The following is a 97,389-nucleotide window of genomic DNA, read 5'->3' as shown; positions in this document are numbered from 1 at the left end:
TATTCCGCTGTTCATTGTCATTCGCCTCATCCTGAAAGATATGCATCGGGTCTTTTTATTCTGCCCGTGGTTTTTGCGTGCTGGCTTTCACCGCACAATAAATTCGGACGTTCAACCCGTGAACCGTCCGATTGTCTTTAGCTAGTTTTTGGAGTTTGAAACGCTGACACGCATTTGAAATGAAGACCCGTATTGCGAATGCTCGATCAATGTCACCGTTCTATCCTTCTCAAGTTTTGAGCGCGACAAGACTCACGCCCGGCTCTCGCCAGCGTCGTCAACGCCCTCGATTAATGAAATGCCCCAAATCCGATGGACCTGAGTGCTGACAAAAACTACCCGTTACGCAAACTAGAAATCTGCGCTCACAACCAAAATTTTATAAGCCTGTTAATTGGGTTTTACCCACCCCGTCGATGTCTGAACCTTACAAAAACCTTTGCGGTAAGAGCAAGTGCGAGTCGCGGGATTTTTGATGAAGTAAGGGTTAACAGATTTGCGATTTTTTTAACTGTTGTCGGGGCAAGCGGGAAAAAGCCTTCGGATTCAACGCCTTTTTTAGAGCTCACATTTTGTTGCAGTGCGGAGTCGGGCAACCAAAAAAAATAATAAATATTCGCTTGACAGTAGCTCTGGCCGGAGAATCCGAACCCTTGATTTGATCCGTAGAGGCTACCTTCGCTAAGCTATTGAAAATAAAGAATAAAGAGTGGCTGTCGCTTTCTGTCTAGCATTGCTTGTGACAGGCATATGACATTATCTGTGCAAGCCGTATTGTTTTCCTCTGGAAACGAATTTATTCCCAAAAAATGCCAATAAAAAAACCCGGCTAAGAAATAGCCGGGTTTTTCAAACATAGATGAGAATGACTTTAAGCAGTCATGCCCTTCAGACGCGATGACAGGCGCGATACCTTGCGCGAAGCGGTGTTCTTGTGAAACACACCCTTCGATGCAGCGCGCATCACTTCTGGCTCCACTGCCTTGAAGGCAAGGGTAGCAGCTGCCTGATCGCCACTTGCTACCGCATCTTCGAACTTGCGAAGGAAGGTACGCACGCGCGAACGGCGGGACTTGTTTACTTCGGTGCGGGCTTCGATCTTACGCGCCGCTTTCTTGGCCGAAGGAGTGTTGGCCATGATGCCTCTCTTTTCTGTCAGCTAATCGACAGCTTCAGGCTGTCGTCACAAAATAATAGGGCGGCCAAGGGCCACCGAACGTTGACGGGCTTATAGATGAGGTTTGCTTATGCGTCAACTTGGAATCTGTGAAGAGTTTCTGCAAAATCTCACCTTCCTGCTCGACAGGTTGATCGGTACGCCGAGGCGAGCCCGATCTGCCTGTCCACAATGGTTTCATCTGTCCTTGAAGTTGGCGCTACGTTTTTCGGCAAAAGCGGCCATGCCTTCTTTCTGGTCTTCCAATGCAAACATGGAATGGAACACGCGCCGCTCGAAACGCAAGCCCTCCGCCAGCGTTGTTTCATAGGAACGGTTCACGGTTTCCTTGGTCATCATGACGACCGGCAGCGAGTAGGACGCGATCTTTTGAGCGGCTTTCAAGGCTTCCTCGACAAGTTCATTGGCCGGAACAACGCGGGAAACAAGGCCGCTGCGTTCTGCTTCATTTGCATCCATCATCCGGCCTGTCAGACACATATCCATGGCTTTGGACTTGCCAATGAAGCGCGTCAGCCGCTGTGAGCCACCCATGCCGGGCATTACCCCGAGCGTGATCTCCGGTTGACCGAATTTGGCCGTATCGGCGGCAATAATGAAATCGCACATCATGGCGAGTTCGCAACCGCCACCGAGCGCATAGCCGGCCACTGCTGCAATCATTGGCTTGCGGATACTGGTCACGCGTTCCCAGCCGCTGAAGTAGTCGCCGGTATAGGCATCGGCAAACTGCAATGTCTGCATTTCCTTGATATCGGCACCAGCAGCAAAGGCTTTTTCAGAACCTGTGATGACAATAGCGCCGATTCGGGCGTTGGACTCAAAGAGTTCGAGCGCTGTTGTCAGTTCGGCCAGCAAGTCGGAGTTCAGCGCATTGAGCGCTTTGGGGCGGTTAAGCTGAATAAATCCAACCTTCTCCCGCGTCTCGACGATGATGTTCTCATAGGCCATGAATAAATCTCCTAGTGCTGGCAGACAGGACAATAAAATGTTGAACGGCCGCTTTGGACAATACGCGATATCGTGCCACCGCAACCATTGCGGGGGCAAGGGGAACCTTCGCGATCATAGACAGAAAACGAATGCTGGAAGTATCCAAGCTCACCATTGGTCTGTGCATAGTCCTTAAGGCTGGAACCGCCTGCCTTGATCGCATCGGCTATGACATTGCGAACCGATGTTGCGAGACGATCAGACATGGATGTGGCCTCCCCATCTTTGTCTGCAACACTCCCAGCCATGCGCACGGGAGACAGCTCGGCGCGCCACAGTGCTTCGCACACATATATATTGCCAAGTCCGGCAATGAGCTTCTGGTCCAGCAGAGCTGCTTTCAAGGGGGCTGACTTACCGGCAAAAAGTCTGGCGATCAGTGAGCCGTCGAGACGGTTTCCCGTCGGCTCTGTTCCGAGGTCTTTAATGAGCGGGTGGGCATTGAGCTGATTCGGCTCAGCAAAGAGCATGAATCCGAACCGTCGCGGGTCGTTATAGACGACACGGCGGTTGATACCATCACTTCCGGCAAGATGCAGCACGACATGATCATGGGCTGAAAGTTTTGAGCGCTCATGATGGAAGCTGCCAGGAATATTGCTGCCATCCTCCTGTTCGATACGGTAGGAGCCGGACATCCCAAGATGGCTTATAAGACCAAGGCCGTTATCAAGATGAAAAATGAGATATTTTGCCCTGCGCTCCAAGGATGAGATGCGGTGTCCGGCCAGACGTCCGGCAAAGTTTTCCGGAAAAGGAAAGCGCAGGTCAGGACGCCGCTGCTCCACTTGGCGAATGGTTGCGCCCTCCATTGAGGGTTGCAAGCCCCGCTTTACTGTCTCTACTTCCGGTAATTCAGGCATCGGTGCCCTTCAAAAAGCTCTTTCCGTGGTTGCCGGGAGCAATACCCAAATGCGCCGCAATCGTTTCGCCAATATCTGCAAAGCTGAAGCGAATTCCAAATGAGGCATGGGGCAGGCCAGTTCCGGCACACAGAATCGGAACCCGCTCACGCGTATGATCGGTTCCCTTATAGGTCGGATCACAGCCATGATCGGCCGTCAGGATCATCAGATCACCGGGTTGCAGCTTGCCCAGCGCTTCAGGCAGACGCCGGTCAAAAGCCTCCAGCGCCGCCGCATAGCCCGGAACATCGCGGCGATGGCCGTAAAGCATGTCGAAATCGACAAAGTTTGTGAAAACAAGGTCGCCATCCTTTGCTTCGTCCATTGCTTCCAACGTTTCGTCGAAGAGGGCCATATTCCCATTCGCCTTGCGTACATCGCTCACACCGCGGTGCGCATAGATGTCGCCGATCTTGCCGATTGCAAAGACGGTGCGCCCGGCATCTGTGAGCCTGTCCAGGAGCGTCGGTTCGGGCGGCGGAACGGAGTAGTCACGGCGATTGCCTGTTCGCTCGAAGGTTCGTTTATCTTCTCCAAGAAAGGGCCGAGCTATCACCCGTCCGATATTAAGCGGATCAACCAGCGTGCGCACAATCTGGCAAAGATCGTAAAGTCGCTGAAGTCCGAAATGCGTTTCGTGCGCGGCGATCTGGATCACGCTATCGGTGGATGTATAAAAGATCGGCTTTCCGGTTCGAATGTGCTCTTCACCGAACTCTTCAATAATATCGGTTCCGGAAGCGTGCTTGTCTCCAAGAATCCCGGGTAATCCGGCCTGCTGCGCGGCCGCATTGATAAGGCTTGCCGGAAAAGCGGGAATCGTCTGTGGAAAATAGCCCCAGTTGAATGTCACTGGCACGCCCGCGATTTCCCAATGGCCGGACGGCGTATCTTTGCCGTTGGAGACCTCCTGGGCTGCCCCCCACAGACCGTTAAGTTCTGGAAGTTGCGGTGGCAACTGAAAGCCTGAAGCCAGATTGGCGGCATGAGCCAGCCCAAGAGCAGTGAGATTAGGCAGTAAAAGTGGGCCCGAGCGCAGGCCGGCCTTGTCGCCCCGACCTGCCTCGCAAGCTTCAGCGATATGGCCGTAGGTGTTGGAACCCTCATCGCCAAATGCAGCTGCATCCGGCGCGCCGCCAATGCCAAAACTATCCAGTACGAAAAGAAAAGCGCGAGACATGCCTCACTCCATGAAAATCAGGAACCACAGATAGGTGAAACAGCGCTCAAAGACAAACTGTGGACGCATCGCGCTTTGCAAACGATTCCATTGAAGCAAAAAAGTTATTCTCGGAATTTACTATTCCCTAAGTCTGTTTCTTAAACTGATTGCAATGCCACAACGATATTTTTGGACGATACGATCCAAGAAGATGTGAGACTGAAGATGAAGCGCGGCGCAAATTATTTTCCTGCCATATTGGCCAAGCTTTTCAAGGAAGATTCAGGCGCAACTGTCGTTGAGTACACACTTATAGCGTCCATCATAAGTATCGGTATCCTCGCCGGTGCAAGTTCAATGGGCAAGGCCGTGGATACAGTTTTCAAGAGTGTTACCACTGAAATGACCGCGACCGCCGAGAAATGAAAAGATGATTGAAGCCACAATCCTTATCATTTTCCCGTTTGCCATGGGTTTCGCGGCCGTCTCCGATCTGATTTCCATGACAATCCAAAACCGTGTGTCGATTATACTGCTTGTGTCATTCGTGGTCCTTGCGCCTTTAACTGGCATGGCTTGGGATGCTTACGCCATGCATTTTGTTGCTGGTGCAGTGGTCTTGGCTGCAACGTTCGGGCTTTTCGCTATCGGGACGATGGGTGGTGGTGATGCAAAGCTGATGTCAGCTACCGCTATATGGCTAGGGTGGAATCTCGAACTTGTCAGTTATCTCCTGACGCTCTCGCTATTGGGGGGAATCCTCTCACTCGCAATCCTGACCTATCGCAACTCCCAAACGATTATTGTCTACGCTGCGCGCTTTGCTTTCATGCGGCGCCTCTCCCAGAAGGATGAAGGTATTCCATACGGTGTTGCACTAGGAATGGCTGGACTTATAAGCTATCCGGCATCACCCCTCGGGGCCTGGGTCATTCAACAACTCGTGCATAGCTGATGCCTGGGTCGGAGCCTATTAATCTGGTTGAAACGGTATGAGGCTTCTTCATTCGGATAACCGGAGCAAAGGCGGAGCATGTGGTTCGCGCATAACAATGTCGTTTCAAAACGCAGAAGCCTGATCAGGAGAAGCCTATGACCGCCGAAATTACTGCGAAAAAGTCGCGTGACAGTAAACCGATATGGTTTGTTCGCAAAGGCGAGCTGGAAGCTACCTCTCTTGAGAGTGCAACGCTTGCCTGGGCAAAGGCAAACGGTTTTGAAGGGCAGGCCGGACGTGTGCTGACTGTTCCTGGCCCCAACGGCGAAGTTGCAGGCGCACTCTTCGGTTTGGGTAAGGATGAAAATCGTCTCGCCGCGGGGAAACTTGCAACGGCTCTACCAGATGGAGCCTGGCATATTGCAAATGCCGTCAATGAACCGGATTTGACAGCGCTCAGCTTCCTCCTTGGAGGGTACAAATTCGCCCGCTATAGCAAGAAAGACAAGACAAGCATCAGCCTGACGCTGCCCGAAGGAGCGGACAAGGCAGATGTAAAGCGCTTGGCCAAAGCCGTTGCCCTCGCGCGTGATCTCATCAATACGCCGACCAATGATATGGGCCCGGCAGCGCTTGAGGCCGCAGTCCGCGCCGTGGCCGATGAGCACAAAGCTTCGGTCAATGTCGTAAAGGGCGATGCCCTGTTGAAGAAAAACTTCCCCATGATCCATGCGGTAGGGCGCGCTGGCAGTGAAGAGCCGCGGCTGATTGATCTGCAATGGGGCAAGAAAAGCGCGCCGAAGATTACGCTGGTGGGCAAAGGTGTCTGTTTTGATACGGGCGGTTTGGACATCAAACCGGCCAGCAGCATGCTCCTGATGAAAAAGGATATGGGTGGTGCAGCCAATGTACTGGCGCTTGCGCAACTCATTATGGATGCAAAGTTGCCGGTGCGTCTGCGTCTGTTAATCCCGGCTGTTGAAAACTCGATAGCTGCCAATGCTTTCAGGCCGAGCGATGTGCTGACCAGTCGCAAGGGGCTGACGGTGGAGATCGGCAATACCGATGCCGAGGGCAGGCTGGTTCTGGCCGACGCGCTGGCGCTTGCCGATGAGGAGGAGCCGGAGCTTCTCATCGACATGGCGACCTTGACGGGCGCGGCACGTGTGGCACTCGGGCCGGACCTGCCGCCATTTTACTCCAATGACGATGCTTTTGCCTGGGATGTCACCACCAGTGCAACTGCTGTCGCCGATCCGGTCTGGCGCATGCCGCTTTGGGCACCTTATGACGCGAAGCTTTCTTCCCGTGTGGCAGACATGAACAATGTCACGACGGACGGCTTCGCCGGTTCAATCACGGCCGCCTTGTTCTTGCAGCGCTTTGTCAGCAAGGCAAAGAGTTGGGCGCATTTCGATATATTCGGCTGGAACCCGGTAGAGAAAGCACATGCGCCTATTGGCGGCGAGGCTCAGGCAATCAGAGCGCTTTACCATCTTTTGAAAGAACGCTACCCGGCAAGTTGAGCGGCTTGCATCCCACCTGTGACAGGATAGAATGAAACGGAACCGAAATGATTGCGGAAGCCGTTCATGCTGGAACTCAAGCCTTTGCAGGCGCTGACATTGTGGAAGGAAATCGCACTTTCCGAAGTGCGTGACGATGCCCATGATCTGACCATGCGCCAGCTTGCCGTGCTGCTCACGATCTATCTGGAACCGCCGCCGCACACGATAAGGGCGATGGCCGCAAAACTGGCTGTGACAAAGCCGGTCATCACCCGTGCTCTCGACACAATGGGCGCCTATGGTCTGGTTGATCGTCACCGCGACGAAAAAGACAAGCGCAACGTTCTTGTCAGGAGAACGGTAAAAGGTGCGCTCTATGTTGAAAGACTCGGTGATCTTGTGATCGCCAAAGCAAGAGGATTGCCACTTTGAAATCACCTGAGAAACTCGACAGGCGGCTGAATGCATATCGGCCTGATCTTGCCGACGAAAGTCTGCGGGGACTTGTCGAGGCTGAGCGTTTCGTCAAAGGCAAGTCGATGCGCATTGCCGACCCTGTGGTGGATGTGCGATCCGAGCCGCGCGGCGATGCTGGCATGACCACGCAATTTCTCTACGGTGACGATGTTCTCGTTTTCGAAGATGATAATGGCTGGTGCTGGGTGCAGAACGAGCGCGATGGCTATGTCGGCTATGTGGTGGATACATCGCTGGATCGCCGCGCTGAGGAACCAACGCATATTGTCATTGCGCCTCGTACATTCGTCTATGTCGGCTCCGATCTGCGCTATCCACGGTCACGTGCCTTGTCGATGGGTTCGCTTGTGACGATCACCGGCGGACAGGAACGGCGCGGTACACTTTACGCCATGCTGCCAAGCGGCGAGGCGATCATTGCCAAGCATCTTGTGCCTATTGACGAGGTGACGCAGGATCATGTGGCAGTGGCCGAAAGTCTGATGCACACGCCCTATCTTTGGGGTGGTGTTTCCGGATTTGGCATTGATTGTTCAGGGCTGGTGCAGTTGTCCCTGTTGATGACCGGCCAAGGTGCCTTGCGCGATACGGATATGCAGGAAGGATCAGTCGGCGAATTGATCGAGCCGGATGAACATTACAAAAATCTCAAGCGTGGCGATTTCGTTTTCTGGAAGGGGCATGTGGGCATGATGGCCAGCCACTCGACCTTGCTGCACGCAAGCGGCCACACAATGAGTGTTACCTTGGAGCCATTGCCTGAAGCTATCGAGCGCATTGCCTATTTGTATGGGAAACCTACAGCGGTGCGGCGGTTGTAAGATGCTCGCCCCATCCCCCCGCTTTGCGGGGGAGAGATAAGCGGAGCCTGGCCCCACTAATACTGCGCGGCCTTATCGACAATATTCTTCAACGGCTCACCGCGCTCGTAAGACTCAATCTGAGCGACGATTTCCGGAACCAATGCCTGCGGGCTTGAGCTTGCGGCGGCATGCGGCGTGATGATGACCTGCGGATGCGTCCAGAACGGACTGTCCTTCGGCAATGGCTCCTTGTTGAACACGTCGAGCGTTGCGGCGGCAAGCATGCCGCGGTCAAGTGCCGCCAGAATATCCGGTTCATTTTGCAAGCCGCCACGACCGGCATTGATCAGTATCGGTGCTCCAAGAGGACCTTCGGACTTTAGCTGCGCAAAGATGTTCATCGACAGGATATTTTTGGTATCGGGCGTCAAAGGGAGCAGGCAGACAAGGACATCAACATCCTTGAGGAAGTCTTTCAGACCATCCTTGCCATAATGGGTGGTAACGCCTTCGATGGTTTGCAGGCGGCGGCTCCAGCCGCTGACTCGGAAGCCAAGCGTGCGCAGCTTTTGCGCCGCATCGCGTCCAAGTACGCCAAGACCAAGAATACCGACAGTCACTTCATGAGCGGCAGGCTGGCGGCGGTCTTCATGCCATACACGCTGCTTCTGCTGCTCGCGGTAACGCAGGCCCAGCCGATGATGGTCCAGCACTTGCCAGACCACATATTCGCTCATGCGCATGGTGAGGTCAGGCGACACAATACGAACAATAGGAACATCAGGGATTTGCGTGTCATGAAACACATGATCCACGCCCGCACCCAATGAGAAAATCACTTCCAGCTTGGGAAGATTCATCAGGGAACCGGGGCGCTGTTTCCAGACAAGCGCATAGCGAACATCGTCCTTGTCAGTCTCGCTATCGAGCACGAGTTTGCGCTTGGGTGCTGATTTGGCGAACTCCGATTGCCAGACCTCCGGGTCCCAGCCGGTTACCGCCAACAGAATCTTGTCGCTCGCCACGCTCGTCATTCGCTAACCGCTCCCTGTTCGGTCGTTTCTATCCTGAAAGCCGCAGCCATCAGGGCTTTTGTATAATCTGTTTTTGGACGCAAGAAGATTTCCTCTGACGGTCCATATTCGACTGCCTTGCCATTGCGCATCACCAACACGTCATTGGCAAGAGCCCTGACCACCTTCAGATCATGGCTGATGAAAAGATAGGCCAGATTGTGCTTCTGCTGCAATGAGCGCAAAAGATCGACAACCTGTGCCTGAACACTCATGTCGAGCGCTGATGTAGGCTCATCCAGCATAACGAAACGCGGATTGAGCACCATGGCACGCGCTATGGCGATGCGCTGGCGCTGACCGCCGGAAAATTCATGCGGATAGCGGAAACGATTCTCCGGCTCAAGATTGACCTCATTGAGCGCTGCCACCACGCGCGCATCGCGCTGATCGGCCGATAATCCGGGTTCATGTACCTTCAGACCTTCGGCAATAATTTCTGCAATTGACATGCGTGGCGATAGGGAGCCGAAGGGGTCCTGGAACACGATCTGCATTTCGCGGCGCAAGGGGCGCATCTGCTTGAACGAAAACTGGTTGATATCCTTTTCGCCGAAACGGATCACGCCTTCTGACGAAATCATCCGAGACAGGGCAAGTCCCAGCGTCGTCTTCCCCGAGCCGGACTCACCAACGACGCCCAAAGTCTGACCGGCACGAATCGTTACGTCGATGCCGTCAACGGCTTTCACATGATCAACAGTGCGGCGGAAAAAGCCCTGCTTGATTGGAAACCAGACCTTCATGTTTTCGCCGCGCATGACGGGTTCAGCGGTAAGGTCAGCCGATGGCGGATTGCCCTTCGGCTCTGCGCTGAGCAGATGCTTGGTATAGGCATGCTGAGGATTGTCGAATATTTCCTTCGTTGGTCCCGTCTCGACGATCTTGCCGCCTGTCATCACGCAGACGCGATCGGCAATCTTGCGGACAATGCCAAGATCATGGGTGATGAAGAGCATGGACATGCCCTGTGCAGATTTCAGCTCCGCAAGCAGTTTCAGAATTTGCGCCTGCACCGTCACGTCAAGCGCCGTCGTTGGCTCATCGGCGATCAAAAGCTTTGGCTTGTTGGCAAGAGCCATGGCAATCATGACGCGCTGCCGCTGCCCGCCGGAAAGCTGGTGCGGATAAGCATCCAGACGTTTTTCAGGTTCGCGGATGCCAACCTCTTCAAGCAATTCCAAGGTGCGTTTGCGGGCAGCCTGATCACGCATGCCCTGATGCAGTTTAAGAACTTCGACGATCTGTTTCTCAATCGTGTGAAGTGGATTGAGAGAGGTCATCGGCTCTTGAAAGATCATCGTGATGTCATTGCCGCGCACACGGCGCAGGTCAGTTTCATCCTTGTCGAGCAAATCTTCGCCATTGAACAGAATCTGGCCGGACGGATGCGAAGCAGGCGGGTAGGGCAAAAGCTTCAGCACTGAAAGCGCCGAGACGGATTTTCCCGAACCGGATTCGCCAACGAGTGCGACTGTTTCACCCTCGGCAATATCGAAGGAGATATGATCAACCGCGAGCGTTTCCCGCCCGTTTTGCGTGAAGGCAACGGAGAGATCGCGTACGGAAAGGAGGGGAGCTTTGGTCATTTGAAAGCCTTGCGTGGATCAAAGGCATCGCGGGTTGCTTCACCGACAAAGATCAGCAGCGACAACATCATTGAAATGACGACGAAGCCAGTAATGCCAAGCCAGGGAGCCTGAAGATTGTTCTTGCCTTGTGCAAGCAGTTCGCCAAGCGATGCCGAGCCCGGGGGCAGGCCAAAACCAAGAAAATCCAGCGACGTCAATGTGGTGATTGATCCATTGAGGATGAAGGGCAGGAAGGTCAGGGTCGTGACCATCGCATTGGGCAAGAGGTGGCGGAGCATGATTGTACGGTCGGGAACGCCAAGTGCCCGCGCTGCATTCACATATTCAAAATTGCGGGCGCGCAGAAATTCGGCGCGGACAATGCCAACAAAACTGACCCAGGAGAACAGCAACAATATACCAAGCAGAATCCAGAAGCCCGGGGGCAGTATCGACGACATGATCAGTAACAGATACAGCGTTGGAACGGACGACCATATTTCGATGAAACGTTGCGCGATAAGATCGATCCAGCCACCGAAATAGCCTTGAAGCGCACCAGCGGTGACACCGATCACGGCTGAACAGGCGGTGAGGATCAGGCCGAACAGCACAGAGATACGGAAGCCATATAAGGCACGGGCGAAAACATCGCGAGCCTGATCGTCTGTACCAAGGATGTTCATATTGCCGAATGTGCAGTTTGGATCATTGACGCCCAGTGCATAACGATTGCAGCGTTCTTCGGCAGTGTAGAGCCAGAAGGGCTTTGAAGGTGCAGTCTCCGGCAGTTCGTTGTTGACTGTCCGGTAAGAGTAGCGCACCGGCGGCCAGATGGCCCAGCCATTGGCATTGATCTCGTCCTGAATAATAGGATCGCGGTAGTCCGTGACCGCATAGAAGCCGTTGAACTTTTCTTCCGGATAATCGACCAGAACGGGAAAGAGAATTTCGCCTTTGTAAGAGACGATGATCGGCTTGTCATTGGCAACAAGTTCCGCACAAAGCGAGACGGCAAACAGGAAAAGGAAGATCCAGAGCGCCCACCAGCCGCGCCGGTTTGCCTTGAAATTTTGCCAGCGTCGCGCATTAAGCGGAGAAAGACGTGGCCGCTTTACAGGAGCAGGGGAGGTTCCGACAATAGCGCTCATCAGACGTCCCTCCGCTCAAAGTCGATGCGCGGATCAATCCATGTGTAAAGCAGGTCAGACAGCAGGGTCATGAGAATGCCGATAAGGGCAAAAATATACACGGTGGCTATAACCACCGGATAATCGCGGTTGAGGATCGACTCATAGCCAAGAAGGCCCAGACCATCGAGGGAGAAGATCGCCTCTATAAGCAGCTGGCCGGTGAAGAAGATCGATATGAAGGCGCTTGGAAAACCGGAGATCACAATCAGCATGGCATTACGGAAAACGTGGCCGTAAAGGATTTTCCGTTCGGATAGCCCCTTTGCGCGGGCCGTCGTCACATATTGTTTGCGGATCTCGTCGAGAAAGGAATTCTTGGTGAGCAAGGTGGTTGTGGCAAAGGCCGCTAGAAGTATCGCTGTCAAAGGCAAGGCAAGGTGCCAGGCATAGTCCACGATCTTCTCAAAAGTGGATAACTGATCGAAATTATTCGAGGTCAGGCCACGCAGAGGGAACCAGTCGAAGAACGAACCACCCGCAAAGAATACGATCAGCATGATACCGAACAGAAACCCGGGAATGGCATAGCCAATAATGATAATCCCGCTGGTCCAGATATCGAATGATGATCCGTCCTTGATGGCTTTGCGAATACCAAGCGGAATCGAAATCATGTAGGAAAGCAGGGTCGTCCAGAGGCCGAGGGATATGGAAACCGGTAGTTTTTCCTTTATAAGCTCGATCACACTTATGTCGCGGAAATAGCTGCGGCCAAAATCAAAGCGTACATAGTTCCAGACAAGGAGACCGAAGCGCTCTAATGGCGGCTTGTCGAGGCCAAACTGTTTTTCCAGGCTGGCGATAAAGGCAGGATCGAGACCCTGCGCGCCGCGATATTTGGAATTGCCCAACCCCGTGCCAAGCTGATCCTGAGCCTGGCCAATATCGGCACCACCACCGCTGATGCGATCCATGGCATTGCCGCCCTGTCCGGTCAGCTGGCTGATGATGCGCTCGACCGGGCCGCCCGGAACGAACTGAACGATGACGAAGCAGACAAGCAATATGCCGAACAATGTCGGTATCATCAGCAGAAGACGTCGTAGAATATAGGCTCCCATCAGGGGCGCCCCCTCATTGCTTTCAGTACATCAAACTTTGCCAATTGCCTTCGCCTTCGCTTCGTCGAACCACCACAGCGTTTCAACCGGAAAACCATAATCGGGCTTTGGCTCCTTGAAGCCGAACATGTCCCAATAGGCGATTGGATGATTCGCTGCGTACCAGTTTGGAATCCAATCCCGCCTTATACGCAAGAGCCGATCTAAAACCCGCAACAATGAAACCAGCTCGTCACGCGTTTTGGCATCGCTTACTTTGGCGATAAGCGCATCGACAACAGGATCGGCTGTACCGGGGAAATTATACGAACCTGGCGTATCCCTGCCCTTCGAACCGAATATCTCCTCCAATGATTCTCTTGTTGGCGTGGGAGTAAGCTGCACTGCCATACCGATCATGTCGAAATCAAAATTTTGAATTCTGGCCTGATACTGCGCCGGATCAACCATGCGCAGATAAGCGTTGACGCCAATTGCTTTGAGGTTGTTGACGAAAGGTGAGTAGCTGCGGGTGAAGACTTCGGTATAAATCAGCAGTTCAAGGTTGAGCGGTCTGCCTTGCGCATCCACCAACTTATCGCCATCCCGCTTGAATCCGGCCTGATTTAAAAGGTCGGATGCCCGTTTCAGGTTCTTGCGGTCACGCCCGGAGCCATCGGAGGGCGTTTGCAACAGTGCTTCGCCGAGTATGGCTTCTGGCAGCCTGTCACGGAAGGGTTCCATAATGGCGAGTTCTTCCGCAGAGGGCTTTCCGCTTGCCCGGAAATCCGATTGCTCGAACACCGATTGGGAACGCTCATAGGCACCATAGAAAAGATTTTTCTGTGTCCACTCAAAATCAAAGCACAGTGCAATAGCTTCCCGCACACGGGAATCGCGGAAATGTTCTCGGCGCTGATTCATGGCCCATGCTTGGAGCAGAGGACGTTTTTCTGCTGAAAATTTACGTTTGATCACACGATTCTGTTGCACCGCAGGAAAATTATACTCCGTCGCCCAGGTTTTCGCAGTTGCTTCATAGCGCCAGAAAATATCGCCTTTTTTGAAGGCCTCGAACTCCGGTTGCCGCTCCCGGTAGAAATCAATCTTGATCCGATCAAAGTGGTTCTGACCGCGTTGTACATTCAGGTCCTTGGCCCAATAATCCGCGACACGTTCATATTCTATCGTTTGACCCGGTGCGACACGACCGACACGATAGGCCCCGGAGCCAAGCGGAGGTTCCATGGTTGAGGCTTCAAAGTCGCGGGTGGCGTACCATGACCTGGAAAAAATGGGTATCGAAGCAACATTCAAAATAGCACGGTCAGAATGCTTGCCGGAGAAAGTCAAGTGCACGGTCTGCTGGTCGAGCGCAGAAATCTTTGTCATCTCCGTGAGGGTCAGACGGAGTTGCGGATGGCCCTTATCCTTCAGCGTTTCATAGCTGAAAACAACATCTTCGGCAGTGATCGGCGAGCCATCATGGAAGCGGGCCTCGGTACGCAGTTTGAAGGTAAAACTGTTGCGGTCGGCGGAAACGGTCACTGTTTCTGCCACGAGACCATAGATCGAGTCCGGCTCGTCCAGAGCTGACGCCATCAGCGTATCGAAACAGAGTTCCATACGTGGCGGGGCATCTCCCTTGTTCGAGAACGTATTGAGCGTGTTGAAGGTTTGGGGTGACTGATTGAAAAGCCATGTATTGGGCGAAAAGGCGAAGGTTCCGCCTTTCGGCGCATCGGGACTGGCATAATCGAAATGCGTAAAATCCTTCGGGTATTTCAATTCGCCAAATGCTGAAAGACCATGGAGAGGAACGTCCGTCTGCACATCTGCCAAGGCCAGTTTCGGAGCTATGGCAGTGAGCATTGCAGCGCCCGAAAACTTCATGAGTTCGCGGCGATTAAACCCCGTCATTGAGCACGCTCTTTCAGAGCCTGCTCCTTGGCCGTGTCGATCCACCATGAAAAGGGGTCGATACCAACGTATTCCGGTTGTTTTTCGGGCATGCCGAATTTGTTCCAATAGGCAATCTTCGTGCGGTCATCATACCATTGCGGAACAACGTAATAGTTCCATAGAAGCACGCGGTCGAGCGCGTGAGTGGCGGCGACAAGCTCTTCACGATCCTTGGCAAGGATTACCTTGTCGACCAGTTTGTCAATGGCGGGGTTTTTGATGCCCATATAATTGCGGCTGCCAGGGGTATCAGCGGTGCTTGAACTCCAGAAATCCCTTTGCTCATTGCCGGGAGAAAGGCTTTGGGCCATCCCCATTATTCCAAGAATATCATAGTCGAAGTCATTGACCCGCGCCACATACTGGGCCGAATCCACAGCTCTGAGCCGTGTATCAATACCTAGTTTGCGCAAGCTGGCCATGAACGGTCCAACCGTCCTCTCGTCACGTGGATCAGAGCCAAGGAATTCAATGGTCAAGGGCTGCCCGGTTTTCGTATTAACCAACTTTCCGTCCTTTTGATCATACCCCGCCTCGCGCAGCAGATTGACTGCTTTCCGCAGATTATCACGCATCGCCTGAGGGGTATCGGAAACCGGATTTTTGAACTCTTGTGTAAAGACTTGCTCAGGCACTTCGTCCTTTACGGACTGCAGAATTTCCAGTTCTTTGCCTTGAGGAAGTCCGCTCGAAGCAAGTTCTGATCCGGCAAAATAGCTGTTTATGCGTTTATATTCGCCAAAGAACATATTCTTGCTCATAGTCTCGAAATCGAAAGCAAAATTGAGAGCCTGTCTTACCCGAATATCCTTGAATTTTTCGCGACGTGTATTGATCAGAAACCCTTGCATTCGTCCGAGCGATCGCTCGGGGAATACCTTTTTAACAACGTCACCACGATTGAACGCTGGAAAATCGTACTCCCGCATCCAACGGCTGATGCTGGGTTCGCTGCGATAATCCTGCAGACCGCCCTTTTTGAAGCCTTCCCAGGCAGCATTCCCGTCCCGGAAATATTCGTAGCGGATTCGATCAAAATTGTTGCGGCCTACCTCGACAGGAAGGTCTTTTGCCCAATAGTCGGGGACACGGCTCCATATTATCGATTTTCCGAAGTCGATACTTTCGATTTTATAGGCGCCTGAACCGAGCGGAATTTCTCTTGTCGGTTTGCTGAAATCCCGCTTGTTGCCGTTCTTGTCCGTGCCTTCCCACCAATGTTTCGGCAGTATAGGAAAGTCACCCATAATGTTTGGAAGCTCGCGATTGCCGCTGATGGCAAAGGTGAATGTAACTTCTCGGTCACCTGTTTTCTCTGCTTTTGCCACATCATGATAGTACTTATTGTACAGTGGAGTTTGAGCTTTCAGCGTTTCAAAAGACCAGATTACATCTTCTACTGTTATCGGCTGCCCATCATGCCATTTTGCCGAGGGGTTCAGTCGGAATTTGACCCACGAAAAGTCTTCCGGGTAGGCAACGGCCTCAGCGACTAGGCCGTAATTTGTGCCAGCCTGATCAAGTGACTGACTTAACAGCGTATCATACAGGAGGCCGCCGCCGATGGGATTGCCTGTGGGGGGTAGGCCTGCAGCTGACTCTCCCTGAATTACAAATGGATTGAGACTATCGAATGACCCTTGAGCAATATTGTTCAGTGTCCCGCCCTTCGGGGCATTGGGATTTACATAATCGTAATGCTTGAAATCTGGCCCATATTTGGGTTCACCGGTTAAACTCGTGGCATGCCGCCATTCCGGTTCAGTCGCATGTGCAATCTGGAGGGTGCCAAAGGTTGTGGCGGCGAGCAGCGCTAGGCTGATGGCAAAGCGGCGAAATCTCAAATCAGGTCTCCACGGTTCTCTTTAGACTTTAGTCTAAGAGAAAATGCGGCGGAGAACAGGCCTCGGTTCAAAAAACACGCGGAGTTGATACAAAAAAGCCGGGCAATGAGCCCGGCTTTTGGATCGATAGAGTTTGTTTTTAGTGAGCTGGCGCTGGTTCAGCAGGCGCTGCCGGTGTCTCGGTCGCTGGAGCCGCTCCTTCTGCAGGCTTTTCACCCGCAGCCGGGGCTGCACCTTCCGCTGGCTGATCGGCAGCCGGAGCAGCATCGGCTGCGGGGAATGGCTTGGGGTTATCTGAAAGTGTCTGCAAATAGGCAATCAGATCGGCACGTTCAGGATCTTTCTTGTCGCCGGCAAAGCCCATGGCGGTGCCTTTGATGTAGCCTTTTGGTGAGGTCAGGAAGTGATTAAGATGCTCAAAGGTCCATTTTTCTTCGCCACCCTTGGAGAATTCCTTCATGGCACCGGAATAGCTGAAACCTTCATGCGTTGCGATTGGACGCTCAACAATGTCCCAAAGATTCGGACCGACCTTATTGGCACCGCCCTTTTCAACAGTGTGGCAAGCAGCGCAACGCTTGAACACGGCTTCGCCGCGCTTTGCATCGGCTGACGCCAGCAATGTTGCGACTGGCACGGCTTCGGCAGGAGCCGCTGCGCCTGCCGTTTCCTCACCACCCTCAGGCGCTTCAATAATAAAGCCTGGCTTTTCGGGAGCGTGCGTATCGAACAGGGAGTCGGACATGATTGCCGCGGACATGACAACGAATACTGTTGCCAGAAACGCCATGGCGTACTTATTAAATGCGGATCCCATCGTCGCTCACTACTCCTCTTGCGGAGGGCTTCAATATCTGATCAATGCAAACCGCTGCATTTATGGCAGAAACCCCTCGTGATTGCGCGGAAACTAGGGGTTTTATCTCCCACTTGCAACACATATAAGGGCGGTTCTGCCTGAGACTTTTTGACACCGTAGGGGTGTGAGGAATGATGAGAATATTGAACCTGATACCGGCAAGAATGGCTTCGACACGGCTTCCCAACAAACCTTTGGCCGATATTGCAGGAAAGCCGATGATCGTTCACGTTGCTGAGCGCGCCATAGCTGCGGGCCTTGGCCGAACGGTTGTTGCCACTGATACGCTTGAGGTAAAGTCAGCGGTAGAAGCTTATGGGCTTGAAGCCGTCATGACACGGAGCGATCATGAATCGGGCTCTGATCGCATCTATGAAGCGCTGCAAAAGCTTGATCCTGATGGCACTATTGATGCCATTGTCAATGTGCAGGGCGATCTGCCGACCATTGAGCCGGATGTCATAAAGCGCGCGCTTCTACCATTGCTCAATGGTCCCGCTGACATCGGTACGCTGGCCGTGGAGATTCGCCACGAAGCAGAAAAGACCAATCCCAATGTGGTCAAGGTCATCGGCTCGCCTTTGAGTGAAACCCAGTTACGCGCACTCTATTTTACGCGCGCGACAGCACCATCGGGCGAAGGCCCACTTTACCATCATATCGGGCTTTATGCCTATCGGCGCGCTGCACTTGAACGCTTTGTCGGGCTCGGCCCTTCGCCGTTGGAACGGCGTGAACGGTTGGAACAACTTCGCGCGCTTGAGGCGGGGATGCGCATTGATGTCGAGATCGTTGATTCTGTGCCGCTGGGCGTTGACACCCAGGAAGATCTGGATCGTGCTCGCGAACTACTTAGTATGAAACAAGGCAACTGATAATGACCAAGACAAATCGCATTTCTTTTCAGGGTGAACCCGGAGCAAATTCCGATACGGCTTGCCGCAACATGTTTCCCCATATGGAACCTATGCCTTGCCCGACCTTTGAAGATGCATTTAATGCGGTTGAAAGCGGTGCAGCCGATCTGGCGATGATCCCGATTGAAAATACCATTGCCGGACGTGTTGCCGATATCCACCACCTCTTGCCGGAATCCCGATTGCATATCGTCGGCGAATATTTTCTGCCGATCCATTTTCAACTGATGGTTTTGCCGGGCACGCCGCGCAGCGAGATCGAGACTGTTCACAGCCATATTCACGCGCTCGGTCAATGCCGCAAATATATCCGCAAGAATGGCTGGAAGCCGGTCATCGCTGGCGATACGGCTGGTGCGGCGCGGCTGGTTGCCGATGTCAAGGACAAGACGATGGCCGCGTTGGCGCCGCGTCTGGCATCCAGTCTCTACGGCCTCGATATTCTCGAAGAGGATGTTGAGGATACGGAAAACAATGTCACACGTTTCGTGGTGCTGAATAAAACCAAGAAATGGGCCCCGCGTACATCAGACGCACTGATGATGACCACTTTTGTATTTCGGGTCCGCAACGTTCCGGCAGCACTTTACAAAGCGATGGGCGGTTTTGCCACGAACATGGTCAATATGACCAAACTGGAAAGCTACCAGATCGATGGCAAGTTCACGGCGACGCAGTTCTATGCGGATATTGAAGGCCATCCGGATGACAAGAATGTAGCACAGGCCTTGGAAGAGCTGGAGTTTTTCTCGAAGGAGGTGCGCGTATTGGGTGTCTATCCGGCGGATACGACCTTCCGAAGCTCGCAAACGAACGAAGAATAGCTACTGACCAAAAATCCGGTCGAGAAATTGCTCGACCGTTCGATTGAAGAGTTCAGGCCGTTGCAGCGGGGCGAAATGGCTGACGCCGGGCAGCAGGATAAACTCTGCGCCCGGGATGGTGTGCGCTAGATATTCGGCATGTTCCTGTTTGATAAACTCATCATGCTCGCTTTGCACAATAGCGACGGGCACGGCAACTTGCGCCAAATCGGCAGCATCGTAGTTGGGCTCCGTTTCCATCATTTTGCCGACTGCTGCGAGGAACTCCTTGAACCGATCAGGTGTTGGCGACAGCTCAGCGTAGTCTTTGGTATGGCGGCTGAAGCAATGATCAAGCGCCAGACTCGGCCGAACTTCCTTGGTGCCGCTCGGGTCCATGTTGCAGCCGAAAAAGAACACGCCGGCGACGCGATGCGGTGCTTTTATGCCGAGCACCATTGACGTGCATGCACCGTCACTCCAGCCAATCAGAGCAGCTTGGCCGACGTTCAAATGGTCCATCACCGCCAGAACGTCCGATGCCATCAACTCATAGGTGTAGGGTTTCGCATCGCGCGTGCTCCGGCCATGTCCGCGGCTGTCTATAAGAATGACGCGATGTCCGGCTCCAACAAGAGCGGGAACTTGATAACCCCAATTGCCACTATGGCCCAATCCGCCATGAAGGAGGATTACCGGCGAACCGGAGCCGTATGTTGAATAGCGAATACTGGCGCCTTCGTTCTCGACGGAACCTTTGTCAGTTGCACTTGGCAATGGAAGCGCCCCATTGGCTTCAAAGTTTTTCAACTGATCATCTTGAAATTCCACGGCGTTTGTCTCCAGATATCCCACGATCAAGCGCTGCTCTCAACCCAGCTACGAATGAGATGAGCCGCGATGGCTCCGGCGGGCGGGGTCATAAGCCCATCCGGGTGTGTGCGGTCCATCATGGCCCTGACTTCTTCACGGGTAAACCAGCGTCCAGCCTCTAGCTCTGCCATGTCCAATGTAAAATCGTCGGAGAGGGCTTCGGCATGGCAACCGATCATCAAAGAATAGGGAAAGGGCCAAGGTTGGCTGGCGTGATAGAGCACACGGCCTATCGGCAGGTTGGTTTCTTCCATTGTCTCGCGGCGCACCGCATTTTCAATGGTTTCACCCGGTTCGATGAACCCGGCGAGGCAGGAATACATGCCAACGCCGAAATGCGGCCCACGTGCCAGAAGGCACTTGTCGCCGCGCACGACCATCATGATGGCCACTGGATCAGTGCGCGGAAAATGTTGAGCGTCACAATTTGAGCATGTACGGCGATAGCCACCGTCGCGCATGACTGTTTCATGGCCGCAGCGCCCGCAAAACTTATGACTGTCATGCCATGAAAGTAGGGACACGGCTTGGGCCATAGCCCCCACCTGATCTGGTGGAATAAGCCCTTGCGTATAGGCGGAACGATAATCTACCGCTTCAATGCCCAAGGGCAGCGCATCCGTAGAAACGCCACTCGGGCCTGCCAGTATGGGCATATCATCCTGCAAACCAAGGTAGATGGTCTGGTTTAAACCGGGAAGAAGCGCCGATGCTGCTTCCATACTGAAAAACGCATTTCCTTCCTCAGTGCTGCGATTAACCAATATCTTGCCATCGCCGACAAGCAACATGCGCGCATTGGCGTTTGCCAGTGCAAGCGTCACAACGTCATCGCTGCGCTTTTCCGAATGCCGGTTGATCCTGTTCCCGGCGAAACCAACGAAATGACTGGGCTCGGCTAGAGGAGCATCAAAAAGATGAAACGGCATGGATGGAAGCTCCAGAGCGGGGAAACTGGACGAGGATTTTTAAATAGCGTCAAGAATCGCTTTCGCAAAGGCCTTCGCGTCGTTTTTGCTGTAAGGTTCCCGGGTTCCATGGCCCCAGACTGGACCCGGCCATGCAGGATCGCCGGTGTTGCGGGCGATGACATGCAGGTGCAATTGTCGGACAATATTGCCGAGCGCAGCTGTATTGATCTTTTCACAATTGGTAATTGACTTGAGCGCCTGCGCTGCGATGCCAGCCTCGAATGTCAGCATGGTCTGATCAAGCGGGGTCAATTCGTGAATCTCGGTGATTCCCGGCCTTTGCGGCACAAGGATAAGCCAAGGCCAGCGCTGATCATTCATCAGGCGAAGGTCACAAAGGCCCAGCTTGACGACGGGAAATGTATCGGCGTTTAGTTTGGTATCGAGCACGAATGTCATGGTATATCAGTAAATAGCAGTTTTTTTCTGTACGTGCTTGCTTTTTGCATTCGGATTGCCGATATGAAAACCGGGAGGTTGGTGGTGGACGAGCCACTCGCCAACCGGGTCAGGTCCGGAAGGAAGCAGCCCCAACGAGCCAGGCACGGGTCGCCGTGCCAGCCTCCCACCCTTTTCTTGTGTACCTCCTTGTGTCAAAGCCGCAAAGCGGCATTGACGCTGTGGTGCATGGCGGTCCAAACTTGCGCCATAGACAAGAAGCGAATGCAGGAGCGGAATCAAACGCGATGGACACGAAAAAGCCAGACAGCGCCTATCGCGTGCTCGCCCGCAAATATCGACCCCAAAATTTCGACGATCTGATTGGCCAGGAGCCAATGGTCAGAACGCTGACCAACGCCTTTGAAACGGGGCGGATCGCGCAGGCGTGGATGCTGACGGGCGTGCGTGGTGTCGGCAAGACCACGACTGCGCGTATTCTCGGTCGCGCCCTCAATTACAAGAATGGCGATATAGACAAGCCAACCATCGATCTCTCAGTCATGGGCGAGCATTGTCAGGCGATCATGGAAGGCAGACATGTCGATGTGATCGAAATGGATGCTGCCTCGCATACGGGCATTGATGACATTCGCGAGATTATCGAGCAGGTGCGTTATCGCCCGGTTTCGGCGCGCTACAAGGTCTATATCATCGATGAGGTGCATATGCTCTCCAATCAGGCCTTCAACGGTCTGTTGAAGACATTGGAAGAGCCGCCACCCCATGTGAAGTTCATCTTTGCGACGACTGAAATCCGCAAGGTCCCCATTACTGTCCTGTCGCGCTGCCAGCGTTTCGATCTGCGCCGCATAGATACAAGCGTTTTGACTTCGCACTTGCGCAAGATTGCAGGTCTGGAAGACATAACGGTAGACGACGCCTCGCTCTCCATGATTGCGCGGTCGGGCGAGGGGTCCGTGCGTGATTCTTTGTCCATTTTCGATCAGGCCATAGCGCATGGTGCAGGCACAGTTGATGCTGAGGCAGTTCGCTCGATGCTTGGCCTTGCTGATCGCGCCCGGATCATCGATCTGTTTGAAATGCTGATGCGCGGCGACGTGGCTTCGGCATTGCGGGAGTTCCGCTCGCAATATGATGTCGGGGCTGACCCCAGTGTCGTGCTGACCGATCTTGCCGATTTCAACCACTTGGTCACGCGCATCCGTTTTACCCCGGATGTCGCGGACGATATATCATTGTCGGAAGACGAACGGCTACGCGGACGTGATTTTGCGGAGAAATTATCTATTCGCGTTCTTTCGCGCACTTGGCAAATGTTGCTAAAGGGCATGGCTGAGGTCGAGAATTCCAATCGTCCCGTTCAGGCGGCAGAAATGCTGCTTATCCGGATCGCCCATGCCGCAGATTTGCCAACGCTTGATGAGGCGTTGAAGTCGCTGGACGAGGGCGCCGCCCTTCCTGCTGCTACGGGCAGCAATAATGGCCCGCGCCCCAATCCGGGCAATGGCGGAGCGTCGATGACACGCGCCAGCGACGCGGTGGCAACGGCTCGCGGTCCAGTGAATGCGAGCGGCGGCGCAACGATGCGGCTGGTTGAACCGGCTACCCAGCCGGAACCGGCCATGCCGCCAGCGCCAACGATTATCGAAGAGGCTGTTCTTTCGGTGTCGCTGGGCAGTATTGAAGACATTATTGCGCTGGCAGACAAGCAGCGCGATATGCAACTCAAGATCATGGTCAAGAATTGTGTGAGGCTGGTCAGCATCAAGCCTGGTCGACTGGAAATCAATCTGACGGAAAATGCGCCGAAAACATTGCTGACAGAGTTGTCGCAAAAACTTGGTGACTGGACAGGCATTCGCTGGATGGTTTCGCTTTCACGTGAAGAAGGCAGCAAGACCCTCCACGAGGTCGAAACGGCAAAGCGCGAGGGCTTGCTGAGTGATGCGCGTGCAGATCCGGATGTGGCCGCCATACTTTCGAAGTTTCCTGGCGCCAAGATTATCAATGTGCGCATAGCCACGCCCGCCGGGCAAGCTGATGATGACCTATCTGCAGGTGCAGATGGTGACACATTGGCGCCCGTTGAAGAAGATGATTGAACGATAGGAGATACCCCATGCGTGACATAATGGGCATGATGAAACAGGCTAAAGAGATGCAGGCGAAGATGGCTTCGATGCAGGAGGAAATTTCTGCGCTCGAAGCTGAAGGACAGGCAGGCGGTGGGCTTGTCACGGTCAAGCTTTCAGGCAAAGGCGCACTGACGGCCCTCTCCATCGATCCCTCGCTGTTCAAGGAAGATGACATCGAAGTCATTGAAGACCTGATTATCGCTGCGCATAATGAAGCCAAGGCGAAAGTTGAGGCGATCATGGCCGAAAAAACGCAGGCACTGACCGCCGGTCTTCCTATTCCTCCAGGATTTAAACTGCCATTTTAGGGACTTATCCGGCTGTTGCTTCGTGACAGCCGGATACAGCGTTCCCAACTTATGAAGTGGGTTTGCCTGAATGCTTGGGACGCTTAACAGTCGGCTTTTTTGTTTTTATAGGGACGAGTGTAATGGTTGCCGGGTTTGGCGTGTGATCAAGCGTAGCACCGCTGACAGCATCAACACCTACACCAATGACACCGCCGAAAAGCACATTGCCCGCTATGCCAGCGGTACCTTTCCCGGACATTTTTGTATCAATGAACAAACTGCTCGTGTGATAGCCGGGCTTTTTTGCTGTTGCAGTAAAAGGTGTCTTTCTGCTCACCTTTAACGTGCATGGTGACGACGTACAGCTACTTCCAATGGATGTGGTAATTTTGGCATCCGAGGGCGAAGTAATAATGACAACATCTTCTGTGGTGCCGCGTGCGATAGATGCACAGCCTGGTAAAATCGAGATAATGGCGATAGCTGCTAAAGTTCGCTTCATGAAATTCTCCAAAAATGTGAATTAAGTATCAATAGGCGTGGGCTGAAAATATGCTGCCCAGACACGGGTTAATCCAAATCGGACCATTGTCAATACGATTAGCGCTTGGCACCACTTGCACTGGGGAGCGCCCTCCTTGGCAGCAAGAATTCCCTCCAACACTGGCTGGCACAGTGCTGCTGCTTTTGCCCTCAAAACCTGTTGCGATGATCCTTATCGGGTCTTGGAGGCGGAACAACCAATCCGGGATTGTATTAAATCAACCAAAATGCTGGATAGGTTGAGTGCGCTGCTGGTCTCTGATTCCCTAAAGCCGCAAATTGCTCTAAACCGGCGATATGTCGAAACGAATCGCCGGCCCCGAAATTGAACGCCTGATCCAGCTCTTGGCCAAAGTGCCGGGGTTAGGTCCACGTTCTGCGCGCCGGGCGGCCCTGCATCTCATCAAGAAGAAAGAAGCCCTGCTGATCCCTCTTGGCTCCGCGATGCAGGATGCTGCCGAAAAGGTGCGTGTCTGCACAACCTGCGGTAATGTGGATACATCCGATCCTTGCATGATTTGCACCGACCCGCGCCGCGAACGCGCTACGCTGATTGTGGTCGAGGATGTTTCCGACCTTTGGGCATTGGAGCGGGCCGGATCGATGAATGTGCGCTATCATGTCCTTGGCGGACGCCTGTCGCCGCTTGATGGTATCGGTCCGGATGATCTCAATATTGCGACGCTTGTCGGGCGGGTGGCCGAGGGGGAAATCAAGGAGATCATTCTTGCCGTCAATGCCACTGTCGAAGGCCAGACGACCGCACATTATATCACCGATCAGCTAGCGGATTTCGATGTCCGAATTACCAGGCTTGCTCATGGTGTGCCTGTGGGCGGTGAGCTCGATTATCTTGATGAGGGAACATTAACGGCCGCCTTGCTTGCACGAACCACGTTATGAGGTTTGCCAGCTTGCCTTTTCGCGATTTGTGATCGTTATACTGGAATTGGGTGAAGCCGAAGAATGTTCGGCACCGGGCAATAGGGACTAAGTTTCATGATTATCCAGGATATGACGCAACAGGAAATCAAGGAGTTTCTGGCGCGGGCAACTATCGGGCGATTGGCATGCGCGAAGGATAATCAACCCTATCTTATTCCATTAAGTTTTGCCTACGATACCGTTTCTCTCTATTCGCTCACGACGGGAGGCACGAAGGTCGATTGGATGCGGGAAAATCCCAAAGTCTGCGTCGAGTTCGATGAGGTCGTTGCCACCAATAATTGGCAAAGTGTGATCGTCACAGGGATTTTCGAAGAATTGACAAACGATCCCGCCCACATAGATGCCCGCAATAATGCGCATCGTCTTCTAAGCAGAACGGCCGAGTGGTGGGAACCAGCCTATGTAAAAACAGTTTCCAGAGAGCGTATCCGTCCGCTGGAGCCAGTTTATTTCCGGATTGCAATCGTTCAAATCACGGGTCACAAAACTGTTGCCAATTGACACGCCAGCACTGCGGGGCCGATAGACTTGATGAGAAACTACTCTATTATAGTATTGGGGATGTTGTTTGCGTTGAGCACAAGCACATCGTCCGCTTTGGCGGCATCAAAGCGTGAGATCGAGGCGCAATTCCAGAACTGGCTTGCCAGTGATCTTTGGCCGGAAGCCAAGGCAAAAGGCATTTCGAAAGTGGTGTTCGATCAGGCTTTTGCCGGGGTGTCGCCTAATCTGGACCTGCCTGATCTGGTTATGCCGGGCGAGAAGCCGAAAACGCCAAAGAAACAGGTGCAATCCGAGTTCGGTTCTCCGGGCAAATACTTCAATGGCAAGACCATAAATGCCACTACCTCCGGTGGTCTTGCGCGTGCAGGGCAATATGCCCGAACCCTGAAGGCGGTCGAAAGCAAGTATGGCGTTCCCGGCGAGATTGTGCTTGCTATCTGGGGGCGCGAGAGTGGGTATGGCAGTGTTAAAATTCCTCATAATGCCTTCACAGTGCTCGGGACCAAGGCTTTTTTGGCCTCTCGCAAGGAGATGTTCCGCAAGGAATTGATGGCGGCGCTGGAGATCGTCCAGAAAGGGTATATCGGCGCTGGAGCCATGAAAAGCTCTTGGGCCGGAGCACTTGGTCAGCCGCAATTCATGCCGACTTCTTACCTGGAACATGCGGTCGATTTCGATGGCGATGGCAAGAGGGATATCTGGAATTCCATACCCGACACGCTTGGCTCAATTGGCCATTACCTTCAACAATATGGCTGGCAGGCAGGGCGGGACTGGGGCTACGAGGTTATTGTGCCGGAAACCGTAAGCTGTTCACTTGAAGGACCGGATCAGGGCAAGCTGTTTTCCGCGTGGGAAAAGCTAGGCATCAATCGGGTAAACGGCAAGGCCTTTCCGTCCAACGAGATGAAGCGTGAGGGCTTCCTTTTGATGCCCGCAGGAAGGCATGGGCCAGCATTCATAGTTACCAAGAATTTTTATGTGCTCAAGGAATACAATATGAGCGATCTTTATGCCTTGTTCATCGGGCATGTCGGCGATCGCATTGCCTATGGTGCAAAGGGATTCAGCGCTGGCTGGGGTGATGTTGGCGGACTTTACCGCTCTGAAATTGCCGGCTTGCAAAAAACACTGGAAAAGCAGGGATATGATGCAGGCGGCGCGGACGGGTTTCCCGGGTTCAAGACGCGGCGGTCAATTGGAGCATGGCAGACGAAACAGGGAATGGCGCCGACTTGTTTTCCGGACAAGTCGCTTGTCAAAGCGATCAGATAAAAGCTTATCCTGAACGCTTGCGTTGCTCAAATTCACCTTGGATTATGGTTGGGTGTGAGTTGATCGCGGTGATAACGGCCAAAGCAGCCAGAGAATTGATATCTTTATTGCCACGGTTGAAGGCTGTCATGACTGTTTCTGCAATGATCTTGGCGTCATCATCAGTGCTTGACTTTACAACGAGTGTTTTGGCAGCCTTGTCATAGGCAGCCTGCATGATATCCCAGTCTTCTTGCGAATAAACCGACTTCGATGTGTTATCGAAAGGCATCTTGTGGGGTTCCTCCTCAAGATTGACCCGAAGCATTAAATTAGACCGCCAAATGGGGCATTGCAAACCTCAAACAGGTTTTTTCAGCGAAAATTTTCCCGATATCTCGACAGATTAAGCCGTTGGTTCTGTCTCTGATACTTCCCGGATATGTCGTGAAAGCCGAGTCCACCGCTGGCTAAACCACGGGGTTACCAGCGATATTTTTTCAAAACGCTTGCTGGCAAATGTTGGAGCATTCTCCTCGAATGTCCAGACCTTGAAGTTGATCAACTCATGTGGGCCAAATGTGTAAATCAGAGGGGTGTCAGCCGCATCGCGGCCACGGGCAACAACAATCCGGCCAATACGTCGCTGATTATGGCGGGCGTCAAACGTATGCCATTTACCACCCAGATAGACTTCGAACCATGCGTTGAAATCCATGGGGGCCGGATCGGCCGGCACGCCGATATCACCCATATAACCGTTCACGTAACGAGCCGGAATGTTCATGCAACGGCAAAAGGCGACAGCGAGGTGAGCAAAGTCACGGCATACGCCGACACGTTCTTCATGAGCCTGTGCAGCCGTACGCGTTGCGCGAGCAAAACCATAGCTGAATGTAAGGCGCTGGTTGACATAATCGCAGATCGTCTGAACGCGGGTCCAACCCGGTTTTACATGCCCGAACAGGCTCCAGGCAAGATTGCTCAACTCGTCTGTTTCACAATAGCGACTGGCAGACAGGTAAGCGAGGCACTCTGTAGGAAGTTTGTCGACAGACAGTTCCTGAGCGCCTTCATTAACGGAATCTGGCAGGCCGTCATCTTTTACAACGGCGTCATACTTCAGCGAAAGATTGCCAGCAGGGGCCACTAATCGCAGGCAGTTATTGCCAAACAGATCGGTAAATGTTTCCAGATTAACCTCTGGCGTTGCCGTTGGTCCACGCTCGCATTGGACATCGTTCAGCCGGGCAGATTCCAGATTCAGATAGGTCGTCATAGGCGTTGGCTCGCTGCAACGAATTCCTATCTCGTACCCGACACGGATCAACATGGCCATATCCTTTAATCTTTTCAGGACAACGCTGGGCCGAAGGGCTGGTTCCGTAGCTTTGAACTTTTTACGGCAGAAGGGTTTGCATGTCGGAACATTCATAAATTGTTGACTATAAATCACCACAGTTCGAACCAAATGGGTTCAATTGAGTTATTCTAAGGAGGTGCAGTATGCGCCGCTTGGAGTGGATTGGATTGATCATGGCAGCACGACATCCAGTGAATGACCGGACAGCAAATGTGCTTCGCGAACAGGTGGTGCGCGCTGATTACCGCCGAATGACTGAAACTGCCCGCCCATCACAGGTCGAGAAGAATATTCCGGACGTTTTGCGCGAACTGCTGCAAAGACTTGATGTCGCCGAAAAGAAGCAGACTCGCTAAAGATCAGTATTTGTTGCGTCGATCCCGCGTGGCAGTTGAATTTTTTCCAATTATGTGTCGCAATGTGAATGCTGCCGGAACCCGGCATTCGTCCGGTGTTTCGGTTTAGGAATCGCAAATTCACCCGGGTAGGTCTTTATGATCATTACGCTTGCACTTTTGATTGAGGACGTCGTTGCTATTATCGGCGCCTCCCTGATAGTTGCGGCGCTGCCATGAGTAGTTCTTTCGACGCAATCATTATTGGGGCGGGGCAGGCAGGCCCTTCACTGGCAGGAAGGCTTACGAGCGCTGGCAAAAAGGTTCTGCTGGTTGAACGCAAGCTTTTTGGCGGCACCTGCGTGAACACTGGCTGCATGCCGACCAAAGCGCTGGTTGCAAGCGCCTATGCAGCGCATTTAGCGCGACGCGGCGCTGATTTTGGCGTCACAATCGACACGCCCATCCGCATTGATATGAAACGTATATGGCAACGAGCGGACACCGTTTCCTCAACCGCCAGAAACAATATCGAAAGCTGGCTGAAAGGCATGGATAATTGCACGGTTGTGCAAAGTCATGCGAAATTCACAGGACCGCACGAGATAGCTGTTGGCGGCGAGACCTATACGGCCCCCCAAATATTCATCAATACCGGGGGACGCGCCAATATTCCCGATATGCCCGGTATTGCTGATATCGATTTTCTGACGAATACAAGCATCTTGCAGCTTGATACGCTTCCCGAGCATTTGGTGGTCATCGGTGGCAGCTATATTGGCCTCGAATTTGCACAGATGTATCGCCGTTTTGGTGCGAAAGTGACAATTGTCGAGAAGGGGCCGCGTCTGATTTCCCGGGAGGACGAAGATGTTTCTGAAGCGATCAGGGAGATTATTGAGGCCGAAGGCATTGATTGCCGTTTGAATGCCGAATGTATTTCATTCAAGCGCCATGCGCTGGGTGCGGAAATCACCCTGGACTGTAATTCCGGTGCACCGACAATCATTGGTTCTCATGTGTTGCTGGCGATCGGGAGGCGGCCGAACACCGATGATCTGGATATAGAAAAAGCCGGTATCGAGATTGACGAGCGCGGTTATATCAAGGTCGAAGACGATCTTTCAACAAGCGCGGACGGAATTTGGGCGCTGGGTGATTGCAATGGGCGCGGGGCTTTCACCCATACCGCCTATAATGATTTCGAGATCGTGGCCGCCAATCTGCTTGATGGAGAAGATCGCAAGGTCAGTGCCCGTATTCCGGGCTATGCGCTTTATATTGATCCGCCACTTGGCCGGGTTGGTTTGAGCGAAACACAGGCGCGCAAGACAGGTCGGCCACTCCTGGTTTCGAAAAGACCAATGTCCCGTGTCGGACGCGCGGTGGAGAAGGATGAGACCAAAGGTTTCATGAAAGTCATTGTCGATGCCCAAACAAAGAGGATTCTGGGTGCAGCAATTTTGGGAACCGGCGGCGATGAAGCAATTCATGGCCTACTCGACATGATGAATGCCGATACCGATTACAGGACGCTGCAATGGGCAGTGCCCATCCATCCGACCGTTTCGGAGCTGATTCCAACGCTGCTTGGTGATCTGAAGCCTGCCTAAGGGCAAGCTGAGATTGATAATTGGGTACATTTGATCGACGAGGCATACAAATGCATTGACAACGGACCAACGATGCCGGAAAGTCCGATGAAACGTTTCATATTGAAGAAACGTCGATAATCGGATACATTCAACAATGAATTCGATTGCTTAGGGAGAATTGGAGTTGGCTCAATACGCTCGCTTCAAAAAAGCAAACCAAGGGAGGAAGCCTCGTGAAGAAACTTTTAGCATTACTTGCAATGACGCTGGCATTGGCAGCGCCAGCGCTGGCGGACGGTCCAGTTGATACGTCAAAGGTCAATAAGGAATATGTGACTGCGGCTGATGGCAAAACCTATACGATCGCCACTGTTGTCAAGGTGGACGGTATTGCCTGGTTCGACCGCATGCGTGAAGGCGTTGAGCAGTTCAAATCCGAAACTGGCGCGGACGTCTGGATGGTCGGTCCTAGTTCTGCGGATGCCGCTGCGCAGGTGCAGATCGTTGAAAATCTGATCGCCCAAGGCGTTGACGCAATCTGCATCGTGCCATTCTCCGTAGAAGCCGTTGAACCGGTTCTGAAGAAAGCGCGCGAGCGCGGCATCGTCGTGATTGCACATGAAGCTTCGAACATCGTCAATGCCGATTATGTCCTTGAGGCTTTCGACAACAAAGCCTACGGCGCCAAGTTGATGGAAGTTCTAGCCAAATCAATGGACGGCAAGGGTAAGTATCTTGCTACGGTTGGCAGTCTGACGTCGAAATCGCAGATGGACTGGATTGATGGTGCCATTGAATATCAGAAGAAGAACTTTCCTGACATGTCGCTCGCGACAGAACGTCTGGAAACTTATGATGATGCCAATCAGGACTATACCAAGCTGAAGGAAGCTATGACGACCTATCCGGACGTCAAGGGTATTCTTGGTGCGCCAATGCCAACTTCTGCCGGCGCTGGTCGACTGATTGCTGAAGGTGGGCTGAAGGGCAAGGTATTCTTTGCCGGTACAGGTCTTGTTTCAGTTGCTGGTGAATATCTCAAGAATGGCGACATCCAGTATATCCAGTTCTGGGATCCGGCAGTCGCCGGTTATGCCATGAATGAACTGGCAGTGATGGCTCTCAATAAAAAGACAGACCTGATCAAGGCCGGTCTGAACCTTGGGTTGCCAGGCTATGATAATTTGCTCGCACCGGACGCATCGAAGCCAAACCTGCTTTATGGCGCAGGCTGGGTCGGGGTGACCGCTGAGAATATGGGCTCATATAACTTCTGATATTGAACCTGACTTTGAGATGGAGGCGTTGCAAGACGCCTCCATTTCGTTGATGTTTGCGGGTGTCCACCGCAGCGGGGAAAGCATGAGCGAAAACCTTCTGGAACTGAAAAATGTGGGCAAGCGGTTCGGTGGCCTTGTGGCGCTCGATAATGTTTCGCTTGTTCTGAAGCCCGGTGAAATTCACTGTCTCGCGGGAGAGAATGGCTCAGGTAAATCCACGATCATCAAGATCATGTCGGGCGTTTATACGCCGACGGATGGGCAAATCCTGATTGACGGGAAACCTGTGCCGGGCTTTACACCCGCGCAATCCGTACAACAGGGTATACAGGTCATCTATCAGGATTTTTCCCTGTTCGGGAACCTGACGGTCGCTGAAAATCTGGCATTGAACACATTGCTTCTTGAAGGCAAGACGTCAGTGAGCTGGAAACGTATTCGCGAGCTGGCGACCAAAGCGCTGGCGCGGCTGGGCGTTACCATGGATCTTGATGCGGACGTCGAGTCATTGCCGACATCTGGGAAGCAGATCGTGGCAATTGCCCGTGCCATGATGGGCGATGCCAGACTCATCATCATGGACGAGCCGACAACTGCGCTAACGCGTCCCGAAGTGGACGCCTTATTCCGTATTGTTCGCGATATTCAGGCTCAGGGAATTGCGGTGCTTTTCGTCAGCCACAAGATGCGTGAAATGCTGGAAATCAGCGAGCGGCTGACTGTCTTGCGCAACGGCAAGAAAGTTGCAGAAGGCCCGATTGGCGATTTCAACGAGGCTGCAATCACCCGTGCCATGACAGGGCATGACCTTACTGATCAAACCTATGAATGGACAGCTGTAAAAGGCGATGAGCAGCCGCGGCTGGATGTCAAACAGTTGAGCATTCCCGGCTCTTTCGAGAATATCGACCTGACGTTACGCGCGGGTGAAATCGTTGGCCTGTCGGGTCTTATTGGTTCCGGCCGTACCGAGCTTGCGCTGGCACTTTTTGGAATGAACCCGAAATATACCGGCTCGGTGTCAATCGATGGCAAAGCGGTCCACCCGAAGAACGTACAGGATGCTGTGGCAAGTGGTCTTGCCTATGTTCCTGAGGACCGGCTGACCGAAGGACTTTTTCTGACGCAATCCATCGAGCGCAACATGCTCGCCACATCATTCGAGAATTTTGTCAGCGGCATATTCATTGATCGCAAAAAAGCGGATGCGGCCACAAAGGCCATGTTCGCAGCTATGCAAATCGCAGCACCAGGCCCGCAGACCCCGGTCAATCATCTTTCCGGCGGCAATCAGCAGCGCGTGGTGCTCGCCCGGTGGTTGTTGACCGGTGCACGGGTCCTTATCCTCAATGGTCCAACTGTGGGTGTTGATGTGGGCTCCAAAGCGCAAATTCATCGCAAAATTCGCGAACTGGCTACCGAGAACGGTTTGGCCGTCCTGATGATATCGGACGATGTTCCCGAACTCGTGCAGAACTGTAACCGTGTCATTGTTATGCATCGTGGACGTTTTGTTGATGAAATCGCCGCAAATGCATTGAACGAAGACCTATTAAACGACCGGTTGAAGGCTTTGAAATGACGATTTTCCGCCGATCAGAATTCATCATCGCGGCCATTCTGGTGGTCGCCATGATCCTTATTGGATTGATCAACCCGGCCTTCTGGTCACTGGACAATATGTTCGGGTTGCTCCGCAGCAATGTCATCATTGGTATCATGGCGCTCGGCGTCCTCATGGTGATGATCTCGGGCGGTATCGACGTGTCGTTTACCGCATTTGCGGTGGCAGCGATGTATCTGACCGTCAAGGGAATGCTCTATTTCGGCTATGAAGGTGTGCTTTTGCCCTTTGTTGCGGCAACGCTTATCGGGATCATTCTTGGCGCGTTCAATGCATTCTTCATCCATACATTCCGGATGATCCCGCTGATCGTTACGCTTGGGACTGCCAGTGTCGTGCGCGGTCTGTTGCTCGGGCTCGTCGGCACCAGCATCATTAACATCGATAAGATGCCGCCAGAGCTGATCAATTTTGCCAAGTCCAATCTCGTAAACTCAACATCAGCAACCGGCACGAATTTCGGCCTGACAGCTATGATACTCATCTATCTCGGCTTTGCGCTCGTGACGCATCTTTTCCTGCGTTACACGATGATCGGGCGCAGCATCTTTGCTTATGGCGGTGCGCCGGAAGCTGCCAAACGTGTCGGGTTCGATACGCGCAAGACGCTGTTCTTCGTCTATTGCTTTGCAGGTGCCCTGGCGGGGTTCGCCGGCCTCTTGCAAGGCTCAATGATCTGGCAGGCGAACCCGCGCGATTTCGTAGGTTTCGAGCTGGACGTCATTGCGGCAGTCGTATTGGGCGGCGCATCGATCTTTGGCGGTCGCGGCAGCGTTATAGGAACACTGCTTGGTGTGTTCATGCTCGTCATGGTCAAGAACAGCCTTATCATCATGAAGGTCGATACGACATGGCAACGTGTTGTTGTCGGCTTGATTATCGTTGGAGCGACTGCGCTGACGGCGTGGCGCGACCGCAAGAAACTGGTGTGAGAAGTACAATGTCAGACAGCTCAATCGCCAAACGTATTCTCGGACAGGATCGCAATATCCTGCAGCTTATCGCCATCACCATTCTGGTGTTTGCACTGATGTCATGGCTGAATCCCGACAAATTCCTGCGTTACTATAATTTCGAATCCATTACATATATCATGCCTGAGCTTGGCATTCTGGCTATCGCCATGATGATTGCCATGCTGACAGGAGGTATCGACCTGTCGGTGGTAGGGATTGCCAATCTTGCCGGCATTCTTGCTGGGGTATTCTTCCACTCAGTTATTGTCGGAACAGATCAATCCACTGGCATGATCCTGCTCTATACTGGTCTTGGCATATTGATAGCCCTTGGCATCGGATTGCTGGCGGGACTACTGAACGGTTTGCTCATTTCGAAGCTGCGGATTACGCCCATTTTGGCGACACTTGGAACGGGACAGATTTTCACCGGACTTGCTGTGGTCCTCACGGGCGGTCCGGCAATTACCGGCTTTCCAGATGGCTGGAATTTCATAGGCAATGGCAAGGTGCTTGGATTGGCAACGCCATTTGTGCTGTTCGTTATCGTAGCAGGTGCGGTTGCTCTGCTGCTGACGCGCACAACTTTCGGCGTCAATCTGATGCTCATCGGTACGAACCCCCGTGCAGCTGTTTTTGCCGGTCTGCGTAAGGATCGCATGATCCTTTATTCCTACATGTTGACGGGCCTGCTGTCCGCTATTGCCGGAATTATTCTTTCGGGCCGTACAAATGCTGCCAAGTCAGACTATGGTGCATCCTATCTTTTGCAGGCGGTGCTAATTGCAGTTCTAGGCGGCACCAATCCAGCAGGCGGCAAGGGCAGGGTGCTTGGTGTTTCCATTGCCCTGATTGCATTGATGCTGCTTTCTTCCGGCTTCCAGATATTGCGGTTCTCCAACCATCTTATCGATTTCATCTGGGGCGGATTTCTGCTCATCGTTATTGCCCTGAATGCTTTCCGCAATACAGATAGATAACAATAGCAATTTGAGGGACATACATATGGCACGACGCATTGCAGTGGTCGGCAGCAACATGACCGATCTGGTCACATCGATCATCCGCATGCCTGCACCCGGCGAAACGATCGAAGCTCCTGAGTTTTCAATGGGCTTTGGTGGCAAGGGTGCAAATCAGGCTGTGGCCGCAGCACGGCTGGGCGCTGACGTTTTGATGCTCACCAAAGTGGGTGATGATGTTTTCGGTCAAAGCACGATAAATAATCTCAAGGATAACGGGATCGATATTTCCCATGTCGGGACGGTTGCCGGAAAGTCGAGTGGCGTTGCGCCAATATTCGTTGATGAAACAGGTGAGAACTCCATCTTCATTATCAAGGGTGCAAATAATGAATTGAAGCCTGCGGATATCGATGCAGCTTCGGAGGATCTCAAGAAGTGCAGCCTGATACTAATGCAGTTGGAAGTGCCGCTGGAAACCGTGTACTACACGCTCGCATTTGCCGAGAAACATGGAATTGAAACAATTCTCAATCCGGCGCCCGCTGCACCGGATCTGGACCCTGCAAAAGTCACCACAGCCACTTTCGTTGTTCCCAACGAGACAGAGCTTGCATTGTTGACCGGCTTGCCGACCGGAACAGATGACGAGATCGAGCAAGCCGCACGGTCGCTGATCGCAAAGGGCATTCGCACTGTCATTGTTACGCTGGGCTCCCGGGGCGCTCGCCTTATAACAAAAGATCAGTCAACGATGATTGAGCCGGTCAAGGTCAAACCAAAAGACACGACAGGTGCGGGTGATGCCTTTATCGGCAGCTTCGCGCGGTTCTACGTTGAAAGCGGTGAACTTGAAGCATCGCTGAAGAAGGCTGCAATTTACGCAGCCGATTCCATCACGCGCCCAGGTACACAGAAGTCCTATGCCACTGCCAAGGAGTTCGAGCAATTTCTGGCCACCCAATCCGCATAATGAAGAGGTAAGTACCGTGCTGAAGAATCTCGATCCGCTGCTGAATGCCGATATACTCTATGCACTGAAATCCATGGGGCATGGCGACAGGCTTGTCATTTGCGATACCAACTTTCCGGGCGATTCCATTGCGCGGCAGACAAGATTGGGTCGCCTTTTGCGTATCGACGCAGTGACGGCGCCGCGGGCTGCACGGGCAATCCTCTCGGTGATGCCGCTCGATACATTTATCGATGATGCGGCTGCGCGGATGGAGATTGTCGGGAGTCCTGACGAAATTCCGGATGTGCAGATCGAAATGCAGGCAGAGATCGATCAGGCAGAAGGCAAGCATTGGCCAATGGTGTCTATCGACCGGATGGCGTTTTATGAACATGCCAAAAATGCCTACTGCGTCATTGCAACCGGCGAACGCCGCTTTTATGGATGCTTTATCCTGACAAAGGGCGTCATACCGCCGGAGAACGCTTGAACCTAGGGCAAATTTTACTAGCGGAGCGCAGCTGTCGAGTTGCGTATAACCAACGTCGCATCGAGTAATCCGGTGTCGGTCCCGGTGGCGTTTTCACCGATAACAAACGCCACTGCTCGCGCCGCGATCTTTTCTACCGGTTGGCTGATCGTGGTCAGCCTTGGAGTAATCAGATTGGCGAGCGGAATGTCGTCGAATCCGATGATTGACAGATTGTCCGGAACTTTGAGGTCAAGGTCGCTTGCAGCACGCAGCAAGCCGATTGCTTGCTGGTCGCTGGCTGTGGCAATTGCGGTGGGACGGACGTTTTCAGAACGGCTGAGCAAGCGTTTCCCCAGGACTTCACCAGACTGATAGTCGAAATGCCCCTCTGCGATCTCAGGCTGAATGCCGGCGGCAACAAGCGTATCCAGAAATCCTTTGCGTCGCTCCCGGGAAACAGGAGATTCGTTGGGGCCAGCAATATAGGCAATGCGCCTGTGGCCGAGTTGCAAAAGATGCTGTGCGGCAAGGCCAGCGCCCGCATAATGATCGACCGAAATCAACGGATAATTTTTCAAGCGGCGATCAACTGCAACGGTGGCAATATCACTTTGCCATTTTGCTGGAGCGCCGAATTGCGTTGGGACGACAATCAATCCCGTGGGATAACTGCGAAGCAGGGTTTCGATCTGCGAAAGCTCAATCTTCGGATCATCATTGGTAATGGACAGCAACACGGAAAAGCCTGCTTGCGATGCACTGGCTTCGACGTGTTTGGCAAGCTCGGCAAAAAATGGGTTGGTGATATCGGGAATAACCAGGCCGATCATATCGGTTCGGCTGCGTCTCAAACCTCTTGCGACACCGCTCGGCCGGAAATTCAGCTCCTGGATGGTTGCCTCCACCAGTTCGCGTAGTTCTTTGCCGACAGTTTCGTTTTTGGCTAGCACGCGCGAGACCGTACCGACGGAAACATTGGCCCGCGCCGCTACGTCCTTAATGTTGACCATCGAGAACCTTTTTCCGAATCACTAGCTGACAACTGATGTCAGCCTTACTCCAATCATGCAGTGTGTTCTACGGAGGCCGGTTCAACCATACTTGCGTAAATGCTCGCCGGCTCGTTGCAGCCCCCACTCAAGCAGTTGTCCAGCACGCTCATCGCTGCCAGCTTCCGCATAGCAGCGCAATTCCGGCGCATTGCCCGAGGCGCGATAATGGACCACTTCGCTGGTTGCGAGCATAACGCGTATGCCGTCGATGGCGTCATTAGCCTGAATGGTGCCAAGCTGCGCGAAAAAACCTGCCCGGTGTTCATCGTCGAGTAAGGCCTGTAGGAACGGGCCGCTTTTACTGGACTCGACATGCTCAATACGGCCGCTGCGCGTGAAACGCGCTGGCAGGTCGTTCAGCAATCTCGATGCCGGTACTTTATTGCTCGCCGCCATGCCAAGCACCGCGATAATGGGCAACATTGCATCACGTGTCGGCAATGCCGCCACTGTGCCGCCATCCAGACTCACATTCGAGCCGAGCAGCACGCCGCCATTGGCTTCGAAGCCGACAATCCGCTGATATCCATCCTTGGCCGCCTGTTCCATTGCCTCAATGACATAGGGAGAGCCGACCCTGGTGCGGTAAACCTTGGCAAAAAGGCCGCTAAGCTCGATAGCCGTATTGGATGTGACAGGTGTCACGACTGCATCGGCATTCAAGAAACGTGCTGTGAGCAATCCAAGACTATCACCACGAATAAAAGCCCCGGTTTCATCGGCAACGAGAGGCCGATCCGCATCACCATCGGTCGAGACCAATGCATCGAGCCGGTATTTTTCGGCAGCGCCAGCGGCGAGCGTTATATCCTCCGGCCGCAGTGCTTCCGTATCCACCGGCACAAACACATCCGAACGGGCGATGGCGACTGTTTCTGCGCCCAGTGCACCAAGCACGCTCACAATCAGGTCGCGCCCGACAGAGCTGTGCTGATAGACGCCGATGCGCTTGCCTATGAGTGCTCCGGCATTGAGCATGGATATGCAACGCTTCTCATATTCTACCAGTGCCATTGGCGAAACCTCTCCGGCTTCATCTGGAACGGACATGTCGTTGCCGGCAAGGTCGAGCACGGCGAGAATGCCTGCCTCATCGGTCTTGTCGATTTCACCGTCCGGCCGATAGAATTTCAAGCCATTGCGGTCGGCAGGAATATGACTGCCGGTGACCATGATGGCCGGGAGCCTTTGGGCAAGCGCCCGCAAAGCCAGTGCAGGCGTCGGCAAAGGGCCGCAATTTTCAACCTCCATGCCAAAGACACGGGCAGCATCGATGCAGGCGGCAGCGATTCGCGGGCTGCTCTCGCGCAGATCATAGCCAACCAGCAGCCTGCCACCGGGCGCAATACCATAGGCTTGTTGCATATGGCGCAGAAACGCCAGCGTATAGGCCCGGCAAATCGCATCGGGCAGTTCAGTCACCAGGCCGCGAAGGCCGCTCGTTCCGAATTTCAAGCTTGTCATCGTTTATTCTTCATGCCTCAGGCCTGCGCACGTGCAAATATGCGGCTTCCAGCAACCATATCGACAGGCAAGCCTGTTCGACAAGACAAAACAATTGTCCAAAAGATGTGAACAAGGGGTTTGCAAGCCGATTGATTTCAACTATATGACGACCCGCATCACTTGATGCCACGGTTGTCCATCGGGCAATTGTTGGGGAATAGGTTAACGGTAGACCCACGGACTCTGACTCCGTTAGTCCTGGTTCGAATCCAGGTTCCCCAGCCAATCTTGTTTTTCCCATAAAATTCAAATAGTTAGAGATTTGCCGAAAGGCGAAACCGGAACAGTTTTCAGTCTCAGTCTTCCGGAGCAAGAGGGCGTATTTCTGCTCTTACGCTCGCTTGGCGCTTACTCATATACGCGAGTCTACTGAAATGGGCAGATGTTGGAAACATATCTGCCAGGCTAACATCCATTTGGCACATCGCTCCGAAGAGTCCCGATCGGGTTGATAGTGCCATAAACTGCTTATTTCAATGTAAAATCATCCCGATCAGTTCTTTTTCGTGCAATTGCACCGGAAACATGCTTAAATAATCCCGAAGGGGACGAAAATGAGCAATGTAAGTGATAGCGTCGTCTTGGGGCAATTGATCCGGACAGAGCGCAAACGTCAGAAGCTGACCCAGGAACAGCTCGCAGCACTAGCGGGCGTCGGCGTGCGGTTCGTGCGCGAGCTCGAGAGCGGTAAAGAGAGTTGCCGGATTGGCTTGGCCTTCATAGTGCTGCAAACCCTGGGTCTGTCGGTGTCAGTGACCGGACGAGGCGTTAGCTGATGCCCCGCACTCTCGACGTCTATTTTTACGCCACAAAGGCGGGCGTGCTTGAACAGGCCGATGATGCTCAACTCGGCTTCATCTACAACCGCGACTATCTCGACGCGAAGGCCATGCCGATTTCGATTTCGATGCCACTGCGTGAAGAAGCCTATGCCGATGCAGTAGTCCGTCCCTACTTTTCTGGCCTGTTACCTGACGAAAGAGCACGTCGACGATTGGCATCGGCCTTGGGCGTATCCCATGAAAACACGTTTGGCCTCCTGGAAATAATCGGCGGTGAGTGCGCTGGCGCGTTATCACTTTTGCAGAGCGGCAAACCATTGCCAGGCTTCTCCTCAGGAAATATCCAACCGCTCGGCGAGAAGCGTCTCATTGATGTTCTCGCCCTTCTTCGTGAACGTCCCTTGCTAGGCGGCGAAGAGGGCGTGCGTCTCTCTCTCGCCGGAGCACAAGACAAGCTGGCTGTCTGCCTGATCGACGGTGAAATCGCTTTGCCCGAGGACGGTCGCCCCACGACGCACATCCTGAAACCCTTTATCGAGGGCCTCGATGGAACCGTTGAGAACGAAGTCTTCTGCATGATGCTCGCGGCTAGGCTTGGGCTGGACGCGCCCGCTGTGTCCAGGGCGTCAGCCGGCAAGACCGATTTCATACTGGTTGAACGCTACGACCGCATTCAAGAATCAGGCGGCACAATCCGCAAACTCCATCAGGAGGATTTCTGCCAGGCGCTCAGCGTGCCGCCGGAGCTCAAATATGAGGATGAGGGCGGTCCTGGTGTTGTTCAATCGCAGCAGCTGATCCAGCGCGTCACAGAGCGACCTGCGGCGGATCGGCTTGAGTTCCAGCGGATGTTGATTTTCCATTATCTGGTCGGCAATGCGGATGCTCATGCGAAGAACTACGCACTTCTCTATCGTCAAAATGCACCTGAGCTGGCTCCCATCTACGATGTCGTCTGCACCGCTGCATATCCACGGCTTTCGAAAAATATGGCGATGAAGATCGGCGGGCGATCAGTCCCTGATACGATCCACCTGGAGCAATGGCACTCACTCGTTCCATCGATCCAGGCGGCGCGACGACTGCTTGCCACGGACCTTGCACAGATGGCGAATAGCATTGAGGCTGAGGCGGACAAGCTTTTGGATGAGCTCGGTGAAAAAGTAATGCCGCACCCCATACTCAAGATCGTCCGGAAAATAATCGGAACCCGTGCCGCGCTTATCTTGCGAACGCTCGACAAGGCCGGATGATCGCTGAGGGAGGCGAGCATATACGTCTCCTGCCGGGTGCGCCAAGCGCCCTGATGCGATCGTGCCTGTCGATATTCCGATGGCAGCTTATTCAAATCTGGACTGCTCCGGACTAGCGCAAGAGCAGCTCAAGGAGCAGGCCACGCTGGCCAGCCTGTCCAAACAGCAGAACCAAGCAGCAACAGGCGATGCCGTTGGCGTATTCCTGATCGGTGTGCCAGCATCCAGTACTTTCGGGGATGACAAGGAGGGGCAGGTTGCCGTGTCTAAGGGCAAGGTTAACGCCATTGAATCGGCATTAAAAAGTAAAGGATGCAATTAGGTGGTGGGTTACGGTTCATTCCTTAATTTCTCACATCACTGTCACTGCTTACGGGCCACGATATAGGGCCGATGATCATCGCCCTTGCTTGCGTGGTTCTCGACGGCAATAATCTCAAAACCCGCTATGCTGATGATTTGGCTGAGATCCGCCGCCCGGAAGACACTGGCGTAAGGCGCAAGGCCGACCGCCCGCATAAGCGGCAAGACAAGCCGGACAAGCGGGCTCATCTCACCGACACAGGGTGTCTTGGAGATAAAAAGGCCCTCCGCAGCGAGCAAAGCGTGGATATGGCGCAGTGTGCCGGGCAGATCGCGAACCAGATGGAGATAATTAAAGCCAAGAACAGCATTGTAAGGCCCTTCACTAAGCGCCAGTCCCTCGGCTGTCGTGGTGCGGAAGGCAAGCCCTGCGATGGGTTCGGCGGCACGCTTATCTTCAGCAATCGTGGTCATTTCGCTGGAAATATCTGTCGCGAGATAGGTTTGCACACTACCGCCAAGCCGGAGCGCCGTCGTGCCCGTGCCGCAGCCCAACTCCAAAACCCTGTCGCTTGGTCGCAACAGAGCACGGGTTCGGTCCAGCGTTCGCTCATATCCAGCCTGATCGGCAATTTTTCCTGCCGCATATTTCCGTGAAGACCGGTCCCAGAAACGGGCGTCACTCGCAGTGTTCATAATGGCACTCTTTGTATGTGGAAATGGATCAGCCCGGACAAGGGAGACTGGCACCAACGCAACCCTTGTCAATAGTGTTTGCAAATGGCACGTTGCGGTTGTGTGATTCATGCTTGCAAAAGGAAGCTATATTTTGGCCCACAAGTTCGAAATTTATAAAGACAAAGCTGGCGAGTTTCGGGTTCGCTTTAAATATAACAGTGAGATAATGTTCTCGACGGAAGGCTATTCATCCAAGGCCAGCGCGCAAAACGCCATTGATTCGATCAAGAAGAACGGTCCCGCCGCTCCTGTTGAAGACATCAGCTGATCCTGCCAAACTGGAGCAGGGCAGGCGTGTATAACGCGCCCGCCCTGCTCGGCCCCACGCATCGCATCAATCAGCTTCGGCCAGCTGTGCCCGGGCGTGAAATTCATCTGGCCTTACATGGGCGGCGAAAGGCGGCTTTGGCTTTGCAGGCCGGGTTCGTCACCACTCACTGAAGCAGCGTCATGCAGAGGTCAAGGTTACAGTTACAGGTTACAGGCCAAAGGGCTTGCCCGCTTGTGTTGGCCGTGAAGACTATCACGAGGAAATGTCGGAATCCCGTTCGCCCAATCGTCTTCAGGACAGACGAGCCGTGGAGAACCGCAATGACGATTACCATTACAGCTTTTGAACGTTCACCCGACAAGGGCCAAGGTCTGGCGCGTGATATGCGCGTGCGCTGGGCGCTTGAAGAGGTGGGGCATCCTTATGAGGTGCGGCTTGTTTCATTCAAAGCGATGAAGGAACCTGCGCATCTGGCGTTGCATCCGTTCGGGCAAATTCCAACCTATGAGGACGGAGATCTCACCCTGTTTGAGTCTGGGGCAATCGTGTTCCATATCGCTCAGCGTCATGCGGGCCTTTTACCCGGTGATACCAATGCTCGGGCACGGGCGATCACATGGATGTTTGCCGCTGTTGGCACGGTGGAACCGCCAATCCTTGAGCGTCAAGTTGCCATGTTTGCGGAAGGAGACCGGAGCTGGCGTGCGAAGCGCATGCCCCTCATCGACGATCGCATCCGGGACCGGCTGGGCGAACTTTCCATCCGGCTTGGCGAGGCCGAGTGGCTCGACGGCGCGTTCAGCGCCGGGGACCTCATGATGGTGCATGTACTGCTCAGGCTGAGGGCATCTGGGATACTGGACGAATATCCCAATCTTGTCGCCTACATCGCGCGCGGCGAAGCACGCCCCGCATACAAACGGGCTTTCGCCGCGCAGCTGGCGGCTTTCACCGCAGCATAGAACCGGAATTGGCGAGCGCCGCCGCAACGAAGAGTTCCGACGCTAATAAAAGAAGTGCGAACTGTCTGAGCAGCGGATTAATGGCAGTAATGATAGTCTTGAAGCTTCTGGAAGCTGGTGCCGCTTGCAGGACTCGAACCTGCGACCCCATCATTACGAATGATGTGCTCTACCACCTGAGCTAAAGCGGCGGGAACGCTGGTTTCCCTGTTCCAAAATCGGCCAGACTGGATTGGCCGTGGATGACGCGCCTGATAGCGTCATTGCATTAGAATTGCAAGTCTTGAGCGATGCCCTTTGAAGGTAACATTGTGAAATTGCACAATGGTCATGCGTGGTTCGCCCTTCGACAAGCTCAGGATGCTCACCATGAGGAGGGTCGGCGGTTCGCAAAGACCGATGCAACTGGCAGAACTTGGCACCCTGCAATCAACCGAACCTTCCTCATGGTGAGCTTGTCGAACCACGCATAATTCCTGCAGGCAGCTCCTCCCTCGAACCACGCACAATAAAACATGCCACGCAAAATCACGCGGCGCAGAGTGCTGCCTTGGCCTCTGTATATTCCCGCTCAAGCCGGGCGACGAGTTCGCCTGCCGGAACAATCTGTTTGATTGCGCCGATGCCTTGGCCGCAACCCCAAATGTCTTTCCAGGCTTTCGCGCCGGTGGTTGCCGCTTCAAAATCCATCTTGGAAGGGTCGGCTTCCGGCAAATGGTCCGGATCCATGCCTGATTTGGCGATGGATGGTTTTAGATAATTGCCGTGAATGCCGGTGAAATAGTTGGAATAGACAATATCGGAAGAGGCGCTGTCGACGATCATCTGCTTGTAGTCGTCAACAGCGCGGGCTTCTTGCGTGGCGATAAAGGAGGAGCCTATATAGGCCAGATCTGCGCCCATTGCCTGCGCGGCGAGCACGGCTTTGCCTGTGGATATGGCGCCGGAGAGCAGCAGCGGGCCGTCAAACCATTCGCGGATTTCCTGCACCAGCGCAAAGGGGGAGAGTGGACCTGCATGGCCGCCTGCACCGGCAGCGACGGCGATCAGACCATCGGCCCCCTTGCGGATGGCGGAGTTTGCATGGCGGTTATTGATAATGTCATGCAGGACAATGCCGCCATAGGAGTGGATCGCGTCATTCACCTCGGGAACCGCGCCCAGCGAGGAGATGACAATCGGCACCTTGTATTTGACGCACATGGTCAGGTCATGTTCAAGCCGCTTGTTGGAGCGGTGCACGATCTGGTTGACCGCAAAGGGGACGGCGGGCCTGCCCGGGTTCTTCTCGTTGTGATCGCGCAATGCTTCGGTGATTTCAGCCAGCCATTCATCAAGCTGGGCTTCCGGCCTTGCATTGAGCGCGGGGAAAGAGCCGACAATGCCAGCCTTACACTGCGCAATGACCAAAGCGGGATGGGAAATGATGAATAATGGCGCTCCGACGACCGGGATCCGCAGGTTTTTCTTCAGAATTTCCGGCAATGCCATGGTTACCTCCCAGATATGGTAAATTTTGACGTTTGCGTAAACGTAAGTCTTTTTATCATGCCTTTGATTTTGAGCAAGCAAAAGCTATGGCCCCACTCGCTATCTCATCAAAAACTGTGCTCTGGCCATCATTGCGCCGCCTCTGTCTTGAATAAGCAGTCAGATAGGTTATGGCTACCCTCTGATTCTTTTAAGGGATAATCGTCGGTTTGGAAGCGATCGAACAAGCAATCCGCAATGCATTGGCCAAAGCTGATGCCAGGAACCCTGCCATACGGCTGAAGATTTACGAGTCTGCCTGGGGTGTGCATGAGCGTTCACTGGCGGCCAATGGCGCGCTTGATGATACCCAGCGCGATGCGCGGCGCGAGCGCTTGAAGCTTGTAATCACCAAGATTGAAAATGAAGCGCAGGCGACAGGTCCGGTGGTTCCTGCAGCGCCAACGCCAGTTATAGAGCCGCGTGATCCCGGCTTTTCCGCCCCACCTTCGGCGCCGCGTGGCCGTGATGCGCGTGTTGAGCCGACCATAGGCACCGCACCTGAGCTCGGCGTGCCAGAGCTTGCCGCCGACAGGCCTTTCACTGCCGGAAACGAACGGCCGGACTATGTGAAGAAGGACCGTTACCGGCGCGAGAAAAAGGAGCGTCCGGAGCGCAAAAAGGCTACCGGACTGACGAAGCTTCTCGTCATTCTTGCCCTGCTGGTACTTGCGATCGTTCTATTGTGGATGGTGGCGACGGGCATCATCAATTCGAAGCCTTCCAGCATACCGGCCAGTACGGGAAATCCGGCAACCAGCGGCAGCCATGAACCTCTGAAAGAGGGGCAATTGCCCAGCGAAGGCACGTGGATCGGCATTTTCGAACCATCCGATACAACACAGGTTTCCGTTTCAGGGCGTGCCACGGCGGCCATTGAGGGCACTCAGGCGCAGAAACATCTGCGCATAAAATCGCCTGGCGAAGCCGATGAGATCAGCTTTAAGGTTGGTGAGGGTGTGCTGCAACAGCTTGCGGGCAAGACCGCTCTGTTTGATATCGTGGCAAAGACGCCGGATGGCACTGCGACGCAAATGGCGGTCAGTTGCGATTTCGGTGATCTGGGTGATTGCGGCCGCAAGCGCTACGATGTTTCTGACGCCAGCAAGGAATATCTCGTGCAGGTTGATTTTCCCGCCGACAAGAGACCGACAGGCACTGGCGTCATCAGGATCAATTCTGACATTTCCCAAACCGGCAAGGTTGTCGATATTCTCGCCATCCGCGTTCAGATCACGAACTGACAATAGTGGCGCGTGCGTTTCACTCATCGGGTGATCTGATAGCGGACCGCCGCGCTTCCTATGCCGATATGCTGTTCGACAGCGGGGATCATGCCGCTGCCGCCGACCTTATGGCGCAGGCGCTGGAACTCGTTCCGGATTGGTCAGCAGGACGTTTTCGACTTGGTGAAATGTTGGAAGCAGCAGGCCAGCATGAGGAAGCTGCTGCGGCCTGGCGCGACGTATTGGAACACGATCCGGAAGATCGCTTCGGGGCTGGCCTGAAGCTCGCGGCAACCGGATATGCGGCGGCGCCTGCAACGCCGCCTTTGGCCTATGTGGAAACACTTTTTGACGCCTATGCGCCGACATTTGAAACCGCATTGCTGGACAAGCTGGACTATCGCGTTCCGGAGCTGTTGGCACATGCCATTGAAATGCATGGCGGTGCGCGCCGATATCGTTCGGTGCTTGATCTTGGCTGCGGCACCGGATTGATGGGCCCCTATGTGCGGCCCGTCGCCGACCGCCTGGATGGAATGGACCTGTCGGAGGCTATGTTGCTGAAGGCGGCCGAAAAGCAGGTCTATGACTGCCTCGTCAAGAGCGATGTCAACGAGTTCGAGGTGGAACCCGGAAGCGCTGATCTTGTGATTGCCGCTGATGTTTTTGTTTACGTGGGTGATCTTGATCGGGCCTTTGCAGTGGTCGCAAAATCACTGGCTGTCGACGGTCTTTTTGCGTTCTCGGTTGAAAATCAGGAGAGCAGCGATGAGCCTGTTCTGCAACCTTCGCTGCGTTATACCCACTCGCAAGCCTATATAGAGCGGCTCTTGTCAGCCCATGGCATGGCTTTGATCTCGCTTGCAAGGGAAACAATCCGGCTTGATCGCGGCGAACCCTTGCAGGGGCTGATTGTTGTTGCCAAATTGGCTGGTTGAATATCAATCCTTGCGGAAAATCAGACGGCCAGCCCACCCCGTGACGACGGCCAGAAACACTGCGAACAATCCGTAAAGCAGGCTGTGCTGGTTTGCAGCGCGATAAATGCGGAATTCAAGCCCAGCTTTCACGATGTTGAGACTGGTGGCATTTTCACGCAAAAACTCGCCATTGCGGAAGAGAAAGGCACGCGCCACATGCTTGCCAACAGGAACATTGGCCGGCAGGGAAAGTGTCGCGCGGAACAGCGTCGCCGACAGAAATTGAACGTCGCCGGGGCGCTGGCTATAAAGCTTTTGCTTCAACTTGAGGCGCGGTAGCTCGGCTGTGAACTCTTTAAGCGAATCACTGGAGTCGAAGCTGTCCAGTATGGGTTCATAATACATATTGTTCACGCCAAGCCCAAGCTGCGTGAAGATTTTCGGCGTAGCTATGTCCTGTAGATTGCGCGTGGATGCAAGTGAGTAGGACGCCGGAATGTGCTGGAATGAGGCGGACTCGGCATTGATCCAGATACCCAGGTAGCGGTCTTTGCGGCGAACGACGAAACTGCGTTCCGGCCCTTCAAGAACCACGACGATATCATAGCGGCCCTGCCGTTGAATAAGCGGATCGGCATTGTCCAAGGCTCCGAATACGGTCAGCTCGGTACCACGAAAACCAGAGGTGATCGCAATCGTATCGGTCGAAAGGCCGATCTCCACCGTTTCTGTATTTGCCGGGCGCTGCTGGGCAATGGCGGGTTGTCCGGCAAAAAAAGCAGCAAGCAGTATAGCCAGGCATCGAGCGAACCTCATAAGTCGCCCCCCGTCACGACTGCGAGGCTGATCGAATAGAGGTCATCAGGTGTTACAAACAGTTCGATGGCAAGACGTACGCCAACGGCAAGAACCAGCATTGCCAGCAGCGCGCGCAATTGCTCACCGCGCAGTTTCTGGCCAATGCGCGCTCCATATTGCGCACCGATAACCCCGCCGGACATCAATAGAAATGCGAGCACAATATCGACGGACTGATTGGTGGTTGCCTGCATGACTGTCGTGAAGGCAGTGACGAAAACGATCTGATAGAGCGACGTGCCTATGACAACATTTGTCGGCATCTTAAGCAGATAGATCATGGCCGGAACCATGATGAAACCGCCGCCCACGCCCATGATCGACGACAGGAAGCCTATCGCTGCACCCAATACCAGAATGGGGATAATGCTGACATAGATCTTGGAGGCACGGAACCGCATCTTGAATGGCAGCCGGTGCACCCAATTGTGCTGGCCGGGTTTTTTCAGCGTTGCCAGCTGTCCTGCCCTGGTGCGTCGCATGGCCTGGACGCTTTCGTAAAGCATCAAGCCGCCAATTGTTGAAAGAAAGACCACGTAAAGCAGGGAAACAATCAGGTCGAGCTGACCAAGTTCGCGCAAGAGGACGAAAACATAAATACCTATCGCAGCGCCAACGATGCCCCCTATAACCAGCAACGATCCAAGTTTGATATCAAGCGTACCGCGCTTGAAATGCGTCAGGGCGCCGCTGAAAGAGGAGGCGATGACCTGATTTGCGCCTGTCGCAACGGCGACTGCGGGGGGGATATTGTAGAAGATCAAGAGCGGCGTGATAAGAAACCCCCCACCCACACCAAACATGCCCGACAGGAATCCCACCGCAGCTCCCATGCCGAACAGCACGAAGATGTTGACCGAAATCTCGGCTATTGGCAGGTAAATACCCAAGTTTCTCAAAACCCCATTATGGCGCCCAAGCACCACGATGACAGCAATTCTTTAAGGTTTCTTGCTCGCTTGCGGGCTTTTGTTGAGTTTAGACTCACAGATTGAAATTATATAGATTTAAACGCGAAACCCTTTGTCGCAATGGATTTTTTCGGGTGCTGAGGCATTTTTATCACGGCAAAGCGCCTTGAGCGCTCAGCCGTTTTTCTTAAGCAAGTTCTGCACCAGATCCTTGTCGATATTGCCGGTTGGTTTCAAGCCATTATCCTTTTGGAATGCCATAATAGCTTCGCGGGTCCTGGTGCCGATTTTCCCGTCGGACCCACCAGCATCATAGCCATTCTTGTTCAAAATCAGCTGGATGTTGCGCACGGCCTTCTCCATGTCGAGCGAACCGGTCTTCATGGGTGTTGCGCGCCATTGTTCCGGAATATTCAACGCATTGGCGTCGGCGTCCATTGTCTTTGGCTTCCATAAGGAAAAGGCCGCCTTGGCGCGTGAAAGCTGATCGGGCGTCATTGCGCGTGCAACATCTTCACGCTTGGAAGCTGCATCGCTGTCTCCGGCTTCGGCTGCAATTGCGAACCATTTGTAGCTTTCCTCCAGATTCTGCTTCAAGCCCACTCCCTTCGCCGAAAGTATGGCCAAGTTGAACTGGCTGTCCTTGACGCCAAGTTCAGCGGCACGGGTAAACCAGCGAGCCGCAGCTTCGTTGTCAGGTGTGCTGAGAGCTCCTGCGGCCAACAGAACTGCAAGATTGTGCATCGCGCTGGCATTGCCTTGATTGGCTGCAAGCTCGTACCAATGTTTGGCTTTCACTACATCCCGCTCTACGCCAAGGCCTTTCTCATAGAAATTGCCGATCTTGTATTGAGCCGGTGCAAAACCACGCTCCGCTGCAAGCTTGTACCACTCAGCCGCTTTGCCGTAGTCGCTTGTAAGACCTCGGCCATCCATATAGCGATCACCAATTTCAAACAGAGCCTTGTTGTCCCCGGAGACGACAGCGGCATGAAGGTCATCCGGCAATCCCTCGGTTGGAATCGCAGGGATTGCCACGGGTTCTGATGATTTTGCCGGTAAGGATTGCGTCGTCATGCTGGTGTCGACAGCTTCATTGACAGTCGATGGCATGTGTTGCTGTGTAGCAATGACGCTTTCTACACTGACTGGTGCAGGTTGCACCGCTGCAAATTCCCGCGCAGGCGCTGCCGGAACAGGCTTTTCCGCGACCTTGGCGGGCGTTGTCGTGGATGCGGTTGCTTGAGGCTTGACGGGATGATCGACAAAAGCAGCCTTCAACTGCAATCCGGCAATGGCGATCATAATGGCGCCGATCGCCAACAGGATAGGCTTGCGCCCACGTGCAAGGAAACGCCGCTTTGGTTGGTCTTCGCTGATCGGTTGATCCTCCTTTGATGACCAACTCTGCTGATTTCCCATCTCGAGTGCCGCCGCCTGGGCCGCGCGGCGTGCAGCAGCAATAAAATCAGCCTTGCCGTCACCGGAGCTTCCCGCAAGTTGCATCTCGCGCCGATCTTCGCGCACGCGTTTGAGAATGGAATTCAGATCAGGCATGCCTGAACCCGGCTCAAGCGGATGATTGAGCAGGCTCGGATCGAGATCCATATCGGGCTCGTCGGATCCCATTCCCATATCCGGATCTTGAATCGCAACTTGTTTGCTGGGTCCTTTAAGACCGCGTGTCAAACTCCCGAATATTGATGGTTTTGCGTGTGGTTCGGCATCAGCCGTCTCGGTATCGGAAACAGTGGTCGCTTCGAGAGCTGTTCCTTCAGACTCGGAGAACGCCGGAGCCGCAAAAGCAGGCTCGGTTATCGTCGGTTCATTGGCTCCGCTCGCCTGAATGTGACGATAGACCGGTACGGGGCCGCTTTCCAAAGATGCCAGACGATCGACAATCTTCAGCAACGTGTCATGGATCGCTTCAAACGTCTTTGTATTCCGGTCTTCTGACTTGCGTGCCAGACCTTCAAGGATTTTCAGATCGCCAGCAAGCGCGCGTGCAACTGCACTATCTTGAGCATTGGCTACATCGGCTATATTGCGGACGGCTTCAACGGCGGCATCGCGAGCGGTTTCGACGATGAAGTCCCGGTTAGATGCGATTGATTCCTCGATCGCCTCCAGACGTGGAGGAATGGTGGCCATCTCGGCGTAATGATCATTTGACTTGGCGAGATGTTCTGCAAGGCCCGCAATCTGCAATTCGAGACTATGGATAGCATCTGAAGTCTTATCGTTTTGCGGAGCACTTTCGCAGATGAACCGAGCCATATCGTCGAAGCGCGATTCAATATTGTCCGACAGCCGGATGCCGCTGTGCTCATTCATCTGATGATGATCGTCGAGCCGCTGCGTAAGCTCCGCAAATCGCTGATCAATCGTAGCACTGAAGAGAGGATCAATCGCGGGCTGCCGGGGCATGGCTTCCAGCTTGTCGATGACCTGTAATACCCGATCTTCGAGATCGCGAAAATCCGAAATGCTGATCGCAGCCGGGGCATTCTGCAAATGACGAGCTACCGCTGCAAGGTGCTCCGAAAGTGCATCAATGTTGATGGCGGGCCGCTTCGACTGCTCAGCGAGTTGATCAACACGCTGTGCCAGTTCGCCCATGCGTTGTAGTATTACATCGGAGGTACGATCATCGGGCGTCGATGCCTGAAAGCTGCTTGCCAGCGATGCGATACGCGCTTCAAGGCGCTCAAATGCATCGGCTTCGGCAAAGCGTGCTGGCATCTGGTGGGATGTCGCAACGAGTGCCCGACTTATCTCATCAAGGCGATCATCTATTTGCTGCATATAGCGGACGGGCATTGATCCATCATGTGAAGCTGCATCATTGCGGCCAAGTTTGGCTACGGCCTGCTTCAGTTCGTTCAGATCGCCCCGCAACATGGAGAACGCTGCCGCATCGTTGTCTATTTGCTTAGTGTTGAAATGGTCGGCAGGCGCTGCCGACTGCTGCAACCGATTCAACGTCGTATTGTGCAGGATCGAATTATTGGATGTTTCGGCATCATCACGCATCTCCGTACGCAGCTGCTTTAATTGCGCAGCGATTGCGGAAAGATCATGTTTGCCATTTTGCGTTTGGCTTGATGGTGTTGGCTCACGGCGGGGTGGAGATGCCAAACCGGCTCGTGAAGCCAATGCGGCGAAACGATCGACAATATCGCTGCCGTCCGTCTCTATTTCCGGTGTTTTGGGCCGCATGGCGTTGCGCAACTGGCTTTCGAGGGTCTCTAGTGTGCGATTGAGATTATCCAGCGACGCAGCATCGCGACGGGCGCGATTGACATTGACCTGTTCCATCAGTGACCTCTGGTTCGTCATGAACGTCTGCTGCTCAAGTTGACACGCCAGCTACCTGGCAGTTGATATTGCGGGTGCTCAAGGAAAGCCGAGTGCGCGTTGCGCGTCGGGGCCAATCCGGAGAGCCGGGGCCCATGCCCCATGCGGTCCGACAAGCCGTGAAAAACAAATCACATATAGACACGGTTCACCGTCACGCTGACATTGGCGAAACGTGGTAAACAAGTGGTTAAGACGTCGGTCAAAGCGCTAAAATAACGACCGATTTAGTTGTGGTGATCTGTTACAACACGCGAAAGCTCTGACAACCGATTACGGTCTGCATCCTGCGGAGAATATCGAATGAGACATCGCTGTCTGTTGATGCTGCTGCTTGCGGTAATTGCCCATACTGTGTCGGCCGTCGCCAGTGCAGGCGAATTATTCGTTCGCGTCAACCAACTCGGCTATTTGCCGGATGGGCCAAAACTGGCAACAATTGTATTGTCTTCAGACCTGCCATTGGAATTCCAGCTTGTGGATTCTGAAGATGTATCCGTTTTCAAAGGTACGACGAAACCTTTGGGTTTCGATGCGATGGCGGGAGTGAAAACCCACATGGCGGATTTCACGAACTATCATAAGGCAGGCGAAGGTTATCGTCTGGTTGTAGATGACAGCACGAGCATGGCGTTTTCCATCGGAATCAATATCTATGATCGCTTGAGTGTGGATGCACAGTCCTGGTTTTATCTGGCCCGAAGCGGCACCGAAATCAGAGAAAATATTGTCGGGTTATCCTATGCCCGGCCAGCAGGGCATGTCGGTATTGCACCCAACCTTGGCGACACATCGGTGCCTTGTCTTGATAATGAGACCGCAGCAAAAATCTACACCGGGTTCAAATGGGGTTGCAGCTACAAACTTGATGTGAGTGGCGGCTGGTATGATGCTGGCGATCAGGGCAAATATGTCGTTAATGGCGGTATTGCTGTTTCCCAGCTTATGGACACAGTGGAGCGGGGAGCGCTCTTCGCCCAGAATGCTGAAAGCGTTCTGAGCGACAAGCGATCTCGCTTGCCAGAGCAAAGCAATGGCGTGCCCGACATTCTCGATGAAGCCCGCTGGGAACTGGAATTCATGCTGAAAATGGTGGTTCCGCATGGCGAGCCATTTGCCGGGATGGTCCACCATAAGGTTCACGATGCGAGTTGGACTGGTGTGCCCATGCTGCCTCATGACGACCCGCAGCCGCGAGCCCTGTATGCTCCTTCTACAGCGGCCACTCTGAATCTGGTGGCAGCCGCGGCGCAGGGTTCTCGCCTGTTCAAGAATTACGACGAGCCGTTCTCAATAGAGCTTTTGGCATCGGCTAAGAAGGCATGGTCGGCTGCACAAGCCCATCCTGACATTATCGCACCCGAGGCAAATTTTGACGGCGGCGGCGCCTATAGCGATGGCGATGTCAGCGACGAATTCTATTGGGCAGCCGTTGAACTTTACCTTGCGACGGGCGATGCGAACTATCTTTCTGTCATCAAAAGTTCGCCGCACTGGAGTGGTGATGTATTCAGCCGGGGCGGGCATGGTGCTTTCGACTGGGCGAATGTCGCCGGCCTTGCCCGTGTGCATCTCGCTCTGTACGGCAGCAAGCTGCTGAGACGGGAAGACTGGGAGGAGGTAAGAACCTCCGTGACCAGCGCTGCCGAGCATTTCATTAAGCTCCAGAAGAAGGAACCATTTGGACAAATATATCGCCCTGATAATGGTCGATATGATTGGGGGAGTAATCATTCGATCCTGCAGAATATGATCGTCGTATCTGCCGCCTATGATCTGACCGGAAAGCCGCACTATTTGGCTAGTGTCCGGGAAAGCATGGATTATCTTCTGGGTCGCAATGCATTGAACATGTCTTACATTACCGGATACGGCAAAACTTTTTCACAAAATCAGCATAGCCGCTGGTTTGCTCATCAAATCGATCCAGAGCTTCCGAATCCGCCGCCGGGTTCTCTTGCCGGAGGACCGAACTCATCGCTCGTCGATGATGCTTCCAAGGCAAAGCTTGCCGGCTGTGCACCGCAGCAATGCTATCTCGATGACATTGAAGCCTATGGCTCCAATGAGATTGCGATCAACTGGAATGCACCGCTGGTTTATATTGCAAATTTTCTCGACAATACCCGTAAGAAATAGCTGGCACATTACGATTGGGCATTGTCGATTTGAACATGCGACTTACATGCTCTTTAGTCTCAAAAAAGGTAATGTTTGCAAATTTTGACGTTTACGGAAACGTCAAAATTTGTTATTGAAGACTGAATGTTGGCAGCACGGACGCTCTGCGTGCTGTTTTTACTCGTTTTTGTTTTGGAGGAAGCTTATGCCGAGTTACCGCGCACCCGTTGAAGACACGCTTTTTGTTCTCAATGATGTTCTGGGTTTTGAGCGATACAATAATCTTGAAGGTTTTGCAGATGCCTCGCCGGATATTGTTGACGCGATTCTCGGTGAGGGTGCAAAGCTTGCAGAAAACACTCTATTCCCGATCAATCAGTCGGGTGATCAGGAAGGCTGTGAGCGCAATGCGGATGGGTCGGTAACCACGCCAAAAGGCTTCAAACAGGCATTCGATCAATATCGCGAAGGCGGGTGGGTTGGACTGGCCGTGCCACAGGAATTCGGTGGGCAGGGTCTGCCTTATGCGCTTCACGTGGCGGTTGGCGAGTATATGTCTTCGGCCAATATGGCGCTCGTCATGTATCCAGGGCTAACGCAGGGCGCCATAGCTGCAATTCTTACACACGGGACCGATGAACAAAAGCAGGCCTATCTGCCAAAAATGGTGGATGGCACCTGGACCGGCACGATGAACCTGACAGAGCCGCATTGCGGCACTGATCTTGGTCTGTTGCGCACAAAAGCTGTTCCAAATGGCGACGGTTCTTATAAGATTTCAGGCCAAAAGATATTCATCTCTGCTGGCGAACACGACATGGCGGAGAATATCATCCATCTGGTCCTGGCCCGTATTGAAGGTGCACCAGAAGGCGTGAAGGGTATCTCCCTCTTCATCGTACCGAAGTTCAATCTCGACGATAATGGTGCCCCCGGACCGCGCAACGGCGTATCCTGTGGTTCCATCGAAGAGAAGATGGGCATCCATGCCAATTCGACCTGCGTGATGAACTATGATGACGCTCAGGGTTTCTTGATCGGCGGCGAGAACAAGGGCTTGCGAGCCATGTTCACCATGATGAATGAAGCTCGGCTTGGTGTTGCCTTGCAGGGTCTTTCGATTGGCGAAATCGCCTATCAGAATGCTGCGATTTATGCGCGGGACCGCATTCAGGGGCGCTCGTTGACCGGGCCAAAGGCACCGGACAAAAAGGCTGATCCGCTTATCGTTCATCCCGATGTGCGCCGCATTCTCATGACGATCAAGTCTTTCAATGAGGCAGGGCGCGCCTTCATTCTGTGGTCGGCTTTGAAGTCCGATGTTGCACATCGCTCCGCAGACGAGACCGAGAAGCAATTGGCTGACGATATTCTCAGCCTCATGACCCCTGTGCTCAAAGGCGTTCTGACGGATAAGGGCTTCGAGCATGCTGTCATGGCCCAGCAGGTCTTTGGCGGTCATGGTTACATCGAAGAACATGGCATGAGCCAGTACGTCCGCGATGCACGCATTGCCATGATCTATGAAGGTGCCAATGGGGTCCAGGCGCTTGATCTGGTTGGCCGCAAGCTCGGTGCAAATGGCGGACGGGCCATCATGGCATTCTTCAAAGAGGTCGGCGACTTCTGTGAAGAAAATCGTGGTGACGAGAAACTTGCATTCTACACCAAGCATTTGAAAAAGGGTCTCAATGACCTGCAGGCGGCAGCCATGTGGCTGATGCAAAATGGCATGGCCAATCCGGACAATGCCGGTGCTGCTTCTACCGATTTCATGCATCTCTTTGGTCTGGTCTCGCTCGGCTACATGTGGGCACAGATGGCCAAAGCCGCCAATGCCAAACTGGCTGACGGTGCAGAAAACAAAGCGTTCTATGAGACGAAGCTGATCACGGGCAAATACTTCATGGAACGTGTTATGCCCGAAACCTCTGCGCATCTGGCACGTATTCAGACTGGAGCCGATACAATGATGGCGCTTGCCGCAGAAGCATTCTAAGCTGAAGCCAACGCCGCCACAGGCCGTGTTCGCGCGGCCTGTTCAGAAGATCTCGGGAGGATTGTCATGGGTGTGCGACCGGAAGATGTATTGGGCGTTCCAAAGCCTGAATGGAAAACTGACGACGTAGTCATGCTGCAGGAAATGGCCGCAAAGTTCCTTGAGGCCGAGGTCCTCCCGCATTATGAGCGCTTTGAGAAACAGGAAATTTTTGATCGTTCTGTATGGGAGCTGGCAGGGCAGAATGGACTTCTCTGTGCTTCAATGCCCGAAGAATATGGCGGTGCCGGTGGCACTTATGCGCATGAAAGCGCGATTCTTGAGGCGATCAGCCATGTCGGTGTCGATGGCTTCGGTATAGCCCTGCATAATTCCATCGTAGCACCCTATATCCTGCATTATGGCTCAGAGGAGCAAAAGCAGAAGTGGCTGCCGAAGATGGCAACGGGCGAATTGATCGGCGCCATTGCCATGACTGAACCCGGTGCGGGTTCCGATCTGCAAGGTGTCAAAACCAGCGCCAAAAAAGATGGCAATCACTATGTCATCAATGGTTCAAAGACCTTCATTACCAATGGTCAATTGGCAAATCTGGTTATTGTTGTTGCCAAGACCGATCCGGCTCAGGGAGCAAAAGGCACCTCACTGCTGATCGTTGAGACGGACGGGCAGGAAGGTTTTGAGCGTGGCCGCAACCTCGACAAGGTCGGGTTGAAATCCAACGACACTTCCGAGCTGTTCTTCAACGAGGTGCGGGTTCCGACATCCAATCTTTTGGGCACTGAAGAAGGTCAGGGTTTTGTGCAACTGATGCAGCAATTGCCACAGGAACGGTTGCAAATTGGCGGGACTGCCATTGCCATGGCAGAACGGGCCATTGCAATTACCAGTGACTATGTGAAGGAGCGCAAAGCCTTCGGCAAGGCTGTGATCGAGTTCCAGAACACGCAGTTCAAGCTTGCAGAACTAAAGACTGAAGCGACCATAGGCCGGGTGTTTTACAATCATTGCGTCGAGCGTCATGTGAATGGCGGGCTCGATCCGGTGACTGCCTCCATGGCCAAATATTGGCTGACAGATTTGCAAAACAAGGTCGTGGATGAATGCCTGCAACTGCATGGCGGCTACGGCTATATGAACGAATATCCAATTGCCCGCATGTTCCGCGATGCCCGTGTGCAACGGATCTATGGTGGCACCAACGAAATCATGAAGCTTTTGATCGCCCGCAGCCTTTGAGCCTGCGGTAGCAACAGGGAGTATATTATGGCCGACGCTTATATTTATGATCATGTCCGCACACCGCGTGGCAAGGGCAAGAAAGATGGCAGCTTGCATGAGGTGCCTGCCGTTCGCCTTGGTGCGCATGTTCTCGAAGCCTTGCGCGACCGCAATGGGCTCGACACCGGTTTGGTCGACGATATTATTTATGGCTGTGTTGATCCGGTCGGCGAAGCGGGTGCTGTTATTCCGCGCTCGTCCGCCTTTGAAGCCGGATATGATTTCAAAGCGCCGGGCATGCAGATTTCCCGGTTTTGCGCTTCGGGTCTCGACGCAGTGAATTTTGCGGCGGCCAAGATCGTACAGGGCGCGGATGATATTGTCATTGCTGGCGGTGTTGAATCCATGTCGCGTGTTGGCATGGGCATGTCTGGCGGCGCCTGGTATATGGACCCATCGGTCGGCCTGCCGGGCTATTTCATGCCTCAGGGCGTTTCTGCGGACCTGATCGCCACGAAATACGGCTTCACCCGTGATGATGTCGATGCTTATGCGGTCGAGAGTCAGAAGCGTGCGGGCGAAGCGTGGAAGAAGGGTTATTTCAAGAACTCTGTCCTGAACATCAAGGACATCAACGGTCTCACGATCCTCGACCACGACGAGCATATGCGCCCCACAACGGATATGCAGGCTTTGGCCTCGCTCAATCCCTCTTTCGTCATGCCGGGCGAAATGGGTGGCTTCAATGCTGTTGGCATTCAGGCCCATCCGGAAGTCGAAACCATCAATCATGTGCATCATGCCGGCAATTCATCCGGTATCGTTGACGGTGCTGCCGGTGTTCTACTTGGCTCCAAGAGTGCGGGTAAGGCGCTGTCGGCCAAGCCGCGTGCCCGCATCCGCGCCTTCGCCAATATTGGTTCTGATCCGGCCCTGATGCTGACGGGCCCTGTTGATGTGACAGAGAAGCTGCTGAAGCGCGCCAAGATGAAAATCTCGGATATTGATCTGTTTGAACTCAACGAAGCCTTTGCTGCCGTTGTCCTGCGCTACTTGCAGGCATTCGACATTCCGCGCGACAAGATCAACGTCAATGGCGGCGCCATTGCCATGGGCCATCCGCTGGGCGCAACAGGTGCGATGATCCTTGGCACGGTTCTCGATGAACTTGAGCGCCGCGATCTGAACATCGCGCTGGTAACCCTGTGCATCGGTGCGGGCATGGGCACTGCAACCATCATCGAACGCGTTTGAGGAGAGAGAATATGACTTATACAAACTTCAAATTCGACGTTGATGCCGATGGTATTGCTCTCGTCACATGGGACATGCCTGACAAATCCATGAACGTCTTCACAGAAGAAGTCATGAAGGAATTGGATGCCATCGTGGACAAGGTTGCAGGCGATGCTGCAATCAAGGGCGCTGTGATCACTTCCGGCAAAGATACATTCTCCGGCGGTGCCGATCTGACCATGCTCAAGCGCATGTTCCAGCTCTTCCAGGACGAAAAGGCAAAAGACCCTCAGAAAGCCGTTGAGCTGCTGTTTGAGACGACAGGCAAAATGGGCGGACTATTCCGCAAGCTCGAAACGTCGGGCAAGCCTTGGGTTTCGGCGATTAATGGCACTTGCATGGGTGGTGCTTTTGAAATGTCGCTCGCCTGCCATGGCCGCGTGGTTTCCGATGATCCTTCGGTCAAAATGGCTTTGCCGGAAGTCAAGGTTGGTATTTTTCCCGGTGCGGGTGGAACGCAGCGTGTCCCACGCCTGACTAACCAGCAAGATGCCTTGCAGATGATGACAACAGGTTCCAGCCTGACCGCATCACGCGCCAAGGCCATGGGATTGGTACATGAAGTTGTTCCCGCCAAGAAACTGGTGGAAGCCGCCAAGAAGATGATCAAGGATGGCTTGAAGCCGGTTCAGCCTTGGGACGAGAAAGGCTTCAAGCTGCCGGGCGGAGCGATTTACTCAGCTGCCGGTGCCAATCTTTGGCCAGCGGCGACAGCGATCCTGCGTCGTGAAACCTACGGCAACTATCCGGGTGCCGCATCAATTCTGAAGTCTGTTTATGAAGGTCTGCTTGTACCTTTCGATACCGCTCTCAAAATTGAACAGCGCTACTTCACGAAGATTTTGCAGACGACTGAAGCAAGCATGATGATCCGCTCGCTGTTCATCTCGCTGCAGGAATTGAACAAGGGCGCGCGCCGTCCTGACGATGTGAAGCCTACAAAATTCAAGAAGGTTGGCGTTGTCGGTGCCGGTTTCATGGGCGCGAGCATTGCCTATGTTACCGCGAAAGCAGGCATTCCGGTCGTGCTTATCGACCAGAGTGTTGAAGCTGCCGAAAAGGGCAAGGCACACTCTGCCGATCTGATTACCAAGGAAGTGCAGAAGGGCAAGGCGACCGCCGAGGATAAGGAAAAGCTTCTCGAACTCATTACAGCGTCCTCGGATTATGCTGATCTTGATGGTGCGGACCTTGTTATCGAGGCGGTATTTGAAGATCGTGACGTCAAGCGTGCCGTGACCGAAAAGGTTGAAGCCGTGCTGAAATCTGGTGCTGTTTTCGCGTCCAATACTTCGACACTGCCTATCACTGGTCTCGCAAAGGTTTCCGTGCGGCCGAAAAACTTCATCGGTATTCACTTCTTCTCGCCAGTCGACAAGATGATGCTGGTTGAAGTCATCATGGGCAAGAAGACGTCCGACAAGGCACTGGCTGTGGCACTGGATTATGTGCGAGCAATCAAAAAGACGCCGATTGTCGTCAATGATACACGCGGCTTCTACGTCAATCGTTGTGTGCTGCGTTATATGGCCGAGTCCTACAATATGCTGATTGAGGGTGTTCCTCCGGCAATGATCGAAAATGCTGCCCGTATGGCGGGAATGCCGGTCGGACCATTGGCCCTTGGCGATGAAACGGCAATCGATCTTGCCCAGAAAATCCTGAAGGCGACGCTTGCTGATCTTGGACCAAAGGCTGTTGATCCGCGTCATGTGGAACTGATCAACACATTGGTGGACAAGTATGATCGCCGGGGCCGCAAGAATGGCAAGGGCTTCTACGACTATCCAGCCAGGCCCGCCAAAAAGCATCTGTGGCCTGAGTTGAAAACACTTTATCCGCAACAGGATGCCGACAAGATCGACGTTGAAGTGCTGAAACAGCGTTTCCTTGTGACTATAGCGTTGGAAGCGGCGCGTGTCATGGAGGAGGGGATTGTCACCGATCCGCGCGAAGCAGATGTCGGTTCCATTCTGGCCTTTGGATTTGCCCCCTACACGGGTGGAACGCTATCTTACATTGATGGTATCGGTGCTGCGAAGTTTGTTAACATCGCCAAGGGTCTGCAACGAAAGTATGGAGCCCAGTTCAAGGCTCCAAAGCTTTTGCTCGATATGGCCGAAAAGGGCGATACGTTCTACGAACGCTTCAATCCGTATCCTGCGGAAAAAACAAAGAAAGCCGCTTGATATCAAGTGCGGGAACTGTTCAAGCGGTTCCCGCACTTTTCTATAGTAATAGAATAATAACAACGTGAGTGAACAAAATAAGAAAGTTTTCCGTAATTTCGCTCGACTTTTGTTAAGATGCCGCTTAAAATCATGTCTAAGGTATTTTTTCCTTTTGCTTGGATATGTCCATGTTTTCACATGACCGCATTTGGGCGGCCATCGATGCGCTGGCTCAACGTCACTCTCTTTCCGTTTCCGGACTGGCCAAGCGTGCCGGACTTGATCCGACGACATTTAACAAATCCAAACGTTATGCTGCGGATGGCCGTGCGCGCTGGCCTTCCACCGAGTCGCTGGCAAAGATCATGGAAGCAACCGGCGCTTCATTGGATGAGTTCATGACCCTGGTGCACGGCAAGACATTCAATGCTGCCGGTGCAGCTATGCGGTCAATCCCTCTGCTTGGTTTTGCGCAGGCCGGTGCGGGTGGATTTTTTGACGATGGCGGTTTTCCTGTCGGTCAGGGCTGGGATGTCGTAGAATTTCCTATCGGTCCGGACGATGCGGTCTACGCGCTTGAAGTGTCCGGAGACTCAATGCTGCCTCTTTATCGCGATGGCGATACAATCATTGTGGCCCCCGGCGCGGCCATACGTCGGGGTGACCGTGTGGTCGTTCGAACCAGGGACGGCGAAGTCATGGCAAAAATTCTTTCACGCCAGACACCTCGGACAATCGAGTTGCAGTCGATGAACCCTGAACATACAAACAGAACGTTTGACGCGGCCCATATAGATTGGATTGCGCGTATTCTTTGGGCGAGCCAATAGGGATTCGCACGCATGCGACAAGTACCGCTCTATGCTCTGACCGGTCTGGTCGCTCTGGCTTTAGCCTATTCCTTCATTGCTCCATTCCATGGTGCACTTGAAACGACGATTGCGTCGGATCAGGATGTGAGTGTTGTTGCTGAGGATTTTGAACTGCCTGCGGAAATGCAGAGCGGGACTTCGTCGGAGCAGCCTGCAATCTTACAAGACGAGCCTCAGACAACCACAGATGCGCCTTCTCTCCGCCAGGTTGATCCGGATGAAGGGCCAGCTCCCATAGGAGTAGGCCCATTGGAGCGGGTGGCGCCCCGCCAACCTTTAAGCGATATGGGTCTGGCAACGCCGCCTGCTCCACCGCCAGCACCTGTGCCAGTCGATAACACGGCAAAGCCGACCCTGCTGTACCGGCCCGTCGCGACAAGTGCAGGCAGTATCGAAGCGTCCGGATATAAAATTTCGCTTGAGCGAATAAAGGCGCCGGGCGTTGAAGAAACCTGCAATGCCAATGGTGCCAATTGGCCCTGCGGGATGGCTGCACGCACTGCCTTGCGCAATTGGCTGCGTTCGCGCGCAATCGAATGCAATGTGCCGAGCCAGCCCTCGGATGAGGTGATTGCGACGGAGTGCAAACTGGGAGCAACAGACGTTGCCAGCTGGCTTGTATCAAATGGTTGGGCGCGTGCTCAGGACGGAACGCCTGAGGTGGACATGATGAAGAAAGCTGAGGAGCAGAAGCTCGGCATTTTCGGCAGTGCACCGCCATCCCTGCCGGCAAGCAGCGAGCTTCCCATGCCTCAACCGACTGCGATCCCGGACATTATTGATAATTCAAATGAAAACGAAGGATTGGTTGCTCCGCCACCGATCACAATACCCGACGCACCGTTTCCGCCCGTTCCAGAATGATGCTCTCAGGCTTCGTGACAGACGGCTTCGATATTGTGGCCGTCCGCATCACATATAAACGCGGCATAATAGTTTGAATGATAGTGTGGTCGTATACCTGGTTGCCCATTATCACGACCGCCAGCGGTTAATCCTGCCTTATGAAAAGCGTCGACAACATCACGGCTATTCACTCGAAAAGCCACGTGAAGTGGTGGCTTGTTCGGTGTGCCGCTGATGACCCAAAAATCAGGTTTGACATTCTCACCAAAACCGGCGACGTCGGCATGGCCAGTGACCGAAGCTGGAAATTCGACGATCAACCTATATCCAATTGCAGCCAGCGCGTCAGAGTAGAACTTTTTGCTTTGCTCGAAGTCGCTGACTATTATACCGGTATGGTCAATCATCCACCCCTCCAAACGGTCTGATCAGAGTAACTCGCCAGCCAGCGCTTTTGCAATCAAAGAGCGTGTTTCTTCAATTCCATACAACGCTACAAAAGAACCGAAACGCGGGCCGCGTTCCTGACCGATGAGCACCTCGTAAAGCATCTGGAAGAACGATACGGCAACGCCCGGGCCGCCTTCCGGGCTTTTCTTGGTGTGATCCTGATAGCGCTCAATGGCGCGTGCCACGTCCAGAATTGCATTTTGTATTGTATTGCCATCAGCATCTGCTGGCAGTGTTGCAAGCTTGTCTGACATTTGTGCCAGTGCAGTGCGTTCTACGGCATCGGGCTTTCGGAACTTCTTGGTTGGCTTGACGAAATCGTTGAAATAACGAATTGCATATTTCACCAGGGCATCGAGTTCCGGATTTTTGTCCGGTGCAACACCGGCGACGTGGCGCGAAATGAATCCCCAAAGAACATTGCTGCTCTCGGCATTGGACGCACTGACAAGATTGAGCAGTAGGGCAAAAGGCACCGGCATCTCAACCGTTGGCGGATTGCCGCTGTGGAGGTGCCAAACCGGATTGTTCAACCGGTCCTTCCAGGATTGGCGTTCATAGGCCGAGAGATAAGTGAAATACTCATCCACGGCCTTGGGAATGACATCAAAGTACAAACGCTTTGCTGTTCGCGGCTTCTGGAACATATAGAGGCCGAGACTTTCAGTGGGAGCATAAGACAACCACTCGTCAATGCTAAGGCCATTTCCCTTGGACTTTGAAATCTTCTGGCCAATATCGTCGAGGAACAATTCATAAACGAAGTGCTCAGGTGCACGCCCACCCAGAATCTCGCAAATGCGATCATAGATAATCGCGTTTGTTTGATGATCCTTACCGAACATCTCAAAATCAACCCCAAGAGCCGCCCAACGCATGCCGAAATCAGGCTTCCACTGCAACTTGACCTTGCCGCCTGTCGCGGAAAGGGTTGTTTCGACACCATTTTCGTCGTCAAAAGTTATTGTGCCATTCTTGGCGTCTACATTCTTCATGGGAACATAAAGAACGCGACCGCTCGTCGGTGAAATGGGCAGGAATGGGCTGTACGTTGCCTGACGCTCTTCGCCGAGTGTAGGCAACATAACTTTCATGATGTCGTCATAGCGCTCGACAGCCCGCAGCAAGACCGCATCGAAGCGGCCCTCTTTGTAATACTGCGTTGCACTGGCGAATTCATAATCGAAGCCGAATGTATCAAGAAACCGGCACAGCATGACATTGTTATGGTCAGCGAAGCTCTTATAGTCACCGCCATAAGGATTGGGCACTGATGAAAGTGGCTTGTGCAGGTGGGGTTCCAGCATTGAAGGATCTGGCACATTGTCCGGAATCTTGCGCATGCCATCCATATCGTCGGAGAAGCACAAAAGCTTGGTTTTCACGGTATCATTGGTCAAAATCCGGAATGCATGCCGCACCATTGTGGTGCGGGCGACTTCACCAAATGTACCGATGTGCGGCAAGCCGGAAGGGCCATAGCCGGTTTCAAAAAGGATTGTCTCTGGATATCCGGTTTTCTGGTAGCGTTTGACGATCTTTCGCGCCTCTTCGAAGGGCCATGCTTTGGCCTCTGCTGCCGCCGCGATCAATTCGGGGGTCAGTTCGATTGGGCTGTTTGGGCGCGAAGTCATTCGTTTAATCCTGTTTTGCTGCTGTATTGTGGAGCGGGCGGACACTATGGCGGCAAATATCCCGCGTCAATCATATGGTTCCCCGCGAGGTCCAGTCAGGATTGTTTTTTGTGTTTATTGCCAGTCTCAATAAAAATCGATGGGGAAATACCGCAAATACAGTTCCGATATGGTGCCCTTTGCTTCCATCGCCTTCAGTGCAAAATTGAAGCCATCGGCAAGGTCGCTATTTTGGAGCGTTGTTGCAATCATCAATCCGTCGCCGAGAAACTGTGGGGCCGTATAAGGCCGCCCGGCAAAGACACAGCAGTTCGCAGCGTCTTCGCTGCCGATCCAGAATGACAGATCGGAGCCATCGCCAAATACGGCATCAATCTTCTTTGCTTTAAGATCCTTGAGCATAAGATCGCGTGTGGGGTAACCAATCCAGCGAGCCTTCGGAAAATAATCAGCGAATATTGCCTGGTGCACCGAGTCTGTGATCACGCCGACATTTTTGCTTTCCAATGCCTTGTCAATCGGGTTGTTCAATTGATTGTCTCTCAGGGTCAGGAAACGTGCTACCAACCGTATATATGGTGCTGTAAAAGCATATTTCTGCCTAAGGGCAGCCGTTGGCCGCAGTCCGGCTAATATGGCTTCCGCCTCACCGCTTTCCAGAGCAGCCTGTAGTTCATTCCACGGTCGCGCTTCTATCTGACAGATCGCAGTGACATCAAGTTCGGCGCATATAGCTCGCGCCAGATCAATATTGAAGCCGGATATGCGGCCTGTATTGTCGATGAAATTGAATGGCGGGTAATCGACTGTCGTAATAAAGCGGATCCGCTTGACTGCGGTCAGGTCAGGCTTGGACACTCGCTCGCGCCCGTCCCAATAGTGGGGAAAATCCCCAGCTTGAGCCGCTTGCGCTATCGTTAGCAGAAGAAGCCCCAGCACAAAGGTGACGATAGATCGAAAATACATGAGGTCTCGGACACATACTGATTTGAACAAAGGCTAGCGCATAAGTCGGAAAACCGAAACCGCTATTTAGAGTAAATTTTGCTCGAGCCTCACAGGGCTACATGATTGCGTAGAAATTTGGTGGTTGCTCGTTCTGCGCATCGCACAAGTAGATTCTACAGATTTGCATATAGACTAAAATACTATTGACTATTGTTCATAACGCACACTTATAATGCTGTGTGGGAATATTATTAACAACAAGACAATATTACTTATGATTGTGTATATATTTGGATGCAACTGGAGGGTGATTGCTATTTTATTGGATTGATGACGCGAAACGCCTTCTTGTGACGTGATTTTACAATGACGGAACGCCACTTGGAGGTATCGATTGCGGCGCGACTTTGTTATGCGGGCATGCCAAAAACTGAGTTGGTAGGGGCATTCAAAGAGTGTTGTCAAAACGGCACTTCATTTATTGACGAACTTTACGCCGTACAGGGCATTGACCATTCGCTGCTCACCCGCTGCCTTGCCGAAGAAGCTGGCCTGGTTTTTGAGAACATTGCGGACGACCTTCATATAATCTCACCAAGCGCGGCTGACTTCGTTCAGCTGCGCCATAGGCACCGCATCATAGGTGTCACCGCCGATCTTGCGATAAAGGTTTATACCACGCCGACGCTTTCCAACATTGCCCAGATCAAGCGGTGTTTTGGTGACGGCAGTGCGGATACTTCTCGCATAAGTATGATCTCGCCATCATCATTGACTGAATTTTTTCTATCGAAACATTCGGATCATCTCGCACGCAACGCTGTCTATATGGTCGAGAGTGGCGCAAAACATTCGGCGCGAACAGTGGCGAATGGTCAGCAGGGCATTTTCATAGGAGCGGCAATCACCACTTGCCTGTTCCTGGCAATGATTGCTCCGCATCTACTGTGGTCAGTATTCCATTTTCTTTTCTCTCTCCTTTTTATGGGCTGTATCGTTTTGCGGCTCTTGGCGGGCTGGCATGCACACACCAACACCACGCCGCTAGAGCAATCTCAGGAAAAGCGGGAACCGGTTTTCCATCAGGAACTGCATAAAAACAAAGAGCTAGAGTATGCCTTAATTGGAAAAGCTTTAGCAAGCCGTCGGAGCGGCAGCTTGCCAAAATATACAGTTATGGTGGCGCTCTATAGGGAGGCTGATGTGGTCTCTCAGCTGGTAGAAGCGATGAAGAGACTTGATTGGCCGGCCTCTCGTCTTGAAGTTTTGTTTCTTTGCGAGGCGGATGATTGTCTTACCCGTGCTGCCTTCGAAAAAGAACGACTGCCTGTCGGTTTCAAAATTATCTGTGTACCTCGTACAGGCCCTCGAACAAAGCCGAAGGCCCTTAATTACGGGTTGCAGCTGGCAGAGGGTGAGTTTGTCGTGATCTACGATGCAGAGGATCGGCCGCATCCTGGTCAGTTACGGGAGGCCTGGCAAAGATTTGCCGAGACAGCCGACGATAAACTGGCCTGCCTTCAAGCACCACTCGTCATTACCAATGGAAGTGATAGCTGGATCGCACGACAATTTGCGTTTGAATATGCGGCGCATTTCAGAGGGCTTTTGCCCTGGCTGGCTGATGGACGGTTTATCATTCCGCTAGGTGGAACATCCAATCATTTTCGTCGGGAGTGTTTGCTGGAGGTTGGAGGCTGGGACCCTTTTAACGTCACGGAGGACGCAGAATTGGGTTTAAGGCTTGCACGCCATGGTTATTATGTCGAAACGCTCTCTCTGCCCACAGCAGAGGATGCGCCAAGCGAAGTGGGAGTATGGCTTAAACAGAGAACACGATGGCTGAAAGGCTGGATGCAAACATGGCTTGTCGAGATGCGACAGCCCAAGGAACTGTTCAGGCAAATTGGTGTAAAACGCGTCCTGGTCTACCATGTCCTGACAGCGGGGCTATTAATGTCTGCGTTGCTTTTTCCGTTTGTGGTTCTTTTCATCAACTACATGCTGTTGATGGTCACGTTCTCAAAGGGGGCCCATTTTGCGAGCCCCGTTCTCATATTTGACTTGTTGAATATTATCTCCGGCTTTCTGTCTTTCCATCTATTAGGCCGTGCAGCATTGAAGAAAGAGAGAATGCCCGGTTGGATATTGCCAGGCTTGCCGGTCTATTGGGTACTCATATCCCTAGCCGCCTGGCGCGCGCTTTGGCAATTATATGCGGCACCTTTCCTTTGGGAAAAGACACCGCACCGCCCTGTGCACTCCACAGTCTCTTTTAAATAAAGTCCGGGCCACTTCCGATGATCAGAGAATCCTCATTGCCGATTACCGTCAGATCGCGGTCCGTATAGGGCAGGCTAAGCAAAACCCGTCGTATGACGGCAATTCTTGCACGACGTTTGTCATTTGATCGAACGATCGTCCATGGTGCGTGTGCAGTATGTGTCCGGGCCAACATGATATCGCGAGCCTTGGTGTATTCATCCCATTTTTCGACACCGGCAATATCGATGGGGGAGAACTTCCAGCTTTTAAGCGGGCTGTGACGACGATCATGGAAACGCTTAAGCTGCATAATCTGACCGATATTCAACCAGAACTTGAAAAAGTAGATGCCGTCTGCAACGATCATTCGTTCGAAACCAGGGGTTTCTTCCAGGAAAGACGCGTGTTGGTCGGGCGTGCAGAATCCCATCACAGGTTCAACACCGCCTCGGTTGTACCAGGAGCGGTCGAAGGTTACGAACTCGCCCGCACTTGGAAAATGCGAGATATAGCGCTGAAAGTACCATTGTGTACGCTCGACTTCGCTCGGTTTAGGCAAGGCAACATTACGTGCAGAACGCGGATTCATATATTGGCGCAAGTTGAATATTGTGCCCCCTTTTCCAGCCGCATCTCTGCCCTCGAACACCGAGATCACACGTCCACCGGTTGCCTGAAGCCAGCTTTGCATTTTTACAAGCTCTATCTGTAGCTTCTCGAGTGTCTCTTCATATTCATCGTTGGGCATCTTTTCTGTATAAGGAAAGCCACCCGATGCCAGATCGCCATCATTTATCCAATCTGGCAATTTCGGATTATGGACATCAAAGGTGCGCTTCTTTCCGTCAATCTTCAGTTTGAGCGGCGCAATATCCTGTTTGGATGATGTTGATTTCTTTTTTGAATCTTTGCCCAATGCGAACGTCCTCAGTTGACATAAATCCATGTTATTGGGACAGCAGTGTGTCGTCTAGTGACTAAAAACACTGGCAGATCGGGAGGTTAGTGGATGAACATCTGGGGGCAGGAGGGTAGCGGGCTACGGCGCCGGGCATTGGAGCGCATTATCCGCTCGCGTTTCATTCTCGCCGCCGCGGCCTTCATCACCGCATTGACACTTAGCGTAAGTGAATCCTGGTGGTTGAGTTTTGCCGTTCTGATGCTCGTGCTGCTTGTCGTTGTGGTTGTATCTGCAGCGTTGCCGCGACCGGAAAAAGCTGCAACCCCGGATCCGGGGGACCCGGCAATTTTTCATTTGTCAGGTCAGCAACTGGCGGCTCAGCTGCCGGATCCGCTGATTATTTTCGATCATGAAGGGACTATTCTTTATGTCAATCCAGCGGCGAGCGGCGCATTTCGATCGGTGGAACGGGGCGGCGTTCTCATGTTGCATTTTCGCGCACCCGAAATGCAGACGCTGGTTCATTCGGTCATGGCAGATGGTGTGGCACGCACGGTAGACTACTTCGAGCGTGTGCCTGTCGAGCGCTGGTACAGTGCGACAGTCCTGTTGTTGGATCAAGCCAGAGCTGGCGATCGCCAATATCTCTTATCGTTCCGCGACCAGACAGAAGCGCGGCGGCTTGAGCGCATGCGATCAGACTTCATCGCCAACGCCAGCCACGAGTTGCGCACGCCGCTAGCGTCACTCTCAGGTTTCATTGAGACACTAAGAGGTCCGGCACGCAAGGACGAAGCTGCCCGCGATAATTTCCTGGAAATCATGCAAAAACAGGCCGAGCGCATGGCGCGGCTTATAGACGATCTCTTGTCCTTGTCCCGCATTGAGATGAAGGCACATATTGCGGTGAAAGATCAGGTTGATCTGGCAGCCGTGCTTAATCATGTTGCCGATTCACTACGCCCTGTCGCCGCCGATTTGGGTATCACTATCGAACGAGATATGGACCCGGCGCCAGTTAACGTGCTCGGGGATCGTGACGAACTCACGCAGGTGTTTCAAAATCTCCTGGAAAATGCTTGCAAGTACGGGCAGTCAGGCAAACGGGTCATTCTGGAGCTCAAGCAGACAGGTGATGTGACCAAGGTAACGGTGCAGGATTTCGGGCCGGGAATTCCCGATGAGCATATCCCGCGCCTGACTGAGCGATTTTACCGGATCGATGTTGAAACAAGCCGCGCGCAAAAAGGCACCGGTCTTGGACTTGCCATTGTAAAACACATTCTGACACGGCATCGCGCGCGTTTGGTCATCCGCTCGCAAGTAGGAGAGGGTTCGTCCTTCACGGTCGTCTTCGGTCCGCAAAAAGTGTAGCCGCCGACCTACGAAAAGGGCGCCAATTCGGCGCCTTTTTTCAACTCTGATGCGCCTGCACCTAGCGACGACGGCGATCCGAAGCTGGCTGATAGGCAAGACGCGAATGGTATGTGCAATATGGCCCGCCTTCGCCAACGTCATTGCCGCAGAAATTGAAGCCAGGCAATAATGGATCGCCGACCGGCCATTTGCAGGTGCGTTCACTAAGCTCGACCAATTCGAGTTTGCGCGAGATCGGCACGACAACATCAGTCACTGTCCGCGCAACCACAGGTACAATATCGGTGCTGTATTCGGCCTGTAGTGCTGTCGCTCCAACACTGCGATTTACAACCCGGCTCGACATGTGACCAACAGTTGCCCCGCTGCTCCGCTGGCTGCCGGATGCGGCTGTGTTGACCTTTTTGCTGCGTGTCTGCGACGAAGTTGTCTTGCCGCGCCCCGAAAGCTTTAGTCGGTGCACTTTGCCGATGACGGCATTGCGGCTTACGCCACCCAGTTGTGCTGCGATCTGGCTTGCACTCAGGCCTTCGGCCCAAAGTTTCTTCAGCTGCTCTACGCGCTCATCTGTCCAGTTCATTGTTCCCTAGCTCCATATGGGGCTTTGTTTTGTACGGCTTACAGACTGAATCCTTCCTCGCATCTGGATCACTCCAGATTGTATCAATACCATATCTATTCAGATGACGAGGACGCCGTACGAAATCTAGCTATTTCGTTTCCCAAGCTACAATATGGGATGACTCCGTGACAAGAGTCCGCCTTGGTTTGCAGGGGTGGTTTTTTTGGTTTTCCCCAACTTGCGCGTTAAACTGTTGCAAAAATGACGTTTTACGGCTTTGTCGACAAATCAAATAATACCAAGCTCTTGAGTCTGTCGGTTGAAATCAAAATACAGCAATATTTGTGATGTAAGTCTTTCGAACTGTTTATTTGACAATTGGAAACTGAATGATGATATTGCTGTGGTGTGGCCGCCCCCAAAAATGGCATTGTGGGGCGGCTTTTTGATTTAATCATTGCCGATATCCTTTAAGGGTCAGCAGTTGAACAGCAGGGTTACGGAGGCCCGAGAAAAATGACGGACGCAAACGCGCAGCCGCTATACGACACTTTTGCTCGTGCGGATTTGCGCTTTGAGCGAGGAAACGGTGTATGGCTGACGACGGAGAGTGGCGAAAACTATCTTGATTTTGCTGCCGGTATCGCCGTGAACCTGCTTGGCCACTCGCATCCGCATCTGGTCGAAACTCTGAAGGCTCAGGCTGAGAAGCTTTGGCATTTGTCGAACCTGTATGAAATTCCCGGTCAAACGCGCTTGGGACAGCGCCTTGTAGACAATACATTTGCTGACAAGGTGTTCTTTACAAACTCCGGTGCCGAAGCACTGGAGTGCGCCATCAAGACAGCGCGTCGCTATCACTATGTAAACGGCAATCCGGAACGCTTCCATATCATCACCTTTGAAGGTGCATTTCATGGTCGGACACTTGCGACAATCGCCGCAGGAGGACAGGCAAAGTACTTGGAAGGCTTTGGCCCCAAGGTTGAAGGTTTTGATCAGGTTCCTTTCGGTGACGAGAAGGCGTTGAAAGCTGCGATTGGACCGCAGACTGCGGCTATTCTTATCGAGCCGATCCAGGGCGAGGGCGGTGTGCGTCCTGTCGCCGACGAAGATCTGCGGGCCCTGCGCAAACTTTGCGACGACGAAGGCATTCTTCTTATCCTGGACGAAGTGCAATCAGGGATGGGCCGTACCGGCAAGCTTTTTGCCCATGAATGGTCCGGCATCAAGCCTGATATCATGGCTGTGGCCAAAGGCATTGGAGGCGGTTTCCCGCTGGGAGCATGTCTTGCAACAGCCGAAGCTGCAAAGGGCATGACCGCCGGTGTGCATGGAACCACCTATGGTGGTAATCCTTTGGCAATGGCTGTCGGCAATGCCGTGCTCGACATCGTTCTTGCAGACGGGTTCCTTGATCATGTGCAAAAAATGGCTTTGCTGATGAAGCAGGGATTGGCTTCCATTTCTGATCGCTACCCGGAAGTTATTGCCGAGGTTCGCGGACGTGGCCTTCTTGTAGGCCTTAAAGCCGTCGTTCCAAACACGATGCTGGTACAGGCACTGCGCGATGAGCATTTCTTGACCGTGGGGGCTGGAGACAATGTTATTCGTCTTCTACCACCACTGGTTGTAAGCGAAGAAGAAATGCGCGAAGCACTGTCGAAGATCGAAGCTGCTGCAACACGTCTTGCTCCTGCATCCAGACAGAAGATCGCGTGAGGATAATCCAATGACAATCAAGCAGGACCTCCGTCACTTTACGGATCTTTCGGCGCTTTCTTCGGGTGATTTGCGGCTTATTCTCGATGATGCGCGTGCGCGCAAGACCCGCCTCAAGGCCGGCAATATTGAGAAACCGTTCGCTGGCAAGGTGCTGGCGATGATCTTCGATAAACCTTCGACCCGTACCCGAGTATCTTTCGATGTTGGCATGCGTCAGCTCGGCGGTGAAACGCTTATGCTGACGGGCTCGGAAATGCAGCTTGGCCGTAGCGAGACTATTGCCGATACTGCCAAGGTTTTGTCGCGTTATGTCGATATTATCATGATGCGTACGACAACCCATGAGCGGCTCACCGAGATGGCCGAAAATGCCACCGTGCCGGTTATCAACGCGCTGACGGATGATACGCATCCTTGTCAGATCATGGCTGATATCATGACGTTTGAAGAACATCGTGGTCCGGTCAAGGGCAAGACATTTGCCTGGACTGGTGATGGCAACAATGTTTTGCATTCCTTGGTCGAAGCGGCGGCACGGTTTGACTTCAACCTGAATATTGCTACGCCGGAAGGCAGTGAGCCAGAACGGAAATACCTCGACTGGGCAAGGGATGCCGGGGGCAAGATCAAACTGACCACCGATCCCATTGCTGCGGTTGAAGGCGTAGATTGTATCGTCACCGATACCTGGGTCTCGATGGGGCAGGAAAATCGTGCCCGTGGCCACAACGTATTCATGCCATATCAGGTCAACGATGCATTGATGAAGCATGCGAACCCCGACGCATTGTTCATGCATTGTCTGCCCGCGCACCGGGGCGAGGAAGTCACGGATTCTGTCATTGACGGACCGCATTCAGTGGTTTTCGATGAGGCTGAAAACCGGTTGCATGCACAAAAGGCCATTCTCGCATGGTGTCTTGAAGGAGGGCGCCCCGGTGTCTGAATCATCAAGTTTTCCCGATGAATATGTATTTGCCGGCGATGATGCTGTAGTACCTTTCCAGGTTCAGGGCCTGGACGCACGTGGCCGTGCAGTGCAGCTTGGTCCCGCGCTTCATGACATATTGAGCCGCCATGAATATCCCGAACCCGTGGCTCAACTGCTGGCAGAGGCAATAGTCCTGACTGTTCTGCTCGGGACTTCATTGAAGTTTGAAGGCAAGTTCATTTTTCAATCGCAGTCAGACGGCCCGGTTGACATGCTGGTTGTTGACTTTCGCACGCCAAACTCGGTCCGTGCCTATGCCCGCTACGATGAAGAACGACTTGCTGATGCAATTGATGCAAACGAGCTTTCGCAAGTGGAACTCATGGGCAGCGGTACATTGGCGCTTACCGTCGATCAGGGCGAATATACGCAGCGATATCAAGGCATCGTGGCGCTTGACGGCTCCAATCTTGAAGAAATTGCGAAGACTTACTTTCGTCAGTCGGAACAGATTCCTACCGATTTGCGGTTGTCTGTCGCAAAGCTGATCGAGCGCGGAGAAGATGGAAAACCTGTTGAGCAATGGCGTGCAGGTGGCTTGCTCGTCCAGTTTCTCCCAGAGTCCGAGTTGCGCATGCGGCATCGTGATTTGCCTGCGGGTGATGCTCCAGATGGTGAGGCCGAGGATGGCGATGAACTCTTTGAGGACGATGATTGGGCAGAAGTAAAGGCTTTGGTTTCGACGATCGAAAGCTCAGAGCTTACTGATCCGCAAGTGGGCGCAGAGCGGTTGCTTTATCGCCTTTTCCACGAGCGGGGCGTCCGGGTTTTTGAGGCGGTAACGGTCAACGATGATTGTTCCTGTTCTCGGGAAAAGATTGCCGGTGTGCTTTCGGGCTTCACTGCTGAAGAAATCAACGACAGTATTGAAGAGGGTAAAATCAGCGTTACCTGTGAATTCTGCTCGACACAGTATGATTTTGATCCGGCAGAATTCCTGCCCAAAAACTAGAGAGCTTGCAATATGGAAATCAGGGACAGCAACGGCACCGAACTGAACGACGGCGATTCTGTAACCTTGATCAAAGACCTGAAGGTTAAAGGCACGTCAGAAACAATCAAGCGGGGTACCTTGGTCAAGAACATCCGCTTGAATGGCCGCGATGGTGAAATCGAGTGCAATACGAAGCAGGTAAAAGGACTCGTCTTAAAGACCGAGTTCGTCAAGAAGGCCTGACCTGCCGAGAGTTTAAGCTCGAAACTCGAACGTCATTTCATGTGCAATCGTCACGACGATCAATATGATAATAAAGGCGCTGACGATTAGCCACAGCGGCCATGGCCGTGTTGACTTTTTGGCCAGCAGACCGACGATCAATCCAGGCACGGCAACAAGTGCAACGAGCTGGCTGGCTGCTTCCGCGTTGGTGGTAAAGCTCGGAAGCCGAAACCCGAAAAAAAGCGCTGCAAGACCGACCAGCAAAGCGACAGCTGAGCAGCTAAGCGCCTTGATATAAGGCGATTGGGTTTTATTGGTTTCCTGCATCAGTTCCCCCATGGTCAATTTAATGTCCGAAATTGATCGGGAAGATCAAGCGAAAACGCTGGGATCTCTATGTTGAAGCGATCTCCGCCATTTGTTTGCATAACATAATATCCAGCCATCACACCCGAAGCCGTTTTTAGCGGACATCCCGATGAGTATTGAAAGCTGTCGCCGGGATTGAGAACGGGCTGCTCACCAATAACGCCAGCGCCGCTTACTTCTTCCACGTGGCCATGAGCATCGGTTATTTTCCAGTAACGCGAGCGCAATTGAACCGTACGCTTAGATTCATTGGCGATGGTTATACGATAACCCCACACATAGTGGCTCGCCGCCGGGTCGGACTGCTCCTCCAGATAAAAGGGTTCGACACTAACCTCTATGTCGTATGTCGTAGCTTTATATATTCCTGCTCTCATCGTGTGAGCATTCTCCATCTCATCCGGAAAGCATTACGCGCAATTGAAGTATCCCGCGATCAGTACAATCATCATGACTTATGTATTTGATATCACGGCTCAAAGCCGTGACGTCAACCTTCTCAATCTAAATCATTTGTGATCGCGGTCTGGGAGCTTCAATTGAGACAAACCGCGCCGGTTTCATTCCCGGCGCGACAGTTGTTTGATCAAAGAGCAGCCCTCAATGCAATGTCGAGATCTTCGATCAGATCATCTGCATCTTCCAGCCCGACTGACATGCGCAACAACCCATCGGAAATTCCAAGCTCTGCCCGCGCTTCATCGGTGAGATTCTTGTGGGTCGTCGTTGTCGGATGAGTAACAAGGCTCTTCGAGTCACCCAGATTGTTGGAAATCAGGATGATCTCGAGAGCATTCTCGAATTTGAATGCCGCCTTTTTGCCGCCCTTTACCTCAAAGGCAAGCAGCGTAGAGCCACCCTTCATCTGCCGGGAAATGATGTCGGCCTGTGGATGATCAGCGCGTCCGGGATAGATGACTTTCGAGACAGCTGAATGAGTGGAAAGGAAGTCTGCAATTTTTGCTGCATTTTCCGTTTGCTGGCGAACACGAACGGACAATGTTTCCAGGCCTTTGAGCATAACCCATGAATTGAATGGGCTGAGACCCGGACCTGTATGCCGGAAATATTCGTGCAGATTTTCGTCGATCCATGCCTTGTCGGAAAGGATCATGCCGCCGAGGCAGCGGCCCTGACCGTCAATGTGTTTGGTTGTTGAGTAAACGACAATATGAGCGCCGAGTTCGAGCGGCTTCTGGAATAGTGGCGTCGCAAAGACATTATCGACGATGAGCTTTGCGCCAACCGAATTGGCGACATCTGCCACCGCGCTGATATCAATGACTTCGAGCGTCGGATTTGTCGGGCTCTCCAGGAACAGGACCTTTGTATTCGGCCGAATGGCATTTTGCCAATTCTCAATTTTGGAGCCGTCGATCAAGGTGAAATCCACGCCATAGCGTGGCAATAGTGTCTCGATGATGTATCGACACGAACCGAACATGGCGCGCGCAGCCAATACGTGATCGCCAGCTTTGACCTGACAGATAATGGCGGCCGCGACCGCAGCCATGCCGGATGCAGTGGCTCTGGCATCTTCAGCGCCTTCGAGTGCGCACATGCGCTTTTCGAACATGTCAGTGGTCGGATTGGCATATCGGGAATAGATAAAGCCGGGCTCTTCGCCTTTGAAACGGGCTTCCGCAGCCTCCGCATTCGGATAGACAAACCCTTGTGTCAGAAAAAGGGATTCGGATGTCTCGCCAAAACCGGAACGGAGCGTTCCAGCATGAACGAGCTGTGTGGCAGGGCGGAGTGTGCGGGCAGTGTTCCCGATTTTTGTATCTTCTGGCATCGTCTTCTCAATCTGCCTGATCAGGCAATAAAAAACCGGCCTTGCGTGAATCGCAAAAAGGCCGGAACGATACCGGGCCTCTTTTAGCAAATTATTTTACGTGGCTGCAAGCCGGCCGGCCAAATCACCACGGGATAAAACTGCTTTAATCCTCTCTGGCGCTTGCGTCAACCGGGTGAAACGCTAAAGCTTTCGTCATGTTTTACGAGGTTGAACGGCTAACATGAGCAGACAAGCGGGCATTCTTGCCGATAACGGTATCAAAGCATTGTATCAGGCGGGGTCGCTAAAGACTGCGCGGGATTTTGACAGCGATCAGATTCAACCGGCAAGTCTTGATCTGCGGCTTGGAACAAAGGCTTATCGGGTTCGCGCCAGTTTCATGCCTGGGCCCGCAACGGCGGTCTTGTCGAAGCTGGAACGCCTCAAGCTGCATGAAATTGATTTAAGCGAGGGCGCAGTGCTGGAAACCGGCTGCGTCTACATTGTTCCGCTTCTGGAAAGCTTGGACCTGCCACCGAATATTTCTGCCTCGGCCAATCCAAAAAGCTCTACTGGCAGGCTCGATATTTTTACGCGCGTTATTGTCGATGGCGCGCAGGAATTCGACAAGGTGCCAGCCGGTTATAAGGGGCCGCTTTACCTTGAGGTCAGCCCTCGTACCTTTCCTATTGTCGCAAGAGCAGGCTCAAGGCTGTCACAGATACGTTTTCGTACGGGCAGAGCGCAACTGGAAGAGGTGGAGCTGACAGCACTCCATACCAATGAAACATTGGTGGCCTCCGACACGCCGAATATATCCGGCGGAGGGATTGCACTTTCCATCGATCTGACAGGCGATGCAAATGGGCTCGTTGGCTATCGCGGCAAACACCATACGGGCGTTGTCGATGTCGACAAACGCGGGGCTCACGATCTATTCGATTTCTGGGAACCAATTCATGATCGCGGCGCACGCGAACTGGTGCTCGATCCAGACGAGTTCTACATTCTGGTTTCTAGAGAGGCGGTGCATGTACCGCCGCTTTATGCGGCAGAAATGACGCCTTTCGATCCACTCGTCGGCGAGTTCCGCGTTCACTATGCAGGGTTCTTCGATCCGGGCTTTGGACATACCGCTGCTGGAGGGACGGGCAGCCGCGCTGTGCTGGAAGTCCGCAGTCATGAAGTGCCTTTTATCCTTGAACACGGCCAGATCGTCGGGAGACTGATCTACGAGCACATGCTGGAGCGTCCTGGCGCCCTTTATGGTACGGACCTTGGTTCAAATTATCAGGCCCAAGGCTTGAAACTCTCCAAGCATTTCAAATGAGTGGGAGATGCTAAAGACCAGCTTGACAAAGCCGGGCTCAGGCGATCCTGATGGGATCGTGCGGGTGTAGCTCAATGGTAGAGCAGCAGCTTCCCAAGCTGAATACGAGGGTTCGATTCCCTTCACCCGCTCAATTAGAAATTTATTTCTAATATCCAGCATATAGTAAAATATCGTACTAGTAAAGATAACTTTTTGTGGATTTGAATTAGATATTCTGTCGATTTTTAGTTAAAAATTTCAAGAGTTAAATAGGGTGACGGTATCGTAGGCGGTATTAAAACCTGTAACATATCCGATACCGTCCGACGCAAAATTGCCCTTCAGCGTGTGGTGCTACCTACTCTCACCTGCTTAGAAACTTCCCGCTAAAATTCCTTTGGTTTGAACTCTGTTCCTTTTTATCCACAATCATTATCTCATCTCGCGGCAATGCAATTGACCCACGTTATATTTTGGAATATTAATTAATTTCTAGAATAATAACGTGGATGGCCCTATGCCTAAGAATATGATCATTGAAGAACCTCAAGTTGCATCATTTCTAAACGGTCTTCGCCTGCCTAAATCTGTGCTACTTGAAATTTTATCCAAGACTGCTGGCGAAACTGCGAATGTTAATAAGAACGATCCCGCAACTGTCCGCGGATTTGAATCTTGGCGATGGGGAACACGGTTTTGTCGCGAGAACGAAATTCTTCGGTCTAAAGGCTGGGTTGCATGCGATCACAAGCAGATCGACGGAATTAGAAATGACGACCTTCGAGTTAAGCTTGTGATTTGCAACATGAGCGCAAACGCAGGAAACCCAAATCCTACTAAAGAGCCAAGGAATGTGAATAAGAAAGGTGCTGGCAACTGTTTTCTTATTGGTGGGAATAGTGCGCAACTCACCATGGGATTTCCATTGGACCAGCCTGTTAACCCAATTGAACTCTATGATTTTTGGTATTTTGGTATCCATGTCACGGAAAGCCAAGTTTCGGCGGAGATATGTCGTGCTGATTCAGAGATCGGTGGTTTCATAACATCGTTGTCAGATCGAGTTATTATAGCCCGTCCTGGAGAACTCCCCGGGCTAGGCGCCTATGTGCCGATCACAGAGGATTTTGCAGAAGTGCCATCACCGTCTGTTAAGCGCAAACAAAAATAGTATCATGATAAATCCCCAAAGGATTGGTATCGCACGCAGACGGCGGGCGATGAGCAAAACTGAACTCGCGGAACTTGTCGGCGTGTCTCCTAACTCAATTATTCGCTACGAGTCAGGTGAAATCACACCCAGCGATGAGAATCTAAAGAGGCTTGCAGATATATTATCGTTTCCGGTCGGTTTTTTTGCCGGGGAAGATATCGATGAACCACGCCGTGATAATGCTAGTTTTCGAGGAATGGCGAGCAAGTCGGCAAAGATAATGGACGCCGCTCTTGCTTCAGGCACTCTAGCGTTCATTTTAGATGATTGGGTTGGAAGTGAATTTTACAGGTCAGAAGCTAATCTTCTCGATTTACAGCACGAGGCTCCAGAGACCGCTGCAATGTTGATGCGTCAACATTGGAGGCTCGGCGATAAACCAATCAAGAATATGGTGCATCTGCTCGAAGCAAATGGGGTTAGAGTCTTTTCTTTAGCGGAAAATACTAAAGCTGTGGACGCGTTCTCTCTTTGGCGGGACGATGTTCCATATGTTTTCCTGAATAGATTTAAGTCTGCAGAAAGAAGCCGATTTGATGCGGCTCATGAGCTTGCACACTTGTGTATCCACAAACACGGAGGTGCTCACGCCGAGTACAAGGAAAGCGATATTGAGAAACAAGCAAACGAGTTCGCCGGTGCATTCTTGATGCCAGAATCTGACGTCAAGTCAGTCTGCGATAAGCCTATTTTTAGCGTCGATCAACTCGTTAGGTATAAACGAAGATGGAGAGTTTCTGCTGCGGCGCTGAATTATCGCGCTAATCAAATAGGGCTTATACCTACCAGCCGCAGTAACAGCAATTATGTGGAGATGTCTCGAAGAGGCTGGTTGAAGAATGAGCCGGAAGGCATTCTTAGAGAGCAATCATTTATTTGGCAGGAAATTATAAATGACCTCAACACACGAGGGATCACTAAAACAAAGATCGCCGAAATAATTAAAGTTCCTGCAACTGAAATTGAGGCTTTGTTATTTGGTCTGGCTAATATGCTTGCTATTGATGGGCAGGGCAGTACCACTCCTAGGCGTGACGTCAATTTGCGCTTGGTTAAAAACGAACATTAGGCAATAGGGGGCTGATTGAAAACGTGACTCAAGCCAATTTTGAGCATGAAGTTAGTGAAACGTGTCTCAGAAGGGCTCTCAAAAGCTCTCAAAATCTCACAAATTTGTCGGTATCGGTGACGGTATCGACAAAGTCCACAACGAAAATCCTATAATTAAAACAAATGGTTGTCTCTTGCATGGGGTTCCTCTTCACCCGCTCCAACTCTAATGATGCAAGCTTGCCCCCCCTTCTTGATTGCAGTGGGCAAAGGCCATAAGAGTCATCGACGATAAATAGCGAACACCGGAGTTCACATGTCAGAACGCACAAACCGTTTCTTGGGAGATACGCCGGGAAGGGTATTGCTGAAACTGATCATCGTTTCGCTGGTTGTCGGTGTGGTCATGAGCGCCTTCAATTGGTCGCCCATGGATATCGTCTATGGAATTGAAAACTTCATCCGGCGCATATGGAATCTTGGGTTCGGCGCGATTGAGAGCTTTGCAGCCTATCTGCTACTTGGGGCTGTCGTTGTCGTCCCCTGTTTCATCATATTGCGGATTCTGAATTACCGCCGGTAGAGTAAAATTCGCCGGGAAGTGAGCAGCAACGTGAAGCAGCCATAATTGAGCGATACCCGCATTCGCTCAATATTTAAGGGGTGCTCATGCCAAACACCAATTTCGAAATTTCCCGTCGCCGTTTCATCAGTCTTGCTGCCATGGCAACGCTGCTCCCTGTGGCCGCCTGCCAAACAATCGGATCTGCGGGAAATGGCACCGGTGCCTCCGCTTCGGCCAGTACAAACATCAATAATATCCGTACAGGTAACGGTGTCTCAGGGCTGGTGAGCGATTCTATACTGGAACGCGCTGCCGGACAGCAGGCAGTCTATATGGCGAAAGCCGGACGCATGGTTCACACCACCGGCTGGGGAAAAAGCTTCGGGGCGCGGGTTAAAGGTAATGAAATTCATGGTGCCGCCGCTGAAAACATCGCAATGGGGCGCATGGATATTGACCGGCTCTTTGCAATGTGGATGGCGTCCCCACCGCATCGCCGCAATATGTTGGATGCGCGCTTCAAACGATATGGGTTGGCCTATGCCGAGGCAAATGGTGGCACCGGGGAGCGGTACTGGGCGCTTGTACTCTCAAGCTGACCACGACAATAGCAATTGGTCTGGCAACGTCAGGCGTGCGGTGGCATAGAGGTAGCAGCTATTCCCGCTTGCCCTGGTGCCCCACAAATGATCGATACGCCACCTGTCAGCCATTCTAAAACTGTCCGCCCTTTTGAGGTAACGAACCGCCTGATGTTGGCGATTACTATCCCGGTGATGCTGGCATCGCTGACGACACCTTTGCTGGGACTTGTCGATACCGCCGTGGTCGGTCAGTTTGGCGATCCACATTTGCTGGGCGGTCTGGCGATTGGCGCTTTGGTCTTCGATTTTCTGTTCTCGACCATGAATTTCTTGCGCGCTGGCACAACCGGGCTTGTTGCGCAAGCTATGGGGCGGCACGATAATGTTGAGCAACAGGCAGTCTTCTGGCGTGCGATGGGTATCGCCCTGATTGTGGGACTGTTCTTTATAGCGGCAACGCCACTTATTCTTCGCGCTACCATCAGTTTCATGAATCCAGACAAGGCAATCGCTGATGCCATGTCGACATATGTATCAATCCGGATGCTTTCCTCGCCCATGGCGCTCGGAAATTTTGTGGTGCTCGGCCTGTTGCTGGGGCAAGGGAAAGCTATGCAGGGACTCTATCTCCAGTTCCTGCTCAATGGCATCAATGTTGTCATGACCATCTGGCTCGGATTGATTCTCGGATGGGGCGTTGTCGGCATTGCATGGGGGACTGTGCTCGGGGAAAGCATTGCGCTTCTTGTCGGGCTCACGCTCATCTACAGGCAGTTTCGTGCCATACCCAATCCATCGCGTGCTCGTATCTTTGATATGCATGAGATTTGCAGGATGTTTGCCGTCAACCGCGATATCATGTTGCGTTCTTTCTTTCTGTTGATCGCATATGCCTATTTCACTCGGGCAGGCACGGAAGCTGGCGCTATAACGCTTGCGACAAACGCAGTTCTGATGAATTTTCTGCTCGTCTCTGGCTATCTGATCGACGGCATTACCACAGCCGCAGAACAGATTTCAGGGCGGGCCGTCGGAGCGCATTACCGGCCAGCATTCGATCGTGGCATAAGGCTGTCATTCCTGTGGGGCATGGTGCTTGCATCCATCATGGCGCTGTTTTTCCTGATCTATGGGAACGCTATTGTCGCGATCCTGATCAAGTCTTCAGACGTACAGGCTATGGCAGCGCGATATATGCCTTGGGCAGCACTGGCCCCTGTCGTCGGTTTGCTGGCGTTTCACATGGATGGTGTATTCATCGGCGCAACCTGGTCACGCGATATGCGCAATATGATGATCCTGTCTCTAATAGGCTATTTCATCGCCTATCTCATATTGCCGATCTATTTCGGCAATCACGGACTTTGGCTGGCCTTGCATCTGTTCTTGGGGTTGCGCGGAATATCACTGTTATACATTCTGCCCAGCAGGGCACGCGTACAGTTTGCCAATTAGTCCAGGGGCCTTCTCGCCGCCCAATCCTTGACATCGCGGTCACGCAAATCAGCAAGATTGGCGATACCTTCCCTGCGTATGATTGCCGAAATTTCCTTGATGATCTGGCCAGGAAGCCCTGGGCCTTGGTAAATCATGCTTGTATAAAGCTGCACAAGATCGGCGCCTGCGCGGATCTTGGTGATTGCCGCCGTGGCACTATCGATTCCGCCTACGCCTATAATCGGAAGACGGGTGCCAACCCGCTGGCGCATCTTGGCGAGTATGATTGTCGAACGTTCAAAAACAGGACGGCCTGAAAGACCGCCGGATTGGGCCGCATTGCTGGTATTTTTCAAACCGGATCGGGCTAATGTCGTATTGGATATGATAAGCCCGTCAAGCGGATGCAAGGCAATTTCCGCCGCGATATCGTCAAGGCTGGCATCGGGCAAATCCGGTGCGATCTTCAGAAAAACGGGTCGTTTGCTACCAGAACGCGCAGCGAGATCGTCACGCACTTCCAGAACTTTGCCAAGCAACTCTTTCAGGCTGTCCCGGGTTTGCAAATCCCGCAAGCCCGGCGTGTTGGGAGATGAAATATTGACAGTGAAATAGCTTGCAAGATCATGGAACTTGCGGATTCCCGCTACATAGTCGGCAACACGATCCGAGGAATCCTTATTGGCACCGATATTGACGCCCACAATTCCGCCGCGCCCCCGTCTTTCATTGAGGCGCTGAAATGCAGCATCATGCCCGCCATTGTTGAAGCCAAGGCGATTGATCACGGCCTCATCTTCAACAAGACGGAAAATGCGTGGCTTTGGGTTGCCCGCTTGGGGCAGCGGCGTCAACGTTCCGACTTCAGCAAAGCCAAATCCGAGTTTGAGCAAGGCATCGGGAATCTCGGCGTTCTTGTCATAGCCAGCCGCCATGCCAAGCGGGTTGGGAAATTCGAGGCCGGCCACGCTAACACGCAATGCCGGGTCGTTGATCGGGGCACAGGCTGGGACTAGGCCGGTCTTGAGCGCCTTGATCGAAAGGCCATGGGCGTCTTCCGGATCAAACTTGAACAGAAGCTTGCGACCGATTGATTGAAACAGGCCGCTCATGCCGGTAGCTCTGGAAATACGTGTTTGCCATCACTGCCGAGAGGCAGCGGCTTTACCCATTCTGCGGCATCAAGCGGCAATATCGCATAAAGATGAGGGAAGAGGGCTCCACCGCGGGACACTTCAAATTTGAGAGCCTGGCCAAGTCTGTCGGCGCGCACAGCGACCAGAAGCAGGTCATCTTGCCCGGCAAAATGTTTGTCAGCCGTTTCCCGGGCTTGCTCTGCCGTCGAAAAATGGATGTAGCCATCGGCATGGTCGATGGGCGCCCCATCGAACACCCCCTTGCTTTCAGCGGCTTGCCAAAGTGTACGCGGTGCAATCTTGTAAATCATTTGTGTCATTGCAGATTTACTAGACGCAAAACCGCCACGCGCAAAGCGTAGACTGCGATCGAACACAGAAATATCAGTCGATTCTGGATTTTTGGCGTATTGTTTGCTCATGATGATCGATTGCAAAAGCTGGGAGAATCTCAATGTCACGCACACTCGCACCATTCACCGTTCTTGCTGTTGCATCGCTGTTTGCAATGCCAGCAACAGCACAGGAAACCACAAATTACTCGCTTGAAAAAACTGCAGACGGTTATGTCCGGATGAATAATAAGACGGGTGAAATGTCGATCTGCCACGAAAAGCTTGGCCAACTGGTGTGCAAAGTTGCAGCGGAAGAACGCACGCTTTACGAAGAAGACATTGCAGACCTGAAGGCGCGCGTTGCCAAGCTGGAAGATACAGTGGCAGGTATGGGTAAGCTTCCGCCCGTGGTTCGCGATAATCTTCCTTCAGATGAGGATTTCGAAAAGGGCCTGAACTATATGGAAAAATTCATGCGGCGTTTCATGGGGCTGGCCAAGGAATTCGAGGGGGAAGACAAGGATGCGCCATCAAATCCAGCTATTCCGCAGAAGACCTGAAGCCTCCTGATTTTGACAGGAAGTTGGCAGTAGGCACTGTGTATTGAATCACGTTTGTTCTTGATTTGTTCTGCAACTTCGTGCACTTTATCGCTTGGAATTCTTCTCTGGGAGCGATGAAATGTTTGCCGTACCAACATTGATTGGAGAGGTTTCGATCAGGCTTTTTGTGCGCCATGGCGATCAGCAGGACGCACTTGATTTTTATGAGAACGTATTTGGTGCGAAACTGGTCGGTCGTCCTTACTTGCATGATGGTGTGATGATTGCCGCCGAAGTACGTATGGGTGAATCAGTGATTATGATTGTGGGAGCCAACCCGAAACGTGATGCTGATGCCTCGCTTGGTGGCCCTCGCTCTGCCCATGCTATTGGCGCGACACCTGTTATGCTGGATATCCATGTGGATGATGCGGATCGGGTGATGCATCATGCAATCTCGGAAGGTGGAACAGCGCGCAATGAAGTGGAGACGCTTGAAAGTGGTGATCGCGCAGGCGTGCTGATTGACCCATTCGGCCATATTTGGGTAATCAAGTCGCGCCGCAAGCATCTGGCGGCGTGATCAGGCAGGAAATGGTAGTCGGCCACTGATACAGCCGACTATATCGATATCAAGTGGCAAAGCGTTTGGTTGCCGCTACAAGCTCGTGCACTATCCCCGGTTCGCTTACCGCATGTCCCGCGTCTTCCACGATGCGCAGGTCGGCTTCTGGCCACACCTTCTTCAAATGCCATGCGTTCAGAAGGGGGGTACACATGTCATAACGGCCATGCACGATGATTCCTGGAATATCGCGAATGAGATGTGCATTGCGCAGGAGATGGTCGTCTGTGTCGAAAAAACCCTTGTTCTGAAAGTAATGGCATTCGATACGTGCGAAGGCGATGGCAAAATGATCAGCAGCAAAGGCATCCGCACGTGCAGGATCAGGCAATAAGGAGAGTGCAGAACCTTCCCAGCGTGCCCACAGCTTGGCTGCCGCCAGACGCACAGCTTCATCGGGATCGGTCAGACGCTTATAATAAGCCGCGATCATGTCGCCGCGCTCATCTTCAGGGATATGCTCCTGATAAGCTTCGAAGCGATCCGGGTATATGATGCTGGCTCCGTTCGAATAGAACCAATCGATCTCGAAGCGACGAATAAGGAAGATGCCGCGCAAGATAAGTTCGGTTACTTTGTCAGGGTGGGTTTGCGCATAGGCCAGAGCAAGTGTCGATCCCCATGAGCCGCCGAACACCTGCCATTTTTCCACGCCAAGATGGGTGCGAATACGCTCCATATCAGCGACCAGGTCCCACGTCGTATTCTCATTCAACTCGGCATAAGGCGTTGATTTTCCGCAACCGCGTTGGTCAAACAGAATAATACGATAAAGCTCAGGGTCATGCAGCCGACGCATGGTGGGATTTATACCACCACCCGGTCCGCCGTGAATCATGATGACAGGTTTGCCATCAGGATTACCGCACTCTTCCACATGAATTGTGTGCAAATCGGACACTTCCAACATCTGTTCCGAATAAGGTTGCGCCTCAGGGTAGAGAGTATGTGTAATCATCCAATTCTACTTTCAAACTATTCCCCACAATAGGATAATCGCTTGGGATTAAGATTTTAACAAGGCATTTCGTTTCCTCGTCTATAGTACGTTTGAGTAGGACGCAGTAAAATTGTCAGATGTAAAAATCAGTTGATATATCAGGTGAATTGGATTTAGTCGTTAGAATTAGATATTTCGCATTATAACTGCTGTTATTTTTGATACCAAGGATCGTTTGAACTATGAAGTATACATTTGTCATTGTGGATGATCATCCCTTGTTTAGAGGCGCATTGAAATTGGCGCTTTCCTCTTCGGGCGAGCAAGTGGAAATCATTGAAATTGGCGATCTTGATGGTGCCAAGCGTTTGATTGAGACGTCGGCTGAGATTGATCTCGTATTATTGGATCTCTCGCTCAATGGTATAGGCGGAATGACGGGCCTTATGACCTTGCGTGCGCTTCAGCCACTTGTTCCAATAGCCATCGTCTCAGCGACGGATGATCCGGTAACCATCCGTGCTGCACTTGGACTGGGCGCCTCCGGGTTCATCTCCAAATCATCAACACCTGATGTCATTAATACAGCAGTACAAACCATTCTTGAGGGGGGCATTTGGTCCCCATTGGATGGAAACGAGGAAGGCGAGTTGGATGCCGATCTAGCCGACTTGATCCGGTGCATTCGCAAGTTGACGCCCCAGCAGGCACGAGTGCTCGATATGATGGCTGACGGAATGCTAAACAAACAGATCGCTCATGACCTGAATGTGTCAGAAGCGACGATCAAGGCACATGTCTCTGCAGTACTCTACAAGCTAGGCGTAGAGAACCGTACACAAGCCGTTATCAGGCTGGCTCGATTTAAAGATGAGATGCAGCCGACTGAACTGCCACAGACAAGCATTCAATAATCATTCGGCCGCGATGTTTTGATGGAAATGTGAAAGCAGAGCTCTCAATATGGCAGGCCTCACGGGCTTGTTAATCAGCGATACACCCAATGCAGCTGTTCGGTGTTGGACTTCTTCAGATCTGTCAGCTGTAATCAATGCTGCATCAATATCCTTGCCGTAATGTTCTCTTGCAGATTGAATCAGATCGAGTCCGTTTTCCTCCGCAAGATTATAGTCAGCCAGAATAGCATCAGGGGGCATTGGGTTTTCAAAACAATATTCGTTAACTGCCTTGCCCGTTCGAAAACCCACTGTGGTGCAACCCCACGCATTCAGAAGTTCTTCTAAACCAGCCAGCGAGTCCGCGTTGTCGTCAATGCAAAGTATGCGCATATTGGCGAGCGTACTTGTGGGACGTGGGATGGGGGATGTCTCACCGGAGGACAGTGCAAGTTTGTCCGAATGCGGTAGCGTAACTGAAAAGATGGAACCCTTGCCAACGGCCGAATGCACGTTGATATCCAAGTCAAGTATTTTGCCAATCCGTTCCACGATAGACAGACCAAGGCCAAGACCGTCCGATTCTTTCATGCCTTCCGACAACCGTGCAAACTCATGAAAAATATAATCGAGTTTTGATGGGGCAATGCCTATGCCCGTGTCACAGACACTAAGCTGGGCAGATTGGCCGCGTTTACGGATGCCCACCAGTATTTTGCCGCTTCGGCTGTACTTAATCGCATTGGAAATGAGATTTTGGATCAGACGTCGCAACAAATTACGATCCGTTGCTACGATAGCGGAGGTTTGAACGACGCGAAGATCCAGCCCTTTTTCGCGTGCGGCAGGAGCAAAATCCCTCGCTATCTGCTGCAGTAGCGGATCAAGGCGAAATACAGAGATAACAGGTTTGAGCGCACCTGTGTCCAGTCGGGAAATATCGAGAAGCGCGCTGATTATGGATTCCACAGCTTCCAGCGATGAGTCGACATTTTGTATCAGTTCTTTCTCACGCAAGTCGCCCAGCCGTTCAATCAATGCGGACGAGTATAGGCGGGCGGCATTCAAGGGCTGAAGTATATCGTGGCCGGCATCAGCCAAGAACCGCGTTTTCTCGGTATTGGCTTCTTCTGCGCGCTTTTGAGCTTTCGCCAGTTGTTGATTTGCCAATGTCAGCTCGGTCGTGCGATCGCGCACCCGCTGTTCGAGTGATTCATTCGTTTGCCGGAGTAGTTCGTCGGCACTAATGATCTCGCTTATGTCGGTGAAAGTAGTGACCAATCCGCCATCCGGCATGGCGTTAGAGCGAATTTCGATTGTTTTCCCGCTTTTTCTAAGCTTTACCCGCAGCGGTTCCTTTGCATTGATAAATGTATCTTTGGTGGCCGGGTATTGCACGTTTGAGATATCGCCATGGCGAAAGAGTGCCACAAGAATCCGGTCAAGGGATGTCCCCATTCGCTGTTGTTCTCTGGGCAGATCCAGAATGAGCTGAAACTGCAAATTCCAGCAGCTCAGGCGGTATTGGCTGTCGAAGACGCCAATTCCCTGATCCATCTGGTCCAATGCGGTTTGCAGAAGTTGGCGGTTCTGCGAGAAGGCATCAGTTGCGTGATCGAGCAGAATTTGTGCTTGCCGTTGTGCTGTGCTTGCCGGGCCCATTGCGAGAGACAGGATCAGTCGGGCTGAGGGGGGCCAACGATGCCGGACAAGAACTGCTCGGAAAAATGCATGGTGTTAAAGTCGGCGGGTTCATCATCGCCCAATGTCATATTCGATTGTTTGTGGAAGTTGTTGAACGCAAGTTCTGTCTGTGTGGTACCAATATATTTGGCCAGTGTGGCCTTTAGCTGTTTGACGGTTACATTGGACTCCAGACTATTAAGCGCATTCTTTGAAAGAACCTTATCTGCAATAAATATTGACGCTTGGATGCGTTCGCTCGGAGTAGCGGTTCGGGAAATCGATCCGACTACGAAAAGTGCAATGTTTACCAACAACGTCCAGACGAGACCATTGACGAAATGGGACGCATCAAGGCCAAACAAAGCCTGTGGTCGCAGAGCCATGATCCCGAACGGGCCATCGATAAGAAAGCTGGCATCCATTGGTAAAAGGCTCGGTAGAACCATTGTGTAGAACCAGATGGCCATGCCTCCAAACGTACCAAGGAAGACGCCGCGCGCATTGGCGCGGCTCCATAGCATTCCACCAAGGAAAGCCGGTGCAAGCTGAATCATGGCCGTAGCGGAGATCAGTATCAGCGATGCAAAGTCAACGTGGACAGAGAGGACAAATTGATAGCCGAATGCGGCCAGAAGAATTGCAAAAACAACGATGCGACGAAGCCTGAGTATGATTTTTGAAAAGTCCTTGGCTGCATTCGTGCTCACTGATGCCCGCTTGAGCAAGAGCGGCAACAACAGGTCATTTGAAATCATGACGGATAGCAATATCGAAGGAAACAGCATTATCGTCGCCGCTGCAGCCGATCCCCCTGCAACTCCGACTATTGCTAACCAGGATTGTTCTGCGGCAACAGGCAACGCCAGAAAATAGAAATCGACTGGAGCATCTGCCGGAAGAACAATCGAGCCGACAATCGCTATCAGAAAAGATAAAAATCCCGAGGACCAGCATTGTCGCCGGAATGAACCAGCGTGCCATGCGAAGCTCACTGTCATTCCTGTTTTGAACAATTATGAGATGAAATTGACTGGGCAGAAGAAATATCGAGAACATTCCCACTACAATAAGACTGACAAAATCTCCGATGGAAAAGTCGGGTTCAAGTGCAGCTATTTGGTCTTGATTGGTGGAAACTATATCAAAAATGTCTGAAGGAGAGCCGAATAGCCAAGTGGCCGTTGCCATTCCAATGGATAATATTGCTACATACTTGATCACGGTATCCAAAGCCAAACTGTGGACAATTCCGTTGTAGCGCTCTGCCGATGGATTGGATCGACCACTGTAAAAAACAATGAATGCAGCGACCAATCCAATAGACAGAAATGGAATGGCAAGGTGGCCAGTGTGCTCTTGGTCCATTTGCGGCGTGTAGGCGCCTGCCAGCACATCAAACAGATAGTGGATGGAGCTCATCTGCAAAGCAAAATAGGGGATGAGCCCAACGGTTGTGATTGAAGTCACGATCGCTGCGACTAGAAAGCTCTTGCCGTAACGTGCGCCAATCATATCGGAGATGGAAGTGATGCCTTCGCTGCGGGCCAGCTGCCGCAATTTGAGCAAGAAGGGAAAGCCGATAGTGAAGATCAGCAGAATTCCCACATAAAGCCCAATAAACTCAACGCCGTGCAGCACAGCGTAACCTGTCGAGCCATAATAGAGCCAACTGCTGCCGCTTGCGGCAATTGCAAGTGAGTATAGCAATGGACGGGGTCGATTAATCGTCGCTTCGCTCTGACGATCAGCAATATAGATTGTCCAGAATTGTATTGAGAAGTAGAGAATCGCAACGATTATCGCGGTCCAGCTCGCCATTCGCTATAACCTCGCATTCTACCAAAACGCTGAATGATCTAAGCTGGAGCAAGCATGTCAGCCGCCAAATCAGCTGTAGAAACATTCAACCGGTCTATTAATTAATATTCAAATTCTGTTACTGTCACGTTAGGAATAAAGGCTATCTGGGACGGATGGTTCGCATTATCACACAATACTGGAGAGTGGTATATCATGCTAAAGGAATTCAAAGAATTTGCCTTGAAAGGTAACATGGTTGATCTCGCAATCGGTGTGATCATCGGTGGTGCTTTCGGCAAGCTGGTCGAATCCATTGTGGCTGATCTTTTGATGCCAATCATTGGGCTTTTGACCAACGGAACTGATTTCTCGAATCTTTATATACAATTGTCAGGTGCCCCGGCGCCAACGCTTGACGCTGCGCGTGAAGCCGGTGCAACCATTGCTTACGGCAATTTCATCACTCTTCTGATCAACTTCCTGATCATAGCATGGGTATTGTTCCTGGTTGTGAAGGCCATGAATAGATTCAAGAGAAAGGAAGCGGTGGCTGAACCAGCTCCCGCTCCCGCCAAAGAAGAAATCCTTCTTACCGAAATCCGTGATCTGCTTGCAAAAAAATAAACTCAATCAAAACCCCGGCCAGCTGGCTGGGGTTTTTTCTTTGTCATCTTGTGTCAGGAGCACATCATTTCGGCTGATGGAAACATCACAAATATCCGCGTGATAATTGACTGGCATTGCGTTAGGCCTTCTGCTCAATGGGTTTCTAAGGATGATCTTGCGAGACCTGCATAAATAAAGTGGGAAGGCGCCATGAGTTTGGTTCAACATCTCCGTCACGAAGCGGCAGTGGCACCGGAGAGCGGCATTGTCGCTGTTATGAACCACGGCAGGAGGCAAGAAGGGATTATTCCTCTCTGGGCCGGGGAGGGTGATCTACCAACACCGGAATTCATCCGCGCCGCAGCGGGCGAAGGTCTCGATAATGGCGAGACATTTTATACCTGGCAGCGTGGTATTCCCGAGTTGAGGCAGGCGCTGTCCGATTATTATAAGCGGCATTTTGCGGTCGATCTTCCTGTCGAACATTTTTATGTCACTGGCTCGGGCATGCAGTCGATTCAATTGGCCGTTCAAGCCACCGCCGGCGCGGGCGATGAGGTGGTTTACCTCTCTCCTGCATGGCCAAATTTTGCAGCAGCAGCCGCAATTGCCGGAGCAACGCCCGTCGCGGTGACGCAGGATTTCACCGGAAACGGCTGGACCTTCGATCCGCAAAAGATTCGCGATGCAATCACGCCGAAAACCAAAGCATTGTTCATCAACACGCCCTCCAATCCCTCTGGTTGGACGGCGGATATCGAAACATTGCGGGAAATTCTAGCGATAGCGCGTCAGCATGGCCTGTGGATTGTGGCTGATGAGATTTACGCGCATTTCTACTATGGCGCCCGCAGAGCTCCATCGTTCCTTGATGTTATGGATCCGGAGGATCGTATCATCTTCGTCAACAGTTTTTCAAAGAACTGGGCCATGACAGGGTGGCGGGTGGGGTGGCTTGTTGCGCATCCATCCCTTGGTCAAACAATCGAGAATCTGATCCAGTATTCCACTTCAGGTGTTGCCCAGTTCATGCAACGCGGAGCCGTCGTTGCGCTGAACCAGGGCGATGATTTCATTCGCTCCCAAGTTGAGCGCGCCCACAAGGCCCGGGACATACTTTGCGCCAGACTGGCAGCCACGGGACGCGTGCACCTCTCACCCCCTGCCGGAGCATTCTATCTCATGTTCGGAATTGAGGGCATCAGCGATTCCTACCGCGCTGCCTTCGATATTGTCGAGGAGGCTAAGGTGGGCTTGGCGCCGGGAACGGCTTTTGGCGATGGAGGCGAGGCTTTTCTGAGGCTTTGTTTCGCGCGTCGTCTTGATCAGGTCGAAGAGGCAGCAGACAGGCTTGCAAAATGGATCAGCAAGCGCTGATCCATCAAAATCATCAGCCGCCAGCCTTGGAAACAGCCAGCGTTACGACCCGGTCGTTGGCTTCTACAGGCGTCGCTTCTCCGGTCGAGAAGGGGATGCCGAGAGCAGTCCAGACTTCCACAAGCGCATCCTTCAACTCGACGATAAGCTCGTTCGTATGAAACGGCGTTGGCGTAATACGCAGCCGTTCCGTGCCGCGGGGAACGGTTGGATAGTTGATCGGCTGGATATAGATGCCGTGCTTTTCAAGCAGACGATCACTGGCCTTCTTACACAGTTCCGGATCGCCCACATGAACCGGCACAATATGGGTTTCAGACGACATGACAGGCAGATTGGCCTGCGCCAGAACATGTTTGGTCAATTGTGCCTGTTGCTGGTGCAGTCTGCGCTCTTCCTGCGAGATCTTCAGGTGCCGGATAGACTCTGTCGAGGCGGCAGCGATTACCGGCGGCAGTGCCGTCGTAAAGATGAAGCCCGGCGCATAGGAGCGAACCGCATCAATGACACTTTTGGGGCCGGTTATATAGCCGCCCAACGTGCCGAATGCCTTTGCCAGCGTCCCTTCGATAATATCGATGCGATGCGAAAGGCCTTCGCGATCAGTGATTCCGCCACCGCGCGCGCCATACATGCCAACGGCATGAACCTCGTCAATATAGGTCATGGCATTGTACTTTTCGGCAAGATCCGCAATCGCGGCAATGGGCGCAATGTCACCATCCATTGAATAGATGGATTCGAACACAATGAGCTTGGCCCGCTCGCGTCCGGCGGCTTTCAAGAGTTCTTCCAAATGTGCCAAATCATTATGACGGAAAATACGCTTCTCTGCGCCTGAACGCTTGACGCCCTCAATCATCGAGGCGTGGTTCAATTCATCCGAAAGTATCAGGCAGTTGGGCAGCAGCCGGGCAATGGTCGAAATCGACGCTTCATTGGACACGAATCCCGAAGTGAACACCAGACCAGCTTCTTTGTCATGCAGGTCGGCGAGTTCCAGCTCCAGCTCAACCAGCGGATGATTATTGCCCGAAATATTGCGCGTGCCGCCGGCACCCGAACCCATGCGACTGGATGCATCATGCATCGCGGCGATCACTTTGGGATGCTGGCCCATGCCGAGATAGTCATTGGAGCACCAGACTGTAATCTCGCGGATTGTCTCAGCCGAGCGCCAAAGCGCACGGGGAAATTTCCCCACAATCCGTTCCAGATTGGCGAAGACTCTATAGCGCTTTTCAGCGTGTAGCTGCTCAATAGCGTCTTCGAAAAACCGATGATAGTCCATGAAGTGCTCCTGTATACTTCATTTACTACCGTTTTTGCCCGCCAAAATCCACGACTGCGGGGTGGGCAATTTGCCACGCTTGCCGCAAGGTTGGGTCGATGATGAAGAATCCCAAGGAAATACGAAGGTCGCAGCCCGGAGGCTTTTTTAAAGCCTCCGGGGATTGCTTTCGTGTCAGAACCGCACGGCTATATCGGCGTTGACACCATTGGCACGACTCGATTGCGAGAACTGTCCTGAATAGGTCAGCCCCAATGTCGTCCGCTTGCCAATATTGAAGTCCAGTCCGGCCTCGACAAAGGCGGCATTTCGAGCTGTGGGCAGCCCTTCGACTGTAAACGGGGCCGCACCCGCAAAGGACAGCCTTTGCTTGGGTGTCAGGTCGCCAAAGCCATGATTCCATCCGACCGTGCCGCGCGCCGTTGCCAAGACATTGCCCCCAAGTTCGAATTGATAGGAGGCACGTAGTCCAACTGTCGAGCTTGTGCGTTCTGTCCGGTTTGCAAGCGCCGAAAGTTGGCTGATTGTACCACTTTCCTCGAAGGCATCCGTCTTGATTGACGCATATCGGAGACCGGCAAATGGCTCGATTGCAAGCCCTTGGGCTGGCTTGAACGTATAGCCAAGTTCTCCGAAAACCTGAATGGAGTTTGCACCATATTCCGCTTGATGTTCGCCATGGATATTGCCGAAATGAGCGTCGCGTTCGGTTTCGATCTCGTGATGGGCGAGATTGACACCAAAGCGCAGGCCAAGCGCATCCCAGTTTGCTCCGCCATAGACACCCATCTGATAGCTGTCAATGCCGGCCTTACCATAGGCGGTGCTGACGGAGCTGTTGCCATAACCCGCCAGCAGACCGGCGCGCCATTGCGTACCGAAGAGGTCGTCATCGATAATGCCGTCGAAACCGGTAACCAGGCCGCCGGACTTGCTGCTGACGCTGCTTGCATTGCCATTGCCATCAAGCCGCGCCCAGGAACCATAGCCCTGTCCCCAAAGCGTGGTTGTGGCCTGCGGCTCCACCAGAGCAAAGGCTTCATGGGTCTTTGTCTTTCCCTCCGACACATAGGCAAGAGGTGCTGCGCTGACGATCTGTGCCGACTGGCCCTTTGCGGAGATACCGTTAAAGGCGCTGCGAACACGGCTCGATGCGGCATCGCCGATCAACTGGCCGTCACTGATGAGAACTCCGGCCAGAGAGGCGTGCGCTTCGCCGGTCAGCGTGTCATAATTCAACGGCTTGTCCTTTGTGGAGAACAGAACCGTATTGAAAAGCGGGTTTTTTGTGCCGAATGACTTGAATCCGCCCCAAGCACTTTTTTGATTTATGGTTGTCGCGTGCAGCGGTGCTTCTATGGCCATCATACGATTCAAAGTGGTCTTGGTTGCGTCGAAAGCAACACTCACGCTTTGCGAATCATAAACCAGAGAAGGTGTGATGTAGTTGAACTGGGGCACAACATTATCGAACCGACCGGTGCCGCTCAGACCACCTTTGGCATGCAGTATATTATAATTCTGGAGGAAAAGAGTCTCGACCTCATCGGCGGATAACAGTTCTGGATTGCCCTCCATCCGGAGTTGAACAGACCCTCCCTGCAGCGTTGCCTTTCCTCCGATTTCGAGACGGTCGGCGGTTCGCAGATTATTGGCAATATTGACATTGTATACGCTGCCTTTCTCGAAAGTCGCATCGTTGGCAACGGTCAATGTTCCCACAGACTGCCCGATGCCCGGCGAGACAAATGAGCCACTATTGGCTTGCAACCCACCGATTTTGCCTGTGCCGGTGAGCAATCCGGTGTTCACAACCACGGTTGAGGTGAGCGAGCCGTCCACAGCCAGTCCGCCTTTGGCGATTTTCGTTTGACCGGTATATGTGCTTTCCCCAGTTAGAATGGTCGTGCCCGTTCCCAGCTGCGCTACATTGCCCTCGCCACTAATTGAACCAGCAAAGGTGTAAACATCAGAACGGTCGAAGCCTAAATCAGTATTGGCAGAGGTCACGACGTTGCCAACTATTGAGCCTGTCTCGCCGCCATCACCTATTTGCAACGTTCCTGCCTCAAGGAACGTGCCGCCGTTGTAGGAATTGTCGCCGGTTAGCGTGAGGGTTCCGCCGTTGAGCTTGTACATGGCATTATTGCCGTGAAGACCTCCGCTGAAAACAAGATCGCTTTTTGGAGAGAAATAGTGGCGCGTCGTGTCATAGAAGCCAGTGGGAGATGAGAAGTAGGAGCCGGCAAGGGCAGGGTTCTGCCAGAAGGTAGTAAAATACTTTGCGATATATCCGTGGGCACGTGTCGTCGGGTGGACCTGATCCCAGAACAGGTTCCCGCTTTCTACCGGCTTCGGATATTGACGGCAGGCATCGACCGAAATGCATTGATCAGTCGTGTTGGCGATGCCGAAGGCAGCCGGATGCCGTATGACGATGTCCAGAACTGTCGTCATGTCAGGTGTGTAGACGTTCAATTCATCGCCGGGATGTTTGGCCTTGAAGTCGGCCACGACTGAAGCAATTGCGTCATTGACGAGCTTAGTGGCTGCCGCCGCCTCTTTGGCGTTGTTTTTGTGTTCGGGGGTCAGGGACACGTCGGGCACATTCGGCACCAGAAGATTGCGGCCACCGGCACCATATATCTTCTCCAGCCCATCGGTCATATTCTTTTTCAGTTCTTTGACAATGGCTTGCGGATCAGCATTCGAATCTGGATTAAGAATTGTGAACACGTCATTGGCACCGAGCCAGACGGCAACAAGCGTATCTTTGGAAATTTTGGTGCCGTCAAATCCGCCAAGCTGGTCACTCAAACCGGGAATTAGGAATTTAGCATGGGTGTCCCCCGTGCGCGCATAGCGTGCACCGCCCACCGCGTAGTTCATCGACCGCCCGTCCGCAGGTGGCTTGGTATATTCCCAAAGATGCCCCGTCGCCTTTGCAGGTATGAA

91 protein-coding genes, 3 tRNA genes, 1 other RNA gene, 1 pseudogene and 1 riboswitch (1 of these 97 running past the window's edge) are annotated in these 97,389 nt (G+C 52.8%); of the genes and pseudogenes, 55 read left to right on the top strand and 41 right to left on the bottom strand.

Features of this window, described 5'->3' with window-relative positions; genetic code table 11:
• Positions 1-871: 871 nt before the first annotated feature.
• The 4 genes from rpsT to ACYJL1_RS16840 form a co-directional block, all read right to left on the bottom strand.
• Positions 872-1,138 (bottom strand): 30S ribosomal protein S20, encoded by a 267-nt coding sequence (gene rpsT / locus ACYJL1_RS16855; RefSeq protein ID WP_122085637.1) that lies wholly within the window; start codon positions 1,136-1,138, stop codon positions 872-874.
• Between the two features lie 216 nt (positions 1,139-1,354).
• Positions 1,355-2,128, bottom strand: coding sequence for an enoyl-CoA hydratase (locus tag ACYJL1_RS16850; protein WP_460896445.1), 774 nt, complete (start codon positions 2,126-2,128; stop codon positions 1,355-1,357).
• 11 nt (positions 2,129-2,139) lie between these two features.
• Positions 2,140-3,033, bottom strand: coding sequence for a bifunctional DNA-formamidopyrimidine glycosylase/DNA-(apurinic or apyrimidinic site) lyase (mutM, locus tag ACYJL1_RS16845; protein ID WP_460896444.1), 894 nt, complete (start codon positions 3,031-3,033; stop codon positions 2,140-2,142).
• Positions 3,026-4,255 (bottom strand): phosphopentomutase, encoded by a 1,230-nt coding sequence (locus ACYJL1_RS16840; protein ID WP_460896443.1) that lies wholly within the window; start codon positions 4,253-4,255, stop codon positions 3,026-3,028. The genes mutM and ACYJL1_RS16840 overlap by 8 nt, the downstream gene beginning before the upstream one ends.
• Before the next feature lie 207 nt (positions 4,256-4,462).
• Here ACYJL1_RS16840 and ACYJL1_RS16835 point away from each other — a divergent pair, with 207 nt between their 5' ends.
• From ACYJL1_RS16835 to ACYJL1_RS16815, 5 genes are all read left to right on the top strand, one after another.
• Complete coding sequence (locus tag ACYJL1_RS16835; protein WP_460896442.1) at positions 4,463-4,663, top strand: Flp family type IVb pilin; 201 nt, start codon at positions 4,463-4,465, stop codon at positions 4,661-4,663.
• Between the two features lie 4 nt (positions 4,664-4,667).
• Positions 4,668-5,192 carry an A24 family peptidase gene (locus ACYJL1_RS16830; protein WP_460896441.1) on the top strand — a complete coding sequence of 175 codons (525 nt, stop codon included), beginning with the start codon at positions 4,668-4,670 and terminating at the stop codon, positions 5,190-5,192.
• 137 nt (positions 5,193-5,329) lie between these two features.
• Complete coding sequence (locus tag ACYJL1_RS16825) at positions 5,330-6,700, top strand: leucyl aminopeptidase family protein (RefSeq protein ID WP_460896440.1); 1,371 nt, start codon at positions 5,330-5,332, stop codon at positions 6,698-6,700.
• Between the two features lie 66 nt (positions 6,701-6,766).
• Positions 6,767-7,114: a MarR family transcriptional regulator gene (locus ACYJL1_RS16820; RefSeq protein ID WP_460896439.1), complete on the top strand. Its 348-nt coding sequence runs from the start codon at positions 6,767-6,769 to the stop codon at positions 7,112-7,114.
• On the top strand, positions 7,111-7,980 hold the full coding sequence (locus ACYJL1_RS16815) for a C40 family peptidase (protein WP_460896438.1): 870 nt from the start codon (positions 7,111-7,113) through the stop codon (positions 7,978-7,980). The genes ACYJL1_RS16820 and ACYJL1_RS16815 overlap by 4 nt, the downstream gene beginning before the upstream one ends.
• A gap of 56 nt (positions 7,981-8,036) precedes the next feature.
• Here ACYJL1_RS16815 and ACYJL1_RS16810 read toward each other — a convergent pair whose 3' ends face one another.
• The 7 genes from ACYJL1_RS16810 to ACYJL1_RS16780 all read right to left on the bottom strand — a co-directional run bounded on the left by ACYJL1_RS16810 (position 8,037) and on the right by ACYJL1_RS16780 (position 17,462).
• Positions 8,037-8,996, bottom strand: coding sequence for a 2-hydroxyacid dehydrogenase (locus tag ACYJL1_RS16810; protein ID WP_460896437.1), 960 nt, complete (start codon positions 8,994-8,996; stop codon positions 8,037-8,039).
• Complete coding sequence (locus tag ACYJL1_RS16805; RefSeq protein WP_460896436.1) at positions 8,993-10,624, bottom strand: ABC transporter ATP-binding protein; 1,632 nt, start codon at positions 10,622-10,624, stop codon at positions 8,993-8,995. Before ACYJL1_RS16805 ends, ACYJL1_RS16810 begins: the two co-directional genes overlap by 4 nt.
• Positions 10,621-11,757 (bottom strand): ABC transporter permease, encoded by a 1,137-nt coding sequence (locus ACYJL1_RS16800; protein ID WP_460896435.1) that lies wholly within the window; start codon positions 11,755-11,757, stop codon positions 10,621-10,623. The genes ACYJL1_RS16805 and ACYJL1_RS16800 overlap by 4 nt, the downstream gene beginning before the upstream one ends.
• The gene (locus tag ACYJL1_RS16795; RefSeq protein ID WP_460896434.1) at positions 11,757-12,860 is read right to left on the bottom strand and encodes a microcin C ABC transporter permease YejB; all 1,104 of its coding nucleotides are present in this window, start codon (positions 12,858-12,860) and stop codon (positions 11,757-11,759) included. The genes ACYJL1_RS16800 and ACYJL1_RS16795 overlap by 1 nt, the downstream gene beginning before the upstream one ends.
• 30 nt (positions 12,861-12,890) lie before the next feature.
• Positions 12,891-14,759: an extracellular solute-binding protein gene (locus tag ACYJL1_RS16790; RefSeq protein ID WP_460896433.1), complete on the bottom strand. Its 1,869-nt coding sequence runs from the start codon at positions 14,757-14,759 to the stop codon at positions 12,891-12,893.
• A complete protein-coding gene (locus ACYJL1_RS16785) occupies positions 14,756-16,645 on the bottom strand; it encodes an extracellular solute-binding protein (RefSeq protein WP_460896432.1) in 1,890 nt (629 codons plus the stop codon). The genes ACYJL1_RS16790 and ACYJL1_RS16785 overlap by 4 nt, the downstream gene beginning before the upstream one ends.
• A 139-nt stretch (positions 16,646-16,784) precedes the next feature.
• Positions 16,785-17,462, bottom strand: coding sequence for a c-type cytochrome (locus ACYJL1_RS16780; RefSeq protein ID WP_460896431.1), 678 nt, complete (start codon positions 17,460-17,462; stop codon positions 16,785-16,787).
• A 176-nt stretch (positions 17,463-17,638) separates the two neighbouring features.
• Between ACYJL1_RS16780 and ACYJL1_RS16775 the strand changes: the two genes are divergently transcribed.
• The gene (locus ACYJL1_RS16775) at positions 17,639-18,379 is read left to right on the top strand and encodes a 3-deoxy-manno-octulosonate cytidylyltransferase (protein ID WP_460898086.1); all 741 of its coding nucleotides are present in this window, start codon (positions 17,639-17,641) and stop codon (positions 18,377-18,379) included.
• 2 nt (positions 18,380-18,381) lie between these two features.
• A complete protein-coding gene (locus tag ACYJL1_RS16770; protein WP_460896430.1) occupies positions 18,382-19,245 on the top strand; it encodes a prephenate dehydratase in 864 nt (287 codons plus the stop codon).
• Here ACYJL1_RS16770 and ACYJL1_RS16765 read toward each other — a convergent pair whose 3' ends face one another.
• Genes ACYJL1_RS16765 through ACYJL1_RS16755 form a run of 3 tightly spaced genes read right to left on the bottom strand, consistent with a single transcriptional unit; the run spans position 19,246 to position 21,467 of the window.
• Positions 19,246-20,055, bottom strand: a complete 810-nt coding sequence (locus ACYJL1_RS16765; protein WP_460896429.1) for an alpha/beta fold hydrolase — start codon at positions 20,053-20,055, stop codon at positions 19,246-19,248.
• A 26-nt stretch (positions 20,056-20,081) separates the two neighbouring features.
• Entirely contained in the window at positions 20,082-21,026 is a 945-nt protein-coding gene (gene nudC, locus ACYJL1_RS16760; RefSeq protein WP_460896428.1) for an NAD(+) diphosphatase, read from the bottom strand.
• A 39-nt stretch (positions 21,027-21,065) separates the two neighbouring features.
• The gene (locus tag ACYJL1_RS16755) at positions 21,066-21,467 is read right to left on the bottom strand and encodes an HIT domain-containing protein (RefSeq protein ID WP_460896427.1); all 402 of its coding nucleotides are present in this window, start codon (positions 21,465-21,467) and stop codon (positions 21,066-21,068) included.
• A 73-nt stretch (positions 21,468-21,540) separates the two neighbouring features.
• Here ACYJL1_RS16755 and ffs point away from each other — a divergent pair.
• The 3 genes from ffs to ACYJL1_RS16740 all read left to right on the top strand — a co-directional run bounded on the left by ffs (position 21,541) and on the right by ACYJL1_RS16740 (position 23,913).
• An RNA gene (gene ffs / locus ACYJL1_RS16750) (signal recognition particle sRNA small type) lies at positions 21,541-21,637 on the top strand.
• A 117-nt stretch (positions 21,638-21,754) separates the two neighbouring features.
• Positions 21,755-23,572 (top strand): DNA polymerase III subunit gamma/tau, encoded by a 1,818-nt coding sequence (locus ACYJL1_RS16745; protein WP_460896426.1) that lies wholly within the window; start codon positions 21,755-21,757, stop codon positions 23,570-23,572.
• Between the two features lie 17 nt (positions 23,573-23,589).
• Entirely contained in the window at positions 23,590-23,913 is a 324-nt protein-coding gene (locus tag ACYJL1_RS16740) for a YbaB/EbfC family nucleoid-associated protein (RefSeq protein WP_460896425.1), read from the top strand.
• A gap of 49 nt (positions 23,914-23,962) precedes the next feature.
• Here ACYJL1_RS16740 and ACYJL1_RS16735 read toward each other — a convergent pair whose 3' ends face one another.
• Positions 23,963-24,397, bottom strand: coding sequence for a translation initiation factor 2 (locus ACYJL1_RS16735; protein WP_460896424.1), 435 nt, complete (start codon positions 24,395-24,397; stop codon positions 23,963-23,965).
• A 338-nt stretch (positions 24,398-24,735) separates the two neighbouring features.
• Between ACYJL1_RS16735 and recR the strand changes: the two genes are divergently transcribed.
• The 3 genes from recR to ACYJL1_RS16720 all read left to right on the top strand — a co-directional run bounded on the left by recR (position 24,736) and on the right by ACYJL1_RS16720 (position 27,165).
• Positions 24,736-25,341, top strand: coding sequence for a recombination mediator RecR (gene recR / locus ACYJL1_RS16730; protein ID WP_460896423.1), 606 nt, complete (start codon positions 24,736-24,738; stop codon positions 25,339-25,341).
• Positions 25,342-25,437: 96 nt separating this feature from the next.
• On the top strand, positions 25,438-25,887 hold the full coding sequence (locus ACYJL1_RS16725; RefSeq protein ID WP_460896422.1) for a pyridoxamine 5'-phosphate oxidase family protein: 450 nt from the start codon (positions 25,438-25,440) through the stop codon (positions 25,885-25,887).
• A gap of 30 nt (positions 25,888-25,917) precedes the next feature.
• Complete coding sequence (locus tag ACYJL1_RS16720; protein WP_460896421.1) at positions 25,918-27,165, top strand: lytic murein transglycosylase; 1,248 nt, start codon at positions 25,918-25,920, stop codon at positions 27,163-27,165.
• A gap of 4 nt (positions 27,166-27,169) precedes the next feature.
• Here the strand turns inward: ACYJL1_RS16720 and ACYJL1_RS16715 are convergent, their stop codons facing one another.
• Both ACYJL1_RS16715 and ACYJL1_RS16710 read right to left on the bottom strand, forming a co-directional pair.
• Positions 27,170-27,436 carry a hypothetical protein gene (locus ACYJL1_RS16715; RefSeq protein ID WP_460896420.1) on the bottom strand — a complete coding sequence of 89 codons (267 nt, stop codon included), beginning with the start codon at positions 27,434-27,436 and terminating at the stop codon, positions 27,170-27,172.
• A gap of 114 nt (positions 27,437-27,550) precedes the next feature.
• Positions 27,551-28,477 (bottom strand): transglutaminase-like domain-containing protein, encoded by a 927-nt coding sequence (locus ACYJL1_RS16710; RefSeq protein ID WP_460896419.1) that lies wholly within the window; start codon positions 28,475-28,477, stop codon positions 27,551-27,553.
• Between the two features lie 173 nt (positions 28,478-28,650).
• On the opposite strand from ACYJL1_RS16710, the gene ACYJL1_RS16705 reads away from it, so the two are divergent.
• From ACYJL1_RS16705 to ACYJL1_RS16670, 8 genes are all read left to right on the top strand, one after another.
• On the top strand, positions 28,651-28,863 hold the full coding sequence (locus tag ACYJL1_RS16705; protein WP_460896418.1) for a hypothetical protein: 213 nt from the start codon (positions 28,651-28,653) through the stop codon (positions 28,861-28,863).
• A gap of 215 nt (positions 28,864-29,078) precedes the next feature.
• Positions 29,079-30,455, top strand: coding sequence for an FAD-containing oxidoreductase (locus tag ACYJL1_RS16700; protein ID WP_460896417.1), 1,377 nt, complete (start codon positions 29,079-29,081; stop codon positions 30,453-30,455).
• Positions 30,456-30,670: 215 nt separating this feature from the next.
• Positions 30,671-31,714 carry a substrate-binding domain-containing protein gene (locus ACYJL1_RS16695; protein WP_460896416.1) on the top strand — a complete coding sequence of 348 codons (1,044 nt, stop codon included), beginning with the start codon at positions 30,671-30,673 and terminating at the stop codon, positions 31,712-31,714.
• Positions 31,715-31,799: 85 nt separating this feature from the next.
• Positions 31,800-33,299 (top strand): sugar ABC transporter ATP-binding protein, encoded by a 1,500-nt coding sequence (locus ACYJL1_RS16690; RefSeq protein WP_460896415.1) that lies wholly within the window; start codon positions 31,800-31,802, stop codon positions 33,297-33,299.
• Entirely contained in the window at positions 33,296-34,273 is a 978-nt protein-coding gene (locus ACYJL1_RS16685) for an ABC transporter permease (RefSeq protein WP_460896414.1), read from the top strand. The genes ACYJL1_RS16690 and ACYJL1_RS16685 overlap by 4 nt, the downstream gene beginning before the upstream one ends.
• 8 nt (positions 34,274-34,281) lie before the next feature.
• Positions 34,282-35,277, top strand: a complete 996-nt coding sequence (locus ACYJL1_RS16680; protein ID WP_460896413.1) for an ABC transporter permease — start codon at positions 34,282-34,284, stop codon at positions 35,275-35,277.
• 25 nt (positions 35,278-35,302) lie between these two features.
• Positions 35,303-36,232, top strand: a complete 930-nt coding sequence (rbsK, locus tag ACYJL1_RS16675; protein ID WP_460896412.1) for a ribokinase — start codon at positions 35,303-35,305, stop codon at positions 36,230-36,232.
• A 16-nt stretch (positions 36,233-36,248) separates the two neighbouring features.
• Complete coding sequence (locus ACYJL1_RS16670; RefSeq protein ID WP_460896411.1) at positions 36,249-36,704, top strand: RbsD/FucU family protein; 456 nt, start codon at positions 36,249-36,251, stop codon at positions 36,702-36,704.
• Positions 36,705-36,721: 17 nt separating this feature from the next.
• On the opposite strand, the gene ACYJL1_RS16665 is transcribed toward ACYJL1_RS16670, so the two are convergent.
• A complete protein-coding gene (locus ACYJL1_RS16665; protein ID WP_460896410.1) occupies positions 36,722-37,696 on the bottom strand; it encodes a LacI family DNA-binding transcriptional regulator in 975 nt (324 codons plus the stop codon).
• Between the two features lie 81 nt (positions 37,697-37,777).
• Positions 37,778-39,202 (bottom strand): phosphomannomutase, encoded by a 1,425-nt coding sequence (locus ACYJL1_RS16660; protein WP_460896409.1) that lies wholly within the window; start codon positions 39,200-39,202, stop codon positions 37,778-37,780.
• Positions 39,203-39,395: 193 nt separating this feature from the next.
• Here ACYJL1_RS16660 and ACYJL1_RS16655 point away from each other — a divergent pair.
• The 4 genes and pseudogenes from ACYJL1_RS16655 to ACYJL1_RS16640 form a co-directional block, all read left to right on the top strand.
• Positions 39,396-39,469: transfer RNA gene (locus ACYJL1_RS16655), tRNA-Gln, on the top strand.
• A 329-nt stretch (positions 39,470-39,798) separates the two neighbouring features.
• Positions 39,799-40,020 (top strand): helix-turn-helix domain-containing protein, encoded by a 222-nt coding sequence (locus ACYJL1_RS16650; RefSeq protein WP_460896408.1) that lies wholly within the window; start codon positions 39,799-39,801, stop codon positions 40,018-40,020.
• Positions 40,020-41,279, top strand: a complete 1,260-nt coding sequence (locus tag ACYJL1_RS16645) for a HipA domain-containing protein (RefSeq protein ID WP_460896407.1) — start codon at positions 40,020-40,022, stop codon at positions 41,277-41,279. The genes ACYJL1_RS16650 and ACYJL1_RS16645 overlap by 1 nt, the downstream gene beginning before the upstream one ends.
• Positions 41,280-41,310: 31 nt before the next feature.
• Positions 41,311-41,601 (top strand): annotated as a pseudogene (locus ACYJL1_RS16640) (hypothetical protein); the annotation flags it as partial.
• Positions 41,602-41,642: 41 nt separating this feature from the next.
• On the opposite strand, the gene ACYJL1_RS16635 reads toward ACYJL1_RS16640, so the two are convergent.
• Complete coding sequence (locus ACYJL1_RS16635) at positions 41,643-42,278, bottom strand: class I SAM-dependent methyltransferase (protein ID WP_460896406.1); 636 nt, start codon at positions 42,276-42,278, stop codon at positions 41,643-41,645.
• Between the two features lie 133 nt (positions 42,279-42,411).
• Here ACYJL1_RS16635 and ACYJL1_RS16630 point away from each other — a divergent pair, with 133 nt between their 5' ends.
• From ACYJL1_RS16630 to ACYJL1_RS16620, 3 genes are all read left to right on the top strand, one after another.
• Positions 42,412-42,588, top strand: a complete 177-nt coding sequence (locus ACYJL1_RS16630) for a YegP family protein (RefSeq protein WP_460896405.1) — start codon at positions 42,412-42,414, stop codon at positions 42,586-42,588.
• Positions 42,589-42,614: 26 nt separating this feature from the next.
• Positions 42,615-42,761: a hypothetical protein gene (locus ACYJL1_RS16625; protein WP_460896404.1), complete on the top strand. Its 147-nt coding sequence runs from the start codon at positions 42,615-42,617 to the stop codon at positions 42,759-42,761.
• A gap of 150 nt (positions 42,762-42,911) precedes the next feature.
• On the top strand, positions 42,912-43,553 hold the full coding sequence (locus tag ACYJL1_RS16620) for a glutathione S-transferase family protein (RefSeq protein WP_460896403.1): 642 nt from the start codon (positions 42,912-42,914) through the stop codon (positions 43,551-43,553).
• Between the two features lie 115 nt (positions 43,554-43,668).
• Here the strand turns inward: ACYJL1_RS16620 and ACYJL1_RS16615 are convergent.
• Together ACYJL1_RS16615 and ACYJL1_RS16610 are read right to left on the bottom strand one after the other, a co-directional pair.
• Positions 43,669-43,744, bottom strand: a tRNA-Thr gene (locus ACYJL1_RS16615).
• 337 nt (positions 43,745-44,081) lie between these two features.
• Positions 44,082-45,044: an NAD(P)H-dependent flavin oxidoreductase gene (locus tag ACYJL1_RS16610; protein ID WP_460896402.1), complete on the bottom strand. Its 963-nt coding sequence runs from the start codon at positions 45,042-45,044 to the stop codon at positions 44,082-44,084.
• A 209-nt stretch (positions 45,045-45,253) separates the two neighbouring features.
• On the opposite strand from ACYJL1_RS16610, the gene ACYJL1_RS16605 reads away from it, so the two are divergent.
• Together ACYJL1_RS16605 and ACYJL1_RS16600 are read left to right on the top strand one after the other, a co-directional pair.
• Positions 45,254-46,327, top strand: coding sequence for a hypothetical protein (locus tag ACYJL1_RS16605; RefSeq protein ID WP_460896401.1), 1,074 nt, complete (start codon positions 45,254-45,256; stop codon positions 46,325-46,327).
• A 5-nt stretch (positions 46,328-46,332) separates the two neighbouring features.
• The gene (locus ACYJL1_RS16600; RefSeq protein ID WP_460896400.1) at positions 46,333-47,247 is read left to right on the top strand and encodes a class I SAM-dependent DNA methyltransferase; all 915 of its coding nucleotides are present in this window, start codon (positions 46,333-46,335) and stop codon (positions 47,245-47,247) included.
• A gap of 3 nt (positions 47,248-47,250) precedes the next feature.
• Here ACYJL1_RS16600 and ACYJL1_RS16595 read toward each other — a convergent pair whose 3' ends face one another.
• The 3 genes from ACYJL1_RS16595 to ACYJL1_RS16585 all read right to left on the bottom strand — a co-directional run bounded on the left by ACYJL1_RS16595 (position 47,251) and on the right by ACYJL1_RS16585 (position 52,337).
• Positions 47,251-48,045: a TIGR02186 family protein gene (locus ACYJL1_RS16595; protein WP_460896399.1), complete on the bottom strand. Its 795-nt coding sequence runs from the start codon at positions 48,043-48,045 to the stop codon at positions 47,251-47,253.
• On the bottom strand, positions 48,042-48,977 hold the full coding sequence (locus ACYJL1_RS16590; protein ID WP_460896398.1) for a sulfite exporter TauE/SafE family protein: 936 nt from the start codon (positions 48,975-48,977) through the stop codon (positions 48,042-48,044). The genes ACYJL1_RS16595 and ACYJL1_RS16590 overlap by 4 nt, the downstream gene beginning before the upstream one ends.
• 195 nt (positions 48,978-49,172) lie before the next feature.
• Complete coding sequence (locus ACYJL1_RS16585; protein WP_460896397.1) at positions 49,173-52,337, bottom strand: peptidoglycan-binding protein; 3,165 nt, start codon at positions 52,335-52,337, stop codon at positions 49,173-49,175.
• Between the two features lie 321 nt (positions 52,338-52,658).
• Between ACYJL1_RS16585 and ACYJL1_RS16580 the strand changes: the two genes are divergently transcribed.
• The 7 genes from ACYJL1_RS16580 (at position 52,659) to ACYJL1_RS16550 (ending at position 62,899) form a co-directional block, all read left to right on the top strand.
• On the top strand, positions 52,659-54,494 hold the full coding sequence (locus tag ACYJL1_RS16580; RefSeq protein ID WP_460896396.1) for a glycoside hydrolase family 9 protein: 1,836 nt from the start codon (positions 52,659-52,661) through the stop codon (positions 54,492-54,494).
• Between the two features lie 187 nt (positions 54,495-54,681).
• Complete coding sequence (locus tag ACYJL1_RS16575; RefSeq protein ID WP_460896395.1) at positions 54,682-56,475, top strand: acyl-CoA dehydrogenase C-terminal domain-containing protein; 1,794 nt, start codon at positions 54,682-54,684, stop codon at positions 56,473-56,475.
• 66 nt (positions 56,476-56,541) lie between these two features.
• Positions 56,542-57,714 (top strand): acyl-CoA dehydrogenase family protein, encoded by a 1,173-nt coding sequence (locus tag ACYJL1_RS16570; RefSeq protein WP_460896394.1) that lies wholly within the window; start codon positions 56,542-56,544, stop codon positions 57,712-57,714.
• Between the two features lie 27 nt (positions 57,715-57,741).
• The gene (locus ACYJL1_RS16565) at positions 57,742-58,950 is read left to right on the top strand and encodes an acetyl-CoA C-acetyltransferase (protein WP_460896393.1); all 1,209 of its coding nucleotides are present in this window, start codon (positions 57,742-57,744) and stop codon (positions 58,948-58,950) included.
• 11 nt (positions 58,951-58,961) lie between these two features.
• Positions 58,962-61,181 carry a 3-hydroxyacyl-CoA dehydrogenase NAD-binding domain-containing protein gene (locus ACYJL1_RS16560; protein WP_460896392.1) on the top strand — a complete coding sequence of 740 codons (2,220 nt, stop codon included), beginning with the start codon at positions 58,962-58,964 and terminating at the stop codon, positions 61,179-61,181.
• A gap of 170 nt (positions 61,182-61,351) precedes the next feature.
• The gene (locus ACYJL1_RS16555; protein ID WP_460896391.1) at positions 61,352-61,993 is read left to right on the top strand and encodes a S24 family peptidase; all 642 of its coding nucleotides are present in this window, start codon (positions 61,352-61,354) and stop codon (positions 61,991-61,993) included.
• A gap of 12 nt (positions 61,994-62,005) precedes the next feature.
• Positions 62,006-62,899: a thermonuclease family protein gene (locus ACYJL1_RS16550; protein ID WP_460896390.1), complete on the top strand. Its 894-nt coding sequence runs from the start codon at positions 62,006-62,008 to the stop codon at positions 62,897-62,899.
• 5 nt (positions 62,900-62,904) lie between these two features.
• Here the strand turns inward: ACYJL1_RS16550 and ACYJL1_RS16545 are convergent, their stop codons facing one another.
• The 3 genes from ACYJL1_RS16545 to ACYJL1_RS16535 all read right to left on the bottom strand — a co-directional run bounded on the left by ACYJL1_RS16545 (position 62,905) and on the right by ACYJL1_RS16535 (position 65,931).
• Positions 62,905-63,288: a VOC family protein gene (locus ACYJL1_RS16545; protein WP_460896389.1), complete on the bottom strand. Its 384-nt coding sequence runs from the start codon at positions 63,286-63,288 to the stop codon at positions 62,905-62,907.
• Between the two features lie 21 nt (positions 63,289-63,309).
• A complete protein-coding gene (locus tag ACYJL1_RS16540) occupies positions 63,310-64,965 on the bottom strand; it encodes a lysine--tRNA ligase (protein ID WP_460896388.1) in 1,656 nt (551 codons plus the stop codon).
• 126 nt (positions 64,966-65,091) lie between these two features.
• Entirely contained in the window at positions 65,092-65,931 is an 840-nt protein-coding gene (locus ACYJL1_RS16535) for a transporter substrate-binding domain-containing protein (RefSeq protein WP_460896387.1), read from the bottom strand.
• A 348-nt stretch (positions 65,932-66,279) separates the two neighbouring features.
• On the opposite strand from ACYJL1_RS16535, the gene ACYJL1_RS16530 reads away from it, so the two are divergent.
• The gene (locus tag ACYJL1_RS16530; protein ID WP_460896386.1) at positions 66,280-68,196 is read left to right on the top strand and encodes a glycosyltransferase; all 1,917 of its coding nucleotides are present in this window, start codon (positions 66,280-66,282) and stop codon (positions 68,194-68,196) included.
• On the opposite strand, the gene ppk2 is transcribed toward ACYJL1_RS16530, so the two are convergent.
• Complete coding sequence (gene ppk2 / locus ACYJL1_RS16525) at positions 68,189-69,094, bottom strand: polyphosphate kinase 2 (protein ID WP_460896385.1); 906 nt, start codon at positions 69,092-69,094, stop codon at positions 68,189-68,191. The genes ACYJL1_RS16530 and ppk2 overlap by 8 nt on opposite strands.
• A 93-nt stretch (positions 69,095-69,187) precedes the next feature.
• Here ppk2 and phoR point away from each other — a divergent pair, with 93 nt between their 5' ends.
• The gene (gene phoR, locus ACYJL1_RS16520) at positions 69,188-70,453 is read left to right on the top strand and encodes a phosphate regulon sensor histidine kinase PhoR (protein ID WP_460896384.1); all 1,266 of its coding nucleotides are present in this window, start codon (positions 69,188-69,190) and stop codon (positions 70,451-70,453) included.
• Positions 70,454-70,514: 61 nt separating this feature from the next.
• On the opposite strand, the gene ACYJL1_RS16515 is transcribed toward phoR, so the two are convergent.
• Positions 70,515-71,036 carry a GcrA family cell cycle regulator gene (locus tag ACYJL1_RS16515; protein ID WP_460896383.1) on the bottom strand — a complete coding sequence of 174 codons (522 nt, stop codon included), beginning with the start codon at positions 71,034-71,036 and terminating at the stop codon, positions 70,515-70,517.
• A gap of 498 nt (positions 71,037-71,534) precedes the next feature.
• On the opposite strand from ACYJL1_RS16515, the gene ACYJL1_RS16510 reads away from it, so the two are divergent.
• The 4 genes from ACYJL1_RS16510 to ACYJL1_RS16495 are packed head-to-tail and all read left to right on the top strand — an operon-like array spanning position 71,535 to position 74,911.
• Positions 71,535-72,740, top strand: a complete 1,206-nt coding sequence (locus ACYJL1_RS16510) for an acetylornithine transaminase (protein WP_460896382.1) — start codon at positions 71,535-71,537, stop codon at positions 72,738-72,740.
• Between the two features lie 10 nt (positions 72,741-72,750).
• Positions 72,751-73,689, top strand: coding sequence for an ornithine carbamoyltransferase (gene argF / locus ACYJL1_RS16505; protein WP_460896381.1), 939 nt, complete (start codon positions 72,751-72,753; stop codon positions 73,687-73,689).
• Positions 73,682-74,686: an Hsp33 family molecular chaperone gene (locus ACYJL1_RS16500; protein WP_460896380.1), complete on the top strand. Its 1,005-nt coding sequence runs from the start codon at positions 73,682-73,684 to the stop codon at positions 74,684-74,686. Before argF ends, ACYJL1_RS16500 begins: the two co-directional genes overlap by 8 nt.
• Positions 74,687-74,698: 12 nt before the next feature.
• Positions 74,699-74,911, top strand: coding sequence for an alkylphosphonate utilization protein (locus tag ACYJL1_RS16495; RefSeq protein ID WP_460896379.1), 213 nt, complete (start codon positions 74,699-74,701; stop codon positions 74,909-74,911).
• A 12-nt stretch (positions 74,912-74,923) separates the two neighbouring features.
• Here ACYJL1_RS16495 and ACYJL1_RS16490 read toward each other — a convergent pair whose 3' ends face one another.
• From ACYJL1_RS16490 to ACYJL1_RS16480, 3 genes are all read right to left on the bottom strand, one after another.
• On the bottom strand, positions 74,924-75,220 hold the full coding sequence (locus ACYJL1_RS16490) for a hypothetical protein (RefSeq protein ID WP_460896378.1): 297 nt from the start codon (positions 75,218-75,220) through the stop codon (positions 74,924-74,926).
• A gap of 14 nt (positions 75,221-75,234) precedes the next feature.
• The gene (apaG, locus tag ACYJL1_RS16485; RefSeq protein ID WP_460898085.1) at positions 75,235-75,627 is read right to left on the bottom strand and encodes a Co2+/Mg2+ efflux protein ApaG; all 393 of its coding nucleotides are present in this window, start codon (positions 75,625-75,627) and stop codon (positions 75,235-75,237) included.
• A gap of 221 nt (positions 75,628-75,848) precedes the next feature.
• Positions 75,849-77,057, bottom strand: coding sequence for an O-succinylhomoserine sulfhydrylase (locus ACYJL1_RS16480; RefSeq protein ID WP_460896377.1), 1,209 nt, complete (start codon positions 77,055-77,057; stop codon positions 75,849-75,851).
• A 61-nt stretch (positions 77,058-77,118) separates the two neighbouring features.
• Positions 77,119-77,198, bottom strand: a riboswitch (SAM riboswitch).
• 82 nt (positions 77,199-77,280) lie between these two features.
• Here ACYJL1_RS16480 and ACYJL1_RS16475 point away from each other — a divergent pair.
• From ACYJL1_RS16475 to ACYJL1_RS16445, 7 genes are all read left to right on the top strand, one after another.
• A complete protein-coding gene (locus tag ACYJL1_RS16475; RefSeq protein ID WP_460896376.1) occupies positions 77,281-78,369 on the top strand; it encodes a 2'-deoxycytidine 5'-triphosphate deaminase in 1,089 nt (362 codons plus the stop codon).
• Between the two features lie 60 nt (positions 78,370-78,429).
• Positions 78,430-78,500, top strand: a tRNA-Gly gene (locus ACYJL1_RS16470).
• Between the two features lie 368 nt (positions 78,501-78,868).
• Positions 78,869-79,522, top strand: a complete 654-nt coding sequence (locus ACYJL1_RS16465) for a hypothetical protein (protein WP_460896375.1) — start codon at positions 78,869-78,871, stop codon at positions 79,520-79,522.
• A 49-nt stretch (positions 79,523-79,571) separates the two neighbouring features.
• Positions 79,572-80,633, top strand: coding sequence for a helix-turn-helix domain-containing protein (locus ACYJL1_RS16460; protein ID WP_460896374.1), 1,062 nt, complete (start codon positions 79,572-79,574; stop codon positions 80,631-80,633).
• Positions 80,634-80,930: 297 nt separating this feature from the next.
• Positions 80,931-81,197 (top strand): DUF6460 domain-containing protein, encoded by a 267-nt coding sequence (locus ACYJL1_RS16455; protein ID WP_460896373.1) that lies wholly within the window; start codon positions 80,931-80,933, stop codon positions 81,195-81,197.
• A gap of 86 nt (positions 81,198-81,283) precedes the next feature.
• Positions 81,284-81,778, top strand: coding sequence for a CAP domain-containing protein (locus tag ACYJL1_RS16450; protein ID WP_460896372.1), 495 nt, complete (start codon positions 81,284-81,286; stop codon positions 81,776-81,778).
• Between the two features lie 87 nt (positions 81,779-81,865).
• Complete coding sequence (locus ACYJL1_RS16445) at positions 81,866-83,218, top strand: MATE family efflux transporter (protein WP_460896371.1); 1,353 nt, start codon at positions 81,866-81,868, stop codon at positions 83,216-83,218.
• Here the strand turns inward: ACYJL1_RS16445 and ACYJL1_RS16440 are convergent.
• Positions 83,215-84,312 (bottom strand): quinone-dependent dihydroorotate dehydrogenase, encoded by a 1,098-nt coding sequence (locus tag ACYJL1_RS16440; protein WP_460896370.1) that lies wholly within the window; start codon positions 84,310-84,312, stop codon positions 83,215-83,217. The two genes, ACYJL1_RS16445 and ACYJL1_RS16440, sit on opposite strands and share 4 nt — an antisense overlap.
• The gene (locus tag ACYJL1_RS16435; RefSeq protein WP_460898084.1) at positions 84,309-84,656 is read right to left on the bottom strand and encodes a DUF952 domain-containing protein; all 348 of its coding nucleotides are present in this window, start codon (positions 84,654-84,656) and stop codon (positions 84,309-84,311) included. Before ACYJL1_RS16435 ends, ACYJL1_RS16440 begins: the two co-directional genes overlap by 4 nt.
• Positions 84,657-84,790: 134 nt before the next feature.
• On the opposite strand from ACYJL1_RS16435, the gene ACYJL1_RS16430 reads away from it, so the two are divergent.
• Together ACYJL1_RS16430 and ACYJL1_RS16425 are read left to right on the top strand one after the other, a co-directional pair.
• Positions 84,791-85,231, top strand: a complete 441-nt coding sequence (locus ACYJL1_RS16430; RefSeq protein WP_460896369.1) for a hypothetical protein — start codon at positions 84,791-84,793, stop codon at positions 85,229-85,231.
• A 121-nt stretch (positions 85,232-85,352) separates the two neighbouring features.
• Positions 85,353-85,796, top strand: coding sequence for a VOC family protein (locus ACYJL1_RS16425; protein ID WP_460896368.1), 444 nt, complete (start codon positions 85,353-85,355; stop codon positions 85,794-85,796).
• A 49-nt stretch (positions 85,797-85,845) separates the two neighbouring features.
• Here ACYJL1_RS16425 and pip read toward each other — a convergent pair whose 3' ends face one another.
• Positions 85,846-86,796 carry a prolyl aminopeptidase gene (gene pip / locus ACYJL1_RS16420; RefSeq protein WP_460896367.1) on the bottom strand — a complete coding sequence of 317 codons (951 nt, stop codon included), beginning with the start codon at positions 86,794-86,796 and terminating at the stop codon, positions 85,846-85,848.
• A gap of 224 nt (positions 86,797-87,020) precedes the next feature.
• On the opposite strand from pip, the gene ACYJL1_RS16415 reads away from it, so the two are divergent.
• Complete coding sequence (locus ACYJL1_RS16415) at positions 87,021-87,692, top strand: response regulator transcription factor (RefSeq protein ID WP_460896366.1); 672 nt, start codon at positions 87,021-87,023, stop codon at positions 87,690-87,692.
• Here the strand turns inward: ACYJL1_RS16415 and ACYJL1_RS16410 are convergent, their stop codons facing one another.
• Genes ACYJL1_RS16410 through ACYJL1_RS16400 form a run of 3 tightly spaced genes read right to left on the bottom strand, consistent with a single transcriptional unit; the run spans position 87,693 to position 90,998 of the window.
• Positions 87,693-89,336: a hybrid sensor histidine kinase/response regulator gene (locus ACYJL1_RS16410; protein ID WP_460896365.1), complete on the bottom strand. Its 1,644-nt coding sequence runs from the start codon at positions 89,334-89,336 to the stop codon at positions 87,693-87,695.
• Between the two features lie 14 nt (positions 89,337-89,350).
• On the bottom strand, positions 89,351-90,067 hold the full coding sequence (locus tag ACYJL1_RS16405) for a hypothetical protein (protein WP_460896364.1): 717 nt from the start codon (positions 90,065-90,067) through the stop codon (positions 89,351-89,353).
• Positions 90,068-90,101: 34 nt separating this feature from the next.
• The gene (locus ACYJL1_RS16400; protein WP_460896363.1) at positions 90,102-90,998 is read right to left on the bottom strand and encodes an SLC5/6 family protein; all 897 of its coding nucleotides are present in this window, start codon (positions 90,996-90,998) and stop codon (positions 90,102-90,104) included.
• A 375-nt stretch (positions 90,999-91,373) separates the two neighbouring features.
• On the opposite strand from ACYJL1_RS16400, the gene mscL reads away from it, so the two are divergent.
• Positions 91,374-91,784 (top strand): large conductance mechanosensitive channel protein MscL, encoded by a 411-nt coding sequence (gene mscL, locus ACYJL1_RS16395; protein WP_460896362.1) that lies wholly within the window; start codon positions 91,374-91,376, stop codon positions 91,782-91,784.
• A 192-nt stretch (positions 91,785-91,976) separates the two neighbouring features.
• Positions 91,977-93,143 carry a pyridoxal phosphate-dependent aminotransferase gene (locus tag ACYJL1_RS16390; protein WP_460896361.1) on the top strand — a complete coding sequence of 389 codons (1,167 nt, stop codon included), beginning with the start codon at positions 91,977-91,979 and terminating at the stop codon, positions 93,141-93,143.
• 13 nt (positions 93,144-93,156) lie between these two features.
• On the opposite strand, the gene hemA is transcribed toward ACYJL1_RS16390, so the two are convergent.
• Complete coding sequence (gene hemA / locus ACYJL1_RS16385; RefSeq protein WP_460896360.1) at positions 93,157-94,434, bottom strand: 5-aminolevulinate synthase; 1,278 nt, start codon at positions 94,432-94,434, stop codon at positions 93,157-93,159.
• 174 nt (positions 94,435-94,608) lie between these two features.
• Positions 94,609-97,389 carry the 3' portion of an autotransporter domain-containing protein gene (locus tag ACYJL1_RS16380; protein ID WP_460896359.1) on the bottom strand. 600 nt of this gene lie beyond the right edge of the window, so only the last 2,781 of its 3,381 coding nucleotides appear in the window; the start codon falls outside the window, past its right edge — the gene reads right to left on this strand; its stop codon occupies positions 94,609-94,611.

Source organism: Phyllobacterium sp. K27, assembly GCF_054796155.1.
This window is presented reverse-complemented; position numbering and strand designations above follow the sequence as displayed.

What these genes read in the sequence shown, in the direction of transcription:
- ACYJL1_RS16455 (WP_460896373.1), top strand. Translation starts at nt 80,931, where the DNA reads ATGTCAGAACGCACAAACCGTTTCTTGGGAGATACGCCGGGAAGGGTA.
- ACYJL1_RS16790 (WP_460896433.1), bottom strand. Translation starts at nt 14,759, where the DNA reads ATGACGGGGTTTAATCGCCGCGAACTCATGAAGTTTTCGGGCGCTGCA.
- ACYJL1_RS16660 (WP_460896409.1), bottom strand. Translation starts at nt 39,202, where the DNA reads ATGACAAGCTTGAAATTCGGAACGAGCGGCCTTCGCGGCCTGGTGACT.
- hemA (WP_460896360.1), bottom strand. Translation starts at nt 94,434, where the DNA reads ATGGACTATCATCGGTTTTTCGAAGACGCTATTGAGCAGCTACACGCT.
- recR (WP_460896423.1), top strand. Translation starts at nt 24,736, where the DNA reads ATGTCGAAACGAATCGCCGGCCCCGAAATTGAACGCCTGATCCAGCTC.
- argF (WP_460896381.1), top strand. Translation starts at nt 72,751, where the DNA reads ATGACAATCAAGCAGGACCTCCGTCACTTTACGGATCTTTCGGCGCTT.
- ACYJL1_RS16705 (WP_460896418.1), top strand. Translation starts at nt 28,651, where the DNA reads ATGCGCCGCTTGGAGTGGATTGGATTGATCATGGCAGCACGACATCCA.
- ACYJL1_RS16515 (WP_460896383.1), bottom strand. Translation starts at nt 71,036, where the DNA reads ATGAACTGGACAGATGAGCGCGTAGAGCAGCTGAAGAAACTTTGGGCC.
- ACYJL1_RS16795 (WP_460896434.1), bottom strand. Translation starts at nt 12,860, where the DNA reads ATGGGAGCCTATATTCTACGACGTCTTCTGCTGATGATACCGACATTG.
- ACYJL1_RS16540 (WP_460896388.1), bottom strand. Translation starts at nt 64,965, where the DNA reads ATGACTTCGCGCCCAAACAGCCCAATCGAACTGACCCCCGAATTGATC.
- ACYJL1_RS16835 (WP_460896442.1), top strand. Translation starts at nt 4,463, where the DNA reads ATGAAGCGCGGCGCAAATTATTTTCCTGCCATATTGGCCAAGCTTTTC.
- ACYJL1_RS16800 (WP_460896435.1), bottom strand. Translation starts at nt 11,757, where the DNA reads ATGAGCGCTATTGTCGGAACCTCCCCTGCTCCTGTAAAGCGGCCACGT.
- ACYJL1_RS16555 (WP_460896391.1), top strand. Translation starts at nt 61,352, where the DNA reads ATGTTTTCACATGACCGCATTTGGGCGGCCATCGATGCGCTGGCTCAA.
- ACYJL1_RS16530 (WP_460896386.1), top strand. Translation starts at nt 66,280, where the DNA reads ATGACGGAACGCCACTTGGAGGTATCGATTGCGGCGCGACTTTGTTAT.
- ACYJL1_RS16775 (WP_460898086.1), top strand. Translation starts at nt 17,639, where the DNA reads ATGAGAATATTGAACCTGATACCGGCAAGAATGGCTTCGACACGGCTT.
- ACYJL1_RS16840 (WP_460896443.1), bottom strand. Translation starts at nt 4,255, where the DNA reads ATGTCTCGCGCTTTTCTTTTCGTACTGGATAGTTTTGGCATTGGCGGC.
- ACYJL1_RS16570 (WP_460896394.1), top strand. Translation starts at nt 56,542, where the DNA reads ATGGGTGTGCGACCGGAAGATGTATTGGGCGTTCCAAAGCCTGAATGG.
- ACYJL1_RS16435 (WP_460898084.1), bottom strand. Translation starts at nt 84,656, where the DNA reads ATGACACAAATGATTTACAAGATTGCACCGCGTACACTTTGGCAAGCC.
- ACYJL1_RS16425 (WP_460896368.1), top strand. Translation starts at nt 85,353, where the DNA reads ATGTTTGCCGTACCAACATTGATTGGAGAGGTTTCGATCAGGCTTTTT.
- ACYJL1_RS16690 (WP_460896415.1), top strand. Translation starts at nt 31,800, where the DNA reads ATGAGCGAAAACCTTCTGGAACTGAAAAATGTGGGCAAGCGGTTCGGT.
- ACYJL1_RS16560 (WP_460896392.1), top strand. Translation starts at nt 58,962, where the DNA reads ATGACTTATACAAACTTCAAATTCGACGTTGATGCCGATGGTATTGCT.
- ACYJL1_RS16490 (WP_460896378.1), bottom strand. Translation starts at nt 75,220, where the DNA reads ATGCAGGAAACCAATAAAACCCAATCGCCTTATATCAAGGCGCTTAGC.
- ACYJL1_RS16715 (WP_460896420.1), bottom strand. Translation starts at nt 27,436, where the DNA reads ATGCCTTTCGATAACACATCGAAGTCGGTTTATTCGCAAGAAGACTGG.
- ACYJL1_RS16770 (WP_460896430.1), top strand. Translation starts at nt 18,382, where the DNA reads ATGACCAAGACAAATCGCATTTCTTTTCAGGGTGAACCCGGAGCAAAT.
- ACYJL1_RS16510 (WP_460896382.1), top strand. Translation starts at nt 71,535, where the DNA reads ATGACGGACGCAAACGCGCAGCCGCTATACGACACTTTTGCTCGTGCG.
- ACYJL1_RS16710 (WP_460896419.1), bottom strand. Translation starts at nt 28,477, where the DNA reads ATGTTGATCCGTGTCGGGTACGAGATAGGAATTCGTTGCAGCGAGCCA.
- mscL (WP_460896362.1), top strand. Translation starts at nt 91,374, where the DNA reads ATGCTAAAGGAATTCAAAGAATTTGCCTTGAAAGGTAACATGGTTGAT.
- ACYJL1_RS16480 (WP_460896377.1), bottom strand. Translation starts at nt 77,057, where the DNA reads ATGCCAGAAGATACAAAAATCGGGAACACTGCCCGCACACTCCGCCCT.
- phoR (WP_460896384.1), top strand. Translation starts at nt 69,188, where the DNA reads ATGAACATCTGGGGGCAGGAGGGTAGCGGGCTACGGCGCCGGGCATTG.
- ACYJL1_RS16620 (WP_460896403.1), top strand. Translation starts at nt 42,912, where the DNA reads ATGACGATTACCATTACAGCTTTTGAACGTTCACCCGACAAGGGCCAA.
- ACYJL1_RS16745 (WP_460896426.1), top strand. Translation starts at nt 21,755, where the DNA reads ATGGACACGAAAAAGCCAGACAGCGCCTATCGCGTGCTCGCCCGCAAA.
- ACYJL1_RS16635 (WP_460896406.1), bottom strand. Translation starts at nt 42,278, where the DNA reads ATGAACACTGCGAGTGACGCCCGTTTCTGGGACCGGTCTTCACGGAAA.
- ACYJL1_RS16850 (WP_460896445.1), bottom strand. Translation starts at nt 2,128, where the DNA reads ATGGCCTATGAGAACATCATCGTCGAGACGCGGGAGAAGGTTGGATTT.
- ACYJL1_RS16755 (WP_460896427.1), bottom strand. Translation starts at nt 21,467, where the DNA reads ATGACATTCGTGCTCGATACCAAACTAAACGCCGATACATTTCCCGTC.
- ACYJL1_RS16535 (WP_460896387.1), bottom strand. Translation starts at nt 65,931, where the DNA reads ATGTATTTTCGATCTATCGTCACCTTTGTGCTGGGGCTTCTTCTGCTA.
- ACYJL1_RS16830 (WP_460896441.1), top strand. Translation starts at nt 4,668, where the DNA reads ATGATTGAAGCCACAATCCTTATCATTTTCCCGTTTGCCATGGGTTTC.
- ACYJL1_RS16575 (WP_460896395.1), top strand. Translation starts at nt 54,682, where the DNA reads ATGCCGAGTTACCGCGCACCCGTTGAAGACACGCTTTTTGTTCTCAAT.
- ACYJL1_RS16580 (WP_460896396.1), top strand. Translation starts at nt 52,659, where the DNA reads ATGAGACATCGCTGTCTGTTGATGCTGCTGCTTGCGGTAATTGCCCAT.
- ACYJL1_RS16465 (WP_460896375.1), top strand. Translation starts at nt 78,869, where the DNA reads ATGCCTAAGAATATGATCATTGAAGAACCTCAAGTTGCATCATTTCTA.
- ACYJL1_RS16415 (WP_460896366.1), top strand. Translation starts at nt 87,021, where the DNA reads ATGAAGTATACATTTGTCATTGTGGATGATCATCCCTTGTTTAGAGGC.
- rpsT (WP_122085637.1), bottom strand. Translation starts at nt 1,138, where the DNA reads ATGGCCAACACTCCTTCGGCCAAGAAAGCGGCGCGTAAGATCGAAGCC.
- ACYJL1_RS16700 (WP_460896417.1), top strand. Translation starts at nt 29,079, where the DNA reads ATGAGTAGTTCTTTCGACGCAATCATTATTGGGGCGGGGCAGGCAGGC.
- ACYJL1_RS16665 (WP_460896410.1), bottom strand. Translation starts at nt 37,696, where the DNA reads ATGGTCAACATTAAGGACGTAGCGGCGCGGGCCAATGTTTCCGTCGGT.
- ACYJL1_RS16720 (WP_460896421.1), top strand. Translation starts at nt 25,918, where the DNA reads ATGAGAAACTACTCTATTATAGTATTGGGGATGTTGTTTGCGTTGAGC.
- ACYJL1_RS16825 (WP_460896440.1), top strand. Translation starts at nt 5,330, where the DNA reads ATGACCGCCGAAATTACTGCGAAAAAGTCGCGTGACAGTAAACCGATA.
- ACYJL1_RS16685 (WP_460896414.1), top strand. Translation starts at nt 33,296, where the DNA reads ATGACGATTTTCCGCCGATCAGAATTCATCATCGCGGCCATTCTGGTG.
- ACYJL1_RS16810 (WP_460896437.1), bottom strand. Translation starts at nt 8,996, where the DNA reads ATGACGAGCGTGGCGAGCGACAAGATTCTGTTGGCGGTAACCGGCTGG.
- ACYJL1_RS16740 (WP_460896425.1), top strand. Translation starts at nt 23,590, where the DNA reads ATGCGTGACATAATGGGCATGATGAAACAGGCTAAAGAGATGCAGGCG.
- ACYJL1_RS16735 (WP_460896424.1), bottom strand. Translation starts at nt 24,397, where the DNA reads ATGAAGCGAACTTTAGCAGCTATCGCCATTATCTCGATTTTACCAGGC.
- ACYJL1_RS16565 (WP_460896393.1), top strand. Translation starts at nt 57,742, where the DNA reads ATGGCCGACGCTTATATTTATGATCATGTCCGCACACCGCGTGGCAAG.
- ACYJL1_RS16610 (WP_460896402.1), bottom strand. Translation starts at nt 45,044, where the DNA reads ATGGCATTGCCGGAAATTCTGAAGAAAAACCTGCGGATCCCGGTCGTC.
- ACYJL1_RS16680 (WP_460896413.1), top strand. Translation starts at nt 34,282, where the DNA reads ATGTCAGACAGCTCAATCGCCAAACGTATTCTCGGACAGGATCGCAAT.
- ACYJL1_RS16390 (WP_460896361.1), top strand. Translation starts at nt 91,977, where the DNA reads ATGAGTTTGGTTCAACATCTCCGTCACGAAGCGGCAGTGGCACCGGAG.
- ACYJL1_RS16450 (WP_460896372.1), top strand. Translation starts at nt 81,284, where the DNA reads ATGCCAAACACCAATTTCGAAATTTCCCGTCGCCGTTTCATCAGTCTT.
- ACYJL1_RS16725 (WP_460896422.1), top strand. Translation starts at nt 25,438, where the DNA reads ATGATTATCCAGGATATGACGCAACAGGAAATCAAGGAGTTTCTGGCG.
- ACYJL1_RS16650 (WP_460896408.1), top strand. Translation starts at nt 39,799, where the DNA reads ATGAGCAATGTAAGTGATAGCGTCGTCTTGGGGCAATTGATCCGGACA.
- ACYJL1_RS16440 (WP_460896370.1), bottom strand. Translation starts at nt 84,312, where the DNA reads ATGAGCGGCCTGTTTCAATCAATCGGTCGCAAGCTTCTGTTCAAGTTT.
- ACYJL1_RS16430 (WP_460896369.1), top strand. Translation starts at nt 84,791, where the DNA reads ATGTCACGCACACTCGCACCATTCACCGTTCTTGCTGTTGCATCGCTG.
- ACYJL1_RS16805 (WP_460896436.1), bottom strand. Translation starts at nt 10,624, where the DNA reads ATGACCAAAGCTCCCCTCCTTTCCGTACGCGATCTCTCCGTTGCCTTC.
- ACYJL1_RS16780 (WP_460896431.1), bottom strand. Translation starts at nt 17,462, where the DNA reads ATGGGATCCGCATTTAATAAGTACGCCATGGCGTTTCTGGCAACAGTA.
- ACYJL1_RS16595 (WP_460896399.1), bottom strand. Translation starts at nt 48,045, where the DNA reads ATGAGGTTCGCTCGATGCCTGGCTATACTGCTTGCTGCTTTTTTTGCC.
- ACYJL1_RS16495 (WP_460896379.1), top strand. Translation starts at nt 74,699, where the DNA reads ATGGAAATCAGGGACAGCAACGGCACCGAACTGAACGACGGCGATTCT.
- ACYJL1_RS16475 (WP_460896376.1), top strand. Translation starts at nt 77,281, where the DNA reads ATGAGCAGACAAGCGGGCATTCTTGCCGATAACGGTATCAAAGCATTG.
- ACYJL1_RS16645 (WP_460896407.1), top strand. Translation starts at nt 40,020, where the DNA reads ATGCCCCGCACTCTCGACGTCTATTTTTACGCCACAAAGGCGGGCGTG.
- nudC (WP_460896428.1), bottom strand. Translation starts at nt 21,026, where the DNA reads ATGCCGTTTCATCTTTTTGATGCTCCTCTAGCCGAGCCCAGTCATTTC.
- ACYJL1_RS16585 (WP_460896397.1), bottom strand. Translation starts at nt 52,337, where the DNA reads ATGACGAACCAGAGGTCACTGATGGAACAGGTCAATGTCAATCGCGCC.
- ACYJL1_RS16545 (WP_460896389.1), bottom strand. Translation starts at nt 63,288, where the DNA reads ATGATTGACCATACCGGTATAATAGTCAGCGACTTCGAGCAAAGCAAA.
- mutM (WP_460896444.1), bottom strand. Translation starts at nt 3,033, where the DNA reads ATGCCTGAATTACCGGAAGTAGAGACAGTAAAGCGGGGCTTGCAACCC.
- ACYJL1_RS16460 (WP_460896374.1), top strand. Translation starts at nt 79,572, where the DNA reads ATGAGCAAAACTGAACTCGCGGAACTTGTCGGCGTGTCTCCTAACTCA.
- ACYJL1_RS16410 (WP_460896365.1), bottom strand. Translation starts at nt 89,336, where the DNA reads ATGGGCCCGGCAAGCACAGCACAACGGCAAGCACAAATTCTGCTCGAT.
- pip (WP_460896367.1), bottom strand. Translation starts at nt 86,796, where the DNA reads ATGATTACACATACTCTCTACCCTGAGGCGCAACCTTATTCGGAACAG.
- ACYJL1_RS16550 (WP_460896390.1), top strand. Translation starts at nt 62,006, where the DNA reads ATGCGACAAGTACCGCTCTATGCTCTGACCGGTCTGGTCGCTCTGGCT.
- ACYJL1_RS16820 (WP_460896439.1), top strand. Translation starts at nt 6,767, where the DNA reads ATGCTGGAACTCAAGCCTTTGCAGGCGCTGACATTGTGGAAGGAAATC.
- ACYJL1_RS16445 (WP_460896371.1), top strand. Translation starts at nt 81,866, where the DNA reads ATGATCGATACGCCACCTGTCAGCCATTCTAAAACTGTCCGCCCTTTT.
- rbsK (WP_460896412.1), top strand. Translation starts at nt 35,303, where the DNA reads ATGGCACGACGCATTGCAGTGGTCGGCAGCAACATGACCGATCTGGTC.